Below are 84581 nucleotides of genomic sequence, written 5' to 3'. Positions count from 1 at the left end.
AACGAGCAGACCAAGCCGATCGGCCAGATCTCCCTGGCCAGCTTCACCAACGAACAGGGCCTGCAGCCGATCGGTGGTACCCAGTGGAAGGAAACCTACTCCTCGGGCATCCCGGGTTATGACGCACCCAAGACCGGCACCTTGGGCGCGATCCAGTCCAACTCCCTGGAAGAGTCCAACGTCAACCTGACCAACGAGCTGGTGAACCTGATCAAGGCCCAGAGCAACTACCAGGCGAACGCCAAGACCATCTCCACCCAGAGCACCATCATGCAGACCATCATCCAGATGACCTGATGCCACTCTGGCGTGTTGGACAAGAAGCCCCTCTCTGAGGGGCTTTTTTATGCCTGTTCGCCGCTGGCTGGTCTTTGCGGGGGTGGCCCGGAGTGCGGGCGTGCGTCAGGCAGGGGGCTGGAGTTGTTCGCGAGGCCGCTAGCGCGGAGTTTGTCGCGGGCAAAAGAAAACCCCCGATACACCAGGGGCGTATCGGGGGTTGGCACAGGCGCCAATGAAGGCGCCTGTCTGCTCAGCTTATTGGCAAGCTTCGCAATCCGGCTCGTCGATGGCGCAAGCCTTCGGTACCGGGGCAGGACCGGCAGGGGCTGCCAGGACCGAGCTGTCACCGTGGTCGCCGCCGCTGGAAACAGCGTTCAGCTTGCCGGTGTTGATGGTGGACTTCTCGGTGCTGGTGGCGGCCAGTGCACGGAGGTAGTAAGTGGTTTTCAGGCCACGGTACCAGGCCATGCGGTAGGTCACGTCCAGCTTCTTGCCCGAAGCGCCGGCGATGTACAGGTTCAGCGACTGGGCCTGGTCGATCCACTTCTGGCGACGGGAGGCGGCATCGACGATCCACTTGGTCTCGACTTCGAACGCGGTGGCGTACAGGTCCTTCAGTTCTTGCGGGATACGCTCGATCTGCTGTACCGAGCCGTCGTAGTACTTCAGGTCGTTGATCATGACCGAGTCCCACAGGCCGCGAGCCTTGAGGTCGCGTACCAGGTACGGGTTGATCACGGTGAACTCGCCCGACAGGTTCGATTTCACGTACAGGTTCTGGTAGGTCGGCTCGATCGACTGCGATACGCCAGTGATGTTGGCGATGGTCGCGGTTGGCGCGATGGCCATGATGTTCGAGTTGCGGATGCCTTTCTTCACGCGTTCGCGGATCGGTGCCCAGTCCAGGGACTCTTCCAGGTTGACGTCGATGTACTTCTGGCCGCGGGCCTCGATCAGGATCTGCTGGCTGTCCAGCGGCAGGATGCCCTTGGACCACAGCGAGCCGTCGAAGGTCTGGTAGGCGCCGCGCTCATCGGCCAGGTCGCAGGAAGCCTGGATGGCGTAGTAGCTGACTGCTTCCATCGACTTGTCGGCGAAGTTCACAGCGGCGTCGGAGCCATACGGGATGTGCTGCAGGTACAGCGCGTCCTGGAAACCCATGATGCCCAGGCCCACTGGACGGTGCTTGAAGTTCGAGTTCTGCGCTTGCGGCACCGAGTAGTAGTTGATGTCGATCACGTTGTCGAGCATGCGCACGGCGGTCTTGACGGTGCGTGCCAGCTTGGCGGTATCCAGCTTGCCGTCGACGATGTGGTTCGGCAGGTTGATCGAGCCCAGGTTGCAGACGGCGATCTCGTCCTTGTTGGTGTTCAGGGTGATCTCGGTGCACAGGTTCGAGCTGTGGACCACGCCCACGTGCTGCTGCGGCGAGCGCAGGTTGCATGGGTCCTTGAAGGTCAGCCATGGGTGGCCGGTCTCGAACAGCATCGACAGCATCTTGCGCCACAGGTCTTTGGCCTGGATGGTCTTGAATACCTTGATCTTGTTGTACTCGGTCAGGGCTTCGTAGTACTCGTAGCGCTCTTCGAAGGCCTTGCCGGTCAGGTCGTGCAGGTCAGGCACTTCCGATGGCGAGAACAGGGTCCACTTGCCGTCGTCGAAGACGCGCTTCATGAACAGATCCGGGATCCAGTTGGCGGTGTTCATGTCGTGGGTGCGGCGACGGTCGTCACCGGTGTTCTTGCGCAGCTCGAGGAATTCCTCGATGTCCAGGTGCCAGGTTTCCAGGTAGGCGCAGACCGCTCCCTTGCGCTTGCCGCCCTGGTTGACCGCGACGGCGGTGTCGTTGACCACTTTCAGGAATGGCACGACGCCTTGGGACTTGCCGTTGGTGCCCTTGATGTACGAGCCCAGGGCGCGTACCGGGGTCCAGTCGTTGCCCAGGCCGCCGGCGAATTTCGACAGCATGGCGTTGTCGTGGATGGCGCCGTAGATGCCCGACAGGTCATCCGGAACCGTGGTCAGGTAGCAGCTGGACAGCTGCGGGCGCAGGGTACCGGCGTTGAACAGGGTCGGGGTCGAAGCCATGTAGTCGAAGGACGACAACAGGTTGTAGAACTCGATGGCGCGGTCTTCGCGTTGTTTTTCTTCGATCGCCAGGCCCATGGCCACGCGCATGAAGAAGATCTGAGGCAGTTCGAAGCGCACGCCATCCTTGTGGATGAAGTAGCGGTCGTACAGGGTCTGCAGGCCCAGGTAGGTGAACTGCTGGTCACGCTCGTGGTTGATGGCCTTGCCCAGTTTCTCCAGGTCGAATTCGGCCAGTACCGGGTTCAGCAGTTCGAACTCCACGCCCTTGGCGACGTAGGCCGGCAGGGCCTTGGCGTACAGGTCGGCCATCTCGTGGTGGGTGGCGCTTTCGGCGACGCCCAGGAAGCCCAGGGCTTCGGCGCGCAGGGTGTCCATCAGCAGGCGGGCGGTGACGAACGAGTAGTTGGGCTCGCGCTCCACCAGGGTGCGGGCGGTCATCACCAGGGCGGTGTTGACGTCCTTGATGGCCACGCCGTCGTACAGGTTCTTCAGGGTTTCGCGCTGGATCAGGTCGCCGTCGACTTCTTCCAGGCCTTCGCAGGCTTCGCTGACGATGGTGCCCAGGCGGCCCATGTCCAGGGGCGCGAAGCTGCCGTCGGCGCGGGTGATGCGGATCGAAGGGTGGGCGTTCACCGGCTCTTCGCTGCTGGAACGGGTGGCGCGTTCCTTGGCACGGGAGTCGCGATAGATCACGTAGTCGCGGGCGACTTTCTGTTCGCCGGCGCGCATCAGGGCCAGTTCGACCTGGTCCTGGATCTCTTCGATATGGATGGTGCCGCCCGAAGGCATGCGACGCTTGAAGGTGGCAGTGACCTGTTCGGTCAGGCGCGCCACGGTGTCGTGGATTCGCGACGAGGCGGCAGCGGTGCCGCCTTCAACTGCGAGGAACGCTTTGGTGATAGCGACGGTGATCTTGTCGTCGGTGTAGGGAACGACAGTGCCGTTACGCTTGATCACGCGCAGTTGGCCAGGTGCGGTAGCAGACAGATCCAGGTTGGAATCGCCGGCCTGCGGCGCATGGGCCTGCGGGTTCTCGCGAGTTGTGTCGGTTTGCATGGGTGTCTCCACGTTCTCTATGTTTATTTGGGCACCAAGAAGGTGCCCACCGTTCCGTCCAGAAGCACTGCAGCCGGCACAGGCCGGCATGACGACTTCGGAACAGTTCAGGAAGGGGGGCTTTTGGCGCCGCTTCCATGCCGAAGTCCTGGGTGCCGGGCATGGGCTCCGACACCTTGTTCCTGGGTGGCAGTCTGTTGCTGCAACACCCGTACCGTCTTCTCCTGGGCAGGGTGGAAAACGGTGCCATCCGCACGCGCGGTGTTGGTCTTCTAAAACAGCGATTGGTTCCACCAAACGGGCGCAAGAAAAGCGCTTGAGTTTCTTGTCTGAATTGTGTTTGGTTTTTTGGGTAAAACCCTAGATATAGGGTTTTTTTGCCGCCGGGCTACAAGATAATGCGTTTGGGGGGTGGTTGCAACGTACGGCCTGTGGATAAGTTTGTGCGTAAAGTGTGCATGGACTGGGTAAAACTCTCGCAGCCCGCAGTCCCGCTGCATGGAACCGTTTGTCACTGTTTTTTACCTGCAAAAATTGCCCGGGGACGGATTTTTGCGGGCGCGAACCCTATCACAAAAAACCGTCCTGTCCGAGCCGTTTCAGTGGCTTGTATGAAGGCCTGCGGCGGTTGCTACAATCCGTCGCGATCCACCGCGCAAGGCGCCTCCTTCAGGGCCGGTTATCGGCCTTTTTCATGACAGAAGGATGTACGCGTTCGGTTGCGCCCAATGCTGGCAACAAAAAACAAGAAGAGGTCGAGCGTGGAGCAAGAAGCCTGGCAGGTACTGATTGTCGAGGATGACCAGCGTCTGGCTGAGTTGACCCGGGAATATCTGGAGAGCAACGGATTGCGGGTGGCGATCGAGGGCAACGGCGCCCTGGCCGCCGCGCGGATCATCGCCGAGCAGCCGGACCTGGTGATCCTCGACCTGATGCTGCCGGGGGAAGACGGCCTGAGCATCTGCCGCAAGGTCCGCGCCCGCTACGACGGGCCGATCCTCATGCTCACCGCGCGCACCGACGACATGGACCAGGTCATGGGCCTGGACCTGGGGGCCGATGACTATGTCTGCAAGCCGGTGCGCCCGCGCTTGCTGCTGGCGCGGATCCAGGCCCTGCTACGGCGCAGCGAGGCGCCGGAGCCTGCCCAGGAGAAGACCCGGCGCCTGCAGTTCGGTCCCCTGGTAGTGGACAACGCCCTGCGCGAGGCCTGGTTGTGCGATGCCGGGATCGAGCTCACCAGCGCCGAGTTCGACCTGCTGTGGCTGCTGGTGGCCAATGCCGGGCGAATCCTGTCCCGCGAGGAAATCTTCACGGCCTTGCGCGGTATCGGTTATGACGGCCAGGACCGCTCCATCGACGTACGTATCTCCCGCATCCGCCCCAAGATCGGCGACGACCCGGAGCATCCGCGGCTGATCAAGACCATCCGCAGCAAGGGGTACCTGTTCGTGCCCGAAGCCGCTGCCGACATGCCATCGTGAACTCGATCTTCCTGCGTATCTACGGCGGCATGTGCGCCGCCCTGGTCCTGGTGGCGCTGCTGGGGGTGCTGGCCCTGCACTTGCTCAACCAGGTGCGTAGCGAGCAATACCGCGAGCGCCTGGCCCATGGCACTTTCTCCCTGATGGCCGACAACCTGCAGCCGATGAGCGAGATCGAGCGTCGCCGGGCCCTGGCCGTCTGGGAGCGGCTGCTGGGCATTCCCCTGAGCCTCAAGACTTTCAACCAGACCGACCTGGATAGCAGCCAGCGTGGCCGGGTGCTGCGCGGCCAGGCCCTGGTGGAGCAGACCGGCCCGTTCGCGGCCCGGGTCTACCGCCTGGTCAGCGACAAGGAACAACTGCTGCTCAGCGCCGAGGTCCAGCAGATCAGCGAGCAACTGGCCCGGGCCACCATCTATCTGCTGGCGGACGAGTTGGTACGCTATCCCGTGGCCGAGCAGCCCCAGCGCCTGGCGGCGTTGAAGCAGGACAAGGGGTTCGGCTTCGACATGCACTTGTCGACCCTGGATGCCACCGACATGGACGATGACCAGCGCCGCCGGGTCGCCGAAGGCGATACCGTGATGGCGCTGGGCAAGGGGGGAGATTCGATCCGGGTGTTCGCCGGGCTGGTGGGTACGCCCTGGGTGCTGGAGATAGGCCCGCTGTACCAGATGAATCCCTATCCGCCGCAGTGGCTGGTATTGATCGCGGTGCTGGGCTTGAGCCTGATCGGCTTGATCGTCTATCTGCTGGTGCGCCAGCTGGAGCGCCGGGTCAATGGCCTGGAGGCCGCTGCCACGCGTATCGCCAAGGGCAGCCTGGAAGTCCGGGTGCCGGCCAGGGGCGCGGATTCGGTAGGGCGCCTGGCGGCGGCCTTCAACGACATGGCCGAACACCTGCAGCGGTTGCTGGCGATCCAGCGCGAGCTGGTACGTGCTGTATCCCATGAGTTGCGGACCCCGGTGGCGCGCCTGCGTTTCGGTCTGGAGATGATTGCCACCGCGAGTACCGACCAGGCACGGCACAAGCATCTGGACGGCATGGACAACGACATCCAGGACCTCGACCGGCTGGTGGACGAGATGCTCACCTATGCTCGCCTGGAGCAGGGTTCGCCGGCCCTGAACTTCCAGCGGGTCGACCTGGACGCCCTGATCAACCAGGTGATCGGCGAACTGGCGCCGTTGCGCGCCAACCTCCAGGTCCAGCGTGGCCTGTGCCTGTCGGCCGCCGATTGCGATGGTGCCTGGGTCGAGGCCGAGCCGCGTTACCTGCACCGCGCGCTGCAGAACCTGGTGGGCAACGCCATGCGGCATGCCGAGTCCCAGGTGACCGTCAGCTACCAGGTGGGCCAGTCGCGCTGTCGGGTGGATGTGGAGGACGATGGCCCTGGAGTGCCCGAGAGCGCCTGGGAGAAAATCTTCACGCCATTCCTGCGCCTGGATGACAGTCGGACCCGGGCGTCCGGCGGCCATGGATTGGGGCTGTCGATCGTGCGGCGGATCATCTACTGGCACGGTGGCCGGGCACTGATCGGTCGCAGCAAGAGCCTGGGCGGCGCCTGCTTCAGCCTCAGCTGGCCACGGCAGCAGGAGCCGCGCTAAGGCTCAGGCGGGAATGGCCACGAGGCTCAGGACCTGCCCGTCCTCGACGGTGAACTGGCCGTCGAGCTCGCGACCCTGGTGCCACTCCTCGGACAACTCGGTCAGCAAGCGCAGGCGCACTTGACCATCGAGGTTCCACTCCAGCACCTCGGCATGCTCGAAATAGAAATTCTTGCGCACCAGCGGGTACAGGGTCTTGTACAGGCTTTCCTTGATCGAGAAGGTCAGGGTCACCGCCAGGGCGTGCAGTTCGTCTGGTAGCTGGTCGCGGCGCTGCAGCTCGGCGGGGGTCAGGATATGTCCTGCCAGGTTGGCCGAGCGTTCTCTCTCGAGCATCACTTCCAGGTCCATGCCCAGGGCTCGCCAATGCTGTTTATCGGCGACGATGGCCGCGGCGCGGCCGGTACTGTGGGTGATCGAGCCGCAGATATGCTCCGGCCAAACCGGTGCACGGTCATCGCCGATCGCCGGTACCCAGTCCAGTCCTTGCAATTGCCACAAGGCGTTCCGGGCGCATAGGCGCCCGGCGAGGAACTCGGCCTGGCGCTTGGCCACCGAGCGCTGGATGTTCGCTGGGGCCTCGATGCCGCTGCGCTGGAAGTCGTCGGCAGCCAACTGCTTGGAGTCGAACCGGGTACTGAGCAAGAGGGTATTGGGCAAGGCCTCCGGCAGGGGCCAGGAAGCTTGCGGGACGGTACAGCAGGCGGGGAGGAGTCGGCGTTCGTTCATGGTCGCTAGTGTGCCGGGTTGCGCCCAGGGAAGGTAGTCATGCGCTCTATATAAAGAGAGCCGGCTGGCGCTGCGAACAGTTGCCGGGCGCAATGCCTTGGGGCGCGCCGGTTCAGGAAAGGTTAAGGGGATGTTCAGTGGGAGTTCAGGGCGGGACGTTTACTCTTGCGCCTTACCTAAACGTCAATAGCGCAAAGGAAGTTTCCTATGACTTCGTTGAAAAAACTGCTGCTGGCCTTTACCGTTCTCGGTGCCAGCGCTGCCGCCCAGGCCGCTGACAGCAACTTCGCCAGCCTGTCCTTCGGCCAGACCAGCGACAAGATCAAGAAATCCGGTTCGCTCAACAACAATCTCGGCCATCCGAATACCGATGGCGTGATCGGCAAGGACAACACCTGGGGGCTGCGGGTTGGTCAGCAGAATGACCAGGGCCGCTACTACGCTACCTACGACTACGTTTCCGGCTCGCACAATGGCATTAAACTGCGTCAGCAGAACCTGCTGGGCAGTTATGACCGGTTCCTGCCGGTGACCAGCAGCACCCGGCTGTTCGGCGGCGCCAGTGCCGGCCTGACCAAGCTGACCCAGAAGTCCCCTGGGTTCAGCCATGACAGCGATATCGGTTATGCGCTGGGGGGGCAGGCCGGTGTCCTGCAGCAGGTTTCACAAAATGCCTCGGTGGAGCTCGGCTATCGGTACCTGCGCAGCAATGCCGGAACCCAGATGAGCGAGCGGGGCGGTGGCAAGCAGGGTTCGCTGAGTCTCACCAGCAGCGCCCAGACCTATCTCTCGGCCAACTACGCTTTCTGAAGCGGCCGGGCTTGAACCACGCCGGACCTTGCCTTGGGCACGGTCCGGCGTTGGCGTATTAATCATCTGGGCGCAGGAGTGCCCCGCAGACGTCGAATTTTGCCTGGGAGAGCATTATGAAATTGCTGGTCGTCGAGGATGAGGCGCTGTTGCGTCATCACTTGCAAACCCGCCTTACCGACAGCGGTCATGTCGTCGAGTCCGTGGCCAATGCCGAAGAGGCGCTGTACCAGACCGAGCAGTTCAACCACGACCTGGCGGTGATCGACCTGGGCCTGCCTGGCATGGGCGGGCTGGATCTGATCCGGCAGCTGCGCGCCCGGGGCAAGACGTTCCCGATCCTCATCCTCACGGCCCGTGGCAACTGGCAGGACAAGGTCGAGGGCCTGGCCACCGGCGCCGACGACTATGTGGTCAAGCCATTCCAGTTCGAGGAGCTGGAAGCCCGGCTCAATGCGTTGCTGCGGCGCTCCAGCGGTTTCACCCAGTCGACCATAGTCGCCGGCCCACTGCTGCTGGACCTCAATCGCAAGCAGGCGTCCCTGGACGAGCAGCCCCTGGCCCTGACGGCCTACGAATACCGGATCCTCGAATACCTGATGCGCCATCACCAGCAAGTAGTGGCCAAGGACCGGCTGATGGAGCAGTTGTATCCGGACGATGACGAGCGCGACCCGAATGTCATCGAGGTGCTGGTGGGGCGGTTGCGGCGCAAGCTTGAAGCGCCGTCGGGCTTCAAGCCGATCGACACGGTGCGCGGCCTGGGCTATCTGTTCAATGAGCGCTGCCGATGATTCGTTCGCTACGCCTGCGCTTGATGTTGGCCGCAACCATCCTCGCGGTCCTGTTCATGCTGGCCTTGCTGCCAGCCATGCAGGGCGCTTTCAGCCTGGCCCTGCAAGACTCCATCGAGCAGCGCCTGGCTTCGGACGTCACCACCCTGATCTCGGCTGCGCGCATCGAGGACAACCGCTTGCAAATGCCGGCGCAATTGCCCGACGAGCGTTTCAATCTCGCCGATAGTCGGCTGCTGGGCTACATCTACGATCGCGAGGGGCACCTGGTCTGGCGTTCCCGGGCTACCCAGGAAGAGAACATCAACTACCGGCCGCGCTACGACGGACGTGGCAACGAGTTCGCCCGGATCCGCGAGGCCAATGGCCAGGAGTTCTTCGTCTACGACGTCGAGATCAAGCTGCTGGGAGGCAAGAGCGCGGCGTTCAGCATCGTCGCCTTGCAGCCGGTGCGCGAGTACCAGCAGACCCTGGAAGGGGTGCGCGAGAACCTCTACCTGGGCTTCGGTGCGGCGTTGCTGGTGCTGCTGGCGCTGCTCTGGCTGGGCTTGACCTGGGGATTGCAGGCGCTGCGACGCCTGAGCCAGGAGCTGGACCAGATCGAGAGCGGCACCCGCCAGAGCCTGAGCGAGGAACATCCGCGCGAGCTGCTGCGCCTGACGGGGTCGCTCAACCGCCTGCTGCAAAGCGAGCGCGACCAGCGTAGCCGCTATCGGGACTCCCTGGACGATCTGGCCCACAGCCTCAAGACCCCGCTGACGGTATTGCAAGGGGTCAGCGAGGACATGGCCCTGCGGCCCCAGGATCGTGAGCAGGCCTGGGTCCTGCAAACCCAGATCGAACGCATGAGCCAGCAGATCAGCTACCAGCTGCAGCGAGCCAGCCTGCGCAAGAGCGGCCTGGTGCGCCACCAGGTACGCCTGCGGCCATTGTTGCAGAGCCTGTGCGACACCCTGGACAAGGTCTATCGCGACAAGCAGGTACGGGTCTCGTTCGACCTGCCCGAGCGCTGCTACTTGCCGATCGAGCACGGTGCCTTGCTGGAGCTGCTGGGCAACCTGCTGGAAAACGCCTACCGCCTGTGCCTGGGGTCGGTGCGCATCAGCGTGCGCGAGAGCCTCGATGGTTCCGAGTTGTGCGTGGAGGACGACGGGCCGGGAGTGCCGCCGGACCAGCGGGCACGGATCCTCCAGCGTGGCGAGCGCCTGGATCGCCAGCATCCGGGGCAGGGCATCGGCCTGGCGGTGGTCAAGGACATCATCGAAAGCTACGGCGCGCGCCTGGCCCTGGGGGATTCGGCCCTGGGCGGGGCGGCCTTCCGGATTCACTTCCCGGTCCTTTAGCGTGGTTGCTCACTGGGTCCGGGCGCGATAGGCGCCCGGGGTCAGCCCGGTCCATTTCTTGAAGGCCCGATGGAAGGCCGATGGTTCGGAAAACCCCAGTTGTTCGGCGATCTGTTGCAACGACAGGTCGGCGCGCCCCAGGTGATAGATGGCGATATCGCGCCGCAGCTCGTCCTTGAGTTCCTGGAAGCTCAAGCCTTCTTCCCGTAGATGCCGGCGCAGGGTCTGGGGGCTGACGTGCATGTGCTGGGCGACGCTTTCCAGGTCCGGCCAGTGTTCGCGATCGCGGGCCAGCAGGCGGCGCAGCTGGCTGGCGAGGCTGTCGCCTTCATCGGGGCGCGACAGCAGGTCGGCGGGGGAGCGTTCGAGAAAGTGCTTGAGGGTCCGTTCATCCTGCAGCAAGGGCATGCCCAGGTAGCGGCTGTGGAACAGCAAGCTGCTGTGGGGCTGGTCGAACTGCAGCGGGCAGGGGAAGAGCAAGTCGTATTCCGCCCCGTGTTCAGGGCGCGGATAGCTGAAGCAAGCTTGTTCCAGGCGGACTCGCTGGCCGATCAGCCAGCTGCCCAGCCGGTGCCAGATCACCAGCAGGCATTCGCTGAGAAAGTGCTCGGGGTCCCAGAGGGCGGAGTCGTCCAGGCTCAGGCGGGCCATGTCTCCTTCACGCGTCAGGCTCAGCCGCGGGGCCTGCGGGAATAGGCTATAAAACAGTAATCCGCGATGGAGTGCCTTCTCCAGGGTGCGGCAGTGGATCAGGGCGTGGCACATCATGGCGAAGGTCCCGGGTTTGCTCGGTCCATCGCCGAACCCCAGGTATTCGTCGTCCATTTCCAGCCATAGCTGTTGCAGCAGCTGGGTGAACTGCTCGGGAGCGATGCGGGCCCTGGGCTGGTGCAGTAACTCGGGGCTGATGCCCAGGCGCTGCAGCAGCGGCAGGTAGTCATAGCCGCGACGATGCGCGCCGCCGAGGGCGGCCCGGGCAAAGTGGCTGGCGATAGTACGTTCGCGCATGCAGGCAGGTCCGTCCATTGAGTGGCGGATATTAGCCAGCACCTCGATGAGGGAACAAGGCGGATATCCGCCAAATTGTAGGACGAGAATCGACGAGTGGGCGGAAATCCGCCAAGTTCATCGTTGCTCACTGGAAACGGAGTTCGGTTCTAACCCCTTGTTTTAAAAGGCTTGTATGGATTTTTTACAAGGTGGCACGGGCCTTGCGATAGAGCCTGCAGATCTGCCTGTACGCAGCTCGACACAACAAATCCCTCCAGCGCAGGAGGGTTCGCACTTTAGGCACCGCATGCCGTGATGGAAGCAGCATGCCGGGGCTCTTGAGGAACTTTGCAATGACGACTCGTCAGCCACTGTACAAATCCCTGTATTTCCAGGTGATCGTTGCCATCGCCATCGGCATCCTGCTCGGTCACTTCTATCCCCAGGCGGGCGTGGCCCTCAAGCCCTTGGGTGACGGCTTCATCAAACTGATCAAGATGGTCATCGCGCCGATCATTTTCTGCACCGTGGTGAGTGGTATCGCCGGCATGCAGAACATGAAGTCGGTGGGCAAGACCGGTGGCTACGCGCTGCTGTACTTCGAAATCGTTTCCACCATCGCCCTGCTGATCGGCCTGGTGGTGGTCAACGTCGTGCAGCCGGGCGCCGGCATGCATATCGACGCCTCGACCCTGGACGCCTCGAAAGTCGCCGCCTACGTGACTGCCGGTAGCGAGCAGAGCGTCGTCGCCTTCATTCTCAACGTCATCCCGGCGACCATCGTCGGTGCCTTTGCCAACGGCGACATCCTGCAAGTGCTGATGTTCTCGGTGATCTTCGGTTTCGCCCTGCATCGCCTGGGCGCCTACGGCAAGCCGATCCTGGACTTCATCGACCGCTTCGCCCATGTGATGTTCAACATCATCAACATGATCATGAAGCTGGCTCCCCTGGGCGCGCTGGGTGCCATGGCGTTCACCATCGGCGCCTACGGCGTGGGTTCGCTGGTGCAACTGGGCCAGCTGATGATCTGCTTCTACATCACCTGCGTGCTGTTCGTGCTGGTGGTCCTGGGCGCCATCTGCCGTGCCCACGGCTTCAGCGTGATCAAGCTGATCCGCTACATCCGTGAGGAACTGCTGATCGTACTGGGCACTTCCTCCTCGGAGTCGGCGCTGCCACGCATGCTGATCAAGATGGAGCGCCTGGGCGCCAAGAAGTCGGTGGTCGGCCTGGTGATCCCTACCGGTTACTCCTTCAACCTGGACGGCACCTCGATCTACCTGACCATGGCCGCGGTGTTCATCGCCCAGGCCACCGACAGCCACATGGACATCACCCACCAGATCACCCTGCTGTTGGTGTTGCTGCTGTCCTCCAAGGGTGCTGCCGGCGTCACCGGTAGCGGCTTCATCGTCCTGGCGGCCACCCTGTCGGCCGTGGGCCACCTGCCAGTGGCCGGCCTGGCGCTGATCCTCGGCATCGACCGCTTCATGTCCGAAGCCCGTGCCCTGACCAACCTGGTGGGCAACGCCGTGGCCACCTTGGTGGTCGCCAAGTGGGTCAAGGAGCTGGACGAAGACCAGCTGCAAGCCGAGCTGGCATCCGGTGGCCGGGCGATCATCGATACCCGCGAAACCGACGACCTGGGCGTGGCCGAAGGCCCGGCGCCAAGCGTCAAGTAAGCTGCGTTGTCCATGAAAAACCCGCTTCGGCGGGTTTTTTATTGCCCGGGACTTGAGCGCAACGGTCATTGCCGCTGACCGTTGCGGTGATTGGCGGACGTGCCGCGGCTGCCTACTCTGTGGGCAGTCGATCAGAAGGAGAGGCACATGCAAGGGCCGTTGGCGTCACTCAAGGTACTGGATTTCTCCACCCTGCTGCCGGGGCCGTTCGCTTCGCTGCTGCTGGCGGACATGGGCGCGCAGGTGCTGCGCATCGAGTCACCGACCCGCATGGACTTGCTGCGGGTCCTGCCGCCCCACGACCAGGGCGTATCGGCCAGCCATGCCTACCTCAACCGCAACAAGCGCAGCCTGGCCCTGGACCTGAAGCGACCTGAAGCCCTGGAAGTGGTACGGCAACTGGTGCAGGACTACGACATCGTCCTCGAGCAGTTCCGCCCGGGAGTGATGGAGCGCCTGGGGCTGGGCTACGAGGCCTTGAAGGCGATCAACCCGGGTCTGATCTACGTGTCCATCACCGGCTACGGCCAGACCGGCCCCTACAAGGACCGCGCCGGGCACGACATCAACTACCTGGCCCTGGCCGGCCTGGCCAGCCAGACCGGCCGCCGGGAACAAGGGCCGTTGCCCCTGGGGATCCAGGCGGCGGACATCGCCGGCGGTTCCCTGCACGGGGTGATCGGCCTGCTGGCCGCGGTGATCGCCCGCCAGCACAACGGCCAGGGCCAGCACCTGGACGTGAGCATGACCGATTGCGTGTTCAGCCTCCACGCCATGGCCGGTGCCGGCTACCTGGCTTGTGGGGTGGAGCCCGGCATGGAGCAGCAAGTGCTCAACGGTGGCAGTTTCTATGACTACTACCGTACCCGCGACGGGCGCTGGTTGTCGGTGGGCAGCCTGGAGCCGGGGTTCATGCAGCAGTTGTGCGCGGCCCTGGGGCGGCCGGAGCTGGCGGCCCAGGGGCTGTCGCCTGTTCCCGAACAGCAGCAAGCCCTCAAGCAGGCCCTGCAGGTCGAATTCGAGAAGCATGATTTTGCCAAGTTGTGCCGCCTGTTCGAGGGCCTGGATGCCTGTGTCGAGCCGGTTCTGGGCCTGGCCGAGGCCTTGGAGCATCCACAATTGCAGGCGCGCCAGCTGGTCAGCCAGGTGCCCCGCGAGGACGGCAGCCGGCAGGCGCAGATCGCTTGTCCGCTGAAGTTTTCCGCGGGCCTGCCCGAGCCGCGACATGTCGGTGCAAGGCTGGGGGCCCATTCCGCCGAGGTGTTGGCGGAGCTGGGATACGACGCCGAGCGGATCGAGGCATTGCGACGCGACCGGGTGATCGCCTAGGGGCAGGTCATTCGACCCGGGTTTCGCCGCTGTAGACCAGCGTCTGCCGGCAGCTCCTGCACAGGTAGCGCCGCCCCTGGGCCACCAGCTTGTGGCGCTGGGCGGAAAACGGAAAATCGCTCTGGGCGCAGGGGCAGCGGTAGATATAGCGGGTCACGCTGCGCCGCTGCACCTCGTAGGTATGGCAGCGATTGGGCGGCAGTTCGTAGACCCCGCGCATGATCAACTGCCACTCCTCGCCGTGGGGCTGGATGCGGTCGCCGAACAGCTGGTGGGCGATCAGGTGCGCCACTTCGTGGGCCACGGTCTGCTTGAGGAAGTCCTCGGTGTTCTCCCGGTACAGCTGCGGGTTGAAGCGCAGCAGGTTCTCGTGCAGGTGGGCGACCCCGGCTTTCTGGCCACGCAACTTGAGGCTGACCACTGGGCGCTTGAAGGGACGTTTGAAAAAGGATTCAGCGAGTAGGAAACAGTCTTCGACGCGGGTATTGAGTTGCTCGGGCATGCTTGGCGGTTCTCCAGAGCGCTCGAGTATGCCGCAAAGGCCGCTGAATCCGAACCGCCCAGCCGCCCAATGGTCATCCCCGGAAAGAGGAAGGCCGCCTTGCGGCGGCCTGTATTGGCAGACAGAGGATTATTATTGGCGCGGCGTCAGTTGGTGTAGATGGGGCCGACGCCCAGGCCCCAGACGATGACGGTGAACGCCATGATCGCCACCAGCACCACCAATCCCACCGCCAGTACCGAGCTGGAGAACAGGAAACCTTCATCGGACGGGATGTTCATGAAGGTCGGCAGCCCGACGTAGAGCAGGTAGACCGTGTAGCAGATGGCCGCCGTGCCGACGATCATGCCCAGCCACATGTGTGGATAGAGCGCCGCCAGGCCGCCGACGAACAACGGGGTCGCGGTATAGGTGGCGAAGGCTACGCAGCGGGCCAGGCTCGGATTGGCGTCGTAGGTGCGGGCCATCCAGTGGATGAAGCCGCCCATGACCCCGACACCGCCGAGCATGGCCAGGTACGACAGGATGGTCATCCACAGGGCGCTTTCACTGGTCAACATCACCGGCGCGCGACTGCCGATGACCCAGCCGACCTGGGTGGTACCGATGAAGGCCGAGATGGCGGGGATCGCCGCCAGGATCAACGTGTGGGTGAGGTACATGTGGCTGATGCTTTCTTCGGCATCGCCACGGATGTCTCGCCATTCCTGATCGGGGTGGGTGAAGAGTCCTACGACATGATGAATCATGGTCAGTCACTCCTTTGTTGTTACCATCGCCCCCCAGCGGAGCGCTACAACCACGTGGCACAGTGCAGGTCTGTATGTGCGACCTTATGTCGCAGTATAGGGAGGAGTTGTCGCCAGATGTACGCCTCTTTAGAGCAAATTGCGCTGTAAAAACCTGGGCTAATCGCCAGGACCTCTGTCACTTTGGACTCGGTGGCCGCTGCTCGGCAGCGCTTTCGCGGGGCGGGTGTTTTTGCGTAAAATGTCCGGCTTTTCGTCACACACCTCGCGGATTCCAAGCGCCATGGGCACTCTTACGGTCAACCAGAACAAACTGCAGAAACGCCTTCGCCGGCAGGCGGGCGAAGCGGTCGCCGATTTCAACATGATCGAAGATGGCGACAAGGTCATGGTCTGCCTGTCCGGCGGCAAGGACAGCTACACCATGCTCGACGTGCTGCTGCACCTGCAGAAGGTGGCCCCGATCAAGTTCGAGATCGTCGCGGTGAACATGGACCAGAAGCAGCCTGGCTTCCCCGAGCACGTACTGCCGGCCTACCTCAAGGAACTGGGGATCGAGTACCACATCGTCGAGAAGGACACCTACTCGGTGGTCAAGGAGCTGGTGCCGGAAGGCAAGACTACCTGCTCGCTGTGCTCGCGCCTGCGTCGGGGCACCCTGTACACCTTCGCCGACGAGATCGGCGCGACCAAGATGGCCCTGGGTCACCATCGCGACGACATAGTCGAGACCTTCTTCCTCAACATGTTCTACAACGGCTCGCTCAAGGCCATGCCTCCCAAGTTGTTGGCCGACGATGGGCGTAACGTGGTGATCCGTCCGCTGGCCTACTGCAGCGAGAAGGACATCCAGGCCTATTCCGACCTCAAGCAGTTCCCGATCATCCCCTGCAACCTCTGTGGTTCCCAGGAGAACCTGCAGCGCCAGGTGGTCAAGGAAATGCTCCAGGAGTGGGAGCGCAAGAGCCCGGGTCGGACCGAGAGCATCTTCCGCGGCCTGCAGAACGTCATCCCGTCCCAGCTGGCGGACCGCAACCTGTTCGACTTCACCAGCCTGCGTATCGATGAAAGCGCCACGCCGCGCTTCGTCAACGTAGTGAATCTCTAAGCCCGGGAGTTTGCCGCGCCGCTCATTGCCGGCGCGGCGCGCTGTTTCATTCCGTGGCGGGATGGGGAATGAACGCCAGGTTGCCTTCCGCGGGTTTGCCGGCCAGCCGTTCGCCATTGGTCGGTTGGGTCCTGATCACCTGGTGATCGTCACCCAGGTACTCCAGCAACTGCGGGCCTTTGTTGTCCTGTGCCACGAAGATCAGGGTGCGCTGGGGGTCCCAGTGCTGGCCGCTGGTGCGCTCCAGCCAGGCCATGAAGTCGGCGCTGGTGCCGCGCTTCGGGAAATCCTGGTTCCCGGGCACGTAGTAGAACGGCGCCCCCTGGTTCTGCACGTACATCGGCAGCTTGTTGTCGACCTCCACCATCACCATTCGCCATTGGTTCCAGGGAGCTATCCGGCTGGCCTCGGCCTTGACCTGCGCGGCGAAACCGAGCACTCCGCCACCGCCGTTGCTCCAGGGGTAGGCCAGCCCCAGCACCAACAGCATCACCATGGCGGCGCTGGCCAATCCCAGGTTCCAGCCGCGACTGCGCTCCCGGCCGAGGTCCCGTGCCAGCTCCAGTCGTCGGGACAGCCACCAGGCACCCAGCAACTGGGCGAAGGGCACCAGGGGCAGGACGTAGTAGCTGCGCCGGCTGCCGCTGGCGGTGAAAAACAGGAACAGCAAGCCCAGGGCCCAGACCAGCCAGCGTTCGTTGGCGTGCAACTGGCGCCAATGCCGGGTTGCGACCCAGAGCCCGAGGATCCAGCAAGGGGCCCAGGGCAAAGTGTAGAGCGGCAGGTACACCAGGTAGGTGTAGATCGGCCCGACATGGTCGAACGGTTCGAAGAAGCGGACGACGTTCTCGCGAAATACCAGGCTCAGGCCGCTTTCTCCGGAATGCGGCGTGCCATATAGATGCGAGAGCAGGAACGGCACCATGTACAAGGCACCGGCCAGCAGTATTGCCAGGGCCAGGCGCAGGTTGAGGTGGCGCTTCCAGCGCCCCTGGGCCAGCAGATGCGGCAGCAGGATCAGGCCTGGCAGGACAAAGCCGATCAACCCCTTGAGCAGTGAGGTGATCGCCAAAATCAGGAAGAACACCGTGTAGCGGCCCAGGCGGGTATCTTCCGGGCCCCGCCAGTACCACCACACCGCGGCTAGCACCCCGCACACGGTGAGAATGTCGGCGGTGGCGACCCGGGCCCAGAAGATGAAATAGAAGGTGGTGGCCAGCATCCAGCCGGCGATCAGGCCCGTGCCCTTGCGCAACAGCTGCTCGCCCAGCCGGTACACCAGCCAGATGCTCAGCCAGGCGGCCAGTACCGAGGACAATCGTAGCGACCAATGTCCCAGGCCTCCGGTCAGCCAGGTGCTGGCGACGATCAGCCAGTAGGAGGGCAGGGGTTTGTCGTAATAGGGACTGCCCTTGAGATAGGGATCGAAGTAATCGCCGCTCTGCAGCATCTGCAGCACGATGTTGGCCCAGCGGGTTTCCGGGCCCCATAGTTCGCGCGAGCCCAGGCCGAGCAGCAGGATCAGGGTGGACACGCCGAGCAGCAGGGCCAGGGCCTTGCGTTCGTTGCTGTGGGTCTTCATCGGTGGGATTTCCGTGGACAGGATCGAGGAAGAGGCGGTCCATCGCCGTCGCACGTGTAAAACGCCAGCGTTGGACTGGGCCGACGCTGACGTTGTCAGCAGGTATCAGGGTGCGCGGATCAGGGCTGGGTTGCCGGCAGGATCAGGATCACCAGGTTGCCCTTCGTATAGCGCTTGCCGCCTGGCGGCAGCAGCGCCAGCTCCTGGTTTTCCACCACATCCTTGACCCGCATGACCACCCCGACCGATCCCTGGCTGCGCGCCGCTTCCATCCACTGGCCGACGTTCTCCATGCTGACCTTGCGCTGGATCGAATCGGCGTATGCCAGGCCGTACTTCAGTTCGCTCTCGGTGTTGTACAGCGCCACCTCCGGGCGTTGCAGGCGCCAGGCCAAGGCCGATGCCGTGCCCAGGTCATTGCTCAACAGGGTCTTGCTTTGTTGCAGCTCCACAAGGTGTTCCTTGATGAACTGGTCGGGCATTTCCTTGTGGACGATCATCGCCGGCATGCCCGCCGGTAGCAGCGCCACCAGCAGCCAGATACCCAGGGCCGGTGCCGCCCAGTATTGCAGCGGTTTGGAGACGGGCAGCAGGTTGGCGATGATCCAGCCCATGAGCATGATGAACACCAGGGACAGGCCGAGCATTTCATCGTGGCCGTACACCGGCCGGGTGATCTGCAGGACCAGCAGCCCCACCAGGGCGCCAACGCCGATCGCCAGGTTGAGCAGGGCGTTGAGGCGGATCCCCCGGCCCTGGCCGGCGTTGATGCGCTCCACCAGGGCATGGCCCATGAGCACGGCCAGGGGCAGCAAGCACGGCATGATGTAGGTCGGCAGCTTGCCTCGACTCAGGCTGAAGAACGCCAGCGGCAGGATCATCCACAGCAGGAGGAAGCCCGTGGCGGCCTGGCGCTTGTCCTTCCAGGCCTGGAGCAGGGTGCCGGGCAGCAGGGCCGCCCACGGCAGGCTCGAAACCACCAGGATCGGCAAGTAGAACCACCATGGGCGGGTGTGCTGGGCGTTCTCGGCGGCAAAGCGGCGGATATGTTCATGCCAGAAGAAAAAACGCCAGAAGTCCGGTTCCTGGGCATGGATGCTCAGCACCCAGGGCAGGCTGATGAGCACCGCCACCAGCACCGCCACCAGGCCGTAGCGCAACAGTTGGCCGAGGCGGCGCTGCCAGAGCGCGTAGGGTAGGGCGATCAGCACCGGTAGCAGCCAGGCCAGAAAGCCCTTGGTCATGAACCCCATGCCACAGGCTGCGCCCAGGGCAGCCCAAGCCAGGAGGCGGGCGCGCACGGTTTGGCTGTGCAGGGCGAACCACAACGCCACCAGGCTCAGGTTGACCCACAAGGTGAACTGCGGGTCGAGGTTGGAATACCCGGCCTGGCCGGCCACCAGGCCGAAGCTCATGTACAGCAAGGCTGCGGTGAAACTCTTGCGTGGGTCGCTCCACATCCGGCGGGTGACCAGGTAGGCCAGTACCACGCTCAGGCCAGTGCTCACGGCGGAAGCGATACGCACGCCGAACAGGTTGTCGCCGAAGATGGCCTGGCCGATGGCGATCATCCAGTAGCCGGCAATGGGTTTTTCGAAGTAGCGGATGCCCATGAAGTGCGGTGCGACCCAATCGCCGCTCTGCAGCATTTCCTGGCTGATCTGCGCGTAGCGGGTTTCATCCGGGATCCACAAGCCATGGCCGGTCAGTGGCAGCAGGTAGAACAAGCCGAAGGCCAGCAAAAGAAAGAGCAGCCCCCAGCGTTGCAGGATGTCGGTCGTACTTGCACCCACGGTGTAGCCGACCGGCGTAGTGCTTGTTCCATAAGCCTGGGGTGGCAAGGTGCGGTGCATTGGTGTCCTCTAAGTCATCTGCTGGAAGCTGGGGCGTTACTTGTATCGAATGCAGCCGATAAAGCATTACTAGTTAGCAAGCTCAGTATTTTTAGCTCGCAAAGAGTCCCAGGTGGCCGTCTTTATAGCTGTGACGTGGTCCTGTTACTGGTGCGGTGCTTTTATAAGTAGCGCGATAGTTTCTTCTATTAGTACAAGTTCTATCGAAGTCAACTTGCTCAAGCGTCTAGTGTGTCTTTGCGTTGAGTGAAATCTGTTGGGGTGTTGTAAAAAAGAGTTATAGCTTGGCTGCCTCCGGTCCAAGTGCCTGTTGCCAGTCCTCGACCTTGATGCTGCCAAGTATCTGCAACGTGCCATCGCTGTTCAGGGTGACGAACAGCGAACTGTTGTACTGACTGTGGGGGGCATGCTCGAAGCCCAGTTGGCTCTCCAGGTCGCTGATGCAATCGCTGTGGGTGACCAGCACCAGGTTGCGTCGCGCAGCCTTGTGCGCCTTGATCGTTTCGCCAAGCTGGCTACCGCAACTGAGCAGCCAGTCCTGGGTTTTCGCGGGCTGGCCGAACATGAATTCCGCGGTTTGCCGGGTGCGGGTGGCGGGGCTGCTGAGGACATCGGTAGAGTCCATGCCCAGGACCTGGAATGCCCGGCCCAGCCTCCTGGACATGCTGCTTCCGGCCAATGTGATGCCATCTCCAGGCCCTACGCAGGGAGTAGGCGAACGGTCGCAGCGTTCGGCATGGCGCACCAGGGCGATCACTTCGCCGCTGTTCCAATGACGGTACATGCCTGCGCTTTCCATCTGGTTGGCGGCTCCCAGGTCCAGGGGCGCGCCAGGCCAGAGCACGAAGCCGCTGACCAGGATTGCCAAGACTGCCACACTGGCCCATGCCATGGCCTTGCGGAATCGGTTTGGACGCGAGGCCTCGGTGCCCGTGCCGGATTTAGCAGTGTCGATCACTTCGCTTACCTGAACTGTTCTGGAAGAGGGCTTGTCATTCGGGTTGGAGCTGATGTTCTGAAAAGACCGGTAACGGGACCTGTGCTGCAACTGCTTGCCAATCTAGAGCGTGCCGGGTTAGCGAAGGGTGAAAGCAATGTGAAAAAAACGAATGGATCACGATCATTATTTTAAAAGCCGACAGCCTTTGTTCAGCTTGTTGGCCTGATCAATGCCTCGTAGTTCGTTTGTACATGGCTAATGATTGCAGAATGTCGATTCCACCAAGCCTTTGCTGATTGTTTTTAATCGTATGGAAAGTTCAGGCGGACTTTATCCGATCGCAAACAGCGAGTGAGAAATCCCCGCGTTTAGTTCAGCTTATTGTCAGCTTGCGTAGTCGGTTGGGCGAAAGTGAGGAAGATCTCCCTGCCCGTTGCAGGCAGGGAGATGCTCTGGAAGTGGACAGGGATCAGTGGTTGACGGTGTAGGCCAGCATCGCCGACAGCTGGCACAGCGGACGGCCGCTCTCTTGCTGCCACTGATTGAACACCGCTTGTACCAGGGCCTGGTCGCGTTTGCTGCTGGGTACCTTGTCGACAATGCGCTGGGCATTGAGGGCTGCCACCACGTCCTGGGAAGGAATGAAGGTGTCCTTGCCCACCATGCGCAGGAAGCGCGGCGCCGAGAGGCCGCCCAGCTGGTTGCCGTGCTTGGCCAGGTACTGCCAGAGGCCGGTGATGTCCTGGGCCGGCCAGTCGGCGATGAAGCTGCCGAAGCTGCCGTGCTGCTGCTCCACGTCGAGGATCATCTGGGCATTGCGCGGGACGCTCTTGAGCTTGCCCAGGTGGCGAATGATCCGCGTGTCCTGCATCAGCCGCTCCAGGTGCTCGGCCCCCATCAGCACCACTTTGTGGGGGTCGAAGCCGAAGAACACTTGTTCGAAGACTGGCCACTTGGCGTCAACCAGGCTGTGCTTCAGGCCGGCGCGAAAGACCCGCAGGGCCAGCAGCGACAGGTAGCGATCGGCCCCCAGGGTGCGCAGGTAGTCGTCGCTGGTCGGAGTCGGCAGCCGCGCCTCCAGGGCTGCGGCGGAGCCGAAGCGGTTGAGACAGTATTCATTCAGCCATTTGTAATCGTGCATGCCTGCTCCGGTCGGATCGGGAGTGTCGGTCAGAAGGTCCGTTGTGCAAGGTGGGGGCGGCTGGCATGGATGCAAGCCCCGGCATCTTGCGATGGGGGCTTGCATCTTGCCTCAGGCCGGGGTGGCGCCTTCGCCGGCCAGCCGGCGGTTGAGCTGGAAGCGCCAGCGCACGTACAGCAGCGAGGAAGTGAACACCGCGAGGCTGGCGAACATTTCCAGCAGGCCGAACAACTGGCGGTTCGGGTCATAGGCCGCCAGCGCGCCCTTGATGAAGTACAGGTTGACCACGAAACACATCCAGGAGTGCCCGCGGGCGCTGCCACTGAGCATGCCGGGCGCCATCAGCAACAGGGGCACCAGCTCGATCAGCAGGATCACCCAGGGCCGGGCGCCGTGCAGGTCGGCGACCAGCAGGTAATAGATGCACAGCAGGCCCACCAGGGCGAAGAAACACATAAGACTAAGGGCCCGGGCCACTCGCACCCGGGGTTGTAGCCAGTGGATCTCGGGCAGGATCTTAGGCTTCTTGGCCACGGCCGTTCTCCAGTCGCTGGGCGGTCTTGGCCAGGCGCAGGCCCAAGGCCCGGCACAGAGCGATCTCGTGCTGGTCCAGCGGGCTCTTGCCATCCGCGCCGGCATGGTGGCTGGCGCCGTAGGGGGTGCCGCCGCCCTGGGTCTCCAGCAGCGCCGATTCGCTGTAGGGCAAGCCGGTGATCAACATGCCGTGGTGCAGCAAGGGCAGCATCATCGACAGCAGGGTGGCTTCCTGGCCGCCATGCAGGCTGGCGGTGGAGGTGAACACGCCAGCGGGCTTGCCCACCAGGGCGCCGGTCAGCCACAGGTTGCTGGTACCGTCGAGGAAGTACTTGAGCGGCGCCGCCATGTTGCCGAAACGGGTCGGGCTGCCCATGGCCAGGCCGGCGCAGTTCTTCAGGTCGTCGAGGCTGGCATACAGCGCACCGCTGTCGGGGATGGCCGGGGCCACGGCTTCGCATTCGGCGGAAATGGCCGGGACGGTACGCAGGCGGGCTTCCAGGCCGGCTTGCTCGATGCCTCGGGCGATCTGCCGGGCCATCTCGCTGGTGGAGCCATTGCGGCTGTAGTACAGCACCAGGATGTACGGCGTGCTCAAGGCAGGATCTCCAGCACGTTTTCCGGTGGTCGGCCAATGACGGCCTTGTCACCGGCTTCCAGAACCGGGCGCTCCATCAGCTTGGGGTGCTGGGCGATGGCAGCGATCAACTGCTCTTCGCTGAGGCTGGTGTCTGCCAGCCCGAGCTCCTTGTACTCGTCTTCGCCGGTGCGCAGCAACTGACGGGCGCCGATGCCGAGCTTGCCCAGGAGGCTGCGCAGTTGGGCGGCGTCCAGTGGGGTTTCCAGGTAGCGGACCACAGTCGGGGCCAGGCCGCGTTGTTCCAGCAGCTCCAGTGCGGCACGGGATTTCGAGCAGCGCGGGTTGTGATAAAGCGTCAGGTCGGTCATGTGCGGGTCGCATCTTGCGTAAGGTGGCGGCTATTCTAACCGCGCGACGGGCTCTGCTGAACCTCGAGAGTCGTTCGGTCGCAGCGGCCATGGGTGGCCGTGGATCATCCAAGACACTTTCAAAGACGGGAAAACAGGCATGGCAAGGCAATTGGCAGCGGCATTGGCGATCATCACGACCCTATTGCTGGGCGGTTGTGGCAATGACTACGGGGTCGACCAGTATGGCCGCAAAGTCGCCTCCGAACGCCTCGACAAGCAGTGGCTGGTGCTCAACTACTGGGCCGAATGGTGTGGTCCGTGCCGGACCGAGGTGCCCGAGCTGAACGCCCTGGACGAGCAGCTCAAGGGGCAGTCGGTGACGGTATTGGGGGTCAACTTCGACAACGTGCAGGGCGAGGAGCTCAAGAGCGCCAGCGAGAAGCTGGGGATCAAGTTCACCGTGCTGGCCCAGGATCCTTCGCCGATCTTCGACCTGCCACGCACCGAGGCGCTGCCGGTGACCTACATCATCGACGACCAGGGCAAGGTGCGGGAGCAACTGCTGGGTGAACAGACCGCGGCAGGGGTATTGGCGAAACTGCAGGCCCTGCGCGGTCATTGATGAGGGGCGCCGTGGCCACCCGGTGGCCACGGCGCAGGACAGTCAGCCTTCTTCCAGCCACCAGCGCAGCGGCTTGCCTTCGGCAGGCCAGAAGCGTACCTGCTCGATGGGCGAGATATCCCAGCGTTCGACGGTCTCCAGGGCCTGGAGGAAGCGTCGTTCCTGTTCCATCAGGGCCGGGGCACAGAGCTTGCGGGTGCTGCCCACCTTGCCGAAGCTGAGCTTCTGGCCATCCAGGGTATAAGGGGCGAACCAGTGGTTGCAGCCGCCATTGCCGTAGGCGCGGCCATCCTCGCCCAGGGTGATGGTCAGGTGGCTGTAGTCGATGAGCGGACGCTCACCGATCCATTCCAGGATATAGCTGCGGTCTTGCTTGAGCTGCAGCGGCTCGGCGGCGCAGCCCAGCAGGCCAGCGCCCAGTGCCAGGACCAGCGCCAGGCGTTTCATTGCGCCGCCTGGCGGCATCGAGGGCACAGGTGGCGCTCGCCTTCGCTGCTCCAGCCGAGTTCGGCGATCCGTGCGCTGGCGGCGGGTTGGCGCGCCTTTTCGCCAAGCTTGGCATCCACCGCGAATTCGAAGTCCAACTGGGTGGCGCAGCTATCGCAGTTGACCTGCCATTGGTGGATGGCCAGTTCGCCGAAGACCGGGCCGCTGGCGACCGCGACCCATTGGCCGACCGGGTTGATCAGGTGGCGAACGGTGTCCACCGTCAGGCGCATGGACAAGTCCTTGCTGCCCTTGAGGGTGACCAGCAGCACGTCGCTGGCGCGGATCGAGCCACCGTTGCCGGTGACTTGATAGCGGCCCGGCACCAGTGCGCGGCATTCGATCAGGGTGTGTTGCGGGCTCATCAGGGTGTAGCGGAAATCGTGTTCGACCATGGGTCCTCCAAATCTGCCGCGTATGCTAGCACGGGCCCCGGCGCCACAGGGCGCGGGCTGGCGACCTTCGATCAGCCCGTGCGCGGCGCTCAGTCATGGACCAGGTTCTGTGGCTGGCCGGCGAACCAACTGGCGATGTTGTGCAAGGTGGTGTCGGCGATCGCCGCCAGGGCCTCGCGGGTCAGGAAGGCCTGGTGGGCGGTCACTATCACGTTGGGGAAGGTCAGCAATCGCGCCAGTACATCATCCTGCAAGGGCAGGTCGGAGCGGTCCTCGAAGAACAGCTGGGCTTCTTCTTCATAGACGTCCAGCCCTAGGTAGCCCAGTTGGCCATTCTTCAGGGCGTCGATCAGCGCCGGGGTGTCCACCAGGCCGCCGCGACCGGTGTTGATCAGCATCGCCCCGGGCTGCATCCGGGCCAGGCTCTGCTGGTTGATCAGGTAGCGGCTGTCGTCGGTCAGGGGACAGTGCAGGCTGATGATCTGCGACTGCTCCAGCAGTTCCGCCAGGCTCAAGTAGCGGGCCCCCAAGGCCTGCACGGCCGGATTCGGATAAGGATCATGGGCCAGCAGCTGGCAGCCGAAGCCGGCCATGATGCGGGCGAAGGTGGCGCCGATCTGCCCGGTGCCGACGATGCCCACGGTCTTGCCCACCAGGTCGAAGCCGGTCAGGCCGTGCAGGCTGAAGTCACCTTCGCGGGTGCGGTTGTAGGCCCGGTGCAAGCGGCGGTTGAGTGCCAGGATCAGGGCCACGGCATGTTCGGCCACGGCGTGGGGCGAGTAGGCCGGGACTCGGACCACGTCCAGGCCCAGGCGCTTGGCCGCCGCCAGGTCGACGTGGTTGTAGCCGGCCGAGCGCAGGGCGATCAGACGGGTGCCGCCGGCCGCCAGGCGCTCGAGCACCGGTGCGCCCAGATCGTCGTTGATGAAGGCACAGACCACTTCATGGCTCTCGGCCAGGGCCGCGGTGTCCAGGCTCAGGCGGGCAGCCTGGAACTGCAGCTCCAGGCCCTGGGGCAGGCGGGCGCCGAGAAAACTCTCGCGATCGTAGTTCTGGCTGCTGAAAAGAATCGTACGCATGGCTGCATCCTTGTTCGGGGAGGGCGCCCAGGATGGGGCCTGGGCGCTGGGCTGGGGTTGCCCTGGGTCAGGCCTTGACCCGTGCTTCGTTGGCCAGGCGATCGATGGCATGGTCCAGTTCGTCCAGCGCGGCGAAGGCCTTGGCGTCCTCCTGTTTGAGCAGGGTCTCGCTGCGCTGGCAGGCCGCTCGCAGCTGTGGCACCCCGCAGTAGCGAGTGGCGCCGTGCAGGCGGTGGACCCGTTCGATCAGGGCACTGTGGTCGTTGGCGGCCCGGGCGGCGTTGATCGCCTCGCGGTCGGCCTCCAGCGAGGCCAGCAACATGGCCAGCATGTCGGCGGCCAGGTCGGCTTTGCCGGCGGCCAGGCGCAGGCCTTCGTCCTGATCCAGCACCTGCAGTTCCAGGCCCAGCTCAGGGCGTTCGCCGCTGCGGTCCGAGCCCTGGTTGCGCAGGGCCAGCCCGGTCCACTTGAGTACCACCTGGGCCAGTTGCCGCTCGCTGATGGGCTTGGTCAGGTAGTCGTCCATGCCGCTTTGCAGCAGGGCGCGTTTTTCATTGGCCATGGCGTGGGCGGTCAGGGCCACGATCGGCAATGGCGGCCCCTGGCGTTCGCTTTCCCACTGGCGGATCGCCTCGGTGCTCTGCCGACCGTCCATGCCGGGCATCTGCACGTCCATCATCACCAGGTCGAAGGGTTCGTGCTGGATAGCGTTCAGGGCGGCATAGCCGTTGTCCACCGCCTGCACCTTGGCGCCCATGTCCTGCAACAAGGTCTGGATCAACAGCAGGTTGGCCGGGTTGTCATCGACGCACAAAACCCGTGGCGCACGGCTGGAAAGCGCTTCCTCGGGTTCGCTGCGGACCCTTCGCGGGGTGACCAGGTCAGACAGTGCCCGACGCAGTTTGCGGGTGCAGGCCGGTTTGGCCTGCAACTGGCTGTGGGGGTTGGGGACCGAAAGCTGGAACAGCGTCTGTTCAGTGGTCGGGCATAGCACCAGGACCTTGCAGCCCAGGTGTTCGAGATCCCAGATGTGCTGGCTCAGGCGTTCGGGCGACATGTCGTTGCCGGTCACGCCGAGTACCGCCAGGTCGATGGCCTGGTCGCTCTGGTGGACACCGGTGATGCCGTTGGTCAGGGCTTCCAGGGTGTTGAACGGCGTCACTTCCAGGCCACAGTCTTCCAACTGGTGCTGCAGGGCCTGGCGCGCCAGCTCGTGGTTTTCCAGCACCGCCACGCGCCGGCCCAGCAGCGGTGGCGCGGGCAGGTCCTCGGCGTCGTCGCGGGTCTTGGGCAGGCTCAGGCTGATCCAGAACTCCGAGCCTTCGCCGGGCGTGCTGTCGACCCCGATCTCGCCGCCCATCTGCTCGATCAGGCGCTTGGAAATCACCAGACCAAGGCCAGTACCGCCAGGTTGGCGCGACAGCGAATTGTCGGCCTGGCTGAAGGCCTGGAACAGGGCACGCACATCCTGGTTCGACAGGCCGATGCCCGTATCCTGGATGCTGATGCGCAGTTGCACGCTGTCTTCGTGCTCTTCTTCGAGCATGGCCCGGGCGACGATGGTGCCCTCGCGGGTGAACTTGATGGCGTTGCTCACCAGGTTGGTGAGGATCTGCTTGAGCCGCAGCGGGTCGCCGACCAGCGACAACGGCGTATCGCGGTACACCAGGCTCACCAGTTCCAGCTGCTTGGCGTGGGCCGCCGGGGCGAGGATGGTCAGGGTGTCCTGCAACAGGTCGCGCAGGTTGAACGGGATGCTGTCGAGCACCAGCTTGCCGGCTTCGATTTTCGAGAAGTCGAGGATCTCGTTGATGATCCCCAGCAGGCTGTCGGCGGATTTCTCGATGGTGCCCAGGTAGTCCAGCTGGCGCGGGGTCAGCTCGCTCTTTTGCAGCAAGTGGGTGAAGCCGAGGATGCCGTTGAGTGGTGTGCGGATCTCGTGGCTCATGTTGGCCAGGAACTCGGACTTGATCCGGCTGGCTTCCAGGGCCTCCTTGCGCGCCAGGTCCAGCTCGATGTTCTGGATCTCGATGGTCTCCAGGTTCTGGCGTACGTCCTCGGTAGCCTGGTCGATGCTGTGCTGCAGTTCTTCCTGGGCATTTTGCAGGGTGCTGGCCATGCGGTTGATGCCCGAGGCCAGGTCGTCCAGCTCCTGGCTGCCCAGTGGCGGCAGGCGGGTTTCCAGGTTGCCGTCCTTGAGCTGGGTCACCGCCTGCTTGATCTGGCTCAGCGGGTTGTTGATGGTCCGTCCCATGCGCACTGCCAGCAGGGCCGTCACGGCCAGGCCGGAGACGATCAGCAGCAGGCTGGCGAACAGGCTGCGATAGCCGCGCAGCAACATGCCGCTATGGGACAGCTCCAGTTCCACCCAGCCCAGCAACCGGTCGGACTCATCGGGGATCAGGTCGCCCGCGAGGTTGCGATGGCGACCGAAGACCGGCAACTGGTAGCGGGTCGCATCGTTGCCGCTGCGTTGCATCATCTGGGTGTTGTCGCCCATGGGGGCCGGGTTGAGCATGGTGGGGCCGGCATGGGCCAGGGGCGTGCGGTCCGGAGCGAGGAACGACACTGCGCGCACGTCCTGTTGTTCCAGGGCCTGGGTGGCGATGCGCTCGAGCATCTGGGTGTTGCGGTTGCCCATCGCCGGGGCCACCAGGGAGGCCAGTTGTTCGGCGATCATTTCACCGCGTTGCAGGAGTTGGGTCTGCAGCTCCGATAGCTGCATCCAGGTGAAGTAACCACCCAGCACCAGGGCCATCAGGCTGGTGGGCAGCAAGGTCAGCAACAGTACGCGGCCTTTGATTCCCAGTTTCTTGAGCACGCAACTCTCCTGCTTCCACGCGATTTCGATAGGTGAACGGGCACGTCCGTGATGCGCCACCTGCGCAGTGTAACGATTTGCCGGTGGCCAATCTTGGCAAATTGTTTCGCCTGCGCCGATGGCTGGCCTCGCTGGAAGGAGCCGGTGGTCGGCGCGGGCGGGTGCGACCAAGGCATCGGTTGCCGCGCCTCGGGCAATCTTGAATAATCGGTCAACTGAGAATCACTTGCACAAGCCAATGACTCCCGTATCTATTGACTCCCCCCGTGTCCTGGCCATCGAGGACGACCCGGTGCTCGGTGCTTATGTCCATGAGCAACTGCAGCGCTGCGGTTTTACCGTGACCTGGTGCCGTAATGGCCAGGAAGGGCTGGGCATCGCCCGCCAGCAGTCGTTCGACGTGCTGCTGATGGATATCCTGCTGCCCGGAATGGACGGTCTGACGGTGCTTACGCACCTGCGCCAGAGCCATTCCACTCCGGTGCTGCTGATGTCGGCCCTGGGGGCGGAAGCCGATCGCATCAGCGGTTTCCGCCTGGGCGCCGACGACTACCTGCCCAAGCCATTCAGCATCGCCGAGTTGCGGGTGCGGATCGAGGCGATCCTGCGTCGGGTGGCCCTGGATCGGCGCCCGATGCCGCCGGTGCCCGTCAGCCAGCAGCAGAGCCTGCGGTTCGACGACGAGCTGTGCGACGTGTTCTTCGCCGAGCAATGGGCCGGGCTGACCCGCAGCGAATACCGCTTGCTGGAGACCCTGCATCGCAATGCCGACGAAGTGCTGAGCAAGGCCTTCCTCTACCAGCATGTGCTCCAGCGTGGATATGCCGCCCACGATCGCAGCCTGGACATGCATGTCAGCCAGATCCGCCGCAAGCTCAAGGCGCTGGGCTACAGCGAACGCCAACTGCGCACCGTGTGGGGCAAGGGATATGTGTTGAGCGCCGATGAGCTGGCCTGAGCTGCCCGGGCGGCATTCGGTGTTCTGGAAGCTGGCATTCCTGCTGGTGGCCTTCTGTCTGCTGATGATCTGGCTGAGCTGGTCCTGGGGCCGTTATGTCGAACAGAAGAACCTGTACCTGTCCGATGAAGCCCGGACCACTCTTCACGCTTATGCGCGGGAAGCCGAAGAAGCCTGGAAGAGCGGCCAGCAGACGGGTGTCGATGCCTGGGTCCAGCAGATGGCCAGTCGCGAGAAGAGCTGGGTCGGGGTCATCGGCAGCGACTTGCAGTCCCTCGGCAGCTACCCCCTCAAACCCATGGAGGCCCAGCGCCTGACCTTCCTGCGGGGGCCGGACTGGCCGGTGAGCCGGCATGCCCGGAGCTTGCCCTGGTTGAAGATTCCCTTCCCCGAAGAGCCTTCTGCCGGCAGCCTGGTGATGGAGTTGCCGCAGCGCTTCATGCCCGGCCGCTACCGGTTGTTCTGGCAGGTCATGACCAATGGCGTGATCCCCGGGCTATTTACCTTGTTGTTGTGCGTGGGGCTGTACCGCTTGCTGGTGGTGCCGCTCAACCAGCTGCGTGAGCAGGCCAATGCCTGGCGGGCAGAGCAATTGAATGCCCGGCTGTCCACCGAGACCACCTTGCGCAAGGATGAGCTGGGGGAACTGGGGCGGGCTTTCGACCAGATGTCCGAGCGCCTGCAAAGTACCGTGGCTACTCAGCAGCAGTTGCTGCGGGACTTGTCCCATGAATTGCGCACACCCTTGAGCCGCCTGCGGGTCGCCAGCGAAAGCGAGCAGAGTCTTGTCGCCCTGCGCGAGCGCCTGGGGCGCGAAGTCGACGGCATGCAGCGCCTGGTGGAAGACAGCCTGCAACTGGCCTGGCTGGATACCGAGCGGTCGCCCCTGGCCGAGGAGCAGATCCAGGTCCAGGCGCTGTGGGAGATGCTCAGCGAAAACGCCTGTTTCGAAAGCGGCTGGTCCAGTGCGCAGTTGCGCTGCGAGCTGGTGGCCGACTGCTGGGTGCGGGGGCATCTCAATACCTTGGCCCAGGCTCTGGAAAACGTCCTGCGCAACGCGATCCGGCATTCTCCGCCCGGCGCCCGGGTAACCCTGGACGGTCAGCGTGAAGACCAGTACTGGCACCTGTGGCTGGACGACCAGGGGCCGGGAGTCGCCGAACAGGACCTGGAGCGGATTTTCGCACCCTTTACCCGCCTGGATGGCTCGCGTCCCGGGGACGGCGGGTTCGGCCTGGGCCTGAGCATCGCGCGCAATGCCGTGGGACGCCAGGGGGGGCAGATATGGGCACAGAACACCGAGCAGGGCTTGCGCATCCATCTGCGCTTGCTGGCGGCACAACCGCCGGCCGTCGTCTGAAGATCGTCAGTCGGCCTTATGCCAATAAGCCATAAGACTCTCACTTTGCGTGATATGGCGTCAGGAGGTTTGCCGGTATGATAGGCGCCCCCGCAGTCTGGATTGCGAATACGCCATGACCTTGCAATACCCAACCATCGCCGATTGCGTCGGCAACACCCCGCTGATTCGTTTGCAGCGCCTGCCCGGCACCACCAGCAATACCCTGCTGCTCAAGCTCGAGGGCAACAACCCGGCGGGTTCGGTCAAGGACCGCCCGGCACTGTCGATGATCACCCGTGCCGAATTGCGCGGGCAGATCCAGGCCGGCGATACCCTGATCGAGGCGACCTCGGGCAATACCGGGATCGCCCTGGCCATGGCTGCGGCGATCAAGGGCTACAAGATGATCCTGATCATGCCCGACAACTCCAGCGCCGAACGCAAGGCGGCGATGACCGCCTATGGCGCCGAGCTGATCCTGGTGAGCCAGGAGGAGGGCATGGAAGGTGCCCGGGACCTGGCCGAGCGGATGCAGGCCGAAGGTCGCGGCAAGGTGCTCGACCAGTTCGCCAATGGCGACAATCCCGAGGCCCACTACACCGGTACCGGCCCGGAAATCTGGCGCCAGACCCAGGGCAGCATCACGCACTTCATCAGTTCGATGGGCACTACCGGCACCATCATGGGGACCTCGCGCTACCTGAAGGAGCAGAACCCCGGTGTGCAGATCGTCGGCCTGCAACCCATGGAAGGCTCGGCCATTCCCGGCATCCGCCGCTGGCCCGAGGAATACCTGCCGAAGATCTACCAGGCCAGTCGGGTCGACCGGATCGTCGACATGGCCCAGAGCGAAGCCGAGGACGTGACCCGGCGCCTGGCCCGGGAAGAGGGCATCTTCTGCGGCGTGTCGTCCGGTGGCGCAGTGGCTGCGATGCTGCGTTTGTCCCGTGAAGTGGAAAACGCGGTCATGGTCGCGATCATCTGTGATCGTGGCGATCGCTACCTGTCGACCGGCATCTTCGATGCTCCCAACTGATGGCTAAGCACGAGAGAGGCCTGCGCTTCCAGCCTGCGGGCGGCAGCCGGGCGCCACAGATTCCGGTGGGCAAGAAGCAGCGCCTGAGCATCCAGCGCCTGGCCAACGACGGTCGCGGTATCGCCTTCGTCGAAGGGCGCACCTGGTTCGTCAACGGTGCCCTGGCTGGCGAGGAAGTCGAGGCTCGGGTCCTGGGTGCCCACGGCAAGGTGGTCGAGGCCCGCGCCGAGCGGATCTTCAGCGCCAGCCAGTTACGGCGCCCTGCGCCCTGTGCCCACGCCGGGCGCTGCGGTGGCTGCAGCGTCCAGCACTTGCCCCACGAAGAGCAATTGGCCCTTAAGCAACGCATGCTCGCCGAGCAACTGTCCAAGGTGGCCGGCATCGAGCCCGAGGCCTGGGCCGAGCCCTTGAGTGGCCCCGAGTTCGGCTATCGACGCCGGGCCAGGGTGGCGGTGCGCTGGGACAGCAAGGCCCGCCAGCTTGAAGTGGGCTTTCGCGCGGCCGGCAGCCAGGACATCGTCGCCATCGACGACTGCCCGGTGCTGGTGCCTGAGTTGCAGCCGATCATGCAGCGTTTGCCCGCCATGTTGCGGCGCTTGAGCAAGCCCCAGGCGCTGGGGCATGTGGAGCTGTTCAGCGGCTCGGCCCTGGCGGTGCTGTTGCGGCATATGGCGCCGCTGTCGGAAAGCGACCTGGGGATCCTCAAGGATTTCTGCGATTTCCATCAGGCGCAGTTGTGGTTGCAGGGCGAAGGCGAGCCGCAGCCTTTCGATTCATCGCAGGCCCTGGGTTATCGCCTGGCGGCTTGGGACCTGCACCTGGCCTACCGGCCGGGAGACTTCGTCCAGGTCAATGCCGGGGTCAACGAGGCGATGGTGGCCCAGGCCCTGGAGTGGTTGGCTCCACAGGCTGGCGAGCGGGTCCTGGACCTGTTCTGCGGCCTGGGCAACTTCGCCCTGCCGCTGGCTCGCCAGGTGCGGGAAGTGGTGGCGGTGGAAGGCGTGGCAACCATGGTGGCGCGGGCGGCGGAAAATGCCGCCGGCAACAATTTGCATAACACGCGCTTTTTTCAAGCCGATTTATCCCAGCCCCTGGGTACTGCCGAGTGGGCCGCCGAGGGCTTTTCTGCGGTACTCTTGGACCCACCCCGCGACGGTGCTTTCGAGGTGGTTCGCAATCTTGCGGCCCTGGGCGCCAAGCGGTTGGTATATGTGTCATGCAACCCGGCGACTCTGGCCCGTGACACGGTCGAACTGACCAGGCAGGGCTATCGGTTAAAACGTGCCGGGATTCTCGATATGTTTCCTCAGACGGCGCATGTCGAGGCCATGGCGTTATTCGAAGCGAGCTAGGATGGCTTGTCTAATCCGACTGGTCCTCAAGGTCCGGCTCGCGGGCCCTGCGAGCGAGACCTGAGTGTTGTGAAGGTCAGCGATTTGACGCACTGACGTGCGTCGTAGGGAAGGTAAAGCAAGATGGTACAGGTGAGAGCGCACCAGCCGATCAACACCGACGGCAGTATCAATCTCGAGGCATGGCTCGATCATACGGTCAGTATCGACATGGCACTGGACCGTGAAGCCTTGAAGGAAGCCTGCGAGTTCGCTCGCGAGGCGGAGCAGCAATACATCGCGGCGAAGAATCTCGATCCCGAGGAGGCATCGTGCTTCAGCACGGGGCTGGAGATCGCGGAGATCCTCGCCGACCTCAAGCTGGACCAGGACTCGCTGGTCGCCGCGGTGTTGTACCGCGGCGTTCGTGAAGGGCAGATCCCGTTGACGGCGGTCGGCCCGCGTTTCGGTCCGGTGGTGGCCAAGCTGATCGATGGCGTGCAGCGCATGGCGGCGATCACCGCCAGCCTCAGCCCACGGCAGTCTTTGGTGCTGGGCACCCAGACCCAGGTGGAAAACCTGCGCAAGATGCTGGTGGCCATGGTCGACGACGTGCGCGTGGCCCTGATCAAGCTGGCCGAGCGGACCTGCGCCATTCGTGCGGTCAAGGGCGCCGACGAGGAGAAGCGCAACCGGGTCGCCCGGGAAGTCTTCGATATCTATGCGCCCCTGGCTCATCGCCTGGGGATCGGGCATATCAAGTGGGAGCTGGAGGACCTGTCCTTCCGTTACCTGGAGCCCGAGCAGTACAAGCAGATCGCCAAGCTGTTGCATGAACGGCGCCTGGATCGCGAGCGCTTCATCAGCGATGTGATGAACCAGTTGCAGAGCGAGTTGCAGGCCACTGGCGTCAATGCCGACATCAGCGGCCGGGCCAAGCACATCTATTCCATCTGGCGCAAAATGCAGCGCAAGGGCCTGGAGTTCAGTCAGATCTACGACGTGCGTGCCGTGCGGGTGCTGGTGCCGGAAATGCGCGACTGCTACACCGCGCTGGGTATCGTGCACACCTTGTGGCGACACATTCCCAAGGAATTCGACGACTACATCGCCAACCCCAAGGAAAACGGTTATCGCTCGTTGCATACGGCAGTGATCGGTCCCGAGGGCAAGGTGCTGGAAGTGCAGATCCGCACCCATGCGATGCATGAGGAGGCGGAGCTCGGAGTCTGTGCCCACTGGCGCTACAAGGGCACCGACGTCAAGTCCGGTTCCAACCATTACGAAGAGAAGATCTCCTGGTTGCGCCAGGTGCTGGAATGGCACGAGGAGCTGGGCGATATCGGTGGCCTGGCCGAGCAACTGCGGGTGGATATCGAGCCGGACCGGGTCTACATCTTCACTCCCGATGGCCACGCCATCGACCTGCCCAAGGGCGCCACGCCACTGGACTTCGCCTACCGGGTGCACACCGAGATCGGCCACAACTGCCGTGGCGCGAAGATCAACGGCCGGATCGTACCGCTCAACTACAGCCTGCAGACCGGCGAGCAGGTGGAGATCATCACCAGCAAGCACGGCACTCCGAGCCGCGACTGGCTGAACCCCAACCTGGGCTACGTCACCACGTCCCGGGCGCGGGCGAAGATCGTCCACTGGTTCAAGCTGCAGGCCCGCGACCAGAACGTCGCTGCCGGCAGGACCCTGCTGGAGCGCGAGCTGAGCCGCCTGGGCCTGCCCCAGGTGGACTTCGACAAGCTGGCCGAGAAGGCCAACATGAAGATCGCCGAGGACATGTTCGCCGCCCTGGGTGCGGGTGACCTGCGCCTGGCGCAACTGGTGAACCTGGCCCAGCAACTGGTGGAGCCCGAGCGCGGCAACGAGCAACTGGAGCTGATTCCACGCAAGGCCGCGGGCTACAAGCCGGGCAAGCGTGGCGATATCCAGATCCAGGGCGTGGGCAACCTGATGACCCAGATGGCCGGTTGCTGCCAGCCATTGCCGGGCGATGCCATCGTTGGCTACATCACCCAGGGTCGCGGCGTCAGCATCCATCGCCAGGACTGCGCCTCGGTCCTGCAGTTGGCCGGACGCGAGCCGGAACGGATCATTCAGGTCAGCTGGGGGCCGGTGCCGGTGCTGACCTATCCGGTGGATATCATCATCCGGGCCTACGATCGCTCCGGATTGCTGCGTGACGTATCCCAGGTACTGCTCAACGAGCGGATCAACGTGCTGGCGGTCAATACCCGCTCGAACAAGGAAGACAATACCGCGCTGATGTCCCTGACCATCGAGATCCCCGGCCTGGATGCGCTGGGGCGCTTGCTGGGGCGGATCTCGCAGTTGCCGAACATCATCGAGACCCGGCGCAACCGGACTCCATGACAGCCCAGGACATGAACGAACCGATGTACAGCCTCGACGACCTGCTTCACCTCATGGCGCGCCTGCGGGATCCGCAATACGGCTGCCCCTGGGATCTCAGGCAGAGCTACGCCAGCATCGTCCCCCATACCCTCGAGGAAGCCTACGAAGTGGCCGATGCCATCGAGCGCGGCGATTTCGATCACTTGCCAGGCGAGCTGGGGGACCTGTTGTTCCAGGTGGTGTACTACAGCCAGCTGGCCCGGGAAGAGGGGCGCTTCGAATTCGCTTCGGTGGTGGATTGCATCACTCGCAAGCTGATTCGCCGTCATCCCCATGTGTTCCCGACCGGGGACCTGTATGCGCCGCTGGACACCCCGCGCCTCGACGAAGAGCAGGTCAAGGAACGCTGGGAGCAGATCAAGGCCGAGGAACGTGCCGAGAAGGCTGTCGTGCCGCAGCAGTTGTCGTTGCTGGACGATGTGCCGGCGGCGCTGCCCGCCTTGTCCCGTGCGGCCAAGTTGCAGAAGCGTGCGGCCCAGGTCGGTTTCGACTGGCCAGAACCGCTGGCGGTGGTGGACAAGGTGCGCGAGGAGTTGGACGAGGTGCTGGAAGCCATGGCCGACAATGACTCCGCAGCCATCACCGACGAGATCGGCGACCTGTTGTTCGCGGTGGTCAACCTGGCCCGGCAGCTCAAGGTCGACCCGGAAACCGCGCTGCGCGGTGCCAATGGCAAGTTCGATCGCCGCTTCCGATTCATCGAGCAGGCATTGCGCGATAACGGTCGTCCCGTGGAAGATTGCACCCTGGAAGAGCTGGATGCCCTGTGGGGCGAGGCCAAGCGCCAGGAAAAGATTTTGCCCAACTGCGGCGCAAGCCGTAGCCCAAGTGAGTAAGCACCATGAGCCTTTCCCTTCGCGACCAGTTGCTCAAAGCAGGCCTGGTCAACCAAAAGCAGGCCAAGCAGGTCGGCAAGGACAAGCAGAAGCAGCAGCGTCTGGCCCACAAGGGGCAGGTCGTGCTCGACGACTCCCAACAACGCGCCGCCCAGGAGGCGATGGCCGAGAAGGTCAAGCGTGACCAGGAGCTCAACCGCCAGCAGCAGGAGAAGGCCGAGCAGAAGGCCCGGACCGCCCAGATCAAGCAGTTGATCGAGGTGTCGCGCCTGCCCAAGCTGACCACCGAGGACTACTACAACTTCGTCGATGACAAGAAGGTCAAGCGCCTGTCGGTGAACAACCTGATGCGCAACAAGCTGAGCAGCGGTTCCCTGGCCATCGTCCACCATGGTGGTGGTTACGAGGTGATTCCCCGGGAGGCGGCGCTGAAGATCCAGGAGCGTGACCCCAGCCGCATCGTGCAGCTCAATACCCCGACCGAAGCACCGGACGAGGATGATCCATACGCGGCCTACCAGATCCCCGACGATCTGATGTGGTAACCAGCAACAACGACAAACCCCGCCATGAGCGGGGTTTGTCGTTGTTGCAAGGGCGGGGACCGGCGTGGAGATTCCCGCCTTGCGGATCGGCCTTGACTCAGGAGCCCAGCAGGGTGCGCTGCTGTTCGAGTTTTTCCAGTTCTGCCTTGTAGCTGTGGGCTTCGCTTTCGGAGTGGAACATGCCCACAAGCATGTCTTGTTGATGCACGTCCCAGATACGTACGCCCGCGGCTACGCCTTCATGGGACATATGTGAATCGTCGCGTTCAGTCACTTTTACAGTCATCTGCTAGCTCCAATCTCTGTTGATCTGCAGCAAGGCGTGTGCAGGCCTCTGTTATATATTTTGTTAGCTAGCTAAGTAAATCGACCTGGTTTGCAATAGACCTTTGCAAAAATGAAGACAATTCCACAGCCCCCCGAAAACCGTGACATTCGGTCGCAGGGCCGGAAGTTTCATGAAAAAAGTTTCATCTTTCTCGCCTTGCAAGTCGAGGTGATGGCGGATTTCGGGCAAAAAAAGCCCCGCATGAGCGTAATGCTGTTCACTTAAGTGGAGCGGCCTTACGGTCCACTGGAAACCGGGTCTTTGAGATCTTCACCGTCCTTGGCCTCGAAGGCCTGGGACGGCGATCCAGGAACAATCCTCCGATTCCGGCCCTCAACTCTGCCAGGCGTCTGCCTGTCGCTGAAACCGGATTGGCTGCCGCCATCACGATCAGTTGCACGGCAATGTACTGGCAGGCTGGTTTGAACCGGATGTCCGACGGTGCTCGACCAAATGCCATCGCCGCCTGGCTGGCTTCTCGACGGATCACGTTGTAAGCCAGTAACAGTCCCCACACCTCCTGATAGACCAGATCGATCTTTTTACTCCGTAAGGTCATCGCGTTCCGCTGCATCGAACTCTTGATATCCCTGAAGCCTAATTCGATCTCTCAGCGTTCCTGATAAAGCTCGGTAACGGCCTTGGTGTCGTAGGTGCTGGCGGGCAACGAAGTCATGACGGTCTTGAGTTTGCCTTGAACCTCATAGCTGACTTCGCGAGCCTCCCAGTACGTGTCGAGCGCCGGATGGCGCTTTCGGGCTTGAGGCGAGACCTTCATGCGCACTAAACGGTCGTGCTGGCTGTAACGGGCCAGCTCTTCACACACCAGACCTTTCTTGGCGGGAATCAATCAATGGCGATGGGTCCCTGCCTGGCTCAGCTTCAACAGCATCTCGGCGCCCCAGAACCCTTTGTCGAATAAGGTCACCGAGTGGTCGGGGACTTGCTGTAGAAGTTCGTCGGCCAAGCGTAGTTCGCTGCGCCGGTAAGGGCTCAGTTGAGCATCCAGAATCACATATCCGGGGTACGCAAGAATGCGCCGTCCACCGCGAACACCTGAAGGCCCTGCCAGGTATCGCCGTCATATCGCTGCGCTCCCCACTGGGCGCCAGTTTTGCGGAACAACCATTGAACGGGATCGGCACCGAGCCGTTTACGTGCTTCGGTCAGGCCGCTACGGGCCAGCAAATGGTCGCAGGCCAAGCCTTGGGCGCAGATGTTCAAGCGCCTGGCCACTTCATGAACCGGCTCGTCACGAAACAGCGCCATGCCAAGTACCAGCCACAGGACCTGGTCGGTCGGTAGGCGACGTCGACGAATAGTGGCCTGAGTGGACAGTTGCAGAGCAGAAGCTACCCACTCGATGGGAATATTTTGAGTGAAAGTGCTCAGGTCGCAGAAGTTGAAAAGGTCACTGAGGTCGAGCAGATCCTGCTGAACAGGCATAAAAAATCCGATGCCAGAATTCTGGTCTCGGATTTTCTAGGAAGCCCGGCACAAGCTCAAATGCTTAAGTGAACAGCATCACCGCATGAGCGGGGCTTTTCGTTGGTAGCTTCAGTTGCCCTTGACGGCCTTGCCATCGACGGTGCCGTTGAGGAGCATGATGTTGTACTCCTTGCCGTCGGTTTCCACCTGTTGCAGGCGCACCAGCAGGTAATCCCAATCCTTGGCGAACCACATCACGGTGGTGCGTTTGCTCTGCGTTGGATCGCGAACGCGCTCGACCTTGATGGCGTCGATCTGGCCGGCCTTGGTGTCGACCTTCTCCGAGCCCAGGACGCGGAAGTCATAGGTATCGACATCGCTGCCGTCCACCACCTGGTAGCTCATGGTCTTCTTGCCAGCGGCGACGTCATGCTGCAGGGCCAGCTGGTAGGTCGACTTGTCCACCATCCCGGTGTTCAGGGGCAGCTTCACCGCGTCGCCGCGGTCGGTGCCGGTGACCATCTTGGCGGTCCAGTCGAAGTCCAGGTCGGACTTCTTGGCTTTGCCCAGGCCGCCACGTTCGAAGTGGTAGGACTGGGGCACCAGGGTGTCCTTTTCCAGGGTCAGGGTGCTTTCCTCAGTCAGGCTGGCGATCATCATCGATGCCTTGAAGCTGAGTTTCCAGGCGCCGCTGGCGGTTTTTTCCAGGCTGCGCTCAGCAGTGCCGCTCATGGGCAGTTGCTTCCAGTCGGCGGTGTAGCTGGCGGAGAACGGGTGAAGATCTGCCGCCTGCACAACCGGCAGGGCGAACAGAGCACAAGCGAAGAGCAGGGCGCGACGCATAAAATCTCCTAGGTTCGAATCAAGTAACCGCTGGCGGCCAGTAATTTGCCGTCCAGTAAAGCACCTTGGTCGCCGAGGGCCAGTCGACCTTCGGCAAACCAGCGTACGGCCATTGGGTAAATCCGGTGTTCCTGGACATGCACTCGCTGCGCCAGGCTCTGGGGCGAGTCGTGCAACTCTACCGGGATCACAGCCTGTACGACCAGAGGCCCGCCATCGAGTTCCTCGGTGACGAAGTGCACGCTGCAGCCGTGTTCCGGGTCTCCGGCTTCCAGGGCCCGCTGGTGAGTGTGCAACCCTTTGTATTTAGGTAGCAGCGAAGGGTGGATATTCAGCAGGCGACCCTGGTAGTGGCGGACGAAACCTGCGCTGAGGATGCGCATGAATCCGGCCAGTACTACCAGCTTCGGTTGGAAGGTGTCGATCAGTTCGATCATCGCCTGGTCGAAGGCCTCGCGGCCCTCGAAGGTGGTGTGATCGAGGAAGCGGGTAGCGATGCCCGCCTCCTTGGCGCGCTGCAGCCCGTAGGCGTCGGCGCGATTGGAGATCACTGCAGCGATGCGGACCGGACTGTCGTCGGTCCGCGCGTTGTCGATCAGTGCTTGCAGGTTACTGCCGGTGCCGGACAACAGCACCACAACATCACAGGTCGGCGACTTCCGCTCTTGCATCAGTGAGCCTTGAGGTTCTTCAGCTCGACCTGGGCCGCGCCTTCGGCAGCATTGGCGATCTGGCCGATGACCCAAGGTTGCTCGCCGGCTGCACGCAGCACCTTCAGGGCGTTGTCGACCTGGTCCTGGGCTACGCAGATGACCATGCCCACCCCGCAGTTCAGCACGCGGTGCATTTCATGCTCGTCGACGTTGCCTTTTTCCTGCAGGAAGTCGAAGACCGCCGGACGTTGCCAGCTGGCCACGTCGACTACGGCCTGGGCGCCTTTTGGCAGCACGCGCGGAATGTTGTCCAGCAGGCCGCCGCCGGTGATGTGGGCCATGGCCTTGACCGCGCCGGTGTCCTTGATCAGCTTGAGCAGCGGTTTCACGTAGATGCGGGTCGGCGCCATCAGCAGGTCGGCCAGTGGCTTGCCGTCCAGCTGGGTGTTGTCGATGTCGGTGCCGGAAACTTCGAGGATCTTGCGGATCAGCGAGTAGCCGTTGGAGTGCGGGCCGGAAGAGGGCAGGGCGATCAGCGCATCACCGGTGACCACTTTCGAACCGTCGATGATCTCGGCCTTTTCCACCACGCCGACGCAGAAGCCTGCCAGGTCGTAGTCCTCGCCTTCGTACATGCCTGGCATCTCGGCGGTTTCACCACCGACCAGGGAGCAGCCGGCCAGCTCGCAGCCGGCGCCGATGCCGGTGACCACGGTGGCAGCCACGTCGACGTTGAGCTTGCCGGTGGCGTAGTAGTCGAGGAAGAACAGCGGCTCGGCGCCGCACACCACCAGGTCGTTGACGCACATGGCGACCAGGTCCTGGCCGATGCTGTCGTGCTTGTTCAGGTTCAGTGCCAGGCGCAGCTTGGTGCCGACGCCGTCGGTGCCGGAGACCAGTACTGGCTGCTTGTAGCCGGCCGGGATCTCGCAGAGGGCGCCGAAGCCGCCCAGGCCACCCATGACTTCAGGGCGTGCGGTGCGCTTGGCGACGCCCTTGATGCGTTCGACCAGTGCTTCGCCGGCGTCGATGTCTACACCGGCGTCTTTGTAGCTCAGGGAGGGTTGCTTGCTCATTGATCCAGGCCTTTAAGGGGATTCAGGGATATCGACCGAACCAATGAGGCCGCTGAAACACTGGGACTGTGCTTCAAGGGACCCGCTGATGGCGGTCTGCGAAGGCGCGCGATTTTATCAGGCTTGAGGGGCAGCGGCCATCCTCGGGCCGACGGGTAGAGGCATATCCTGCTAAAAAAACCGGGATCGCCCATGTTGGTGGTTGCGCCCTTGTCTGTATAAGGTATAGCGCTTGATTGGTTGTCGCCATGACAGTGCGAAAACCGTCCGGCGACGGTGAATGTTTTACCGGGGCTTGTGGTCACAGCCTTGTCCGCAGCGATGCATGCGCGCTGTTTCAATCGTTTTTGTCATCGAGAATCTTCCATGCGTCTGGGTCAATTTCTATTTGTGGGCTGCTTGTCATTGGTCAGCCTGGCGAGTCATGCCGAAACCCTCAATGGCTTGTATCAGGTCCGCGAACCGGTGAGCAGCCAGTCGCCCCAGGAGCGCGACCAGGCCACCCAGCGAGCCTTGGAGACCCTGGTGCTGCGCCTCACCGGCGATGCCAAGGCGGCCCAGGGGCCGGGGCTGGCGGAAGTCCGCAAGGATCCGCAGCAGATCATCAGCCAGTACGGCTATGACGCCGGGCCGCCGGAGAGCCTGCAGGTGGACTTCGATCCGGCCAGTACCGACCGCGCCTTGCGCCAGGCCGGCTTGTCGCTGTGGGGGAGCAATCGGCCGTCGATCCTCGGCTGGTGGCTGAGCGACTCCACCGAGGGCTCGACCCTGGTGGGCGATGGCCAGGCCAGCGCCGAGCCTTTGCGGCGAGCCGCCCAGCATCGCGGATTGCCGCTGCGCCTGCCGCTGGGGGATCTGGACGAACAGATCGTCGCCACTGCGCCTAATCTCGAGGGGGCCGACCCGGCGCCACTGCGCGAGGCGTCGGAACGATATGGCGCGGATGCGCTGCTGGCGGTGCATGCCCGTGAAGAGGGCGGCCAGTGGCAGGCCAAGTGGCGGTTGTGGCTGGGTGACCAGAAGGAGCAGGGGACGGTCCAGGGAGCTGACACTGGCGCCTTGGCCGATGCGGTGTTGCTGGCCGTGAGCCAGCGCCTGGCGCCGCGCTTCGTCACGCGTCCGGGTGTTTCCAGCGAGCAGTTGCTGGAGGTGCAAGGCATGAACCTGGAGCGTTATGCGAGTCTGGGCCATTTGCTGGAGCCTTTTGGTGCGCAGTTGCGCAGCGTCGACGGCGATCGGATCGTTTATCGAGTCAATGGCAGCACCGAGCAGTTGCGTGCGCAATTGTCCCTGGCCAAGTTGCAGGAAATTCCCGCCGGGCAGGCGCAACCGTTGCCTGCCGCAGGAGTCGAAGGTAGTGCGCCGGCGGCCGCTCCAGACTCTGGGTCGCAGTTGCGTTTTCGTTGGTAGCGGGTGGTTTCCTTCTATATAGAAGCAGGAGTGCTTTATGGGTGATACCCGTCGTTGGGTCTGGTTGGGTGTGGTGCTGTTGGTCTGCGGGTTCCTTTACCTGTTGCATCCGATCCTCAGCCCGTTCCTGGTCGCGCTATTACTGGCGTACATGTTCGATCCCCTGGTGGATCGCCTGGAGAAGTGGGGCTTGTCGCGCACCTGGGGGGTGGTGGCGGTCTTCGCCCTGTTCACCCTGATCGTGATGACCCTGTTGCTGGTGCTGGTGCCCATGCTGGCCAAGCAGTTGGTGCGCCTCTATGAGTTGGCGCCGCAAATGCTCGACTGGGTCCAGCACACGGCCATGCCCTGGGTCCAATCCCGGCTGGGGCTGGCGGATGGTTTCTGGAAGTTCGACAAGGTCAAGGCCGCCATCAGCGAGCATATGGGGCAGACCACCGACATCGTCGGCGTGGTGCTGAGCCAGGCCACGGCCTCTGGCTTGGCGCTGATCGGCTGGTTGGCCAACCTGGTGTTGATTCCGGTGGTCAGCTTTTATCTGCTGCGTGACTGGGACTTGATGATGACCAAGGTCCGCAGCCTGTTACCAAGGGATCGCGAAGAGCAGGTGGTGTCCCTGGCTGGGGAGTGCCATGAGGTGCTGGGGGCCTTTGTTCGTGGCCAGCTGCTGGTCATGGTGGCTCTGGGCATGATCTATGCCGCCGGGTTGATGCTGGTGGGGCTTGAGTTGGGCCTGCTGATCGGCTTGATCGCCGGGCTCGCGGCCATCGTGCCCTACATGGGGTTCATCATCGGTATCGGTGCAGCGTTGATCGCGGGCCTGTTCCAGTTCGGTGGCGACTTGTATCCCATGATCGGCATCGTCGCGGTGTTCATGGTGGGGCAGGCGTTGGAGGGGATGGTGCTCACTCCATTGTTGGTTGGCGACCGCATCGGCCTGCATCCGGTGGCCGTGATCTTCGCCATCCTTGCCGGCGGCGAGCTGTTCGGCTTCACCGGGGTGCTGTTGGCCTTGCCGGTGGCGGCGGTAATCATGGTGCTGGTACGTCATGTACATGACTTGTACAAGGACTCGAACCTCTATAGTGGGGCGCAAGACCCCGACTTATAGCGCGAGCAGCAGGGGCGCCAGAGCTTGGCGCTCCTTCATTTCGGCGGTCGTGCAGCGATCCCGGGCTGTCAAGGAAGCCATTGGCAGGGCTTTCGGCTCACGCAAACCTTTGATTTTGCTTGTGGTCTGCCGGATTGTGCGCTCGGCGTCACGGGTATAAACTTTGCAAAATTTACACAGAGGCCACTAACGGTTCGTTTGGAACTGTTCAGCCAGCATGAAACCGATTCAGCTGCCCCTGGGGGTGCGTCTGCGTGATGACGCCACCTTCATCAACTACTATCCAGGCGCCAATGCCGCAGCACTCGGCTATGTCGAGCGTCTCTGCGAAGCCGATGCCGGCTGGACCGAGAGCCTGATCTACCTTTGGGGCAAGGATGGTGTGGGGCGTACTCATTTGCTGCAAGCGGCTTGCCTGCGTTTCGAGCAATTGGGGGAGCCTGCTGTATACCTTCCGCTGGCGGAACTGCTGGATCGAGGGATCGAGATCCTCGACCACCTCGAACAATACGAGCTGGTATGCCTGGACGACCTTCAGGTGGTGGCTGGCAAGGCCGACTGGGAAGAGGCCTTGTTCCATCTGTTCAATCGTTTGCGCGACAGCGGTCGGCGCCTGCTGATCGCAGCCTCGACATCTCCGCGAGAGTTGCCGGTGAAGCTGGCGGACCTCAAGTCGCGCCTGACCCTGGCGCTGATCTTCCAGATGCGCCCACTTTCCGATGAAGACAAGCTGCGTGCCCTGCAGTTGCGTGCATCCCGGCGTGGCTTGCACCTGACCGACGAGGTCGGGCATTTCATCCTGACCCGGGGTACGCGGAGCATGAGTGCCTTGTTCGAGCTATTGGAGCGCCTCGATCAAGCCTCGCTCCAGGCCCAGCGCAAGCTGACCATTCCCTTCCTGAAGGAAACCCTGGGCTGGTGAGTCCAGCGGTTAGAAACGACCTTTGGTCGGGTTTTGGCATATTCCAGGCGCCAGAAAACGCGCCTTTGGCAGGGTTTCCACAGGCAGGTGGCGTTTAAATGGGCTTAAAGCCTTAGATGTACTGAAGAAACTCATAAGTCACATTCTGATCGATTGAATTTGCAAATGAGAGCGATAGAAGGCATAGTCGCTCCTTCTTTTATAACAAGCCACGGTCGTGCCCATGCTAAATCGCTTCGCACCCCTCGTGCCTCTCGCACTCGTTACCCTGTTGTTTGGCTGCGCCTCTCATGCCCCGGTGTCGCAGCAGCAAGTCGTACAGCAGGCTAAAGTCACCACTACCAACCAGTCTTCCGCGGTCTACCAGGAAGAGCTGGCAACTGAAAAGGAACTGGCAGAATTCGCTGACAGCAAGCCTTACCAGTTGCCAGTTCTGGCTGACAGCATCCTCGAGCGCGGCATGTCCCTGATCGGTACCCGCTACCGTTTCGGTGGTAGCTCCGAAGCCGGCTTCGATTGCAGCGGTTTCATCGGCTACCTGTTCCGCGAAGAGGCTGGCATGAACCTGCCGCGCTCCACTCGCGAGATGATCAACGTCAAGGCGCCGCTGGTCGCGCGCAACAACCTCAAGCCAGGTGACCTGCTGTTCTTCAGTACCAATGGCCGCGGGCGCGTCAGCCATGCCGGTATCTATCTGGGCGACGACCAGTTCATCCACTCCAGCAGCCGTCGCAGTGGCGGTGTGCGGGTCGATAGCCTGGGCGACAGCTACTGGAGCAAGACCTTCATCGAAGCCAAGCGTGCACTCGCCATGGCTCCGACCGTGGTCACCGCACGCAAATAAACGGACTATTTGTAGGGCGAAGTTAAAGTCTTACTTGAAGTTTGACGTGTAGGCGCTAGAATCCTGATCTATTGTTGAAACTAACCGCGTAAGCCCTGCTTACGCGGTTTTGTTTTCAGTACCACGGCAGAGAAAGCCGCATCCCGATCAGGATTGTCCAGCTTATGTCGACCTCGGCCCGTATCGCTCTTGTTGTCCTCGCCGCGCTGCTCAGCGCCTGCGCCAGCCGTACTCCGCCACCTGCGCCCGTGGTGCGAACTCCGGTATTCAGCCCTGCCCAGACCTTTTCACCGGTTGCCGAAGACGTGCTGTTCCGCGCCCTGGGCCTGGTGGGTACGCCTTATCGCTGGGGTGGCAACACTCCGGACTCCGGATTCGATTGCAGTGGCCTGATCGGCTACGTGTATCGCGATGCCGCAGGTATCTCGCTGCCACGCTCGACCCGGGAAATGATCGGCATGCAGGCTCAGGATGTCGGCAAGAATGCCTTGCAGACCGGCGACCTGATCTTCTTCGCCACCAATGGCGGCTCCCAGGTCAGCCATGCCGGTATCTACGTCGGCGAAGGGCGCTTCGTGCATGCCCCGGCCACTGGCGGCACGGTGAAGCTCGACAGCCTGTCCAAGGCCTACTGGCAGAAAGCCTACCTGAGCGCCAAGCGCGTGCTGCAGCCGGAACACCTGGCGCGCAATCCATAATCCTTTCTTGTCGAGGTGTTCGTGACTGCTCGTACGCTCAACCTCGACGACGCCCTTTATCAATACCTGCTGGATGTATCCCTGCGTGACACGCCGTTGCTGCGTCGCCTGCGGGATGAAACCCGGGCCTTGCCCACTGCGCGCTGGCAGGTTGCGCCGGAGCAGGGGCAATTCCTTGCCCTGCTGGTCAAGCTGATCGGTGCTCGCCGGGTACTGGAGGTCGGCACTTTCACTGGCTATAGCGCCTTGTGCATGGCCCAGGCGCTACCTGGGGATGGTTCGCTGGTCTGCTGTGATCTTCCCGGCGACTACAACGCCACTGCCCACCGTTACTGGCAGGAGGCTGGAGTCCAGCAGCTTATCGATCTGCGTCTGGCGCCTGCCCTGGAAACCCTGGCCAGCCTGGAGCGGCAGGGGCAGGGTAATTCCTTCGACCTGATCTTCATCGATGCCGACAAGGCCAATTACCCGGCTTACCTGGAGTTCGCGCTGCGCTTGCTGCGTACCGGTGGCCTGGTCGTGTTCGATAACACCTTGTGGAGCGGGCGGGTGTTGGAGGTGGCTCCTGCCAGCGAGGATACCCGGGCCATCCAGGCGCTCAATCGTGCCCTCAAGGATGACCCGCGTATCGATCTGTCGCTGCTGCCCCTGGGGGATGGCCTGACCCTGTGCCGCAAGCGCTGAACTCAGGGCTTCTTGGCAGCGCTCACGCGCCAGATCTTGTTGCCGACGTCATCGGCGACCAGCAGGGCCCCTTGCTGGTCGATCACCACTCCCACCGGGCGCCCCATGGCGTTTTTGTCGGCATCTAGAAATCCGCTGAGCAGGTCGATCGGCTGTCCTTGGGGCTTGCCGCCGCTGAACGGCACGAAGAGCACTTTGTAGCCACTGTGGGGCTTGCGGTTCCAGGAGCCGTGCTGGCCGATGAACGCGCCTTCGGTGAAGGGCGCGGGCAGCTTGCTGCCAGTGGCGAACGCCAGGCCCAGCGAGGCCGTGTGCGGCCCTACGGCGTAGTCCGGGGCAATTGCCTTGGCCACCAGTGCCGGATCCTGGGGTTTGACCCGTACGTCCACGTGCTGGCCGTAGTAGCTGAAGGGCCAGCCGTAGAAGGCACCATCCTTGACCGATGTGATGTAGTCGGGCACCAGGTCGCTGCCGATCTCGTCCCGTTCGTTCACCGCTGTCCAGAGGGCTCCGCTGACTGGCTCCCAGGCCAGGCCGTTGGGGTTGCGCAGCCCAGTGGCGAACAAGCGATGCTGGCCGCTGGCACGGTCCACTTCCCAGATCGCTGCCCGGCCTTCTTCCTTGTCCAGGCCGTTTTCGCCGACATTGCTGTTCGAGCCGACGGTGACGTACAGCTTGCTGCCATCCTTGCTGGCGATGACATTCTTAGTCCAGTGGTGATTCAGCGTGCCGCCGGGCAGGTCCACTACCTTGGTGGCCCCGGCGCTGATCCTGGTGTCACCGCTCTGGTAGGGAAAGCGCAGCAGTTTGTCGGTATCGGCTACATACAGATCGTTGCCCACCAGGGTCATGCCGAAGGGTGAATTGAGGTTCTCCAGGAAGACGCTGCGAGTCTCCGCCACGCCGTCGTGGTCGGCATCGCGCAACAGGGTGATGCGGTTGGCGCTGGGAACCGTGGCCCCGGCGCGCCCCATCACCTTGCCGGCTACCCAGCCGCGGATGCCCCGGCTGTCGTCCGGTTTGGGTGGAGCGTTGGTTTCCGCCACCAGCACGTCCCCGTTAGGCAGTACATAGAGCCAGCGTGGATGATCGAGATTCTCGGCGAAGGCGCTGACCTGGGTTCCGCTGGCGGCCAGCGGTTTCGCTCCCTCGGGCCAACCGATGGCCGGAGCGATGTTCAGCGTGGGGATCAGGGTGGGGTTGGGTTCCGGCAGCTTGGGGTTCGGGCCGGTGCCGTCCGCAACCTGCAGGCTGGAGGTTTCGCCGCAGGCGGCGAGGCCGGCGGCGATGGCGATGAGCAAGGTATGGCGAGGCTTGAGCATGCTGATATCCCTATGAGTGCGCGAACATTCAATCATAGAGAAGCATGGGCGCCCTGGGGTTCCTTGTGTTTAGCGAGCTTCCTTGAACAATACCGCCACTCCGGGGTGGTAGTGGCCGGCTTCGTTGTGCAGCTTGCGGTAGGCATACGGGAAGTACCAGGCCACGGCGCAGCAGTGTTCCTTCTGCAGGTCGTCGAGCATGTCTTGCAGTTCCTCGGGGGTCGCGCTGTGCTGGGCCTTTTGAGGTGCGACGAACAGGCAGCCAAGCTTCAGGTCGCTGGGGTGGCTGATGGTCTTCGCTGCATTGGCGATATCCTGCAGGGCCTGGGTCAGGGCCAGGTTGTTGACTCGTGGCCAGCGCTGGGTGGCCTGGATGTAGGCACGTTCTTCCTTGGTGGCCAGGTACAGATCGGTACGGGCATTGCGCGCACCTTCTTCGAGCTGCTTCTTGCTGGGGCTGCGTTCCAGGGTCACCATCTCGGCCATCCAGGCCGCGGCCGAGAGCAGTCCCAGGTTGGCCTGCTCGTCGAACCAGTAAGGGGTTTCGTTATCGCCGCGAATCGCGTTGTAGCGGTCAATGCAATCGAACCAGCGCTCCAGCATCGGTCGCAGGAATTCCAGCCTTGGATTGCTGATGATCATGCCTTGCATCGAACTCACCCCTTATTGTTGTGACGGGACGTCATGTCCTGAAAGTGGCTATTTGATATCACTGCTTTCAGTGTGGCACAAGATTGGCGTCAGTTTGTTGATGCAGTGCAGTTTTCCGTTGGGTGCGGCGGGCCGCTTCATTGACGCTCCATTCCCAACCCTCTAACCTTCGCGACTTGTTTCAGGTGCTCTGTGACTCCCGGGTCGACAGAGTGAAACAGGGAAGCCGGTCAGGGCCCGTTCCAGCGATGGAGCCGGCGACGATTCCGGCGCTGCCCCCGCAACGGTAGGTGAGTCAAGATTGCGCAAGTGCCACTGTGTCGAAAGCAGGCATGGGAAGGCGCGCAGTCCGGCAGTGGTGCCGCTCACGAGCCCGGAGACCGGCCTGATTCATCCAACGGCATCACGGAGGGCGATGCCAGGCTTGCGCCGTCCATTTCCATTCCTGCCCCCCGTTCCCCAAGCCCCAACGGAGAGCTGCTCCATGAGTGAATCCCTCGAGCGTGACGAACGTCATCTGGCGCGCATGCTGCGCAAAAAAGCGGTGATCGACGAGCGTATCGCCAACTCGCCCAATGAATGCGGGCTGTTGCTGGTCCTGACCGGCAACGGCAAAGGCAAGAGCAGTTCGGCCTTCGGCATGCTGGCACGGTCCATGGGGCATGGCATGCATTGTGGCGTGGTGCAATTCATCAAGGGCCGCGAAAGCACAGGCGAAGAGCTGTTCTTCCGGCGCTTTCCCGAGCAGGTACGGTTCCATGTGATGGGCGAGGGCTTCACGTGGGAGACCCAGGATCGCCAGCGCGACATCGCCGCCGCCGAGGCCGCCTGGGCGGTTTCCCGGGAGCTGTTGCGCGATCCGCAGATCGGCCTGGTGGTACTCGATGAGCTGAACATTGCCCTCAAGCATGGTTACCTGGACCTGGATCAGGTGCTCAGCGACCTGCAGGCCCGTCCGCCGATGCAGCACGTGGTGGTGACCGGGCGCGGGGCCAAGCCGGAAATGCTCGAACTGGCCGACACCGTCACCGAAATGAGCATGGTCAAGCACGCCTTCCAGGCCGGTATCAAGGCGCAGAAGGGCATCGAGCTGTGAGCGTGAACCCATGAATGATGTTCGTCATTGCCCGGCGGTATTGATCGCCGCTCCGGCATCCGGCCAGGGCAAGACCACCGTGACCGCCGCCCTGGCGCGCCTGCACCGTAACCAGGGGCGCAAGGTGCGGGTGTTCAAGTGCGGTCCGGATTTTCTCGATCCGATGATTCTCGAGCGTGCCAGCGGTGCCCCGGTGTACCAGCTGGACATGTGGATGGTGGGCGAGCAGGAAAGTCGCCGCCTGCTGTGGGAGGCCGCCGGCGAGGCCGACCTGATCCTGATCGAGGGCGTCATGGGATTGTTCGATGGCACGCCATCGAGCGCGGATCTGGCACGGCATTTCGGCGTACCGGTGCTGGGGGTGATCGATGGCACCGCCATGGCCCAGACTTTTGGCGCCCTGGCCCTGGGCCTGGCGCGCTACCAGCCGGACCTGCCGTTCGCCGGCGTGTTGGCCAACCGTGTGGGGACCTTGCGCCATGCGCAACTGCTCGAAGGCAGCCTGACCGAGGGGTTGCGCTGGTATGGAGCCTTGTCCCGGGAAACCTCGATCGAGCTGCCCAGCCGCCATCTGGGCCTGGTCCAGGCCAATGAACTCAATGACCTGGATCTGCGCCTGGATGCCGCTGCCGAGGCCTTGGCCAGCAGTTGCCAGGTGGCGCTGCCGCCGGCGGTGGGGTTTGCCGCGCCGGCTCCGGTGGCCTGCGAGCCGCTGCTGGAGGGCGTGCGGATCGCCGTGGCGCGGGATGAGGCATTCGCCTTCACCTACGGCGCCAGCCTCGACCTGCTGCGAGCGATGGGCGCGCAACTGAGTTTCTTCTCGCCGATCCACGATAGTGAGTTGCCGGCGGCCGACAGCCTGTATTTGCCTGGCGGTTACCCCGAGCTGCACAATCAGGCACTCGCGAGCAATAGTGGCATGCTCGCGGCCATCCGCGCCCATCACGCCGCCGGCAAGCCACTGCTCGCCGAATGCGGCGGGATGCTGTACCTGCTCGATGCCCTGACCGATGTCGAAGGCCAGCGTGCCGAGCTCCTGGGGCTGTTGCCCGGCGAGGCGGTGATGCAGAAGCGCCTGGCGGCCCTGGCCTTGCAGGCAGTGGACCTGCCGGAGGGTAGTCTGCGCGGGCATACCTATCATCATTCCCTGACCAGTACCGAGCTTGCGCCCATCGCCCGGGGGGCGAGTCCCAATGGTGGCCGGGGTGCCGAGGCGGTGTATCGCGACGGGCGCATGACCGCCTCCTATGTGCACTTCTACTTCCCATCCAATCCCGTGGCGGTGGCGGCGTTGTTCGCACCCCGGCCAGGGGTTGCCGAGGGCCTGGCGTGTGACTGAACAGGCGTTTTCCGCGGCCGAGCGCGAGGCGGTCTATCGCGCTATTGCCGAGCGTCGTGACATGCGTCATTTCGCCGGCGGCAGCGTTGCCCCCGAGTTGTTGCAGCGCCTGCTGGAGGCCGCGCACCAGGCCCCCAGCGTTGGCCTGATGCAGCCCTGGCGGTTTATCCGCATCAGTGACCGTGCGCTGCGGGACAACATCCGGCAGCTGGTGGAAGAAGAGCGGGTACGTACCGCCGAGGCGCTGGGGGAGCGTTCCGACGAGTTCATGAAGCTCAAGGTCGAAGGCATCAACGAGTGCGCCGAATTGCTCGTGGCGGCGTTGATGGACGGCCGGGAACGGCATGTCTTCGGTCGCCGGACCCTGCCGGAAATGGACCTCGCATCCCTGTCCTGCGCGATCCAGAACCTCTGGCTGGCGGCGCGCAGCGAAGGGTTGGGCATGGGTTGGGTATCGCTGTTCGAGCCCCAGGCCCTGGCCAATCTCCTGGGCTTGCCCGAAGGTGCCAAGCCCCTGGCCGTGCTGTGCCTGGGGCCGGTCACCGAGTTCTATGCGGCGCCGATGCTCGCGCTGGAGGGCTGGGCCCAGCCCCGGCCATTGAATGAATTGCTGTATGAGAATTACTGGGGAGTGAGTCAATGAGCGTGGCGTTGCTGAGTGTCGCCGGGGTGGCGCTGGATGCGCTGCTGGGCGAGCCCAAGCGCTGGCATCCACTGGTGGCCTTCGGGCGTTTGGCGGATCGCATCGAGCAACGTTTCAACGCCGCCGGGCGGGGTTGGCGCAGTCATGGCGTCACGGCCTGGGTGCTGGCGGTCCTGCCCCTCACCCTGTTGGCCACGGCCTTGTCCTGGTTCCCCTATATCGGCTGGCTGGTGGAAGTCCTGGCGCTGTATTGCGCTTTGGGGCTGCGCAGCCTTGGCGAGCATGTCGAGCCGGTGGCCCAGGCCCTGCGTAGCGATGACCTGGATGAGGCGCGGCGGCGGGTGGGGTTCCTGGTGAGCCGCCAGACCAGCGAGCTGGATGCCCCCGCCGTGGCGCGCGCGGCCACCGAGTCGGTGCTGGAGAACGGCAGCGACGCGGTATTCGCCGCCTTGTTCTGGTTCGCCGTGGCCGGTGCGCCAGGGGTGGTGCTCTATCGTCTGAGCAACACCCTGGATGCGATGTGGGGTTACCGCAACGAGCGCTTCGAGCGTTTCGGCTGGGCTGCCGCGCGGATCGATGATCTGCTCAACTATATTCCGGCGCGCCTGGTGGCCCTGACCTATGCCTTGCTGGGCAAGACCCGGCTGGCCTTCAAATGCTGGTATCGCCAGGGGCCGAACTGGGACAGCCCCAATGCCGGTCCGGTGATGGCCGCCGGTGCTGGAGCCCTCGGGGTAGAGCTGGGCGGCCCGGCAATCTATCACGGTGAACTGCACCAGCGCCCGCAATTGGGCGAGGGGGAAGCGGCCAGCGCCGGGTCCATCGATGGTGGCTGGCAGCTGGTGCAGCGTGGGGTATGGCTGTGGTTGCTGATTCTTTGCCTGGGGGCGCAATTCTATGCTTGAGCACGGTGGGCGTTTGCGCAGGGCGGCCCAGGAACATGGCATCGCCGAAGAGGACTGGCTGGACCTGTCCAGCGGCCTGGCCCCCTGGCCTTTCGCGTTGCCGCAGATTCCGCTGCGTGCCTGGGCCCGCCTGCCGGAAACCGACGACGGCCTGGAGCAGGCGGCCTGTGCCTATTACGGCGCCAATGAAGTACTGCCGGTGGCCGGTTCCCAGGCGGCGATCCAACTGCTGCCGCGTTTGCGTCGCACCGGCAAGGTCGGGGTGCTGTCGCCCTGTTATGCCGAGCACGCCGAAGCCTGGCGTCGCAGTGGCTATCGGGTACGCGAGGTGCTGGAGCAGGAAGTCGACCTCTTTCTCGACAGTCTCGATGTGCTGGTGGTGGTCAATCCCAACAATCCCACAGGCCTGAGCCTCGGCCCCGAGCGCCTGCTGGAGTGGCACGCACGCCTGGTCCAGCGCGGTGGCTGGCTGGTGGTGGACGAAGCCTTCATGGACAACACGCCTGAGCTGAGCCTGGCCAGCCATGCCCACCAGGTGGGGTTGATCGTCCTGCGTTCGTTCGGCAAGTTCTTCGGCCTGGCCGGGGTGCGCCTGGGATTCGTCCTGGCCGAGCATCGGCTGTTGCGGCTGTTGGCCGAGCAGGTAGGGCCCTGGGCTGTCAGTGGCCCGACCCGGGTCCTGGGGCAGGCTTGCCTGCGGGATGTCGCCGGCCATGCCCGCCAGCGCCAGCGCAGCGAGGCCGCCAGCCAGCAGTTGGTGGAGGTGCTGCAGCGTTACGGCTTCAAGCCCCAGGGCGGTTGCGCGTTGTTCCAATGGCTGATCACCGACGAGGCTGAGCGGCTCTATCACTTCATGGCCCGGCGCGGCATTCTCCTGCGCCTGTTCGCCCACAACAGCAGCCTGCGTTTCGGCCTGCCTGCCGACGAGGCCGAGTGCGCTCGCCTGGAGCAGGCCTTGCTGGCTTATCGCAAGGACTACCCATGACCACGCTGATGGTGCAGGGCACCACATCGGACGCGGGCAAGAGCACGCTGGTGACCGCGCTGTGCCGCTGGCTGTTGCGCCAGGGGATCAGCGTGGTGCCGTTCAAGCCGCAGAACATGGCGCTCAACAGCGCGGTGACCGCCGATGGCGGCGAGATCGGCCGCGCCCAGGCGGTCCAGGCCCAGGCCGCCAACCTCGCGCCCCATACCGACATGAACCCGGTGCTGCTCAAGCCCAACAGCGATACGGGCTCCCAAGTGATCATCCATGGCCGTGCGGTGACCACCATGAATGCCGTGGCCTATCACGACTACAAGGCTATTGCCATGCAAGCGGTGCTGGCCTCCCACCAGCGCCTGCGCCAGGCGTACCGGGTGGTGATGGTCGAGGGCGCCGGCTCCCCGGCCGAGATCAACCTGCGGGCCGGCGACATCGCCAACATGGGGTTTGCCGAGGCGGTGGATTGTCCGGTGCTGCTGATCGCCGACATCAATCGTGGCGGGGTGTTCGCCCACCTGGTGGGCACCCTGGAGCTGCTTTCACCCAGCGAGCAGGCGCGGGTCAAGGGCTTCATCATCAACCGCTTTCGCGGCGACATCGCCCTGCTGCAACCGGGCCTGGATTGGCTGGAGCAGCGCACCGGCAAGCCGGTACTCGGGGTGTTGCCCTATGTCATGGACCTGCACCTGGAGGCCGAGGACGGCATCGACCAGCGCCAGGCCGGCAAGGTCGAGCAGCTGCTCAAGGTGGTGGTGCCGGTGCTGCCGCGCATCAGCAACCATACGGACTTCGATCCGCTGCGCCTGCATCCCCAGGTAGACCTGCAATTCATCGGACCCGGGCAGGCGATACCCGCCGCCGACCTGATCATTCTCCCCGGCTCGAAAAGCGTGCGCGGCGATCTCGCCTACCTGCGCGCCAATGGCTGGGAGCAGGCCATCGCCCGGCACCTGCGCTACGGCGGCAAGCTCCTGGGTATCTGCGGCGGCCTGCAGATGCTCGGCGAGCAATTGCACGATCCACTGGGGCTGGAAGGTGCCGCAGGCTCCAGCCCGGGCCTTGGCCTGTTGGCTTTCGAAACCGTGCTGGAGGCGCAAAAGCAGCTGCGTAACGTCAGTGGACGCCTGACCCTGGAAGACGCTGCGGTCAGCGGCTACGAGATCCATGCCGGAGTCAGTCGTGGTCCTGCCCTGGAACAGGCGGCAGTGCGCCTGGACGATGGTCGCAGCGACGGCGCCCGCAGTGCCGACGGGCAGATCCTCGCCACCTACCTGCACGGCCTGTTCGAGACGCCAGCGGCCTGCGGCGCGCTGTTGCGCTGGGCCGGCCTGGAGGATGTCCAGCAGGTGGATTACCAGGCCTTGCGCGAGCGCGATATCGAACGCCTGGCGGACCTGGTGGAGCGCCACCTGGATACCGCCGCATTGCGTAGGCTTTGTGGCCTGTAGGCACGCAGCCGTGTGCGGTTTTCTTTTCAGAGGTGCCCAAGCATGTTGCAACTGATCCTCGGTGGTGCCCGCTCCGGCAAAAGCCGCCTGGCCGAGAAACTGGCCAACGACAGTGCGCTGGAAGTGACCTATATCGCCACCAGCCAACCGTTGGACGGCGAGATGAACCAGCGTATCGCCCATCATCGCGAACGCCGTCCGGCGCACTGGGGCCTGGTCGAAGAGCCCCTGGAGCTGGCCCGGGTACTGCGCCAGGCGGCCAGTCCGGGGCGCTGCCTGTTGGTGGACTGCCTGACCCTGTGGCTGACCAACCTGCTGATGCTCGAAGACCAGCAGCGCCTTTCTGCCGAGCGCGAGGCCTTGCTGCAATGCGTGGCGGAGCTGCCGGGAGACATTATCTTTGTCAGCAACGAGACCGGAATGGGTGTCGTGCCGCTGGGCGAATTGACTCGCCGCTATGTGGATGAAGCCGGTTGGCTGCATCAAGCCCTGGCCGAGCGCTGTCAGCGAGTGGTGCTGACGGTGGCTGGCCTGCCCCTGACTTTGAAAGGACCCGCGTTATGAGCAATTCCTGGTGGCAGAACCCGTGCAAGTCCATTGATAGCCAAGTGGTGGAGCAGGCCCTGGCCCGGCAGCAGCAGCTGACCAAACCGGCCGGCTCGCTGGGCCGGCTGGAACCGCTGGCCGTGCGCCTGGCGGGCTTGCAGGGCCGGCTCAAGCCCGCCATCGAGCAGCTGTGGATCACCATCTTCGCCGGTGATCACGGGGTGGTGGCCGAAGGTGTATCGGCCTATCCGCAGGAAGTGACCGGCCAGATGCTGCTGAACTTCGTCAATGGTGGCGCCGCGATCAGCGTGCTGGCCCGCCAGTTGGCGGCGCAGCTGGAAGTGGTGGACCTGGGCACTGTGACGCCGAACCTGGAGCTGCCTGGAGTGCGCCACCTGAACCTGGGACTGGGCACGGCGAACTTCCTCCAGGGCCCGGCCATGACCCGGGCCCAGCTCGAGCAGGCGCTGAAGGCCGGTCGTGATAGTGCGCTACGTGCCCGTGGGCAGGGCGCCCAGTTGTTCATCGGTGGGGAAATGGGGATCGGCAATACCACGGCCGCCAGCGCCATCGCCTGCGCCTTGCTGGACATTCCGGTAACGCAGCTGGCCGGGCCAGGTACCGGGCTGAACGCCGCGGGCGTCAGCCACAAGGCCCAGGTCATCGAACGAGCCCTTGCCTTGCATCAGGGGGCACGCGGTGATGCCTGGCAAGCGCTGCAAGACCTTGGCGGTTTCGAGATCGCGGCCTTGGCCGGCGCCTACCTGGCCTGTGCCCAGGAGGGCATCGCGGTGCTGGTGGACGGCTTCATTTGCAGCGTCGCGGCACTGGTGGCGGTGCGCTTGAGTCCAGGCTGCCGCCCCTGGTTGCTGTTCGCCCACCAGGGCGCCGAACCTGGGCACCGGCATGTGCTGCAAGTGCTCGAGGCCGATCCGCTGCTGGACCTGGGCCTGCGCCTTGGAGAAGGCAGTGGTGCGGCGCTGGCGGTGCCCTTGCTGCGCCTGGCCTGCGACCTGCACGGGCAGATGGCGACTTTCGCCGAAGCGGCCGTGGCGGATCGTCCGGCATGACCTTGCGCCTGGACCTTCTGCGCCACGGTGAGACCGAGTCTGGTGGCGGCTTGCGTGGCAGCCTGGACGACGCCTTGACCGAGCGGGGCTGGCAGCAGATGCATGCCGGGGTTGAGGGGCGCGGCCCCTGGGACCTGGTGGTCAGCTCGCCGTTGCAGCGTTGCGCAAGTTTTGCCGAGCAACTGACGGCGCGCCTGCAGCTGCCGCTGGTGCTGGAGCCGGGTCTCAAGGAGCTGCACTTCGGTGACTGGGAAGGGCGGAGCACGGTAGCCCTGATGCAAACCGACGCCGAGGGCCTGGGGCGTTTCTGGTCCGACCCCTATGGTTTTACCCCGCCTGGAGGCGAGCCGGTAGAGCGCTTTTCACAACGGGTGCTGGCAGCGATCGACAGCCTGTACCAGGCCCATGCCGGGCGGCGGGTGCTGCTGATCAGCCATGGCGGTGTGATGCGCTTGTTGTTGGCCAGGGCCCGCGGGCTGCCCCGTGAACAGTTGCTGAGTGTCGAAGTGGGCCATGGTGCCTGGTTCGGCCTGACAGTGGCTGCGGGACGGATGAGCGAGGAGGGCTGAGATGCTGCCGTTCTGGATTGCCTTGCAATTCCTCAGCAGCTTGCCGATCCGCCTGCCGGGCATGCCGCAGCCCGAGCAACTGGGGCGCTCGTTGTTGTTCTATCCGCTGGTGGGGTTGCTGTTCGGTGTCTTGCTGTGGGCACTGAATGCCTTGCTCAGTGGCGCTGCGCCGCTGCTGCACGCAGCCTTGTTGCTGGCTGCCTGGGTCTTGCTCAGCGGCGGACTGCACCTGGATGGCCTGGCCGATAGCGCCGACGCCTGGCTGGGCGGCTTCGGTGATCGCGAGCGCACCCTGAGCATCATGAAGGATCCGCGCAGCGGGCCGATTGCCGTGGTTACCCTGGTCCTGGTCCTGCTGCTCAAGTTCGCGGCGCTGGTGGCCCTGATCGAGCAGCAACAAGCTGTGGCTCTGCTACTGGCGCCGTTGATCGGACGCGCGGCCTTGCTTGGCCTGTTCCTCAGCACGCCCTATGTGCGTGCCGGCGGACTGGGCCAGGCCCTGGCCGATCATTTGCCACGCCTGGCGGGCAGGCAAGTGCTGGCCCTGAGTGTCCTGGGTTGCCTGTTGCTGGGGGGATACCACGGCTTGTTGGCGCTGTTGCTGGCCCTCGTGGTGTTCTGCTGGTTGCGCCAATTGATGCTGCAGCGCTTGGGCGGTACCACCGGGGATACCGCCGGCGCCTTGCTGGAGTTGCTGGAGACCGCGGTACTGCTGGCCCTGGCGCTATCCTGAGGCGAGCGCCGAGCAGCATTTTTATTGAAAACAGTTGTCCTGGAAATTTCGCGGGTATATACACGCACTATGCTTCCCTCCCAATGTTTGTGCACCAACCTGCGTCGCGCCGCGCGTGGCGTCAGCAGGTTCTACGACGGCGCCCTCGATGGCTTCGGGATCAACGTCGCCCAGTATTCCTTGCTGAACAACCTGCTGCGCCTCGAGCAGCCGAGTATCTCCAGCCTGGCCGAGGCCATGGGCCTGGATCGCAGCACCCTGGGGCGTAACGTGCGGGTATTGGAGGCCTCGGGCCTGGTGCGCCTGATCGAGGGTGACGATCAGCGCAATCGCCTGGTGCAACTGACCGAGGCGGGGCATGAATGCCTGGCTGCGGCCTTGCCGGCTTGGGAAGCGGCCCAGCAGCGACTGATCGATCGCCTGGGTGTGGAAAAGCGTGAAACCCTGCTGGCCTTGCTGAACGAACTGGCCTGAGGCCGGTTCGTTCGAACACAAGCGGGTATATACCCGTAGACGGAGAGTAAAAATGACAGCGATGTGGCGTACCAGCAGTTGGGTACTTCTTGGCAGCGCGTTGATCCTGGCCTTGTCGCTGGGGATCAGGCATGGCTTCGGCCTGTTCCTGCCGCCCATGAGTGCGCAGTTCGGTTGGGGGCGCGAGGTCTTCGCCTTCGCCATTGCCTTGCAGAACCTGATCTGGGGCCTGGCCCAGCCATTCACCGGGGCACTGGCCGATCGCTTCGGTGCGGCGAAGGTAGTACTTATCGGCGGCGTGCTGTACGCCGTGGGCCTGGCGTGCATGGGATTGGCGGACTCGCCCTTGTCGCTGTCCCTGAGCGCCGGGCTGCTGATCGGTATTGGCCTGTCCGGTACTTCGTTCTCGGTGATCCTGGGTGTGGTTGGCCGCGCGCTGCCGCCTGAGAAGCGCAGCATGGGCATGGGCCTGGCCAGCGCTGCCGGCTCCTTCGGCCAGTTCGCCATGCTGCCGGGCACCCTGGGCCTGATCGGCTGGCTGGGCTGGTCGGCGGCGCTGCTGGTGCTGGGTGTGCTGGTGGCGCTGATCGTGCCGCTGGTGAGCATGCTCAAGGACAAACCGCTGCCCGCCCATGGGCATGAGCAGAGCCTGATGGAGGCATTGCGCGAGGCTTGTTCCCACTCAGGGTTCTGGTTGCTGGCCTTCGGCTTTTTCGTCTGTGGTTTCCAGGTGGTGTTCATCGGTGTGCATTTGCCGGCCTACCTGGTGGACCAGCATTTGCCGGCTACCGTGGGCACCACGGTGCTGGCGCTGATCGGCCTGTTCAATATCTTCGGGACCTACACCGCTGGCTGGCTGGGTGGGCGCCTCTCCAAGCCGCGTTTGCTCACGGGCCTGTACCTGCTGCGAGCGGTGGTGATCATGCTGTTTTTGTGGGTGCCGGTGTCCCAGGCCAGCGCCTACCTGTTCGGCATGGCCATGGGGTTTCTCTGGCTGTCCACGGTGCCTTTGACCAACGGTACGGTGGCGACCCTGTTCGGGGTGCGAAACCTGTCGATGCTTGGCGGGATCGTGTTCCTGTTCCACCAGCTGGGTTCGTTCTTAGGTGGTTGGCTGGGCGGCGTGGTGTACGACCGGACCGGCAGCTACGACCTGATCTGGCAGGTGGCGATCCTCCTCAGCTTGCTGGCTGCGGCGCTCAACTGGCCGGTGCGTGAGCGCCCGGTGGCGCGCCTGCAGGCCAGCGCCGCATGAAGGTACGCATTGGTTGGTGGGTCGGCCTGGGCTTGGTCGCCTTGTCATTGCTGCTGGCCTGGTGGGGCTGGCAGCGCAGTGGAATGGCGCTGATGCAATTGGGCATGGGCGCTTGCTAGGCGCCGACAGGGGCGAGTAACGTCGAGGCCTGACGACTTTTCAAGGACACCTGACATGGCTATGCGCTGGTTTGCCGTTCCAGTTTTGCTCGCGGCCTTTGCCGGCTCCACCTGGGCCGCCGATTGTCCGGCATTGTTGCAGGGCTCGCTGCCCAAGTTGCGCGCCAAGGAATCCATCGATCTGTGCCAGCGGTTCGCTGGCAAGCCGCTGGTGGTGGTCAACACGGCGAGCTTTTGCGGGTTCGCCCCTCAGTTCAAGGGGCTCGAGGCCTTGTACCAGCGCTACAAGGACCAGGGATTGGAGGTAGTGGGAGTGCCGTCCAACGACTTCAAGCAAGAGTCCAAGGACGGCGCCGAAACCGCCAAGGTCTGCTATGTCAATTACGGCGTGACCTTCACCATGACCGAGCCACAGAAGGTCAAGGGCGCGGATGCGGTGCACCTGTTCAAGGTGCTGGCGCAGCAGAGCAGCGCGCCGAAGTGGAATTTCTACAAGTACGTGGTGGATCGCCAGGGCAAGGTAGTCGCCAATTTCTCCAGCCTGACCAAGCCGGATGACCCTGAGTTGCTCGAGGCGGTGGAGAAGGCGCTGGCGTCGGGGTCTTGATTGGCAATCATTGACATGAAAAACCCCGCAGACGCGGGGTTTTTCATGAAGCGGTGAGAGCTGCCTACAGTGTGTTAGAACTTGTAGGTCGCGCCCAGGCCGTAGCCCCATGCGCTGTTCTGATAGGTAGCGCTATAAGGGGTGCCTTTGCCGGTGCGGTTGACCTTGACGTCTTCTTCTTTCAGGTAGGACACCGCCACGTCGAAGGTCAGGTCTTCAGTTGGGCTGTACCCGGCACCGAAGCTGATGGCCTTACGATCGCCTGTTGGAATGCGTACGGAGCGATCGGTGTTGTTGGTTGGCGCTTGGTCAACCGAGAGGCCGCTGCGCAGTACCCATTCTTTGTTGACCTTGTAGGAGACTCCGATGGCCGAGGCCCAGGTGTCGTGCCAGTTCTGTGGCTCGACACTGGTGCCGATTGGGCCAGCGGAGCCGCCTAGGAGGGCTGGTACGCCGTCGTTGTTGACGGTGATGTCTTTCAGGCGGCTCCAGCGAGTCCAGGTGCTGCCTGCGTAAACGGTCCACTGATCATCCAGCTTCTGGGTAATCGAGAAGTCGACGATTTCCGGAGTGGTGACGTCCAGGGAGGCTTTGTAGCGGTTACCGTTGTATGGACCGAAGCCGATGCCGGAGATGTTGGTATGGCCCTCAAGCTTATACTTGACTTTGGAGTGGTAGGTCAGACCGAGTCGGGTTGCTTCGGTTGGTTGGACGATGATGCCGACGTTGTAACCGATGGCAGTATCGTCGCCCTTGACGTTCACTCTCCCGTCGTTTCTTCCGAAGGTTGGAGCGTATGGCACTGCCGAAGTCAGTTGGCCAGTGATGCGGTTGATCGTTGGGCCGAAACCGATGGACACCATGTCGTTGAAGGCATAGCTGATGGTCGGTTGCAGGGTGATGACCTTGACTTCGCTTTTCTTGCCGTAATAACGGCTGGCAGAGCTACTTTCATAATTGGTAATCAGGCCGAATGGCGCATAGGCGCCGAGACCAAAGGCCCAGCCCTCACCCAGTTGCTTGACAATGAAACCCATTGGAACGCTGGTGAAAGGGACCATGTCTCCATCGCTGGAGCCCCCGGGTGCGCCACCTTTTACGTTCTTGAGATTGGTTTTGGCATCGATTGCTGCCACGCCCACGGTTACCTGGTCGCGCTTGAGCAGCGACATACCGGCAGGGTTACCGTAGAGGGTGCTAGCATCTTCAGCGGCAGACGAACGACCGGCAAAACCGGTACCCATGCCACTGATACTTTGTTCGTTAAGGGCGAAGCCGCTTGCGAAGATCTGGCTGGACGCCACCGCAACGGCGAGGCCAATGGTGGATTTGAGCATTACTTTTTTCATTATTAGAACTCCTGATGATCACCGAGGCGAAAACTACCAACATTTCTGCCCCGGCGCTATAGGCTGCAATAGTTGATTTAGAGCGGTTTTGTAGGACAATCCGACCAAAATCAGGCTTTTTCTCTGATCTTGTAAAAGTCGTCGTCAGCAGGCCACCTGGCTCAGTGGTGAAACACAGGTTTGCCAGGCATAGGTGAAGTCTCTTAAGCGTCCTTGTGGTTGAAAGGTCTTCCTCCAGATACGGGCCATGCCGAGCAAGTCGTCGGCAGCGGGTAGCGCGGTGTGCTGTTCTTCCACCAGCAACCAGGCGATCGCCGTGGCGTAGCGCAGGTTGACGGTCAGTTCCAGGTGCGGTCCGCTGAGAAACGCATGTTGGCTGGCCAATCCGCGAACCAGACTAGCTCGTTCCGGGTCCAGCGCCAGGTAATGGTCCCAGAGGGCCCGGTGACGTGGTTCGGTGATGCGGTACAGCCCATGGCCACGGCGATCGTGCAGCGCCGAACCCAGCTCCGACTGGCTGGCAGCGATGCCCAATAACAAGGCTTCAGCGGTTTTGCTATGGCTACCCAGGTACATCAGCGTTGGGCGTATCACATAGCGGCACAACTCGCTGGCGGCGATACCCATAAAGCCCTCGAGGATTGAAAATGGCCGGCGAAACCTGAAGGCGCTTGGCAGCTAATGAAAGATCAGGTTTGCCGGAAGCGGTTCAGGCCGCTTGAGTTGAAGTTTAGTGTCATATCTGTGCTGTAAAGGCCTGTTTTTAAAATATTTTCGTTCTCTTGTTATAAACCTTATATCGATTGGTGCTTTGATCGCTCGAGGCCGCCGATAAATCACAAGCCATAAAAAAGCCCCGCATAGTAGCGGGGCTTCGGGCTTTTCGGCGGTTGCCGGATCAGGCCACCAGGGCCTGGCGCGTGCGCTCGATCACGGCCTGCAGCGGCTCGGCGCTGGAGTACTGGTCGGGATACAAGCGTTCGCTGTGACGGGCGATTCCATGTTCATTGACCAGGGTGAAGCTGAAACCGTTTTTGCGGGTTGCCATGATCAGGCAGTTCAGTGGTGCAAAAGCGTTGGTCAGGGTACGAATGGCATTCTGAGTCTGGATTTGAGTAGACATAATTATTGTTCCTACAAATGACACGGATAAGAGCCGTGCAACGTTAAAACGTTCCAGTAACGCTGGCCGCCAAGGGCCGGGCGAAGAACCTGTCTGGAACAAAGCAGCCAGTTTGCAGCGCTTTGATTACAGTTGCGCTAAGGCTGGCAGGTAGGTACTTAGGAGGTCAGGCAGCACAACAAGGGCAGAGGTTCTGGGCCCAGGGTGAAGATCCTGATCAATTTGCAGGTTGGTTCGGTCAGAGTAAGGAGCTCACTCGCGGCCTGGAGAATTTTCCAAGGACGCTGCAGTGGTGAGTGTTACCTGGAAACCAGCGAGATGGTCGGTCCTGGATGTTGGCGTGCTGCTCGTTTCGAGGTGCTGCCGACGGGACTTGTTCGACCAGAATTGACTTTCAGCTTGGTACTAACGGCGCGCATTGTATTGAGTTGAAGAGCGGAACGCAAGTGTGCTAGGTGAATTTTTATCGAGAGTCGGGAAACCGGCGGTGTAACCCCCAGGTTGGGGCGTGTGCGAAAAGAGTGCGTTGCCAGCGTCAATTTCAGCACGGTTGTGCACACTTATCGCGCAGCCTGTCACCCGCTTGTCACCTTGCCTGAAGTTAGCCCCCTAGCCTGTCTCGAGAATTTAAGTCAATGAAAAACATCGCTTTTTTTTGCTGGTGAAAAAATCGTCAGTTTGACTGGAAGGCCCGTCTCATGGGGCTTTGCGAGGGTTGAAGAGGGGTTGTCCACTGAGTTATCCACAGCTTCTGTGGATTGTCCCAAGCGCTTGCTCTAGGACGGGCGTGCTGGGTCTTTTGGGCTTTACCCGGGCGAAAAAAGGAGTAGAGTGGCGCGCCTTCCGATCTGCCCCCACAGTGCTTTATGAAGTTTCGCTCAGTATCACCCTCTGTTACCGCAACCTCTGAAAGTGTTACCGAACCCAAGCGTTTCTCCCTGCGGGTTGCCCTGTGGTTGCTGGACAATCCGCGTCTTGGACATAGCTCCAGCGTCAAGCACTTTGCCGGACGCCTGCTCAAGCAGCCGGCCCGCCAAGGCGTAGTCGCCGCGCAGAGCCGGCTGGGTCAGTTGATGTGCCGCGAATGCGGTAATGCCCGTGACCGCCGTATCGGTCATGACCTGCTGCGCCAGGCGGCTCGCGCCGGCGACCGTAGCGCCCAGCAAGAGCTGGGTCGGATCGAAGACTGAGCTGTCCAACCCCTGGCGGCTTGGTTAACCTTCATTTCTTTTCTGGATGTCAGGACTCGCTATGGCTATGGACTTGACCAGCATCTTGCTTGGCCTGGCGGCTGCGGTACCACTGCTGGCATTGGCCTGGCAACTGCAGCGGCGTGCCAGTTCCAGCCAAGCCGACCTGGCCCTGCTGGAAGAACGCCTGGCCACTGCCCAGATGGCCCAGGAAGGGTTGATGGCGCAACTGGATGCCAGTCGCGATGAAGTCAGCGATCTGAGCCAGGCCAACGCCCTCAAGCAGGCGGACCTGGCGGCCCTGGGACGCGAGGTGGAGCTGTTGCAGATCGAGCGTGACAACGCCCGTGATGCGGCCCACGCCTGGAGCCTGGAGCGCTCTGCCAAGGAACACGAATTGCGCCGGCTGGATGCCCAGGCGGCATCGCTGGCCGCTGAGCTGCGCGAGCAGCAGGACAGCCATCAACAACGTCTCACGGATCTGCAGGGTTCGCGCGACGAACTGCGCGCCCAGTTCGCCGAGCTGGCGGGCAAGATCTTCGATGAGCGTGAACAGCGCTTCGCCGAAACCAGCCAACAGCGCCTGGGGCAGTTGCTGGATCCGCTGAAGGATCGTATCCAGGCCTTCGAGAAGCGCGTGGAGGAGAGTTATCAGTCCGAGGCCCGCGAGCGGTTTTCCCTGGCCAAGGAGCTGGAGCGCCTGCAGCAGTTGAACCTGCGCTTGAGCGATGAGGCCACCAACCTGACCCGTGCCCTCAAGGGCCAGAAAACCCAGGGCAACTGGGGTGAGCTGATCCTCGAGCGGGTGCTGGAGCATGCCGGCCTGGAAAAGGGCCGCGAATACCAGACCCAGGTCAGCCTCAAGGGCCCGGATGGCGAGCGATTCCAGCCCGATGTGCTGATCATGCTGCCCGGCGACAAGCAGGTGGTGGTGGATTCCAAGGTCAGCCTCACGGCCTATCAACAGTATGTGGGCTGTGACGACCCACAGGTCGCCCAGGCCGCCCTGAAGCAGCACGTGCTGTCCCTGCGCAATCACGTCAAGGGCTTGGCCGGCAAGGACTACAAGCGCCTGGAAGGCTTGCACAGCCTGGATTTCGTGCTGTTGTTCGTACCGGTCGAAGGCGCTTTTTCCGCGGCATTGCAGGCCGAGCCCAATCTGTTCCAGGAAGCCTTCGACCGGCAAATCGTGATCGTCAGCCCGACCACCTTGCTCGCTACCTTGCGGGTGATCGACAGCCTGTGGAAACAGGAGCGCCAGAGTCAGAACGCGCGGGAAATCGCCGAGCGGGCGGGCTGGCTGTACGACAAGTTCGTGCTGTTCATCCAGGACCTGGATGAGGTCGGCAATCGTTTGCAGCAGTTGGACAAGGCCTACGCGGCGGCACGCAACAAGCTGACCGAGGGCCGCGGCAACCTGATCAGCCGCAGCGAGCAGCTCAAGCTGCTCGGCGCGCGTGCCAGCAAGAGCTTGCCGGCGGACCTGCTGGAGCGGGCCATGACCGATGCCGATGGCCGCGAGCTGGAACTGCCGGACTGAGTCGTCCGGCGCGCTTCAGCCCAGGGGCAGGTGCCGGCTGAGCAGGGCGCGCAAGGCCGCGGGCTTCACCGGCTTGGCCAGGTAGTCCAAGCCTGCCGCATGCACCTGGGCGACCATCTCCGGGCGGCCATCGGCGCTGATCACCACGCCGGGTACCGGTTCGCCCAATTGGGTGCGCAACCAGGCCATGACCTCGGTGCCGGTTTCGCCATCGTCCAGGTGGTAGTCCACCAAGGCCAGTTGCGGGCGGATGCCTTCCTTGAGCAGCGCAGCGCACTCCTCGCGGTTGCGGGCGGTCCAGACCTGGCAGCCCCAGCGGGTCAGCAGGCTGTTCATGCCGATCAGGATGCTGTCTTCATTATCCAGGCAGAGCACTTGCCCGCCGTTGAGCGACTGCCCTTTGAGCTCCGCAACCTTGCCCGGAGCCACGGTGCCGCTGCGCGCCAGGGGCACGCTGACACTGAATACGCTGCCCTTGCCGGGCCAGGAGCGCACCTGTAGCGGATGCCCCAGCACCCGGCACAGACCGTCGGCGATCGCCAGGCCCAGCCCCAGGCCTTTTTCGGCGCGGGTCTGGTGGCTATCCAGGCGCTTGAACTCCTCGAAGATCACCTGCTGCTTGTCCTGCGGAATGCCGGGCCCGCGGTCCCAGACTTCCAGGCTCAACGAGTCGCCGCGACGGCGCACGCCCAGCAGGACCGGACCCTTGGCGTAGCGGAAGGCATTGGTCAGGAAGTTCTGCAGCACCCGGCGTAGCAGCTTGCTGTCGCTGTCGACGCGCAGATGGCTGCCGCGCACCCGGAATTGCAGGCCCTGTTCCTGGGCCAGGACCTTGAACTCCGTGCCCAGGGTGTCGAACAGTTCGTTGAGGGCGAAGGGTTTGCGTTCCGGAGTGATCTTGCCGTTCTCCAGGCGCGAGATGTCCAGCAGGTCGCTGATCAGGTCTTCGGCCGAACGCAGCGAGCTGTCCAGGTGCTGCACCAGTTGCTGGGCCTCGGCGGACAGGCCGTCTTCCTGATGGGAGAGGGCGGCGGAAAACAGTCGCGCGGCGTTCAGCGGTTGCATCAAGTCATGGCTGACCGCGGCCAGGAAACGGGTCTTGGACTGGTTGGCCGATTCGGCGGTGCCCTTGGCCTCGATCAGCGCGGCGTTGAGTTGCGACAGTTCATGGGTACGTTCCGCCACCCGTTGTTCCAGGCCTTCGTTGGCTTCGGTCAGGGCCTGTTCGGCCTCGCGAAAAGGGGTGATGTCGGTGAAGCTCATGACAAAGCCGCCGCCGGGCATGGGGTTGCCGATCAGCTCGATCACCCGGCCATTGGGGAACAACCGCTCGGAAGTGTGTGCGCGGCCCTGGCGCATCCAGTGCAAGCGCCTGGCCACATGCACTTCCGCTTCGCCGGGGCCGCACAGGCCGCGCTCGGCATTGTGGCGGATGATGTCGGCGATCGGCCGGCCGACGCTGATCAGCCCCTCGGGATAGTTGAACAGTTCCAGGTAGCGCCGGTTCCAGGCCACCAGCTTGAGGGACTGGTCCACCACGCTGATGCCCTGGCTGATGTTTTCGATCGCGCCTTGCAGCAGGGCGCGGTTGAACTGCAAGACCTCGGAGGCTTCGTCGGCGATGCGCACCACGTCCTCGAGCTGCATGTCCCGGCCTTCGATGGCCGCCTTGACCACCGCCCGGGTCGATGAGGCCCCCAGTACGCCCGCCAGCAGGCGTTCGGTGTGGGCGATCCATTCGCCGTCGGCGTTCTGGTTCGGGTTGAAGCCCTTGCCCTGACGGTAGGCGAAGCGAATGAAGCTCTGGCGGGCGCGTTCTTCGCCGACAAAGCGCGCGGCCAGCTTCAGCAGGTCGTCGATCTGCACCGCCAGCATCGAGCGCGAACTCAGGCGGCCGCTGATTTCCTGGCCGATGAAGCGCCCGGCTTGCCAATGCTCGGAAACCCGGGTGCGCGACAGGACCGAAACCCAGGCGAACAGGGTGAAGTTACCGGCCATGGACAGCACCACGCCCTGGGTCAGCGGCGTGATCGGCAGGTTCAGCGGGTTGCTGTGCAGCCAGGCCAGGCCCGGGAAGCTGTTCAGCGACCAGCCCAGGCTATGGGCCGCCAGCGGCAGTACCAGGGTGTAGAACCAGATGAAGGTGCCGGCGGCCAGGCCGGCAAACACGCCACGGCGGTTGGCCTGTTTCCAGTACAGCGCGCCGACCATGGCTGGCGCCAGCTGGGTCACGGCGGCGAAGGCGATCTGGCCGATGGTGGCCAGGCTCGCGGTGGAGCCCAGCAGGCGGTAGCTGACATAGGCCAGCAGCAGGATGACGACGATGCTCACCCGGCGTACCGAGAGCATCCAGTGGCGGAACACTTCGAACGGGCGTTCGGCATTGTTGTGCCGCAGCAGCCAGGGCAGCAGCATGTCATTGGAGACCATGGTCGACAGCGCCACGCTGGCGACGATCACCATGCCGGTGGCCGCCGAGGCGCCGCCGATGAAGGCCAGCAGGGCCAGGGCCGGATGGGCCTGGGCCAGGGGCAGGCTGATGACGAAGGAGTCCGGCAACACGCTGCTGGGCAAGAGCATCTGCCCGGCCAGGGCAATGGGCACCACGAACAGCGCGGCCAGGGCCAGGTAGGCCGGGAAAACCCATTTGGCCAGGCGCAGGTCCTGGGGCTCGATGTTTTCCACCACGGTGACGTGGAACTGCCGGGGCAGGCAGATGATCGCCATCATCGCCACTCCGGTCTGCACCACCATCGACGGCCAGTTGACGGTTTCTTCCCAATACTGCTCCAGGCGCGGGGCCAGCATGGCCTGGCTGAACAGATCGTCGAAACCGTCGTACAGGCCGTAGGTGACGAACACTCCCACCGCGAGGAAGGCGAACAGCTTGACCAGGGATTCGAAGGCGATCGCCAGCACCATGCCCCGGTGGTGCTCGGTGGCGTCCAGGTTGCGAGTGCCGAAGACGATGGTGAACAGGGCCAGGATCAGCGACACGATCAGCGCCGTGTCCTGGGCGCGGGTGCCCATGGTATCGGCGCCGGCGCCGATCAGCAGGTTGACCCCGAGCACGATGCCCTTGAGTTGCAGGGCGATGTAGGGCAGCACCCCCACCAGGCAGATCAGCGCCACCACGACTGCCAGGGACTGGGATTTACCGTAGCGGGCGGCGATGAAGTCGGCGATGGAGGTGATGTTCTCCTGCTTGCTGATCATCACCATCTTCTGCAGTACCCAGGGGGCGAACACCAGCAGCAGGATCGGTCCCAGGTAGATCGGCAGGAAGGCCCAGAGTTGTTCGGTGGCCTGGCCCACGGCGCCGAAGAAGGTCCAGCTGGTGCAATACACCGCCAACGACAGGCTGTACACCCAGGCCCGCACGCGCGGCGGAAGGGGTGCACTGCGGCGGTCGCCGTAGAAGGCGATGGCGAACATGATGGCCATATAGGCCAGGGCAACGGCTGCAATCAGCCCGCTGGACAACGACATGGGAACTCCGAAACAGATGCACCGGGCACGTCAGCCCGGCCAGACAGTCTGGCACGATGTCGAGTCGTCGTCAGTGTCGACCAAGGTATCAGCGCGGCCTGATGTCGCAGGGGCGGTTCAGGCTGGCTGGGAGCGGGTTTCGCAAGCCGGACCCAGGGCGATATCGACCAGCTCTTGAAGCTCCTGGGCCTGGAGGGGCGCGGCGGCGAACAGGATGCGGAACACCGTGGGCGCCACGATCAGGTTCAGCAGCCGATCCACGTCCGGCAGTTTGCCTGCGCTGGTTCGATAACGGTCGAGGATGATCTGCAGCTGGCCGCCGAGGATGGTCGCGCAATAACCCGGGGTGGCGCTGCATTGGACGTCGCGCATCATGTTGCGTCCGGGCTCGGAGCTCATTTCATCCAGGTACTGTTCGGCCCAGGCCAGCAGGTCGCCACGCAAACTGCCGGTATTTGCCGGCTCGCTGTCCGGGCGCATGTGGGCCAGGGCAACGTCGGCGAGCAAGGTTGCCAGGTCGCCCCAGCGTCGGTAGATGGTCGAGGGGGTGACGCCGGCGCGAGCGGCGATCTGCGGGACGGTCAGGGTCGAGCGTTCCTGTTCTTCAAGAAGCTCGCGTACTGCCCGGTGGATGGATTCCTGGACCCGGGCGCTGCGGCCGCCTGGGCGTAAACCTTCTTTGATAGCCATGGGGTCGAACCTTAACACAAAGAATTTGCTTTAAGCGCCTGGCAGTAGCACACTCCGCAAAAGCAAAATATTAGCTTTAGTGGAGCGTGCCCTATGCCTGGTGCTATCGACACTCGCGTGTCCAATCGTTGCAGCCTGTTGTTCCTGGCCGTGACCCTGCTCGGTTTCCTGGCTGCGTCCAGCGTGCCGACTCCCTTGTACCACCTGTACCAGCAACGCCTGCATTTTTCTCCGGCGATGCTGACGCTGGTCTTCGGCGTCTATGCCATGAGCCTTTTGGCGGCGTTGCTGACGGTGGGATCGTTGTCGGACTACCTGGGGCGCCGGCCGGTGATTTTTGCCGGCCTGCTGCTCAATATCCTGGCGATGCTGCTGTTCATCAATGAAAGCAGCGTGTACTGGCTGATCGCCGCACGCATGGTCCAGGGTTTCGCTACCGGCATGGCCACCAGTGCCCTGGGGGCCGCGCTGCTGGATACCGATCGCCGGCAGGGCCCCTTGGTCAACAGCATTGCGCCGTTGCTGGGCATGGCCTGCGGAGCCATGGGCGCCAGCGTGCTGGTGGAGTTCGCGCCGCTGCCGCTGCAATTGAGCTATTGGTTGCTCCTGGGCTTGTTCGTGGCGCAGGCCTTGTACCTCTGGCGCCTGCCGGAAAGTGTCAGCGCGCAACCCGGAGCCTGGGCCTCGCTACGCCCGACCCTGCATGTGCCAGTACAGGCGCGGCGCGCGCTATGGCTGGCGCTACCGGTGGATGTGGCGGTCTGGGCGGTGGGTGGCTTCTATCTATCCCTGGCGCCGTCCCTGGTGCGGGCCGCCACCGGTTCCACCTCGAACCTGATCGGCGGCGGTCTGGTCGCCGTGCTGACGCTCAGCGGTGCGGTGATGATCTACACCCTGCGCGAGCGGCATCCCGCTGGGGTCCTGCGCCTGGGGGCCGGGTTGCTGGCCCTGGGCATGGCGCTGATCCTGGCGGCGGTGCACAGCGCCAGCTTGCCGCTGTTCTTCTTCGGCACCCTGGTGCTGGGCAGCGGTTTCGGTGGCGGTTTCCTCGGCGCTCTGCGCAGTGTGGTGCCCCTAGCCTTGCCCCACGAGCGAGCCGGGCTGCTGTCGGCGTTCTATGTCCTGAGCTACCTGGCGTTCTGCCTGCCGGCATTGCTGGCTGGAGGGCTGGCCCGCAGCTTCGGCCTGGTCGCCACCACCGATGGTTACGGCGCGGTGCTGATCCTGTTGGCCCTTGGCGCACTGATGGCCCTGATGCGACGCCGTCCGGCCATGCAATGTGACGCGACAGGGTACTGAACCACGGTGTCGATCGTCCTTTGATCGAAGTTGCTGGGCGCTTGGGGGCTCTTTACCATGGCGCAGTTTGTGGATGTTCAACCACGAGTCTAAGGGATTGAAATTGCGCGCACATGGACGTTCGTTAGGGGATTTTGGTGAGCTGTCTCCGGCAGAGACGCTGTTGCTCAAGCACTGCAAATACGGGAGATATGCCGTTGTGGGGGAGCAGTTGCCCGATGAGCAGACAGCCGACAATGCCGTGCGGGCTACCTTTTTGCGCTTCCTGTTGCTCGGAGGTGATGAGAGTGTGGCGATTCATGAGCGTGGAGTGCTTCTGAAAGGGGCCTTTATCACGGGTACGCTCAATTTGATCGCTACTCGGGTTCTTCCTTGGCTTGGTCTGCAGCGATGCAGGTTTGAAAAGGAACTGCTTCTGAGCGATGCGATTCTTGAGCGCTCTTTTCGCCTTGATACCTGTGAACTACCCGGCCTGAATGGGGCGCGAATGAATGTGAATGGCAGTTTTTTCTTGTGCCATTCTCGCGTGACGGCTGCCGTTGATATCAGCCAGGCAAAGATCGTCGGATCGTTGGATTGCATGGGGGCCAGCCTAAGCGTTGGTATGGCAGCGTCCGAAAAAGATGCTGTCAAAGAGGAGGCTTTGCTAGCCAGTTACAGTGAAATTGCCGGCAACGTTCATTTGACCTCAGGGTTTAATGCTGACAGCGATGTGCGGTTTCTCGGGGCGAGGATCGGAGGGCAGGTTAATTGCAGAGGCGGTAGGTTCAATGCTCAGAAAACTTTTGCGTTGTCCTTGGATAGCACTGTTATCCAGGGAGACGTTTTTCTGGTTGATGGGTTCTCTTCCAAGGGGCGAGTGTCGTTCATCGGGGCGCAGATATCGGGACAAGTAAGCGTTGTGGGCGCTCATTTGAACGGTAACGACGATGTTGCGCTGGAAATGAGCAGAGCGACCGTTCGTGGCATCATCTTTTTCAGCAAAGAATTCAAGATCCAGGGTTTGCTCAATCTCTCCAATGTTTGCGTTGACGGAAGCCTGACCTTTCAGCAGGGCAGCGTAGATCGAGTGCGAGCCGATAACCTGGAGGTCAAGGGGGCGCTGGTCCTGAGAAAGCTGGACGTGGGCATCCGCAGTATTTCACTCAGCGGTGCACGGGTGGCGGTGCTCAAGGATTGTGCTGAAGCTTGGGGCGAGAATCCCGTCCTCAATGGTTTCGTTTATGACTTCATCGATATTCAAGAGTCGATGTCGATTGGGGCCCGGCTGAAATGGTTGAAAAAACAGAAGGCCAGCCTGAGCCAGGCCAGCAGCACCGAGCCTTCCCCGCCTTGTTTCCATCCACAACCCTGGCGTCAGCTACAGCAGGTGCTCGAGTCCATGGGGCATGCGGAAGAGGCCAGGGCAGTGGGTATCGAACACGAGCAATGCCTGCGGGACTTCGACCTGATCGGCCAGACACCTGAGGGTTGGCGTCCCTGGAGGCGTGCGTTCTACAGAGGTATCGCTCGGGTCATGCACTCCTGCTACGGCAAGCTCACAGGGTTTGGTTATCGTCCCATGTTGCTGCTGCAGTGGTTTGCGCTGGTCTGGGCGTCTTCCACCCTGGTGTATTGGGGAGCGGCCAACCTGGGTGGTGTGTTTGCCCCCAGCGATCCCCTGGTTTTCCAGAACCCCGAGTACGAGACCTGTCGTCCGGATCGGGAGGCGCTCTGGTATGCGCGCCAGCTTGTTTTGCCGCCTCTTCCAGCACCCGCTGACTACCAGGGGGAAGGCAACTGGTACCTATGTAGCCTATTGCGTGAGGAGTACACCGGCTTCAGCCCGATGGCGTTTTCACTGGACCTGTTGTTGCCGTTGGTGGATCTGCACCAGGAGAACGATTGGGCGCCGTTGATAGCGACCCCCAAGGCCAATGTGTTCTTGGAACTGCTGGATTTTTTCAGTCTCAAGCGCTTCGTGCGCTTTGTGATGTGGTGCGAAATTATTGCTGGATGGGGCTTCAGTCTGTTGTTTGTAGCGGTAGTCTCCGGTCTGGCTCGGCGCAAGGAATAGAAGCGCTAGCCGCTCTATATCTATAAAATAGATAACAGATAGATAAATTACCCGTTATATAGATATTCGATTAGGTTCTACCATGGGCTCAACCTCTTCCGAGGACAGGAGACCCCATCGTGACATGTAGCCAAAGCGTCAAGGCCGGCCGCCGGCCGTTGAGCCATCTGCAACACCCCCGCGAAGCCATTCGCCAATTCACCCCCAACTGGTTCGCCGCCACCATGGGCACCGGCGTCCTGGCCCTGGCCCTGGCCCAATGGCCTGCCCAGGTCCCTGGGCTGCGCCTGGTGGCGGAGGGCTTCTGGTGGCTGACCATTGCCCTGTTCCTGTTGTTCAGCGCGATGTACACCGCACGCTGGGTGATGTTCTTCGATGAAGCACGGCGGATATTCGGACACTCCACGGTCTCGATGTTCTTCGGCACCATTCCCATGGGGCTGGCGACCATCATCAACGGTTTGTTGCTGTTCGGTCGTGGCCATTGGGGCGATGCGGTGCTGCTGCCGGCCCAAGTGCTCTGGTGGCTGGATGTGGCCATGTCCCTGGCTTGCGGAGTGCTGATCCCTTACATGATGTTCACCCGCCAGGAGCACAGCATCGACCAGATGACCGCAGTATGGCTGCTGCCCGTGGTGGCGGCCGAGGTGGCTGCGGCCAGCGGCGGGTTGCTGGCTCCGCATCTGGCCGATACCCACGCGCAATTGGTGATGTTGAGCACCAGCTATGTGCTGTGGGCCTTCTCGCTGCCGGTGGCGTTCAGCATCCTGACCATCCTGTTGCTGCGCATGGCCTTGCACAAGCTGCCCCATGAAAGCATGGCCGCCTCCAGCTGGCTGGCCCTGGGCCCGATCGGTACCGGCGCCCTGGGCATGCTGGTGCTGGGTGCGGACGCCCCGGCGATCTTCGCCGCCAATGGCTTGCCTGGCATCGGTGAGATCGCCGCCGGGCTGGGGCTGGTGGCTGGCTTGACCCTGTGGGGCTTCGGCCTGTGGTGGATGCTGATGGCGGTGCTGATCACCCGGCGCTACCTGAACGAAGGCATTCCCTTCAACCTCGGCTGGTGGGGGTTCACCTTCCCGTTGGGTGTGTACTCGCTGGCGACGCTCAAGCTGGGCAGCACTTTGCACCTGGGTTTCTTCAATGTGGTGGGGGCGGTGCTGGTGGCGGCCCTGGCGGTGATGTGGCTGATCGTCGCCAAGCGCACGCTGCAGGGCGCCTATAAAGGAGAGCTATTTGTCTCGCCATGCATTGCCGGCCTACATAAATAATCGGCAAACACAGGTAAGGTGTGGCCTGGATCGATGTTCGGCATTCCAATAACAGTATCCTCGCCACTCAGGAACACGCAAGATGAGTCACCCCTCGCAGTTCACCTTGCTTCGCAAGCGGCGTTTCCTGCCGTTTTTCATCACCCAGTCCCTCGGCGCCTTTAACGACAACATCTTCAAGCAGTCGCTGATCCTGGCCATCCTCTACAAGCTGAGCATCGAGGGCGATCGCTCGATCTGGGTCAACCTCTGCGCACTGCTGTTCATCCTGCCGTTCTTCCTGTTTTCGGCGCTGGCCGGGCAGTTCGGCGAGAAGTTCGCCAAGGATGCGTTGATTCGCCTGATCAAGCTGGGGGAGATCGTGATCATGGTGGTGGGGGCCGTGGGGTTCGCCTTCGATCACCTGTCGTTGATGTTGTTGGCGCTGTTCGCCATGGGGACCCACTCGGCGCTGTTCGGCCCGGTCAAGTATTCGATCCTGCCCCAGGCCCTGCGTGAAGAAGAGCTGGTGGGCGGCAACGGCCTGGTGGAGATGGGGACTTTCCTGGCGATCCTGGCGGGCACCATCGGCGCCGGGATCATGATGTCCTCGGAGCATTACGCGGCGATCGTCTCGGCTGCCATGATCGGCGTCGCGGTGCTGGGTTACCTGGCCAGCCGGGCCATTCCCCGGGCGGCCGCGGCCTCTGCGCAACTGCGCCTTGACTGGAACATCTTCAGCCAGTCCTGGGCGACCTTGCGCCTGGGCTTGGGCCAGACGCCGGCGGTGTCGCGCTCGATCGTCGGCAACTCCTGGTTCTGGTTCGTCGGGGCCATCTACCTGACCCAGATCCCGGCTTATGCCAAGGAATGGATGCACGGCGACGAGACGGTGGTGACCCTGATCCTCACCGTGTTCTCGGTGGGTATCGCGGTGGGCTCGATGCTTTGCGAGAAGCTCTCGGGACGCAAGGTCGAGATCGGCCTGGTGCCGTTCGGTTCCCTGGGGCTGACGGTGTTCGGCCTGTTGCTGTGGTGGCATTCCGGCGGTATTCCAGAGAGCGCCACCGGCCATGGCTGGCTCGAGGTCCTGGGCTTCGCCCATGCCTGGTGGGTATTGCTGGATGTCCTGGGCCTGGGGATCTTTGGCGGCTTCTACATCGTGCCGCTGTACGCCCTGATCCAGTCGCGGACCCCTGAGCACGAGCGGGCGCGGGTGATTGCCGCCAACAACATCCTCAATGCGCTGTTCATGGTGGTCTCGGCGCTGGTTTCCATCGTCTTGCTGAGCATGCTCAAGCTGAGCATCCCCCATCTGTTCCTGGTGGTGTCGCTGCTCAACATCGCGGTCAACGTCTACATCTTCAAAGTGGTGCCCGAGTTCAGCATGCGTTTCATGATCTGGCTGCTCAGCCATTCCATGTACCGTGTGGAGCATCGCAACCTGGAGCAGATCCCCGATGAGGGCGCAGCGTTGCTGGTGTGCAACCACGTGTCCTTCGTCGACGCACTGCTGATTGGGGGCGCGGTGCGTCGGCCGATTCGCTTCGTGATGTACTACAAGATCTACAACCTGCCCGTGCTGAACTTCATCTTCCGCACTGCCGGGACTATTCCCATTGCCGGTCGCCATGAAGACTTGGAGATCTACGAAAAGGCCTTCAAGAAGATTGCCGAGTACCTGCGCGATGGTGAGCTGGTGTGCATCTTTCCGGAGGGCAAGCTGACCGCCGATGGCCAGATCAACGAGTTCAAGGGTGGCCTGACGCGGATTCTCGAGGAAACCCCGGTGCCGGTGATTCCCTTGGCCTTGCAGGGGCTGTGGGGGAGCTTCTTCAGTCGCGACCCGAACAAGGGGTTCTTCCATCGTTTCTGGTCGCGGATCACCCTGGTGGCTGGCTCGCCGGTCGCGGTGGAGGCCGCGGAACCGGCCCAGTTGCAGGTGGTGGTGGAAGCGCTGCGGGGCACGCGACGCTGAGTGATCGGTGGATAAAACAACGCCCGCGATGTCGCGGGCGTTGTTGTTTGTGCGCGGGGGGTGTCAGGCGGCGCTGATTTTCAGGCCCACCAGGCCAAGGATGATCAAGGCCACGCTGGCCAGGCGCACCATGGCCATGGACTCGCCGAACAGGATGATGCCGGCGATCACCGTTCCCACTGCGCCGACGCCGGTCCAGATGGCATAGGCGGTGCCCAGTGGCAGTTCCTTCACGGCCAGGCCCAGCAGGCCCAGGCTGATGGCCATGGCGAGGATGGTCAGGGCGGTAGGCAGTGGACGGCTGAAGCCCTCGGTGTACTTCAGGCCCACCGCCCAGCCTACTTCGAACAGACCGGCGAAAAACAGAATGATCCAGGACATGCTGACCTCATTGGTTGACGGGGTCGTCCCCAGAAATACTCACTCGATTCGAGCTGCAGGGTCGTCCCCGCGTTGCGCATTATACTGCGCAAATCAACCAGGGTAGCGGAGGTTTTTCAGGCGCTGGCGTTTGGTGCTTGCTCCTTGGCGTCGCCGGGTTCATCCATGCGGCGCAGGAATGTGGCGAGCAAGGCTCCGGAAATGTTGTGCCAGACGCTGAACAGGGCGCTGGGCACCGCTGCCAATGGCGAGAAGTGCGCACTGGCCAGGGCGGCTCCGAGACCGGAGTTCTGCATGCCGACCTCCAGTGCCAGGGATTTGCGCTGCGCCAGCGGCAGCTTGAACAGGCGCCCGGTGAAATAGCCCAGCAGGAAACCGAAGCTGTTGTGCAGCATCACCACGGCCATGATCAGCAGGCCGGACTCGGCGATCTTCGCCTGGCTGGCGGCGACCACTGCGGCGACGATGATGACGATGCTCGCCACCGACACCAGCGGTAGCACCTCCACCGCATGCCGTACTCGCTGGCCCAGCAAACGCTGGGCCATGACGCCGAGCACGATCGGCAGCAGCACCACTTGCAGGATCGACCAGAATAGCTCCATGAAGGACACCGGCAGCCAGGCCGAAGCCAGCAGCCAGATCAAGGCAGGCGTCAGCAATGGCGCGAGCAGGGTGGTCACGGCGGCGATGGCCACTGACAAGGCCAGGTCGCCCCGGGCCAGCCAGGTCATGACGTTGGACGCGGTGCCGCTCGGGCAGCAGCCGACCAGGATCACCCCGACGGCGATCTCGGGTGGCAGCTCGAACCCCTGGCAAAGCGCCCAGGCCACTCCGGGCATGATGACGAAATGCGCCACCACCCCCAGGGCCACTCGCCAGGGATGGCGGGCGACTTCGGCGAAGTCCTCGAGCTTCAGGGTCAGGCCCATGCCGAACATCACCACGCCCAACAGCGGCACGATGGCGGCCTTGAGGCCGATGAACCAGGTCGGCTGGAAAAACGCCAGTACCGCGAAGACCAGCACCCAGTAGGCGAAGGTGTTGCCGACGAAGCGACTCAGTGCAGCCAGTACGCGCATGGCCTGTTCCTCATATATATGAAAACGCCACCGAAGGCGGTGGCGTCTGGTGCGATGGGCTGTCCGACCAGGGCGTCAGATGCCCTGCGGGATCTCTTCGCCGCCCAGGGCCTCGAACAGCGCCGGGAGGAACTCGCCGAAGGTCAGCATCATCAGGGTGAAGCTGGCATCGAGTTGGCCCAGGGCCTCGTCGCCACCATCTTCCTCGGCCTGGGTTTGCAGCAGGTCTTCGAACTTCAGGCGCTTGACCACCATCTTGTCGTCCAGCACGAAGGACAGCTTGTCCTGCCAGGCCAAGGACAGTTGGGTGACCACCTTGCCGGTGCTCAGGTGCAGCTGGATTTCCTCGCTGGTCAGGTCCTGGCGCTTGCAGCGCACGATGCCACCGTCTTCGTGGGTATCGCGCAGTTCGCATTCGTCGAGGACGAAGAAGTCGTCGGCGGCCTGCTGGGTCTTGACCCAGTCGGTCATGATCGCGGTCGGCGCGGTCTTCACCGTCAGCGGCCGGACCGGCAGGGTGCCGAGTACTTCGCGCAGGGTGGAGAGCAAGTCTTCGGCACGCTTGGGGCTGGCCGAGTTCACCAGGATCAGGCCCTGTTTCGGCGCGATGGCGGCGAAGGTCGAAGAACGGCGGATGAAGGCGCGGGGGAGGAAGGCCTGGATGATTTCATCCTTGATCTGGTCGCGCTCTTTCTTGTAGACCTTGCGCATCTGCTCGGCCTCGATCTCCTCGACCTTCTCCTTGACCGCATCGCGGACCACGCTGCCGGGCAGGATGCGTTCTTCCTTGCGTGCGGCCACCAGCATGAAGTCCTGGCTGACGTGCACCAGCGGAGCATCCTCGCCCTTGCCGAAAGGGGCGACGAAACCGTAAGTGGTCAACTCCTGGCTTGCACAGGGACGCGCCAGTTTGGTCGCCAGTGCAGTTTCCAGCGCCTCAGCATCAACGGGCAGATCTTGGGTCAGGCGATAGATCAGCAGGTTTTTGAACCACATGGGGTGAATCTCTCCTTTATACAAAGGAGGGCATTATTCTCTTCGCTGCCGCTCAGGCCAACCCTTCGCTAAGCCTTTGGAAGGGCTGAAAAAATTATTATAAAAAGTGCTTGCCAGAGCGCAGGCTGCTCCGTAGAATGCGCGCCACACCGAACGAGAAGGGTGATTAGCTCAGCCGGGAGAGCATCTGCCTTACAAGCAGAGGGTCGGCGGTTCGATCCCGTCATCACCCACCATTCGTTCGATAGTGTTACGCGCAGCGGTAGTTCAGTCGGTTAGAATACCGGCCTGTCACGCCGGGGGTCGCGGGTTCGAGTCCCGTCCGCTGCGCCATATTCGGTAACCTGGAACACTGAACGCCAGGTCACCACGGAAAGCCCGCTAACGCGGGCTTTTTGCTGTAAGAGGTTTTGCGGGTCGTGCGGCAAACCATGGAGATTCAGATTTTTTTGATAAAAATATCAATTAAATCAACACTTTATGAATTTCTGTGGCATAATGCGCCCCGCAACGAAGGTAAAGGGTGATTAGCTCAGCTGGGAGAGCGTCTGCCTTACAAGCAGAATGTCGGCGGTTCGATCCCGTCATCACCCACCACTTACTTTCAACGCTACGCGCAGCGGTAGTTCAGTCGGTTAGAATACCGGCCTGTCACGCCGGGGGTCGCGGGTTCGAGTCCCGTCCGCTGCGCCATATTCGGTAACCTGGAACACTGAACGCCAGGTCACCACGGAAAGCCCGCTAACGCGGGCTTTTTGCTGTAAGAGGTTTTGCGGGTCGTGCGGCAAACCATGGAGATTCAGATTTTTTTGATAAAAATATCAATTAAATCAACACTTTATGAATTTCTGTGGCATAATGCGCCCCGCAACGAAGGTAAAGGGTGATTAGCTCAGCTGGGAGAGCGTCTGCCTTACAAGCAGAATGTCGGCGGTTCGATCCCGTCATCACCCACCACTTACTTTCAACGCTACGCGCAGCGGTAGTTCAGTCGGTTAGAATACCGGCCTGTCACGCCGGGGGTCGCGGGTTCGAGTCCCGTCCGCTGCGCCATATTCGGTAACCTGGAACACTGAACGCCAGGTCACCACGAAAAGCCCGCTCAACGCGGGCTTTTTACTGTCTGGGGTTTACCCAGTGCTTGAATGAAAAAAAGCGGCCCTTGGGGCCGCTTTTTTCGTTTATGCGCCTACTGCTCGGCGTTGCGACTATGGCGGTAGTCGCTGACGGCCTCGTACACCGACTTGCGCAGGCGGTTGATGCCGCCGATGGGACGATGGGCTTCCACGCCGAACCAAGGGTTGAACGATTGGTTGTCGCAGGCGAGGTTCTGCGCCGGAGTGTCGAAATCCTGGGCGGGAATCGTCACTCGCGCCACGGTTTCGAAGGGCGCGTCCGCTTCCTTCCATTCGATACTGGTGTCTTCGATCGGCATGAAACGGTTCGGATCCTGACGCTGGATCTGCAGGACGAAGCATGCAGGGACACGGTCCGTGGACAGTTGCTGGACCAGGGCGCTGCGCAGGAAGTTGGGCAGGTCCTGGTTCTGTGCCGGCAAATTGTAGGTCGGGCAGCTACCTGGGGCCGGCATCACCCGGAACTTGGCGTTGGCCTTGCCGAACTTGTAGGGCGAGACCGAGAAGTAGGTGGTCTGGGTCGGGCTGGCCGGTGCTGGCGCCAGGGTCGCCAGGGCGATGAACAAATGGCGGACTTGCCAGGTGCGCGGGTCCCAGGCAGGGAAGAAGGCGCCGACTTTCTTGCCGTCGGCCTGGGCCGCGATGTTCTGCTGGTACTCGGCCACGTCGCTGACGAAGAAGTTCGGATGGTTGAACATCACGAAATCCTGTTCCTGGCGCGCTGCCTCCGAAGCCATCAACTGCCGTCCGGGAACCTCATGCAGCTTGAGCGCCATGCCTCGCGCATCGCGAATGCTGTCGAATTGCGGGTAGGCATTGCCATTGGACAGGCGCACCGTGGCCTGCCAGGTTTGCCCCGGGTTGGCGAAGACCCCCTGGCGTAGTTCCGGGGCCAGGTTCTTGAGCACCTGGACTTCGGCCCTCACGCAGCCATGGGCCTTGGCATGGGCGTCGCGCAGGTAGCGAGTACCCTCGCGATGCTGGTCGACGATACGCACGGCGGTCTGGATGATGTCCTGGGTGCGCGCCGCCTCGTCTGCGGGAATCTGTTCCTGTGCGGCGACCGGGCCGCGGTGCTGCCAGGCGAACCAGATACTGGCCAGGGCCCAGCCCGAGAGGCCGAGCACCAACGACAGCAACAGCAGCTTGCCCAGTAGCGCGCCCAGGCGCAGCCAGAGCCGGCCCGGCAGGGAAGGGCGTTTGCTTGCAAGATCGAGTTTCATGGCAGTTGCGACTCCAGCGGTCCGCCCAGCACTTTCAGGTATTCCAGCAGCGCCCAGCGCTCCTCAGGCTGCAATAGCGGGCCTATGACCCCATTGCCCCGCTGGCCAGCGCGGAATTCGTGGCCACTGTTGTGGTTGCCGCTGATTCGGGTATCGAATTCGAAGCCGTTCTTGAACGCTTCCGGGCGATAGCCCAGGTGCTTGGGGTCGTACTCGAAGGTCCCGCGGTAGAAGGTCGTTGCGCGTTCCGACTGGGGTGACAGGAGTTGATAGAGATTGGGCACCGAACCGTTGTGCAGGTAGGGCGGTGTCGCCCAGACCCCGGCCAGCGGACGGGCCTTGTAGGCACGCAGTTCGCGTACACCGATCGGCAGGCCGTAGCCATCCAGCCTTGGGCGTTCCTCGGGCGTGACCTGGGCATCGCGATAGGCGCGCTCTTCGACGAAAGCAGTGATGTACGCCAGGCCCTTGGCGGCCGACATCTGCCGCAGGTCCAGGGGCTCGGTGGGGGCCGGATGCAGCTCGACGTTTGATTTGGCCAGCTCGGCGGTGTCCCATTGCAGGGCGCTCAGGTCATAACGCAGGTCGGCGATGTTGCTGGCCGAGTTGGGGTCGGTGCCGATCACCGAGACCGGCAGCATCTTCAACTGTTGCACCGGCCGGCCGTCGTTCTCGCTGACTGCGGGCACATGGCAGCCGGCGCAGTGGCTGGCGAACAGGGTACGACCCTTGGCGGCCAGGGGTTTGTCGATATTGCCCAGCAAGGCTTCCGGCCACACTGGTGGCTTGAGGCGTTGCAGGGTTTCCTCGATCTGGTTGAGATCGCGCACGCGCACGCTGGAGGGGTAGCGCGCCTCACCGGTCAATGGCTGGCCGTTGGCATCGAACAGATTCAGGGTCGCGCCCACGCCCAGGGCTTCGCCGATGTTACGGGCCATGGGTTGCTGCGCCGAACCGTTCCATTGCACCCAGTCGAAGGTCCAGATATCCCAGAGTTGTGGATAGTCCACCGGAGCGTTGGCGATCCGGTAGTTGGTCGGGGAGATTGCATCACCGAAGCTGGCGTTGGCGATACGACCGAACGCGTCCGTGCGGCCAGGGCCTTCCTCGGTGGGGTAGAGGCCGCGATGGGTGTCGTTCCAGGCCGTACGCAGGAAGGTGTCCAGCGATACCTTGAAGTCCTTGCGCAACTGTTCGTGCCGCTGCTCGTAGTCCGGCCCCAGCACCTTGCGGGCGAAGCGTTCGAATTTCCACGGGTTGTAGTAGGTCAGCGCCAGGCTGGCCACCAGGGCCTGGCCGAAGCTGCCGCCGCGCAGGGTCGGCACGCTCGATGGCAGCACATGCTGGGCCGGGCCGCCGTCGATCCGCAGGGCCTGGTGATTGAAGCGTAGCTCGCCGGTGTGGCAGGCCGAACAGGTAATGTCCAGGTATTGTTCCTGGCTGCCCGGGTTCTGGTGGCGGGCGAACCCTACTGGCAGGTTGCCGGGGTTTTGTGCCGTGGCTTTTTGCCCAGGCTCCACCAGGAAGCCGAAGCGTGCCAGGTATTCGGGAGTGGCGAAGGATTGCTCGGAAAAGGGCAGTTCCAGGGCGACGAACCAGTCATAGCGCAGGCCCTTGACCTGGGTGCCCTGGGGCGTGAAGTAATACGCCTGGCGATCCTTTGCATCCCATTGGTCCAGGTAGTGCACTTTTTCGGCAGGTACATAGTCGGGAAGCTTCGGATTGGCGGTGTAGTAGGCGACCACGGCCAGGGCGATGCCGATCAGCACGGCAATCAACAGCAATACACGGTAGATGAGGCGCAAGATGTACTTCCTTGTCGAATTTCGCTTCCTTATGCCTGAGCGCATCTGACGCGGCAAGTAGCCATTACTTGCGCTATGGTTATTCGCGCTCTTTCACACGCCTCGCGATGTATCCGGACGGGGCATATCCCAGACCACGAAATGCGTTTGAAGACGTGAACTTATCAGCGGTTTACTGCTCTTATGCCGGTAGCCATTGGTCGTGGCCGCCTGATAAGCTCGCGGCTTTATTCGATTGCCCTTTAGGCGCATGAACAAGGAAATAGCATGAAACAGCATCGGTTGGCGGCGGCGGTGGCCCTGGTTAGCCTGGTACTCGCCGGTTGTGACTCGCAGACCAGCGTAGAGCTGAAAACCCCAGCTCAGAAAGCTTCCTACGGCATCGGCCTGAACATGGGCAAGAGCTTGGCCCAGGAAGGCATGGATGACCTGGATTCCAAAGCCGTGGCCCAGGGCATCGAAGATGCCGTCGGCAAGAAAGAACAGAAGCTCAAAGACGAAGAACTGATCGAGGCTTTTGCCGCACTGCAAAAGCGTGCTGAAGAGCGCATGGCCAAGATGAGTGAAGAGTCGGCCGCCGCCGGCAAGAAATTCCTCGAAGAGAACGGCAAGAAGACTGGTGTGACCACCACTGCTTCCGGCCTGCAGTACGAAGTCCTGAAGAAGGCCGATGGTCCGCAGCCCAAGCCGACTGACGTGGTGACCGTGCATTACACCGGCACCCTGACCAACGGCACCGTGTTCGACAGCTCGGTTGAGCGTGGCAGCCCGATCGATCTGCCGGTCAGCGGCGTGATTCCGGGTTGGGTCGAAGGCCT

General features: G+C 62.9%; 76 protein-coding genes, 6 tRNA genes, 1 pseudogene and 1 riboswitch (1 of these 84 running past the window's edge). Of the genes and pseudogenes, 50 read left to right on the top strand and 33 right to left on the bottom strand.

The features are described from left to right. A partial coding sequence (locus tag CAG11_RS14705) for a flagellar hook-basal body complex protein (protein ID WP_143494587.1) occupies nucleotides 1-297 on the top strand: 297 nt, incomplete at its 5' end. 237 nt (nucleotides 298-534) lie between these two features. Here the strand turns inward: CAG11_RS14705 and CAG11_RS14700 are convergent. Then, on the bottom strand, nucleotides 535-3426 hold the full coding sequence (locus CAG11_RS14700; protein WP_085596880.1) for a ribonucleoside-diphosphate reductase subunit alpha: 2892 nt from the start codon (nucleotides 3424-3426) through the stop codon (nucleotides 535-537). Nucleotides 3427-4187: 761 nt separating this feature from the next. Between CAG11_RS14700 and CAG11_RS14695 the strand changes: the two genes are divergently transcribed. Both CAG11_RS14695 and CAG11_RS14690 read left to right on the top strand, forming a co-directional pair. Continuing rightward, on the top strand, nucleotides 4188-4910 hold the full coding sequence (locus tag CAG11_RS14695) for a response regulator (protein ID WP_085596879.1): 723 nt from the start codon (nucleotides 4188-4190) through the stop codon (nucleotides 4908-4910). Next, nucleotides 4907-6517 carry an ATP-binding protein gene (locus CAG11_RS14690; protein WP_085596878.1) on the top strand — a complete coding sequence of 537 codons (1611 nt, stop codon included), beginning with the start codon at nucleotides 4907-4909 and terminating at the stop codon, nucleotides 6515-6517. Before CAG11_RS14695 ends, CAG11_RS14690 begins: the two co-directional genes overlap by 4 nt. Nucleotides 6518-6520: 3 nt before the next feature. Here the strand turns inward: CAG11_RS14690 and CAG11_RS14685 are convergent, their stop codons facing one another. After that, nucleotides 6521-7246 (bottom strand): 4'-phosphopantetheinyl transferase, encoded by a 726-nt coding sequence (locus CAG11_RS14685; protein ID WP_085596877.1) that lies wholly within the window; start codon nucleotides 7244-7246, stop codon nucleotides 6521-6523. Between the two features lie 207 nt (nucleotides 7247-7453). On the opposite strand from CAG11_RS14685, the gene CAG11_RS14680 reads away from it, so the two are divergent. The 3 genes from CAG11_RS14680 to CAG11_RS14670 all read left to right on the top strand — a co-directional run bounded on the left by CAG11_RS14680 (nucleotide 7454) and on the right by CAG11_RS14670 (nucleotide 10193). After that, nucleotides 7454-8056: an outer membrane beta-barrel protein gene (locus tag CAG11_RS14680; RefSeq protein ID WP_085596876.1), complete on the top strand. Its 603-nt coding sequence runs from the start codon at nucleotides 7454-7456 to the stop codon at nucleotides 8054-8056. Between the two features lie 116 nt (nucleotides 8057-8172). After that, nucleotides 8173-8850 carry a response regulator gene (locus tag CAG11_RS14675; RefSeq protein ID WP_022640261.1) on the top strand — a complete coding sequence of 226 codons (678 nt, stop codon included), beginning with the start codon at nucleotides 8173-8175 and terminating at the stop codon, nucleotides 8848-8850. Beyond that, on the top strand, nucleotides 8847-10193 hold the full coding sequence (locus CAG11_RS14670; RefSeq protein ID WP_085596875.1) for an ATP-binding protein: 1347 nt from the start codon (nucleotides 8847-8849) through the stop codon (nucleotides 10191-10193). The genes CAG11_RS14675 and CAG11_RS14670 overlap by 4 nt, the downstream gene beginning before the upstream one ends. 9 nt (nucleotides 10194-10202) lie before the next feature. On the opposite strand, the gene CAG11_RS14665 is transcribed toward CAG11_RS14670, so the two are convergent. After that, nucleotides 10203-11201 carry an AraC family transcriptional regulator gene (locus tag CAG11_RS14665; protein WP_085596874.1) on the bottom strand — a complete coding sequence of 333 codons (999 nt, stop codon included), beginning with the start codon at nucleotides 11199-11201 and terminating at the stop codon, nucleotides 10203-10205. Between the two features lie 335 nt (nucleotides 11202-11536). Between CAG11_RS14665 and CAG11_RS14660 the strand changes: the two genes are divergently transcribed. Beyond that, a complete protein-coding gene (locus tag CAG11_RS14660) occupies nucleotides 11537-12868 on the top strand; it encodes a dicarboxylate/amino acid:cation symporter (protein WP_022640258.1) in 1332 nt (443 codons plus the stop codon). 147 nt (nucleotides 12869-13015) lie between these two features. Next, nucleotides 13016-14197: a CaiB/BaiF CoA-transferase family protein gene (locus CAG11_RS14655; protein WP_085596873.1), complete on the top strand. Its 1182-nt coding sequence runs from the start codon at nucleotides 13016-13018 to the stop codon at nucleotides 14195-14197. A gap of 7 nt (nucleotides 14198-14204) precedes the next feature. Here the strand turns inward: CAG11_RS14655 and CAG11_RS14650 are convergent, their stop codons facing one another. Then, nucleotides 14205-14699 (bottom strand): SprT family zinc-dependent metalloprotease, encoded by a 495-nt coding sequence (locus tag CAG11_RS14650; RefSeq protein WP_085596872.1) that lies wholly within the window; start codon nucleotides 14697-14699, stop codon nucleotides 14205-14207. 146 nt (nucleotides 14700-14845) lie between these two features. Continuing rightward, nucleotides 14846-15448 (bottom strand): Yip1 family protein, encoded by a 603-nt coding sequence (locus CAG11_RS14645; protein WP_085596871.1) that lies wholly within the window; start codon nucleotides 15446-15448, stop codon nucleotides 14846-14848. 283 nt (nucleotides 15449-15731) lie between these two features. Between CAG11_RS14645 and ttcA the strand changes: the two genes are divergently transcribed. After that, nucleotides 15732-16556, top strand: a complete 825-nt coding sequence (gene ttcA, locus CAG11_RS14640; RefSeq protein WP_022640254.1) for a tRNA 2-thiocytidine(32) synthetase TtcA — start codon at nucleotides 15732-15734, stop codon at nucleotides 16554-16556. Nucleotides 16557-16602: 46 nt separating this feature from the next. Here the strand turns inward: ttcA and CAG11_RS14635 are convergent, their stop codons facing one another. From CAG11_RS14635 to arsC, 7 genes are all read right to left on the bottom strand, one after another. Next, entirely contained in the window at nucleotides 16603-18138 is a 1536-nt protein-coding gene (locus tag CAG11_RS14635) for a glycosyltransferase family 39 protein (RefSeq protein ID WP_085596870.1), read from the bottom strand. Between the two features lie 119 nt (nucleotides 18139-18257). Next, a complete protein-coding gene (gene arnT / locus CAG11_RS14630) occupies nucleotides 18258-19991 on the bottom strand; it encodes a lipid IV(A) 4-amino-4-deoxy-L-arabinosyltransferase (protein ID WP_085596869.1) in 1734 nt (577 codons plus the stop codon). Nucleotides 19992-20268: 277 nt separating this feature from the next. Further along, complete coding sequence (locus tag CAG11_RS14625; RefSeq protein WP_256578571.1) at nucleotides 20269-20868, bottom strand: histidine phosphatase family protein; 600 nt, start codon at nucleotides 20866-20868, stop codon at nucleotides 20269-20271. A gap of 532 nt (nucleotides 20869-21400) precedes the next feature. Next, entirely contained in the window at nucleotides 21401-22072 is a 672-nt protein-coding gene (locus CAG11_RS14620; RefSeq protein ID WP_085596867.1) for a DNA-3-methyladenine glycosylase I, read from the bottom strand. Nucleotides 22073-22183: 111 nt separating this feature from the next. Beyond that, nucleotides 22184-22606 carry a DUF2069 domain-containing protein gene (locus CAG11_RS14615; RefSeq protein WP_085596866.1) on the bottom strand — a complete coding sequence of 141 codons (423 nt, stop codon included), beginning with the start codon at nucleotides 22604-22606 and terminating at the stop codon, nucleotides 22184-22186. Further along, nucleotides 22590-23204 carry an NAD(P)H:quinone oxidoreductase gene (gene wrbA, locus CAG11_RS14610; protein ID WP_022640248.1) on the bottom strand — a complete coding sequence of 205 codons (615 nt, stop codon included), beginning with the start codon at nucleotides 23202-23204 and terminating at the stop codon, nucleotides 22590-22592. Before wrbA ends, CAG11_RS14615 begins: the two co-directional genes overlap by 17 nt. Next, nucleotides 23201-23554 carry an arsenate reductase (glutaredoxin) gene (arsC, locus tag CAG11_RS14605; RefSeq protein ID WP_085596865.1) on the bottom strand — a complete coding sequence of 118 codons (354 nt, stop codon included), beginning with the start codon at nucleotides 23552-23554 and terminating at the stop codon, nucleotides 23201-23203. The genes wrbA and arsC overlap by 4 nt, the downstream gene beginning before the upstream one ends. 139 nt (nucleotides 23555-23693) lie before the next feature. Between arsC and CAG11_RS14600 the strand changes: the two genes are divergently transcribed. Next, the gene (locus tag CAG11_RS14600; RefSeq protein ID WP_031320315.1) at nucleotides 23694-24158 is read left to right on the top strand and encodes a TlpA disulfide reductase family protein; all 465 of its coding nucleotides are present in this window, start codon (nucleotides 23694-23696) and stop codon (nucleotides 24156-24158) included. A gap of 42 nt (nucleotides 24159-24200) precedes the next feature. On the opposite strand, the gene CAG11_RS14595 is transcribed toward CAG11_RS14600, so the two are convergent. The 4 genes from CAG11_RS14595 to CAG11_RS14580 form a co-directional block, all read right to left on the bottom strand. Further along, entirely contained in the window at nucleotides 24201-24605 is a 405-nt protein-coding gene (locus tag CAG11_RS14595) for an META domain-containing protein (protein WP_022640245.1), read from the bottom strand. Beyond that, nucleotides 24602-25039: a hypothetical protein gene (locus CAG11_RS14590; RefSeq protein WP_085596864.1), complete on the bottom strand. Its 438-nt coding sequence runs from the start codon at nucleotides 25037-25039 to the stop codon at nucleotides 24602-24604. The genes CAG11_RS14595 and CAG11_RS14590 overlap by 4 nt, the downstream gene beginning before the upstream one ends. 89 nt (nucleotides 25040-25128) lie before the next feature. Then, the gene (locus CAG11_RS14585) at nucleotides 25129-26118 is read right to left on the bottom strand and encodes a 2-hydroxyacid dehydrogenase (protein WP_085596863.1); all 990 of its coding nucleotides are present in this window, start codon (nucleotides 26116-26118) and stop codon (nucleotides 25129-25131) included. 67 nt (nucleotides 26119-26185) lie between these two features. Continuing rightward, nucleotides 26186-28939, bottom strand: coding sequence for a response regulator (locus tag CAG11_RS14580; RefSeq protein WP_085596862.1), 2754 nt, complete (start codon nucleotides 28937-28939; stop codon nucleotides 26186-26188). Nucleotides 28940-29177: 238 nt separating this feature from the next. Between CAG11_RS14580 and CAG11_RS14575 the strand changes: the two genes are divergently transcribed. From CAG11_RS14575 to CAG11_RS14545, 7 genes are all read left to right on the top strand, one after another. Further along, entirely contained in the window at nucleotides 29178-29897 is a 720-nt protein-coding gene (locus tag CAG11_RS14575) for a response regulator transcription factor (protein WP_085596861.1), read from the top strand. Beyond that, a complete protein-coding gene (locus tag CAG11_RS14570) occupies nucleotides 29884-31257 on the top strand; it encodes a sensor histidine kinase (RefSeq protein WP_085596860.1) in 1374 nt (457 codons plus the stop codon). Before CAG11_RS14575 ends, CAG11_RS14570 begins: the two co-directional genes overlap by 14 nt. Before the next feature lie 115 nt (nucleotides 31258-31372). Continuing rightward, entirely contained in the window at nucleotides 31373-32275 is a 903-nt protein-coding gene (gene cysM, locus CAG11_RS14565) for a cysteine synthase CysM (RefSeq protein ID WP_022640240.1), read from the top strand. After that, nucleotides 32275-33627: a 23S rRNA (uracil(1939)-C(5))-methyltransferase RlmD gene (rlmD, locus tag CAG11_RS14560; RefSeq protein WP_085596859.1), complete on the top strand. Its 1353-nt coding sequence runs from the start codon at nucleotides 32275-32277 to the stop codon at nucleotides 33625-33627. Before cysM ends, rlmD begins: the two co-directional genes overlap by 1 nt. 123 nt (nucleotides 33628-33750) lie before the next feature. Next, on the top strand, nucleotides 33751-35994 hold the full coding sequence (gene relA, locus CAG11_RS14555; protein ID WP_022640238.1) for a GTP diphosphokinase: 2244 nt from the start codon (nucleotides 33751-33753) through the stop codon (nucleotides 35992-35994). A 23-nt stretch (nucleotides 35995-36017) separates the two neighbouring features. Continuing rightward, complete coding sequence (mazG, locus tag CAG11_RS14550; RefSeq protein ID WP_085596858.1) at nucleotides 36018-36872, top strand: nucleoside triphosphate pyrophosphohydrolase; 855 nt, start codon at nucleotides 36018-36020, stop codon at nucleotides 36870-36872. 5 nt (nucleotides 36873-36877) lie between these two features. Then, nucleotides 36878-37417: a DUF2058 domain-containing protein gene (locus CAG11_RS14545; RefSeq protein WP_022640237.1), complete on the top strand. Its 540-nt coding sequence runs from the start codon at nucleotides 36878-36880 to the stop codon at nucleotides 37415-37417. Nucleotides 37418-37514: 97 nt separating this feature from the next. Here CAG11_RS14545 and CAG11_RS14540 read toward each other — a convergent pair whose 3' ends face one another. The 5 genes and pseudogenes from CAG11_RS14540 to purM all read right to left on the bottom strand — a co-directional run bounded on the left by CAG11_RS14540 (nucleotide 37515) and on the right by purM (nucleotide 41745). Then, nucleotides 37515-37703 carry a hypothetical protein gene (locus CAG11_RS14540; protein WP_085596857.1) on the bottom strand — a complete coding sequence of 63 codons (189 nt, stop codon included), beginning with the start codon at nucleotides 37701-37703 and terminating at the stop codon, nucleotides 37515-37517. A gap of 259 nt (nucleotides 37704-37962) precedes the next feature. Next, a pseudogene (locus CAG11_RS14535) lies at nucleotides 37963-39191 on the bottom strand (IS4 family transposase). A 111-nt stretch (nucleotides 39192-39302) separates the two neighbouring features. Beyond that, complete coding sequence (locus tag CAG11_RS14530) at nucleotides 39303-40016, bottom strand: DUF3108 domain-containing protein (RefSeq protein WP_053133372.1); 714 nt, start codon at nucleotides 40014-40016, stop codon at nucleotides 39303-39305. Nucleotides 40017-40024: 8 nt separating this feature from the next. Then, nucleotides 40025-40687: a phosphoribosylglycinamide formyltransferase gene (gene purN / locus CAG11_RS14525; RefSeq protein ID WP_085596856.1), complete on the bottom strand. Its 663-nt coding sequence runs from the start codon at nucleotides 40685-40687 to the stop codon at nucleotides 40025-40027. Next, entirely contained in the window at nucleotides 40687-41745 is a 1059-nt protein-coding gene (gene purM, locus CAG11_RS14520; protein ID WP_085596855.1) for a phosphoribosylformylglycinamidine cyclo-ligase, read from the bottom strand. Before purM ends, purN begins: the two co-directional genes overlap by 1 nt. Nucleotides 41746-42111: 366 nt before the next feature. Here purM and CAG11_RS14515 point away from each other — a divergent pair, with 366 nt between their 5' ends. The 6 genes from CAG11_RS14515 (at nucleotide 42112) to CAG11_RS14490 (ending at nucleotide 47414) form a co-directional block, all read left to right on the top strand. After that, the gene (locus CAG11_RS14515; protein ID WP_085596854.1) at nucleotides 42112-43155 is read left to right on the top strand and encodes a DUF2066 domain-containing protein; all 1044 of its coding nucleotides are present in this window, start codon (nucleotides 42112-42114) and stop codon (nucleotides 43153-43155) included. Nucleotides 43156-43192: 37 nt separating this feature from the next. Next, nucleotides 43193-44266 (top strand): AI-2E family transporter, encoded by a 1074-nt coding sequence (locus CAG11_RS14510; protein ID WP_085596853.1) that lies wholly within the window; start codon nucleotides 43193-43195, stop codon nucleotides 44264-44266. A gap of 217 nt (nucleotides 44267-44483) precedes the next feature. After that, complete coding sequence (gene hda, locus CAG11_RS14505) at nucleotides 44484-45188, top strand: DnaA regulatory inactivator Hda (RefSeq protein ID WP_022640231.1); 705 nt, start codon at nucleotides 44484-44486, stop codon at nucleotides 45186-45188. A 223-nt stretch (nucleotides 45189-45411) separates the two neighbouring features. Beyond that, a complete protein-coding gene (locus CAG11_RS14500) occupies nucleotides 45412-46032 on the top strand; it encodes a C40 family peptidase (protein WP_031320311.1) in 621 nt (206 codons plus the stop codon). A 164-nt stretch (nucleotides 46033-46196) separates the two neighbouring features. Continuing rightward, on the top strand, nucleotides 46197-46730 hold the full coding sequence (locus tag CAG11_RS14495) for a C40 family peptidase (RefSeq protein WP_085596852.1): 534 nt from the start codon (nucleotides 46197-46199) through the stop codon (nucleotides 46728-46730). A 21-nt stretch (nucleotides 46731-46751) separates the two neighbouring features. Further along, the gene (locus tag CAG11_RS14490; protein WP_085596890.1) at nucleotides 46752-47414 is read left to right on the top strand and encodes a class I SAM-dependent methyltransferase; all 663 of its coding nucleotides are present in this window, start codon (nucleotides 46752-46754) and stop codon (nucleotides 47412-47414) included. Between the two features lie 2 nt (nucleotides 47415-47416). Here CAG11_RS14490 and CAG11_RS14485 read toward each other — a convergent pair whose 3' ends face one another. Together CAG11_RS14485 and CAG11_RS14480 are read right to left on the bottom strand one after the other, a co-directional pair. Continuing rightward, a complete protein-coding gene (locus tag CAG11_RS14485; RefSeq protein WP_053133360.1) occupies nucleotides 47417-48736 on the bottom strand; it encodes a sorbosone dehydrogenase family protein in 1320 nt (439 codons plus the stop codon). Nucleotides 48737-48805: 69 nt separating this feature from the next. Then, complete coding sequence (locus tag CAG11_RS14480; RefSeq protein ID WP_085596851.1) at nucleotides 48806-49387, bottom strand: hypothetical protein; 582 nt, start codon at nucleotides 49385-49387, stop codon at nucleotides 48806-48808. Nucleotides 49388-49553: 166 nt separating this feature from the next. Beyond that, nucleotides 49554-49791, top strand: a riboswitch (cobalamin riboswitch). Between the two features lie 80 nt (nucleotides 49792-49871). Here CAG11_RS14480 and cobO point away from each other — a divergent pair. From cobO to CAG11_RS14415, 14 genes are all read left to right on the top strand, one after another. Then, the gene (cobO, locus tag CAG11_RS14475) at nucleotides 49872-50483 is read left to right on the top strand and encodes a cob(I)yrinic acid a,c-diamide adenosyltransferase (protein ID WP_085596850.1); all 612 of its coding nucleotides are present in this window, start codon (nucleotides 49872-49874) and stop codon (nucleotides 50481-50483) included. A gap of 10 nt (nucleotides 50484-50493) precedes the next feature. Continuing rightward, the gene (locus CAG11_RS14470) at nucleotides 50494-51822 is read left to right on the top strand and encodes a cobyrinate a,c-diamide synthase (protein WP_085596849.1); all 1329 of its coding nucleotides are present in this window, start codon (nucleotides 50494-50496) and stop codon (nucleotides 51820-51822) included. Next, nucleotides 51815-52465, top strand: coding sequence for a 5,6-dimethylbenzimidazole synthase (bluB, locus tag CAG11_RS14465; RefSeq protein ID WP_022640222.1), 651 nt, complete (start codon nucleotides 51815-51817; stop codon nucleotides 52463-52465). The genes CAG11_RS14470 and bluB overlap by 8 nt, the downstream gene beginning before the upstream one ends. Beyond that, on the top strand, nucleotides 52462-53370 hold the full coding sequence (gene cbiB / locus CAG11_RS14460; protein ID WP_085596848.1) for an adenosylcobinamide-phosphate synthase CbiB: 909 nt from the start codon (nucleotides 52462-52464) through the stop codon (nucleotides 53368-53370). Before bluB ends, cbiB begins: the two co-directional genes overlap by 4 nt. Beyond that, on the top strand, nucleotides 53363-54355 hold the full coding sequence (cobD, locus tag CAG11_RS14455) for a threonine-phosphate decarboxylase CobD (RefSeq protein ID WP_085596847.1): 993 nt from the start codon (nucleotides 53363-53365) through the stop codon (nucleotides 54353-54355). Before cbiB ends, cobD begins: the two co-directional genes overlap by 8 nt. Continuing rightward, the gene (locus CAG11_RS14450) at nucleotides 54352-55803 is read left to right on the top strand and encodes a cobyric acid synthase (RefSeq protein WP_085596846.1); all 1452 of its coding nucleotides are present in this window, start codon (nucleotides 54352-54354) and stop codon (nucleotides 55801-55803) included. The genes cobD and CAG11_RS14450 overlap by 4 nt, the downstream gene beginning before the upstream one ends. A 42-nt stretch (nucleotides 55804-55845) precedes the next feature. Then, the gene (gene cobU / locus CAG11_RS14445) at nucleotides 55846-56367 is read left to right on the top strand and encodes a bifunctional adenosylcobinamide kinase/adenosylcobinamide-phosphate guanylyltransferase (RefSeq protein WP_022640220.1); all 522 of its coding nucleotides are present in this window, start codon (nucleotides 55846-55848) and stop codon (nucleotides 56365-56367) included. Next, nucleotides 56364-57419 carry a nicotinate-nucleotide--dimethylbenzimidazole phosphoribosyltransferase gene (gene cobT, locus CAG11_RS14440; RefSeq protein ID WP_085596845.1) on the top strand — a complete coding sequence of 352 codons (1056 nt, stop codon included), beginning with the start codon at nucleotides 56364-56366 and terminating at the stop codon, nucleotides 57417-57419. The genes cobU and cobT overlap by 4 nt, the downstream gene beginning before the upstream one ends. After that, nucleotides 57416-57988, top strand: a complete 573-nt coding sequence (gene cobC, locus CAG11_RS14435) for an alpha-ribazole phosphatase family protein (protein WP_085596844.1) — start codon at nucleotides 57416-57418, stop codon at nucleotides 57986-57988. Before cobT ends, cobC begins: the two co-directional genes overlap by 4 nt. Before the next feature lies 1 nt (nucleotide 57989). Beyond that, nucleotides 57990-58721 (top strand): adenosylcobinamide-GDP ribazoletransferase, encoded by a 732-nt coding sequence (locus CAG11_RS14430; RefSeq protein ID WP_085596843.1) that lies wholly within the window; start codon nucleotides 57990-57992, stop codon nucleotides 58719-58721. Between the two features lie 69 nt (nucleotides 58722-58790). Then, nucleotides 58791-59195, top strand: a complete 405-nt coding sequence (locus CAG11_RS14425; protein WP_022640214.1) for a MarR family winged helix-turn-helix transcriptional regulator — start codon at nucleotides 58791-58793, stop codon at nucleotides 59193-59195. A 52-nt stretch (nucleotides 59196-59247) separates the two neighbouring features. Next, the gene (locus tag CAG11_RS14420) at nucleotides 59248-60450 is read left to right on the top strand and encodes an MFS transporter (protein ID WP_085596842.1); all 1203 of its coding nucleotides are present in this window, start codon (nucleotides 59248-59250) and stop codon (nucleotides 60448-60450) included. After that, the gene (locus CAG11_RS34065) at nucleotides 60447-60569 is read left to right on the top strand and encodes a hypothetical protein (protein ID WP_256578573.1); all 123 of its coding nucleotides are present in this window, start codon (nucleotides 60447-60449) and stop codon (nucleotides 60567-60569) included. The genes CAG11_RS14420 and CAG11_RS34065 overlap by 4 nt, the downstream gene beginning before the upstream one ends. Nucleotides 60570-60624: 55 nt before the next feature. Next, on the top strand, nucleotides 60625-61176 hold the full coding sequence (locus CAG11_RS14415; RefSeq protein WP_022640211.1) for a glutathione peroxidase: 552 nt from the start codon (nucleotides 60625-60627) through the stop codon (nucleotides 61174-61176). Nucleotides 61177-61250: 74 nt separating this feature from the next. Here the strand turns inward: CAG11_RS14415 and CAG11_RS14410 are convergent, their stop codons facing one another. The 3 genes from CAG11_RS14410 to CAG11_RS14400 form a co-directional block, all read right to left on the bottom strand. Then, nucleotides 61251-62525: an OmpP1/FadL family transporter gene (locus CAG11_RS14410; protein WP_085596841.1), complete on the bottom strand. Its 1275-nt coding sequence runs from the start codon at nucleotides 62523-62525 to the stop codon at nucleotides 61251-61253. Between the two features lie 144 nt (nucleotides 62526-62669). Then, nucleotides 62670-63152, bottom strand: coding sequence for a hypothetical protein (locus CAG11_RS14405; protein WP_053133326.1), 483 nt, complete (start codon nucleotides 63150-63152; stop codon nucleotides 62670-62672). Nucleotides 63153-63423: 271 nt separating this feature from the next. Further along, nucleotides 63424-63648 (bottom strand): hypothetical protein, encoded by a 225-nt coding sequence (locus tag CAG11_RS14400; RefSeq protein ID WP_022640209.1) that lies wholly within the window; start codon nucleotides 63646-63648, stop codon nucleotides 63424-63426. Nucleotides 63649-64514: 866 nt separating this feature from the next. Here CAG11_RS14400 and CAG11_RS14395 point away from each other — a divergent pair. Both CAG11_RS14395 and rmuC read left to right on the top strand, forming a co-directional pair. Beyond that, nucleotides 64515-64838 carry a sel1 repeat family protein gene (locus tag CAG11_RS14395; RefSeq protein WP_083456928.1) on the top strand — a complete coding sequence of 108 codons (324 nt, stop codon included), beginning with the start codon at nucleotides 64515-64517 and terminating at the stop codon, nucleotides 64836-64838. Nucleotides 64839-65010: 172 nt separating this feature from the next. Continuing rightward, the gene (gene rmuC, locus CAG11_RS14390) at nucleotides 65011-66378 is read left to right on the top strand and encodes a DNA recombination protein RmuC (protein ID WP_177409124.1); all 1368 of its coding nucleotides are present in this window, start codon (nucleotides 65011-65013) and stop codon (nucleotides 66376-66378) included. A gap of 15 nt (nucleotides 66379-66393) precedes the next feature. On the opposite strand, the gene CAG11_RS14385 is transcribed toward rmuC, so the two are convergent. Together CAG11_RS14385 and CAG11_RS14380 are read right to left on the bottom strand one after the other, a co-directional pair. After that, nucleotides 66394-69867: a PAS domain-containing hybrid sensor histidine kinase/response regulator gene (locus CAG11_RS14385; RefSeq protein ID WP_085596839.1), complete on the bottom strand. Its 3474-nt coding sequence runs from the start codon at nucleotides 69865-69867 to the stop codon at nucleotides 66394-66396. A gap of 117 nt (nucleotides 69868-69984) precedes the next feature. After that, a complete protein-coding gene (locus CAG11_RS14380; protein ID WP_085596838.1) occupies nucleotides 69985-70557 on the bottom strand; it encodes a TetR/AcrR family transcriptional regulator in 573 nt (190 codons plus the stop codon). A 93-nt stretch (nucleotides 70558-70650) separates the two neighbouring features. Between CAG11_RS14380 and CAG11_RS14375 the strand changes: the two genes are divergently transcribed. The 4 genes from CAG11_RS14375 (at nucleotide 70651) to CAG11_RS14360 (ending at nucleotide 77140) form a co-directional block, all read left to right on the top strand. Then, complete coding sequence (locus CAG11_RS14375; RefSeq protein ID WP_085596837.1) at nucleotides 70651-71856, top strand: MFS transporter; 1206 nt, start codon at nucleotides 70651-70653, stop codon at nucleotides 71854-71856. A 73-nt stretch (nucleotides 71857-71929) separates the two neighbouring features. Next, complete coding sequence (locus CAG11_RS14370; RefSeq protein WP_256578574.1) at nucleotides 71930-73912, top strand: membrane-associated oxidoreductase; 1983 nt, start codon at nucleotides 71930-71932, stop codon at nucleotides 73910-73912. 119 nt (nucleotides 73913-74031) lie between these two features. After that, the gene (locus CAG11_RS14365) at nucleotides 74032-75183 is read left to right on the top strand and encodes a TDT family transporter (protein ID WP_022640201.1); all 1152 of its coding nucleotides are present in this window, start codon (nucleotides 74032-74034) and stop codon (nucleotides 75181-75183) included. Nucleotides 75184-75265: 82 nt separating this feature from the next. Continuing rightward, nucleotides 75266-77140: an MFS transporter gene (locus tag CAG11_RS14360; RefSeq protein WP_085596836.1), complete on the top strand. Its 1875-nt coding sequence runs from the start codon at nucleotides 75266-75268 to the stop codon at nucleotides 77138-77140. Between the two features lie 63 nt (nucleotides 77141-77203). On the opposite strand, the gene sugE is transcribed toward CAG11_RS14360, so the two are convergent. The 3 genes from sugE to rdgC form a co-directional block, all read right to left on the bottom strand. Beyond that, entirely contained in the window at nucleotides 77204-77521 is a 318-nt protein-coding gene (gene sugE / locus CAG11_RS14355) for a quaternary ammonium compound efflux SMR transporter SugE (RefSeq protein WP_085596835.1), read from the bottom strand. Nucleotides 77522-77637: 116 nt separating this feature from the next. Then, on the bottom strand, nucleotides 77638-78603 hold the full coding sequence (locus CAG11_RS14350; protein WP_085596834.1) for a bile acid:sodium symporter family protein: 966 nt from the start codon (nucleotides 78601-78603) through the stop codon (nucleotides 77638-77640). Nucleotides 78604-78678: 75 nt separating this feature from the next. Continuing rightward, nucleotides 78679-79599, bottom strand: coding sequence for a recombination-associated protein RdgC (gene rdgC, locus CAG11_RS14345; RefSeq protein ID WP_022640197.1), 921 nt, complete (start codon nucleotides 79597-79599; stop codon nucleotides 78679-78681). A gap of 160 nt (nucleotides 79600-79759) precedes the next feature. On the opposite strand from rdgC, the gene CAG11_RS14340 reads away from it, so the two are divergent. The 6 genes from CAG11_RS14340 (at nucleotide 79760) to CAG11_RS14315 (ending at nucleotide 80652) form a co-directional block, all read left to right on the top strand. Beyond that, nucleotides 79760-79835, top strand: a tRNA-Val gene (locus CAG11_RS14340). 20 nt (nucleotides 79836-79855) lie between these two features. After that, nucleotides 79856-79932: transfer RNA gene (locus CAG11_RS14335), tRNA-Asp, on the top strand. A gap of 188 nt (nucleotides 79933-80120) precedes the next feature. Then, a tRNA-Val gene (locus CAG11_RS14330) sits at nucleotides 80121-80196 on the top strand. Between the two features lie 19 nt (nucleotides 80197-80215). Further along, nucleotides 80216-80292: transfer RNA gene (locus CAG11_RS14325), tRNA-Asp, on the top strand. A 188-nt stretch (nucleotides 80293-80480) separates the two neighbouring features. Then, nucleotides 80481-80556: transfer RNA gene (locus CAG11_RS14320), tRNA-Val, on the top strand. A 19-nt stretch (nucleotides 80557-80575) separates the two neighbouring features. Further along, nucleotides 80576-80652, top strand: a tRNA-Asp gene (locus CAG11_RS14315). Nucleotides 80653-80788: 136 nt separating this feature from the next. Here CAG11_RS14315 and CAG11_RS14310 read toward each other — a convergent pair. Continuing rightward, on the bottom strand, nucleotides 80789-81958 hold the full coding sequence (locus tag CAG11_RS14310; RefSeq protein ID WP_085596833.1) for a catalase family protein: 1170 nt from the start codon (nucleotides 81956-81958) through the stop codon (nucleotides 80789-80791). Further along, on the bottom strand, nucleotides 81955-83763 hold the full coding sequence (locus CAG11_RS14305; RefSeq protein WP_177409118.1) for a di-heme-cytochrome C peroxidase: 1809 nt from the start codon (nucleotides 83761-83763) through the stop codon (nucleotides 81955-81957). Before CAG11_RS14305 ends, CAG11_RS14310 begins: the two co-directional genes overlap by 4 nt. A gap of 267 nt (nucleotides 83764-84030) precedes the next feature. Between CAG11_RS14305 and CAG11_RS14300 the strand changes: the two genes are divergently transcribed. Beyond that, a protein-coding gene (locus CAG11_RS14300; RefSeq protein WP_085596831.1) for an FKBP-type peptidyl-prolyl cis-trans isomerase crosses the window boundary here: on the top strand, nucleotides 84031-84581 show its 5' portion. The gene runs 172 nt beyond the window's last position; the window shows 551 of its 723 coding nt (coding positions 1-551); it begins with the start codon at nucleotides 84031-84033; its stop codon lies beyond the right edge, outside the window.

Origin of the sequence: Pseudomonas sp. B6(2017) (genome assembly GCF_002112765.1) — a bacterium.
In the GTDB taxonomy this organism is placed as follows: domain Bacteria; phylum Pseudomonadota; class Gammaproteobacteria; order Pseudomonadales; family Pseudomonadaceae; genus Aquipseudomonas; species Aquipseudomonas piscis.
The sequence above is the reverse complement of the archived record's forward strand: the minus strand, read 5'-3'. Positions and strand labels throughout refer to the sequence as shown.

What these genes read in the sequence shown, in the direction of transcription:
- cbiB (WP_085596848.1), top strand. Translation starts at nt 52,462, where the DNA reads ATGAGCGTGGCGTTGCTGAGTGTCGCCGGGGTGGCGCTGGATGCGCTG.
- arsC (WP_085596865.1), bottom strand. Translation starts at nt 23,554, where the DNA reads ATGACCGACCTGACGCTTTATCACAACCCGCGCTGCTCGAAATCCCGT.
- cobT (WP_085596845.1), top strand. Translation starts at nt 56,364, where the DNA reads ATGAGCAATTCCTGGTGGCAGAACCCGTGCAAGTCCATTGATAGCCAA.
- rdgC (WP_022640197.1), bottom strand. Translation starts at nt 79,599, where the DNA reads ATGTGGTTCAAAAACCTGCTGATCTATCGCCTGACCCAAGATCTGCCC.
- CAG11_RS14635 (WP_085596870.1), bottom strand. Translation starts at nt 18,138, where the DNA reads ATGAAGACCCACAGCAACGAACGCAAGGCCCTGGCCCTGCTGCTCGGC.
- CAG11_RS14585 (WP_085596863.1), bottom strand. Translation starts at nt 26,118, where the DNA reads ATGCGTACGATTCTTTTCAGCAGCCAGAACTACGATCGCGAGAGTTTT.
- CAG11_RS14375 (WP_085596837.1), top strand. Translation starts at nt 70,651, where the DNA reads ATGCCTGGTGCTATCGACACTCGCGTGTCCAATCGTTGCAGCCTGTTG.
- arnT (WP_085596869.1), bottom strand. Translation starts at nt 19,991, where the DNA reads ATGCACCGCACCTTGCCACCCCAGGCTTATGGAACAAGCACTACGCCG.
- CAG11_RS14670 (WP_085596875.1), top strand. Translation starts at nt 8,847, where the DNA reads ATGATTCGTTCGCTACGCCTGCGCTTGATGTTGGCCGCAACCATCCTC.
- CAG11_RS14665 (WP_085596874.1), bottom strand. Translation starts at nt 11,201, where the DNA reads ATGCGCGAACGTACTATCGCCAGCCACTTTGCCCGGGCCGCCCTCGGC.
- CAG11_RS14360 (WP_085596836.1), top strand. Translation starts at nt 75,266, where the DNA reads ATGAGTCACCCCTCGCAGTTCACCTTGCTTCGCAAGCGGCGTTTCCTG.
- rlmD (WP_085596859.1), top strand. Translation starts at nt 32,275, where the DNA reads ATGGCTAAGCACGAGAGAGGCCTGCGCTTCCAGCCTGCGGGCGGCAGC.
- CAG11_RS14425 (WP_022640214.1), top strand. Translation starts at nt 58,791, where the DNA reads ATGCTTCCCTCCCAATGTTTGTGCACCAACCTGCGTCGCGCCGCGCGT.
- CAG11_RS14645 (WP_085596871.1), bottom strand. Translation starts at nt 15,448, where the DNA reads ATGATTCATCATGTCGTAGGACTCTTCACCCACCCCGATCAGGAATGG.
- mazG (WP_085596858.1), top strand. Translation starts at nt 36,018, where the DNA reads ATGTACAGCCTCGACGACCTGCTTCACCTCATGGCGCGCCTGCGGGAT.
- purM (WP_085596855.1), bottom strand. Translation starts at nt 41,745, where the DNA reads ATGAGCAAGCAACCCTCCCTGAGCTACAAAGACGCCGGTGTAGACATC.
- CAG11_RS14310 (WP_085596833.1), bottom strand. Translation starts at nt 81,958, where the DNA reads ATGAAACTCGATCTTGCAAGCAAACGCCCTTCCCTGCCGGGCCGGCTC.
- CAG11_RS14500 (WP_031320311.1), top strand. Translation starts at nt 45,412, where the DNA reads ATGCTAAATCGCTTCGCACCCCTCGTGCCTCTCGCACTCGTTACCCTG.
- CAG11_RS14480 (WP_085596851.1), bottom strand. Translation starts at nt 49,387, where the DNA reads ATGCAAGGCATGATCATCAGCAATCCAAGGCTGGAATTCCTGCGACCG.
- relA (WP_022640238.1), top strand. Translation starts at nt 33,751, where the DNA reads ATGGTACAGGTGAGAGCGCACCAGCCGATCAACACCGACGGCAGTATC.
- CAG11_RS14380 (WP_085596838.1), bottom strand. Translation starts at nt 70,557, where the DNA reads ATGGCTATCAAAGAAGGTTTACGCCCAGGCGGCCGCAGCGCCCGGGTC.
- cobC (WP_085596844.1), top strand. Translation starts at nt 57,416, where the DNA reads ATGACCTTGCGCCTGGACCTTCTGCGCCACGGTGAGACCGAGTCTGGT.
- CAG11_RS14515 (WP_085596854.1), top strand. Translation starts at nt 42,112, where the DNA reads ATGCGTCTGGGTCAATTTCTATTTGTGGGCTGCTTGTCATTGGTCAGC.
- CAG11_RS14450 (WP_085596846.1), top strand. Translation starts at nt 54,352, where the DNA reads ATGACCACGCTGATGGTGCAGGGCACCACATCGGACGCGGGCAAGAGC.
- CAG11_RS14595 (WP_022640245.1), bottom strand. Translation starts at nt 24,605, where the DNA reads ATGAAACGCCTGGCGCTGGTCCTGGCACTGGGCGCTGGCCTGCTGGGC.
- CAG11_RS14415 (WP_022640211.1), top strand. Translation starts at nt 60,625, where the DNA reads ATGGCTATGCGCTGGTTTGCCGTTCCAGTTTTGCTCGCGGCCTTTGCC.
- cysM (WP_022640240.1), top strand. Translation starts at nt 31,373, where the DNA reads ATGACCTTGCAATACCCAACCATCGCCGATTGCGTCGGCAACACCCCG.
- CAG11_RS14685 (WP_085596877.1), bottom strand. Translation starts at nt 7,246, where the DNA reads ATGAACGAACGCCGACTCCTCCCCGCCTGCTGTACCGTCCCGCAAGCT.
- cobO (WP_085596850.1), top strand. Translation starts at nt 49,872, where the DNA reads ATGAGTGAATCCCTCGAGCGTGACGAACGTCATCTGGCGCGCATGCTG.
- CAG11_RS14495 (WP_085596852.1), top strand. Translation starts at nt 46,197, where the DNA reads ATGTCGACCTCGGCCCGTATCGCTCTTGTTGTCCTCGCCGCGCTGCTC.
- ttcA (WP_022640254.1), top strand. Translation starts at nt 15,732, where the DNA reads ATGGGCACTCTTACGGTCAACCAGAACAAACTGCAGAAACGCCTTCGC.
- CAG11_RS14590 (WP_085596864.1), bottom strand. Translation starts at nt 25,039, where the DNA reads ATGGTCGAACACGATTTCCGCTACACCCTGATGAGCCCGCAACACACC.
- CAG11_RS14410 (WP_085596841.1), bottom strand. Translation starts at nt 62,525, where the DNA reads ATGAAAAAAGTAATGCTCAAATCCACCATTGGCCTCGCCGTTGCGGTG.
- cobU (WP_022640220.1), top strand. Translation starts at nt 55,846, where the DNA reads ATGTTGCAACTGATCCTCGGTGGTGCCCGCTCCGGCAAAAGCCGCCTG.
- CAG11_RS14675 (WP_022640261.1), top strand. Translation starts at nt 8,173, where the DNA reads ATGAAATTGCTGGTCGTCGAGGATGAGGCGCTGTTGCGTCATCACTTG.
- CAG11_RS14680 (WP_085596876.1), top strand. Translation starts at nt 7,454, where the DNA reads ATGACTTCGTTGAAAAAACTGCTGCTGGCCTTTACCGTTCTCGGTGCC.
- CAG11_RS14385 (WP_085596839.1), bottom strand. Translation starts at nt 69,867, where the DNA reads ATGTCGTTGTCCAGCGGGCTGATTGCAGCCGTTGCCCTGGCCTATATG.
- CAG11_RS14545 (WP_022640237.1), top strand. Translation starts at nt 36,878, where the DNA reads ATGAGCCTTTCCCTTCGCGACCAGTTGCTCAAAGCAGGCCTGGTCAAC.
- CAG11_RS34065 (WP_256578573.1), top strand. Translation starts at nt 60,447, where the DNA reads ATGAAGGTACGCATTGGTTGGTGGGTCGGCCTGGGCTTGGTCGCCTTG.
- hda (WP_022640231.1), top strand. Translation starts at nt 44,484, where the DNA reads ATGAAACCGATTCAGCTGCCCCTGGGGGTGCGTCTGCGTGATGACGCC.
- purN (WP_085596856.1), bottom strand. Translation starts at nt 40,687, where the DNA reads ATGCAAGAGCGGAAGTCGCCGACCTGTGATGTTGTGGTGCTGTTGTCC.
- CAG11_RS14660 (WP_022640258.1), top strand. Translation starts at nt 11,537, where the DNA reads ATGACGACTCGTCAGCCACTGTACAAATCCCTGTATTTCCAGGTGATC.
- CAG11_RS14570 (WP_085596860.1), top strand. Translation starts at nt 29,884, where the DNA reads ATGAGCTGGCCTGAGCTGCCCGGGCGGCATTCGGTGTTCTGGAAGCTG.
- CAG11_RS14420 (WP_085596842.1), top strand. Translation starts at nt 59,248, where the DNA reads ATGACAGCGATGTGGCGTACCAGCAGTTGGGTACTTCTTGGCAGCGCG.
- CAG11_RS14530 (WP_053133372.1), bottom strand. Translation starts at nt 40,016, where the DNA reads ATGCGTCGCGCCCTGCTCTTCGCTTGTGCTCTGTTCGCCCTGCCGGTT.
- cobD (WP_085596847.1), top strand. Translation starts at nt 53,363, where the DNA reads ATGCTTGAGCACGGTGGGCGTTTGCGCAGGGCGGCCCAGGAACATGGC.
- CAG11_RS14650 (WP_085596872.1), bottom strand. Translation starts at nt 14,699, where the DNA reads ATGCCCGAGCAACTCAATACCCGCGTCGAAGACTGTTTCCTACTCGCT.
- CAG11_RS14655 (WP_085596873.1), top strand. Translation starts at nt 13,016, where the DNA reads ATGCAAGGGCCGTTGGCGTCACTCAAGGTACTGGATTTCTCCACCCTG.
- CAG11_RS14510 (WP_085596853.1), top strand. Translation starts at nt 43,193, where the DNA reads ATGGGTGATACCCGTCGTTGGGTCTGGTTGGGTGTGGTGCTGTTGGTC.
- CAG11_RS14470 (WP_085596849.1), top strand. Translation starts at nt 50,494, where the DNA reads ATGAATGATGTTCGTCATTGCCCGGCGGTATTGATCGCCGCTCCGGCA.
- CAG11_RS14600 (WP_031320315.1), top strand. Translation starts at nt 23,694, where the DNA reads ATGGCAAGGCAATTGGCAGCGGCATTGGCGATCATCACGACCCTATTG.
- CAG11_RS14540 (WP_085596857.1), bottom strand. Translation starts at nt 37,703, where the DNA reads ATGACTGTAAAAGTGACTGAACGCGACGATTCACATATGTCCCATGAA.
- CAG11_RS14430 (WP_085596843.1), top strand. Translation starts at nt 57,990, where the DNA reads ATGCTGCCGTTCTGGATTGCCTTGCAATTCCTCAGCAGCTTGCCGATC.
- CAG11_RS14370 (WP_256578574.1), top strand. Translation starts at nt 71,930, where the DNA reads ATGTTCAACCACGAGTCTAAGGGATTGAAATTGCGCGCACATGGACGT.
- CAG11_RS14485 (WP_053133360.1), bottom strand. Translation starts at nt 48,736, where the DNA reads ATGCTCAAGCCTCGCCATACCTTGCTCATCGCCATCGCCGCCGGCCTC.
- CAG11_RS14575 (WP_085596861.1), top strand. Translation starts at nt 29,178, where the DNA reads ATGACTCCCGTATCTATTGACTCCCCCCGTGTCCTGGCCATCGAGGAC.
- CAG11_RS14405 (WP_053133326.1), bottom strand. Translation starts at nt 63,152, where the DNA reads ATGGGTATCGCCGCCAGCGAGTTGTGCCGCTATGTGATACGCCCAACG.
- CAG11_RS14620 (WP_085596867.1), bottom strand. Translation starts at nt 22,072, where the DNA reads ATGCACGATTACAAATGGCTGAATGAATACTGTCTCAACCGCTTCGGC.
- CAG11_RS14350 (WP_085596834.1), bottom strand. Translation starts at nt 78,603, where the DNA reads ATGCGCGTACTGGCTGCACTGAGTCGCTTCGTCGGCAACACCTTCGCC.
- sugE (WP_085596835.1), bottom strand. Translation starts at nt 77,521, where the DNA reads ATGTCCTGGATCATTCTGTTTTTCGCCGGTCTGTTCGAAGTAGGCTGG.
- CAG11_RS14395 (WP_083456928.1), top strand. Translation starts at nt 64,515, where the DNA reads ATGAAGTTTCGCTCAGTATCACCCTCTGTTACCGCAACCTCTGAAAGT.
- CAG11_RS14400 (WP_022640209.1), bottom strand. Translation starts at nt 63,648, where the DNA reads ATGTCTACTCAAATCCAGACTCAGAATGCCATTCGTACCCTGACCAAC.
- CAG11_RS14700 (WP_085596880.1), bottom strand. Translation starts at nt 3,426, where the DNA reads ATGCAAACCGACACAACTCGCGAGAACCCGCAGGCCCATGCGCCGCAG.